Annotated in this window: 119 protein-coding genes and 1 tRNA gene (2 of these 120 cut by a window edge); 57 read left to right on the plus strand and 63 right to left on the minus strand. The window is 35.5% G+C overall.

Annotation, left to right across the window (positions count from 1 at the left end; translation table 11 throughout):
* On the minus strand, positions 1 to 513 hold the 5' portion of the coding sequence (locus MR054_RS02570) for an outer membrane beta-barrel protein (protein ID WP_242155887.1). The gene continues 123 nt to the left of window position 1, outside the view; only the first 513 of its 636 coding nucleotides appear in the window; its start codon is at positions 511 to 513; its stop codon lies off the left edge, out of view.
* A 132-nt stretch (positions 514 to 645) separates the two neighbouring features.
* Between MR054_RS02570 and MR054_RS02575 the strand changes: the two genes are divergently transcribed.
* Together MR054_RS02575 and MR054_RS02580 are read left to right on the plus strand one after the other, a co-directional pair.
* Positions 646 to 1782: a glycosyltransferase family 2 protein gene (locus MR054_RS02575; RefSeq protein WP_242155889.1), complete on the plus strand. Its 1137-nt coding sequence runs from the start codon at positions 646 to 648 to the stop codon at positions 1780 to 1782.
* A 51-nt stretch (positions 1783 to 1833) separates the two neighbouring features.
* Positions 1834 to 2703, plus strand: a complete 870-nt coding sequence (locus MR054_RS02580; RefSeq protein ID WP_242155891.1) for a hypothetical protein — start codon at positions 1834 to 1836, stop codon at positions 2701 to 2703.
* A gap of 2 nt (positions 2704 to 2705) precedes the next feature.
* Here MR054_RS02580 and MR054_RS02585 read toward each other — a convergent pair whose 3' ends face one another.
* A complete protein-coding gene (locus MR054_RS02585) occupies positions 2706 to 3182 on the minus strand; it encodes a hypothetical protein (RefSeq protein ID WP_242084296.1) in 477 nt (158 codons plus the stop codon).
* A 116-nt stretch (positions 3183 to 3298) separates the two neighbouring features.
* Between MR054_RS02585 and MR054_RS02590 the strand changes: the two genes are divergently transcribed.
* Positions 3299 to 3775 (plus strand): DUF456 domain-containing protein, encoded by a 477-nt coding sequence (locus tag MR054_RS02590; RefSeq protein WP_242155893.1) that lies wholly within the window; start codon positions 3299 to 3301, stop codon positions 3773 to 3775.
* Positions 3776 to 4007: 232 nt separating this feature from the next.
* On the opposite strand, the gene MR054_RS02595 is transcribed toward MR054_RS02590, so the two are convergent.
* From MR054_RS02595 to MR054_RS02610, 4 genes are all read right to left on the minus strand, one after another.
* Positions 4008 to 4682 carry a response regulator gene (locus MR054_RS02595; RefSeq protein WP_242084292.1) on the minus strand — a complete coding sequence of 225 codons (675 nt, stop codon included), beginning with the start codon at positions 4680 to 4682 and terminating at the stop codon, positions 4008 to 4010.
* Positions 4683 to 4690: 8 nt separating this feature from the next.
* Positions 4691 to 6523, minus strand: a complete 1833-nt coding sequence (locus MR054_RS02600) for a tetratricopeptide repeat-containing sensor histidine kinase (protein ID WP_242155895.1) — start codon at positions 6521 to 6523, stop codon at positions 4691 to 4693.
* Between the two features lie 124 nt (positions 6524 to 6647).
* Positions 6648 to 6794: a hypothetical protein gene (locus MR054_RS02605; RefSeq protein ID WP_242155897.1), complete on the minus strand. Its 147-nt coding sequence runs from the start codon at positions 6792 to 6794 to the stop codon at positions 6648 to 6650.
* Between the two features lie 352 nt (positions 6795 to 7146).
* Positions 7147 to 8166: a LacI family DNA-binding transcriptional regulator gene (locus tag MR054_RS02610; protein ID WP_242084289.1), complete on the minus strand. Its 1020-nt coding sequence runs from the start codon at positions 8164 to 8166 to the stop codon at positions 7147 to 7149.
* A 281-nt stretch (positions 8167 to 8447) separates the two neighbouring features.
* Here MR054_RS02610 and MR054_RS02615 point away from each other — a divergent pair, with 281 nt between their 5' ends.
* The 3 genes from MR054_RS02615 to MR054_RS02625 all read left to right on the plus strand — a co-directional run bounded on the left by MR054_RS02615 (position 8448) and on the right by MR054_RS02625 (position 9639).
* Positions 8448 to 8816 (plus strand): DsrE family protein, encoded by a 369-nt coding sequence (locus MR054_RS02615; protein WP_242155899.1) that lies wholly within the window; start codon positions 8448 to 8450, stop codon positions 8814 to 8816.
* 34 nt (positions 8817 to 8850) lie between these two features.
* Entirely contained in the window at positions 8851 to 9204 is a 354-nt protein-coding gene (locus tag MR054_RS02620) for a rhodanese-like domain-containing protein (RefSeq protein ID WP_242155901.1), read from the plus strand.
* A gap of 114 nt (positions 9205 to 9318) precedes the next feature.
* The gene (locus tag MR054_RS02625; protein ID WP_242155903.1) at positions 9319 to 9639 is read left to right on the plus strand and encodes a hypothetical protein; all 321 of its coding nucleotides are present in this window, start codon (positions 9319 to 9321) and stop codon (positions 9637 to 9639) included.
* 54 nt (positions 9640 to 9693) lie between these two features.
* Here the strand turns inward: MR054_RS02625 and MR054_RS02630 are convergent, their stop codons facing one another.
* Positions 9694 to 10575, minus strand: a complete 882-nt coding sequence (locus MR054_RS02630) for a helix-turn-helix domain-containing protein (protein ID WP_242155905.1) — start codon at positions 10573 to 10575, stop codon at positions 9694 to 9696.
* 359 nt (positions 10576 to 10934) lie between these two features.
* Here MR054_RS02630 and MR054_RS02635 point away from each other — a divergent pair, with 359 nt between their 5' ends.
* From MR054_RS02635 to MR054_RS02645, 3 genes are all read left to right on the plus strand, one after another.
* Complete coding sequence (locus MR054_RS02635; RefSeq protein WP_242155907.1) at positions 10935 to 11669, plus strand: Type 1 glutamine amidotransferase-like domain-containing protein; 735 nt, start codon at positions 10935 to 10937, stop codon at positions 11667 to 11669.
* A 768-nt stretch (positions 11670 to 12437) separates the two neighbouring features.
* Positions 12438 to 13598, plus strand: coding sequence for a DUF2652 domain-containing protein (locus tag MR054_RS02640; protein ID WP_242155908.1), 1161 nt, complete (start codon positions 12438 to 12440; stop codon positions 13596 to 13598).
* Between the two features lie 508 nt (positions 13599 to 14106).
* Positions 14107 to 14577 carry a cupin domain-containing protein gene (locus MR054_RS02645; protein WP_242155910.1) on the plus strand — a complete coding sequence of 157 codons (471 nt, stop codon included), beginning with the start codon at positions 14107 to 14109 and terminating at the stop codon, positions 14575 to 14577.
* Between the two features lie 220 nt (positions 14578 to 14797).
* On the opposite strand, the gene MR054_RS02650 is transcribed toward MR054_RS02645, so the two are convergent.
* The gene (locus MR054_RS02650) at positions 14798 to 15619 is read right to left on the minus strand and encodes a hypothetical protein (RefSeq protein WP_242155912.1); all 822 of its coding nucleotides are present in this window, start codon (positions 15617 to 15619) and stop codon (positions 14798 to 14800) included.
* Positions 15620 to 16063: 444 nt separating this feature from the next.
* Between MR054_RS02650 and MR054_RS02655 the strand changes: the two genes are divergently transcribed.
* The 3 genes from MR054_RS02655 to MR054_RS02665 all read left to right on the plus strand — a co-directional run bounded on the left by MR054_RS02655 (position 16064) and on the right by MR054_RS02665 (position 18453).
* On the plus strand, positions 16064 to 16417 hold the full coding sequence (locus tag MR054_RS02655) for a DoxX family membrane protein (RefSeq protein WP_242155914.1): 354 nt from the start codon (positions 16064 to 16066) through the stop codon (positions 16415 to 16417).
* Between the two features lie 232 nt (positions 16418 to 16649).
* Positions 16650 to 16994 carry a hypothetical protein gene (locus tag MR054_RS02660; protein ID WP_242155923.1) on the plus strand — a complete coding sequence of 115 codons (345 nt, stop codon included), beginning with the start codon at positions 16650 to 16652 and terminating at the stop codon, positions 16992 to 16994.
* Positions 16995 to 17199: 205 nt separating this feature from the next.
* Positions 17200 to 18453 (plus strand): DUF418 domain-containing protein, encoded by a 1254-nt coding sequence (locus tag MR054_RS02665; RefSeq protein WP_242155925.1) that lies wholly within the window; start codon positions 17200 to 17202, stop codon positions 18451 to 18453.
* Positions 18454 to 18601: 148 nt separating this feature from the next.
* Here the strand turns inward: MR054_RS02665 and MR054_RS02670 are convergent, their stop codons facing one another.
* Positions 18602 to 19042 carry a hypothetical protein gene (locus MR054_RS02670; protein WP_242155927.1) on the minus strand — a complete coding sequence of 147 codons (441 nt, stop codon included), beginning with the start codon at positions 19040 to 19042 and terminating at the stop codon, positions 18602 to 18604.
* 249 nt (positions 19043 to 19291) lie between these two features.
* The gene (locus tag MR054_RS02675) at positions 19292 to 20143 is read right to left on the minus strand and encodes a choice-of-anchor V domain-containing protein (protein ID WP_242155936.1); all 852 of its coding nucleotides are present in this window, start codon (positions 20141 to 20143) and stop codon (positions 19292 to 19294) included.
* Positions 20144 to 20441: 298 nt separating this feature from the next.
* On the opposite strand from MR054_RS02675, the gene MR054_RS02680 reads away from it, so the two are divergent.
* From MR054_RS02680 to MR054_RS02705, 6 genes are all read left to right on the plus strand, one after another.
* Positions 20442 to 21056, plus strand: a complete 615-nt coding sequence (locus tag MR054_RS02680) for a class I SAM-dependent methyltransferase (RefSeq protein WP_242155938.1) — start codon at positions 20442 to 20444, stop codon at positions 21054 to 21056.
* Between the two features lie 372 nt (positions 21057 to 21428).
* Entirely contained in the window at positions 21429 to 22463 is a 1035-nt protein-coding gene (gene arsB, locus MR054_RS02685; protein ID WP_242155940.1) for an ACR3 family arsenite efflux transporter, read from the plus strand.
* A gap of 502 nt (positions 22464 to 22965) precedes the next feature.
* Positions 22966 to 23403 (plus strand): VOC family protein, encoded by a 438-nt coding sequence (locus MR054_RS02690; RefSeq protein WP_242155942.1) that lies wholly within the window; start codon positions 22966 to 22968, stop codon positions 23401 to 23403.
* Positions 23404 to 23625: 222 nt separating this feature from the next.
* Positions 23626 to 23970: a putative quinol monooxygenase gene (locus MR054_RS02695; protein ID WP_242155943.1), complete on the plus strand. Its 345-nt coding sequence runs from the start codon at positions 23626 to 23628 to the stop codon at positions 23968 to 23970.
* Positions 23971 to 24352: 382 nt separating this feature from the next.
* Positions 24353 to 24826, plus strand: a complete 474-nt coding sequence (locus MR054_RS02700; RefSeq protein ID WP_242155945.1) for a nuclear transport factor 2 family protein — start codon at positions 24353 to 24355, stop codon at positions 24824 to 24826.
* A 315-nt stretch (positions 24827 to 25141) separates the two neighbouring features.
* Entirely contained in the window at positions 25142 to 25408 is a 267-nt protein-coding gene (locus MR054_RS02705) for a hypothetical protein (RefSeq protein ID WP_242155947.1), read from the plus strand.
* A 257-nt stretch (positions 25409 to 25665) separates the two neighbouring features.
* Here MR054_RS02705 and MR054_RS02710 read toward each other — a convergent pair whose 3' ends face one another.
* Positions 25666 to 26187 (minus strand): hypothetical protein, encoded by a 522-nt coding sequence (locus MR054_RS02710; protein ID WP_338081508.1) that lies wholly within the window; start codon positions 26185 to 26187, stop codon positions 25666 to 25668.
* Between the two features lie 176 nt (positions 26188 to 26363).
* On the opposite strand from MR054_RS02710, the gene MR054_RS02715 reads away from it, so the two are divergent.
* Positions 26364 to 26744, plus strand: a complete 381-nt coding sequence (locus MR054_RS02715; RefSeq protein WP_242155950.1) for a DUF2784 family protein — start codon at positions 26364 to 26366, stop codon at positions 26742 to 26744.
* 342 nt (positions 26745 to 27086) lie between these two features.
* Here MR054_RS02715 and MR054_RS02720 read toward each other — a convergent pair whose 3' ends face one another.
* Positions 27087 to 28403, minus strand: a complete 1317-nt coding sequence (locus MR054_RS02720; protein ID WP_242155952.1) for a glycoside hydrolase family 2 TIM barrel-domain containing protein — start codon at positions 28401 to 28403, stop codon at positions 27087 to 27089.
* 293 nt (positions 28404 to 28696) lie between these two features.
* Positions 28697 to 29110, minus strand: a complete 414-nt coding sequence (locus MR054_RS02725) for a hypothetical protein (RefSeq protein WP_242155954.1) — start codon at positions 29108 to 29110, stop codon at positions 28697 to 28699.
* A 553-nt stretch (positions 29111 to 29663) separates the two neighbouring features.
* Here MR054_RS02725 and MR054_RS16685 point away from each other — a divergent pair.
* Complete coding sequence (locus tag MR054_RS16685) at positions 29664 to 32903, plus strand: T9SS type B sorting domain-containing protein (RefSeq protein WP_276520136.1); 3240 nt, start codon at positions 29664 to 29666, stop codon at positions 32901 to 32903.
* 117 nt (positions 32904 to 33020) lie between these two features.
* A complete protein-coding gene (locus tag MR054_RS02740; protein WP_242155956.1) occupies positions 33021 to 33443 on the plus strand; it encodes a hypothetical protein in 423 nt (140 codons plus the stop codon).
* Between the two features lie 191 nt (positions 33444 to 33634).
* Here the strand turns inward: MR054_RS02740 and MR054_RS02745 are convergent, their stop codons facing one another.
* From MR054_RS02745 to MR054_RS02785, 9 genes are all read right to left on the minus strand, one after another.
* Positions 33635 to 33994, minus strand: coding sequence for an S-adenosylmethionine decarboxylase (locus tag MR054_RS02745; RefSeq protein ID WP_242155957.1), 360 nt, complete (start codon positions 33992 to 33994; stop codon positions 33635 to 33637).
* 31 nt (positions 33995 to 34025) lie between these two features.
* Entirely contained in the window at positions 34026 to 34589 is a 564-nt protein-coding gene (locus MR054_RS02750; protein ID WP_242155959.1) for a GNAT family N-acetyltransferase, read from the minus strand.
* Positions 34590 to 34608: 19 nt separating this feature from the next.
* Positions 34609 to 35181, minus strand: a complete 573-nt coding sequence (locus MR054_RS02755; protein WP_242155961.1) for a pyridoxine/pyridoxamine 5'-phosphate oxidase — start codon at positions 35179 to 35181, stop codon at positions 34609 to 34611.
* A gap of 91 nt (positions 35182 to 35272) precedes the next feature.
* Positions 35273 to 35710 (minus strand): GNAT family N-acetyltransferase, encoded by a 438-nt coding sequence (locus MR054_RS02760; protein WP_242155963.1) that lies wholly within the window; start codon positions 35708 to 35710, stop codon positions 35273 to 35275.
* Between the two features lie 89 nt (positions 35711 to 35799).
* A complete protein-coding gene (locus MR054_RS02765) occupies positions 35800 to 36324 on the minus strand; it encodes a DUF4442 domain-containing protein (protein ID WP_242155965.1) in 525 nt (174 codons plus the stop codon).
* Positions 36321 to 37199: a PhzF family phenazine biosynthesis protein gene (locus tag MR054_RS02770; RefSeq protein WP_242155967.1), complete on the minus strand. Its 879-nt coding sequence runs from the start codon at positions 37197 to 37199 to the stop codon at positions 36321 to 36323. Before MR054_RS02770 ends, MR054_RS02765 begins: the two co-directional genes overlap by 4 nt.
* A gap of 180 nt (positions 37200 to 37379) precedes the next feature.
* Positions 37380 to 38306 (minus strand): M43 family zinc metalloprotease, encoded by a 927-nt coding sequence (locus MR054_RS02775; RefSeq protein ID WP_242155977.1) that lies wholly within the window; start codon positions 38304 to 38306, stop codon positions 37380 to 37382.
* A 13-nt stretch (positions 38307 to 38319) separates the two neighbouring features.
* A complete protein-coding gene (locus MR054_RS02780; RefSeq protein WP_242155979.1) occupies positions 38320 to 38787 on the minus strand; it encodes a BP74-related protein in 468 nt (155 codons plus the stop codon).
* 7 nt (positions 38788 to 38794) lie between these two features.
* Positions 38795 to 39571, minus strand: coding sequence for a sterol desaturase family protein (locus tag MR054_RS02785; protein WP_242155998.1), 777 nt, complete (start codon positions 39569 to 39571; stop codon positions 38795 to 38797).
* A 101-nt stretch (positions 39572 to 39672) separates the two neighbouring features.
* Between MR054_RS02785 and MR054_RS02790 the strand changes: the two genes are divergently transcribed.
* Positions 39673 to 40287 carry a TetR/AcrR family transcriptional regulator gene (locus MR054_RS02790; protein WP_242156004.1) on the plus strand — a complete coding sequence of 205 codons (615 nt, stop codon included), beginning with the start codon at positions 39673 to 39675 and terminating at the stop codon, positions 40285 to 40287.
* Between the two features lie 113 nt (positions 40288 to 40400).
* Here MR054_RS02790 and MR054_RS02795 read toward each other — a convergent pair whose 3' ends face one another.
* The 6 genes from MR054_RS02795 to dnaE all read right to left on the minus strand — a co-directional run bounded on the left by MR054_RS02795 (position 40401) and on the right by dnaE (position 48048).
* Positions 40401 to 40718, minus strand: coding sequence for a hypothetical protein (locus MR054_RS02795; RefSeq protein ID WP_242156006.1), 318 nt, complete (start codon positions 40716 to 40718; stop codon positions 40401 to 40403).
* A 391-nt stretch (positions 40719 to 41109) separates the two neighbouring features.
* A tRNA-Asp gene (locus MR054_RS02800) sits at positions 41110 to 41183 on the minus strand.
* A gap of 120 nt (positions 41184 to 41303) precedes the next feature.
* A complete protein-coding gene (locus MR054_RS02805) occupies positions 41304 to 42233 on the minus strand; it encodes a DUF58 domain-containing protein (protein WP_242156008.1) in 930 nt (309 codons plus the stop codon).
* Between the two features lie 66 nt (positions 42234 to 42299).
* Complete coding sequence (locus tag MR054_RS02810; protein ID WP_242156011.1) at positions 42300 to 42842, minus strand: ClpP family protease; 543 nt, start codon at positions 42840 to 42842, stop codon at positions 42300 to 42302.
* 155 nt (positions 42843 to 42997) lie between these two features.
* On the minus strand, positions 42998 to 43315 hold the full coding sequence (gene trxA / locus MR054_RS02815; protein ID WP_242084192.1) for a thioredoxin: 318 nt from the start codon (positions 43313 to 43315) through the stop codon (positions 42998 to 43000).
* 344 nt (positions 43316 to 43659) lie between these two features.
* Complete coding sequence (gene dnaE / locus MR054_RS02820) at positions 43660 to 48048, minus strand: DNA polymerase III subunit alpha (RefSeq protein ID WP_242156013.1); 4389 nt, start codon at positions 48046 to 48048, stop codon at positions 43660 to 43662.
* Between the two features lie 410 nt (positions 48049 to 48458).
* On the opposite strand from dnaE, the gene MR054_RS02825 reads away from it, so the two are divergent.
* The 12 genes from MR054_RS02825 to MR054_RS02880 all read left to right on the plus strand — a co-directional run bounded on the left by MR054_RS02825 (position 48459) and on the right by MR054_RS02880 (position 58947).
* Entirely contained in the window at positions 48459 to 49640 is a 1182-nt protein-coding gene (locus MR054_RS02825; RefSeq protein ID WP_242156015.1) for a hypothetical protein, read from the plus strand.
* 117 nt (positions 49641 to 49757) lie between these two features.
* Complete coding sequence (locus MR054_RS02830; protein ID WP_242156017.1) at positions 49758 to 50135, plus strand: hypothetical protein; 378 nt, start codon at positions 49758 to 49760, stop codon at positions 50133 to 50135.
* Positions 50136 to 50151: 16 nt separating this feature from the next.
* The gene (locus tag MR054_RS02835) at positions 50152 to 51051 is read left to right on the plus strand and encodes a DUF5777 family beta-barrel protein (RefSeq protein ID WP_242084187.1); all 900 of its coding nucleotides are present in this window, start codon (positions 50152 to 50154) and stop codon (positions 51049 to 51051) included.
* Positions 51052 to 51057: 6 nt separating this feature from the next.
* Entirely contained in the window at positions 51058 to 51324 is a 267-nt protein-coding gene (locus MR054_RS02840; RefSeq protein WP_242084185.1) for a hypothetical protein, read from the plus strand.
* Between the two features lie 20 nt (positions 51325 to 51344).
* Positions 51345 to 52346: a 4Fe-4S dicluster domain-containing protein gene (locus tag MR054_RS02845; protein ID WP_242084183.1), complete on the plus strand. Its 1002-nt coding sequence runs from the start codon at positions 51345 to 51347 to the stop codon at positions 52344 to 52346.
* A 2-nt stretch (positions 52347 to 52348) separates the two neighbouring features.
* A complete protein-coding gene (nrfD, locus tag MR054_RS02850; protein ID WP_242156019.1) occupies positions 52349 to 53665 on the plus strand; it encodes an NrfD/PsrC family molybdoenzyme membrane anchor subunit in 1317 nt (438 codons plus the stop codon).
* Complete coding sequence (locus tag MR054_RS02855; protein WP_242156021.1) at positions 53662 to 54534, plus strand: hypothetical protein; 873 nt, start codon at positions 53662 to 53664, stop codon at positions 54532 to 54534. Before nrfD (MR054_RS02850) ends, MR054_RS02855 begins: the two co-directional genes overlap by 4 nt.
* A 10-nt stretch (positions 54535 to 54544) precedes the next feature.
* Positions 54545 to 54943 (plus strand): c-type cytochrome, encoded by a 399-nt coding sequence (locus MR054_RS02860; protein WP_242156027.1) that lies wholly within the window; start codon positions 54545 to 54547, stop codon positions 54941 to 54943.
* Between the two features lie 188 nt (positions 54944 to 55131).
* Positions 55132 to 56046 carry a 4Fe-4S dicluster domain-containing protein gene (locus MR054_RS02865; protein ID WP_242084179.1) on the plus strand — a complete coding sequence of 305 codons (915 nt, stop codon included), beginning with the start codon at positions 55132 to 55134 and terminating at the stop codon, positions 56044 to 56046.
* A complete protein-coding gene (gene nrfD / locus MR054_RS02870; RefSeq protein WP_242156037.1) occupies positions 56043 to 57380 on the plus strand; it encodes an NrfD/PsrC family molybdoenzyme membrane anchor subunit in 1338 nt (445 codons plus the stop codon). The genes MR054_RS02865 and nrfD (MR054_RS02870) overlap by 4 nt, the downstream gene beginning before the upstream one ends.
* Positions 57381 to 57383: 3 nt before the next feature.
* The gene (locus tag MR054_RS02875) at positions 57384 to 57971 is read left to right on the plus strand and encodes a hypothetical protein (RefSeq protein WP_242156043.1); all 588 of its coding nucleotides are present in this window, start codon (positions 57384 to 57386) and stop codon (positions 57969 to 57971) included.
* Between the two features lie 190 nt (positions 57972 to 58161).
* Entirely contained in the window at positions 58162 to 58947 is a 786-nt protein-coding gene (locus MR054_RS02880) for a cytochrome c biogenesis protein (RefSeq protein ID WP_242156059.1), read from the plus strand.
* Between the two features lie 70 nt (positions 58948 to 59017).
* Here MR054_RS02880 and MR054_RS02885 read toward each other — a convergent pair whose 3' ends face one another.
* Positions 59018 to 59467, minus strand: coding sequence for a ferritin-like domain-containing protein (locus MR054_RS02885; RefSeq protein ID WP_242156060.1), 450 nt, complete (start codon positions 59465 to 59467; stop codon positions 59018 to 59020).
* Between the two features lie 411 nt (positions 59468 to 59878).
* On the opposite strand from MR054_RS02885, the gene MR054_RS02890 reads away from it, so the two are divergent.
* The 3 genes from MR054_RS02890 to rimM all read left to right on the plus strand — a co-directional run bounded on the left by MR054_RS02890 (position 59879) and on the right by rimM (position 62278).
* Positions 59879 to 60943, plus strand: coding sequence for a lactonase family protein (locus MR054_RS02890; protein WP_242156062.1), 1065 nt, complete (start codon positions 59879 to 59881; stop codon positions 60941 to 60943).
* 107 nt (positions 60944 to 61050) lie between these two features.
* On the plus strand, positions 61051 to 61569 hold the full coding sequence (locus MR054_RS02895; RefSeq protein ID WP_242156064.1) for a 30S ribosomal protein S16: 519 nt from the start codon (positions 61051 to 61053) through the stop codon (positions 61567 to 61569).
* 184 nt (positions 61570 to 61753) lie between these two features.
* Complete coding sequence (gene rimM / locus MR054_RS02900; protein ID WP_242156066.1) at positions 61754 to 62278, plus strand: ribosome maturation factor RimM; 525 nt, start codon at positions 61754 to 61756, stop codon at positions 62276 to 62278.
* Position 62279: 1 nt separating this feature from the next.
* Here the strand turns inward: rimM and MR054_RS02905 are convergent, their stop codons facing one another.
* Positions 62280 to 62738 carry a DUF2383 domain-containing protein gene (locus tag MR054_RS02905; RefSeq protein ID WP_242156068.1) on the minus strand — a complete coding sequence of 153 codons (459 nt, stop codon included), beginning with the start codon at positions 62736 to 62738 and terminating at the stop codon, positions 62280 to 62282.
* A 222-nt stretch (positions 62739 to 62960) separates the two neighbouring features.
* Between MR054_RS02905 and MR054_RS02910 the strand changes: the two genes are divergently transcribed.
* The 6 genes from MR054_RS02910 (at position 62961) to MR054_RS02935 (ending at position 68335) form a co-directional block, all read left to right on the plus strand.
* On the plus strand, positions 62961 to 63620 hold the full coding sequence (locus tag MR054_RS02910) for a tRNA1(Val) (adenine(37)-N6)-methyltransferase (protein ID WP_242156070.1): 660 nt from the start codon (positions 62961 to 62963) through the stop codon (positions 63618 to 63620).
* Positions 63621 to 63709: 89 nt separating this feature from the next.
* Complete coding sequence (locus MR054_RS02915) at positions 63710 to 64888, plus strand: acyl-CoA dehydrogenase family protein (protein WP_242084157.1); 1179 nt, start codon at positions 63710 to 63712, stop codon at positions 64886 to 64888.
* An 89-nt stretch (positions 64889 to 64977) separates the two neighbouring features.
* Positions 64978 to 65703, plus strand: a complete 726-nt coding sequence (locus tag MR054_RS02920) for an SGNH/GDSL hydrolase family protein (protein ID WP_242156072.1) — start codon at positions 64978 to 64980, stop codon at positions 65701 to 65703.
* A 111-nt stretch (positions 65704 to 65814) separates the two neighbouring features.
* Positions 65815 to 66186, plus strand: a complete 372-nt coding sequence (locus MR054_RS02925; protein WP_242156074.1) for a hypothetical protein — start codon at positions 65815 to 65817, stop codon at positions 66184 to 66186.
* Between the two features lie 75 nt (positions 66187 to 66261).
* Positions 66262 to 67302 carry a transporter gene (locus MR054_RS02930; protein ID WP_242084151.1) on the plus strand — a complete coding sequence of 347 codons (1041 nt, stop codon included), beginning with the start codon at positions 66262 to 66264 and terminating at the stop codon, positions 67300 to 67302.
* Between the two features lie 133 nt (positions 67303 to 67435).
* Positions 67436 to 68335, plus strand: coding sequence for a metallophosphoesterase family protein (locus MR054_RS02935; RefSeq protein WP_242156076.1), 900 nt, complete (start codon positions 67436 to 67438; stop codon positions 68333 to 68335).
* On the opposite strand, the gene MR054_RS02940 is transcribed toward MR054_RS02935, so the two are convergent.
* The 14 genes from MR054_RS02940 to MR054_RS03005 are packed head-to-tail and all read right to left on the minus strand — an operon-like array spanning position 68332 to position 81418.
* Entirely contained in the window at positions 68332 to 68673 is a 342-nt protein-coding gene (locus MR054_RS02940; protein ID WP_242156078.1) for a hypothetical protein, read from the minus strand. The genes MR054_RS02935 and MR054_RS02940 overlap by 4 nt on opposite strands.
* A gap of 7 nt (positions 68674 to 68680) precedes the next feature.
* Positions 68681 to 70108, minus strand: a complete 1428-nt coding sequence (locus MR054_RS02945; protein ID WP_242084145.1) for an NADH-quinone oxidoreductase subunit N — start codon at positions 70106 to 70108, stop codon at positions 68681 to 68683.
* A gap of 20 nt (positions 70109 to 70128) precedes the next feature.
* Complete coding sequence (locus MR054_RS02950) at positions 70129 to 71616, minus strand: complex I subunit 4 family protein (protein WP_242156084.1); 1488 nt, start codon at positions 71614 to 71616, stop codon at positions 70129 to 70131.
* A gap of 12 nt (positions 71617 to 71628) precedes the next feature.
* Entirely contained in the window at positions 71629 to 73545 is a 1917-nt protein-coding gene (gene nuoL / locus MR054_RS02955) for an NADH-quinone oxidoreductase subunit L (protein WP_242084142.1), read from the minus strand.
* Positions 73546 to 73557: 12 nt separating this feature from the next.
* On the minus strand, positions 73558 to 73875 hold the full coding sequence (nuoK, locus tag MR054_RS02960) for an NADH-quinone oxidoreductase subunit NuoK (RefSeq protein WP_242084141.1): 318 nt from the start codon (positions 73873 to 73875) through the stop codon (positions 73558 to 73560).
* Positions 73876 to 73877: 2 nt separating this feature from the next.
* Complete coding sequence (locus MR054_RS02965) at positions 73878 to 74396, minus strand: NADH-quinone oxidoreductase subunit J family protein (protein WP_242084140.1); 519 nt, start codon at positions 74394 to 74396, stop codon at positions 73878 to 73880.
* A gap of 6 nt (positions 74397 to 74402) precedes the next feature.
* Positions 74403 to 74879, minus strand: coding sequence for a 4Fe-4S binding protein (locus tag MR054_RS02970; protein ID WP_242084139.1), 477 nt, complete (start codon positions 74877 to 74879; stop codon positions 74403 to 74405).
* Between the two features lie 2 nt (positions 74880 to 74881).
* Positions 74882 to 75922, minus strand: a complete 1041-nt coding sequence (nuoH, locus tag MR054_RS02975; RefSeq protein ID WP_242156086.1) for an NADH-quinone oxidoreductase subunit NuoH — start codon at positions 75920 to 75922, stop codon at positions 74882 to 74884.
* A gap of 33 nt (positions 75923 to 75955) precedes the next feature.
* Positions 75956 to 77077, minus strand: coding sequence for an NADH-quinone oxidoreductase subunit D (locus MR054_RS02980; protein ID WP_242156089.1), 1122 nt, complete (start codon positions 77075 to 77077; stop codon positions 75956 to 75958).
* Positions 77078 to 77082: 5 nt separating this feature from the next.
* Positions 77083 to 77625: an NADH-quinone oxidoreductase subunit C gene (locus MR054_RS02985; protein ID WP_242156090.1), complete on the minus strand. Its 543-nt coding sequence runs from the start codon at positions 77623 to 77625 to the stop codon at positions 77083 to 77085.
* A 2-nt stretch (positions 77626 to 77627) separates the two neighbouring features.
* Positions 77628 to 78218, minus strand: coding sequence for an NADH-quinone oxidoreductase subunit B (locus MR054_RS02990; RefSeq protein WP_242084134.1), 591 nt, complete (start codon positions 78216 to 78218; stop codon positions 77628 to 77630).
* Positions 78188 to 78538, minus strand: a complete 351-nt coding sequence (locus MR054_RS02995; RefSeq protein ID WP_242084133.1) for an NADH-quinone oxidoreductase subunit A — start codon at positions 78536 to 78538, stop codon at positions 78188 to 78190. The genes MR054_RS02990 and MR054_RS02995 overlap by 31 nt, the downstream gene beginning before the upstream one ends.
* A gap of 11 nt (positions 78539 to 78549) precedes the next feature.
* On the minus strand, positions 78550 to 79560 hold the full coding sequence (locus tag MR054_RS03000) for a 2-oxoacid:ferredoxin oxidoreductase subunit beta (RefSeq protein WP_242084132.1): 1011 nt from the start codon (positions 79558 to 79560) through the stop codon (positions 78550 to 78552).
* A gap of 1 nt (position 79561) precedes the next feature.
* Complete coding sequence (locus MR054_RS03005; RefSeq protein ID WP_242084131.1) at positions 79562 to 81418, minus strand: 2-oxoacid:acceptor oxidoreductase subunit alpha; 1857 nt, start codon at positions 81416 to 81418, stop codon at positions 79562 to 79564.
* A 169-nt stretch (positions 81419 to 81587) separates the two neighbouring features.
* Between MR054_RS03005 and MR054_RS03010 the strand changes: the two genes are divergently transcribed.
* The 3 genes from MR054_RS03010 to MR054_RS03020 all read left to right on the plus strand — a co-directional run bounded on the left by MR054_RS03010 (position 81588) and on the right by MR054_RS03020 (position 86318).
* On the plus strand, positions 81588 to 81938 hold the full coding sequence (locus MR054_RS03010) for a 4Fe-4S binding protein (RefSeq protein WP_242084130.1): 351 nt from the start codon (positions 81588 to 81590) through the stop codon (positions 81936 to 81938).
* Between the two features lie 365 nt (positions 81939 to 82303).
* Complete coding sequence (gene nifJ / locus MR054_RS03015; protein ID WP_242156092.1) at positions 82304 to 85834, plus strand: pyruvate:ferredoxin (flavodoxin) oxidoreductase; 3531 nt, start codon at positions 82304 to 82306, stop codon at positions 85832 to 85834.
* A gap of 103 nt (positions 85835 to 85937) precedes the next feature.
* Entirely contained in the window at positions 85938 to 86318 is a 381-nt protein-coding gene (locus MR054_RS03020) for a HEPN domain-containing protein (RefSeq protein ID WP_242156094.1), read from the plus strand.
* Here the strand turns inward: MR054_RS03020 and MR054_RS03025 are convergent.
* The 5 genes from MR054_RS03025 to trmB all read right to left on the minus strand — a co-directional run bounded on the left by MR054_RS03025 (position 86315) and on the right by trmB (position 89456).
* A complete protein-coding gene (locus MR054_RS03025) occupies positions 86315 to 86557 on the minus strand; it encodes a NifU family protein (protein ID WP_242084126.1) in 243 nt (80 codons plus the stop codon). The genes MR054_RS03020 and MR054_RS03025 overlap by 4 nt on opposite strands.
* A gap of 3 nt (positions 86558 to 86560) precedes the next feature.
* Complete coding sequence (locus MR054_RS03030; RefSeq protein ID WP_242084125.1) at positions 86561 to 87697, minus strand: Mrp/NBP35 family ATP-binding protein; 1137 nt, start codon at positions 87695 to 87697, stop codon at positions 86561 to 86563.
* Positions 87698 to 87818: 121 nt separating this feature from the next.
* Positions 87819 to 88148: an MGMT family protein gene (locus MR054_RS03035; protein WP_242084124.1), complete on the minus strand. Its 330-nt coding sequence runs from the start codon at positions 88146 to 88148 to the stop codon at positions 87819 to 87821.
* Positions 88145 to 88780 carry a LysE family transporter gene (locus tag MR054_RS03040; protein WP_242156096.1) on the minus strand — a complete coding sequence of 212 codons (636 nt, stop codon included), beginning with the start codon at positions 88778 to 88780 and terminating at the stop codon, positions 88145 to 88147. The genes MR054_RS03035 and MR054_RS03040 overlap by 4 nt, the downstream gene beginning before the upstream one ends.
* Position 88781: 1 nt before the next feature.
* Positions 88782 to 89456, minus strand: coding sequence for a tRNA (guanosine(46)-N7)-methyltransferase TrmB (gene trmB / locus MR054_RS03045; RefSeq protein WP_242156098.1), 675 nt, complete (start codon positions 89454 to 89456; stop codon positions 88782 to 88784).
* A gap of 189 nt (positions 89457 to 89645) precedes the next feature.
* Here trmB and MR054_RS03050 point away from each other — a divergent pair, with 189 nt between their 5' ends.
* Positions 89646 to 90704, plus strand: coding sequence for a glycosyltransferase (locus tag MR054_RS03050; RefSeq protein ID WP_242156100.1), 1059 nt, complete (start codon positions 89646 to 89648; stop codon positions 90702 to 90704).
* On the opposite strand, the gene MR054_RS03055 is transcribed toward MR054_RS03050, so the two are convergent.
* Together MR054_RS03055 and MR054_RS03060 are read right to left on the minus strand one after the other, a co-directional pair.
* Positions 90675 to 91721 (minus strand): sensor histidine kinase, encoded by a 1047-nt coding sequence (locus MR054_RS03055; protein ID WP_242156101.1) that lies wholly within the window; start codon positions 91719 to 91721, stop codon positions 90675 to 90677. The two genes, MR054_RS03050 and MR054_RS03055, sit on opposite strands and share 30 nt — an antisense overlap.
* Positions 91721 to 92401, minus strand: coding sequence for a response regulator transcription factor (locus tag MR054_RS03060; RefSeq protein WP_242084116.1), 681 nt, complete (start codon positions 92399 to 92401; stop codon positions 91721 to 91723). The genes MR054_RS03055 and MR054_RS03060 overlap by 1 nt, the downstream gene beginning before the upstream one ends.
* A 205-nt stretch (positions 92402 to 92606) precedes the next feature.
* Between MR054_RS03060 and MR054_RS03065 the strand changes: the two genes are divergently transcribed.
* The 3 genes from MR054_RS03065 (at position 92607) to MR054_RS03075 (ending at position 94545) form a co-directional block, all read left to right on the plus strand.
* The gene (locus tag MR054_RS03065) at positions 92607 to 92933 is read left to right on the plus strand and encodes a T9SS type A sorting domain-containing protein (protein WP_242084114.1); all 327 of its coding nucleotides are present in this window, start codon (positions 92607 to 92609) and stop codon (positions 92931 to 92933) included.
* 97 nt (positions 92934 to 93030) lie between these two features.
* Positions 93031 to 94011, plus strand: coding sequence for a LuxE/PaaK family acyltransferase (locus tag MR054_RS03070; protein ID WP_242156107.1), 981 nt, complete (start codon positions 93031 to 93033; stop codon positions 94009 to 94011).
* 87 nt (positions 94012 to 94098) lie between these two features.
* Complete coding sequence (locus MR054_RS03075; protein WP_242156109.1) at positions 94099 to 94545, plus strand: YHS domain-containing (seleno)protein; 447 nt, start codon at positions 94099 to 94101, stop codon at positions 94543 to 94545.
* Between the two features lie 125 nt (positions 94546 to 94670).
* Here the strand turns inward: MR054_RS03075 and tyrS are convergent, their stop codons facing one another.
* On the minus strand, positions 94671 to 95969 hold the full coding sequence (gene tyrS / locus MR054_RS03080; RefSeq protein ID WP_242156357.1) for a tyrosine--tRNA ligase: 1299 nt from the start codon (positions 95967 to 95969) through the stop codon (positions 94671 to 94673).
* 87 nt (positions 95970 to 96056) lie between these two features.
* Here tyrS and MR054_RS03085 point away from each other — a divergent pair, with 87 nt between their 5' ends.
* Positions 96057 to 97067, plus strand: coding sequence for an NAD-dependent epimerase/dehydratase family protein (locus tag MR054_RS03085; RefSeq protein WP_242156111.1), 1011 nt, complete (start codon positions 96057 to 96059; stop codon positions 97065 to 97067).
* Here MR054_RS03085 and MR054_RS03090 read toward each other — a convergent pair.
* The 3 genes from MR054_RS03090 to MR054_RS03100 are packed head-to-tail and all read right to left on the minus strand — an operon-like array spanning position 97033 to position 99645.
* The gene (locus MR054_RS03090; protein WP_242156114.1) at positions 97033 to 97572 is read right to left on the minus strand and encodes a DUF4296 domain-containing protein; all 540 of its coding nucleotides are present in this window, start codon (positions 97570 to 97572) and stop codon (positions 97033 to 97035) included. The genes MR054_RS03085 and MR054_RS03090 overlap by 35 nt on opposite strands.
* Positions 97569 to 98909: a dihydroorotase gene (locus MR054_RS03095; RefSeq protein WP_242156118.1), complete on the minus strand. Its 1341-nt coding sequence runs from the start codon at positions 98907 to 98909 to the stop codon at positions 97569 to 97571. The genes MR054_RS03090 and MR054_RS03095 overlap by 4 nt, the downstream gene beginning before the upstream one ends.
* A 13-nt stretch (positions 98910 to 98922) precedes the next feature.
* Positions 98923 to 99645: a polyprenol monophosphomannose synthase gene (locus MR054_RS03100; protein ID WP_242156358.1), complete on the minus strand. Its 723-nt coding sequence runs from the start codon at positions 99643 to 99645 to the stop codon at positions 98923 to 98925.
* Between the two features lie 108 nt (positions 99646 to 99753).
* Here MR054_RS03100 and MR054_RS03105 point away from each other — a divergent pair, with 108 nt between their 5' ends.
* Both MR054_RS03105 and MR054_RS03110 read left to right on the plus strand, forming a co-directional pair.
* Positions 99754 to 100401, plus strand: coding sequence for a DUF4271 domain-containing protein (locus MR054_RS03105; RefSeq protein WP_242156120.1), 648 nt, complete (start codon positions 99754 to 99756; stop codon positions 100399 to 100401).
* A 24-nt stretch (positions 100402 to 100425) separates the two neighbouring features.
* Positions 100426 to 101175, plus strand: a complete 750-nt coding sequence (locus MR054_RS03110; RefSeq protein WP_242084104.1) for a uroporphyrinogen-III synthase — start codon at positions 100426 to 100428, stop codon at positions 101173 to 101175.
* A gap of 53 nt (positions 101176 to 101228) precedes the next feature.
* Here MR054_RS03110 and pckA read toward each other — a convergent pair whose 3' ends face one another.
* On the minus strand, positions 101229 to 102845 hold the full coding sequence (gene pckA, locus MR054_RS03115; protein WP_242156122.1) for a phosphoenolpyruvate carboxykinase (ATP): 1617 nt from the start codon (positions 102843 to 102845) through the stop codon (positions 101229 to 101231).
* Between the two features lie 78 nt (positions 102846 to 102923).
* On the minus strand, positions 102924 to 103304 hold the full coding sequence (locus MR054_RS03120) for a DUF423 domain-containing protein (protein ID WP_242084102.1): 381 nt from the start codon (positions 103302 to 103304) through the stop codon (positions 102924 to 102926).
* Between the two features lie 112 nt (positions 103305 to 103416).
* On the opposite strand from MR054_RS03120, the gene MR054_RS03125 reads away from it, so the two are divergent.
* Together MR054_RS03125 and MR054_RS03130 are read left to right on the plus strand one after the other, a co-directional pair.
* The gene (locus MR054_RS03125; RefSeq protein ID WP_242156124.1) at positions 103417 to 104781 is read left to right on the plus strand and encodes a saccharopine dehydrogenase family protein; all 1365 of its coding nucleotides are present in this window, start codon (positions 103417 to 103419) and stop codon (positions 104779 to 104781) included.
* Positions 104782 to 104869: 88 nt separating this feature from the next.
* Positions 104870 to 105337, plus strand: coding sequence for an Lrp/AsnC ligand binding domain-containing protein (locus tag MR054_RS03130; protein ID WP_242156127.1), 468 nt, complete (start codon positions 104870 to 104872; stop codon positions 105335 to 105337).
* Positions 105338 to 105477: 140 nt separating this feature from the next.
* On the opposite strand, the gene MR054_RS03135 is transcribed toward MR054_RS03130, so the two are convergent.
* A complete protein-coding gene (locus MR054_RS03135) occupies positions 105478 to 107022 on the minus strand; it encodes a glycine--tRNA ligase (protein ID WP_242156129.1) in 1545 nt (514 codons plus the stop codon).
* Between the two features lie 130 nt (positions 107023 to 107152).
* On the opposite strand from MR054_RS03135, the gene MR054_RS03140 reads away from it, so the two are divergent.
* Positions 107153 to 107830, plus strand: coding sequence for a ComF family protein (locus tag MR054_RS03140; RefSeq protein WP_242084097.1), 678 nt, complete (start codon positions 107153 to 107155; stop codon positions 107828 to 107830).
* A gap of 59 nt (positions 107831 to 107889) precedes the next feature.
* Entirely contained in the window at positions 107890 to 109500 is a 1611-nt protein-coding gene (locus MR054_RS03145; protein ID WP_242156131.1) for an Ig-like domain-containing domain, read from the plus strand.
* On the opposite strand, the gene MR054_RS03150 is transcribed toward MR054_RS03145, so the two are convergent.
* From MR054_RS03150 to MR054_RS03170, 5 genes are all read right to left on the minus strand, one after another.
* A complete protein-coding gene (locus MR054_RS03150; protein WP_242156132.1) occupies positions 109487 to 110266 on the minus strand; it encodes an amidohydrolase in 780 nt (259 codons plus the stop codon). The two genes, MR054_RS03145 and MR054_RS03150, sit on opposite strands and share 14 nt — an antisense overlap.
* A gap of 2 nt (positions 110267 to 110268) precedes the next feature.
* Positions 110269 to 111411, minus strand: a complete 1143-nt coding sequence (locus tag MR054_RS03155; protein WP_242156134.1) for a methionine aminotransferase — start codon at positions 111409 to 111411, stop codon at positions 110269 to 110271.
* A 559-nt stretch (positions 111412 to 111970) separates the two neighbouring features.
* The gene (gene lhgO / locus MR054_RS03160; protein WP_242156136.1) at positions 111971 to 113194 is read right to left on the minus strand and encodes an L-2-hydroxyglutarate oxidase; all 1224 of its coding nucleotides are present in this window, start codon (positions 113192 to 113194) and stop codon (positions 111971 to 111973) included.
* A 12-nt stretch (positions 113195 to 113206) separates the two neighbouring features.
* On the minus strand, positions 113207 to 114973 hold the full coding sequence (locus MR054_RS03165; RefSeq protein WP_242156138.1) for a MutS-related protein: 1767 nt from the start codon (positions 114971 to 114973) through the stop codon (positions 113207 to 113209).
* Positions 114974 to 115058: 85 nt separating this feature from the next.
* A protein-coding gene (locus MR054_RS03170; RefSeq protein ID WP_242156140.1) for a zinc metallopeptidase crosses the window boundary here: on the minus strand, positions 115059 to 115343 show its 3' portion. 411 nt of this gene lie beyond the right edge of the window; only the last 285 of its 696 coding nucleotides appear in the window; its start codon lies beyond the right edge, outside the window; its stop codon occupies positions 115059 to 115061.

Below are 115343 nucleotides of genomic sequence, written 5' to 3' on the forward strand. Positions count from 1 at the left end.
ATAAGACACATCTACAAACATGGATAATTTATCTGACACGCCATAATGAACCTCCAAACCGGCCATAGCATTAAAGTAAGAAGTGTTATTTTGGGTATAATTCCCTAACGGCTTTACTATAGAAATCCCAGGGCCAATATGAAAAAACGCACCCATCCTGGATGGTAAAAAGCCTAAATTTCCGGAAGCATCATAAACTAACTGAATGTTGATTCGGGAATAATTCAGCTTAAATTCCTGTGCATCATCTTGATTGGACATTCTACTGAATCCATAATCTGCCTTAGCCCCTAAACGCGGTTTAAACATATATTGCAAGCCCAAATTCACGGTTGGAAAGTTATAGCGCTGTCCTTCGTAACCCATAACAAAGCCATCTCTTGAAGGGTTATTAAGCCCTAAAGCCACCTGTGCTTTAAAGGTACTCGTATCTTGTGTAAACCCTGTATTTACAAAAAGTATGCAATGCAATACAAAAAAATTAAACTTATACCATTTAAAATTTGAGGTCATACTGTTTTATTCGCTTATTTTGCATTCAATTACGGATATGCAACCCTACAAAACTAAACAATTCTTTTTTGTGTACGGGACATTAAGTCACGTAATGCTTGTATCCTATTTTTTAACAGGACCTTTTTGGCCATGATCAATATTGCATTAACCATAACCCTTATTTACTTCGTTTTAATTGGTTTATTTATTTGGGGGTTCAAAAGCGTTAAAGTCCATAACCTGAAGAACAGTACTCCTGTAACACCATTTTCTGTAATTATCCCTTTTAGATGTGAAGCCGAAAATTTACCCGCATTATTGACATCCATTAGCGCTTTAGACTATCCAAAACACCTGTTTGAAATAATTTTTGTTGATGATGATTCAACTGATAAATCTGTTGAAATCATAACGGACTTTATCAACAATCATTCAAATTTACCAAACGACCACATCAGGGTCATTAAAAATATTCGACATACTCATGCTCCAAAAAAGGACGCCATAACCTCTGCCATTAAGGTTTCGGAAAAAGAATGGATAATTACTACGGATGCCGATTGTATATTGCCAAAGTATTGGTTGAACAGTTTTGATGATTATATACAGGTTACCAATAGCAAATGTGTGGTTGGGCCTGTAGCATACGTTGTAAATAATAGCTTTCTAAGTAAATATCAATCTTTGGACATACTCAGCTTACAAGGCGCAACTATTGGTGGTTTTGGCTTAAATCTTCCATTTTTATCCAATGGGGCCAATTTGGCGTATGAACGTGCCTTATTTTTGAAACTTCAGGGTTTTAAAGGGAATGACCATATTGCCAGTGGTGATGATATTTTCCTTTTGGAAAAAGCGTTTAAAACCTATCCCCAAAACGTAAATTATTTAAAATGTGAAAAAGCTATTGTAAAAACCTATCCGGAAAGTTGCTGGAAAAACTACATTGCACAACGTGTTCGTTGGGCTTCAAAAACAACGGCATATAACCATATTTTCGGAAAATTTACCGGGTTTGTTGTCCTTATCATGAACGCATTAATTATGGCTCTATTATTTCTTACCTGTATCGGGGCTGTCAATTTTAAACAACTGTTATACGTATGGATAATCAAATTCATTGTAGACTTTTACTTAATTTATAGAACGACATTATTTTTCAACCAAAAAGAACTGCTTAATAGTTATTGGCTCAGTTTTATTATCTATTCATTTTTTAGTGTTTATATAGCTTTCCTTGCTTCATTTTCTTCTTATTCATGGAAAGGCAGAACCTTTAAATCCTGAGATGATATCATTATTTTTAGTACATTTACTTAAGCGCAACAGCCCTGAAAAATGAAAAAGCTTTCCTTTTTACTTGCTTCTTTTTTTATGTATTCCTTAAACATGTTAGCCCAACAAACGTATACGGTTAACGGTGAATCTTTGGAATTGAGCCTGGAAGTAGAAGGCGATTTGGATCTATTACTGTTAAAACAGAATGACAGATTCCGTTTTTTTGTTAAAGATGCCCATGAACACATTCAGGAGCTTATTAACTCAAAGGACATTGATGGTACTTATTTTAATGAATATAGGCATACTTTAGAGAAATTAACCGAAGGGTCCAACATGTCTACCGAGTTGGTTGCGTTTAGCAAATACGGTCTTAAACAATTTATTAAAGCCTATAATGGTAAAGGAACCAAACGTTTTGCTTATACCAATGACAAAGTAAAAACCCAAACCAGAATAGGTGTTTTTACCGGAATGACAAACCATCCTTTGGTGGACCATCCAGGTAATGTCAAAACCGCACTTTTTGGCGTGGAGTTAGAGCTCTTTGAAAAAAAGGAGCTCCCCAGACAATCCGGTTTCATAAGTGTTGAAAGGACATTAAAACACGATGACTTTGACTATGTTTCTACCATCATTGCTTTGGGGTATAGATTTCGGTTTATCAACCCATCCAAATTTAATATTTATGCGAATCTACAAATGGCGACCTATACCTTTTCAAAACAAACGGCCGTGTTTAATGAAGAAGACATGACCGTTAAAAACAATGCCTTTAGAGCGCCCTTTATTTTTGGCTTAGGCAGTGACATCAAAGTTTCAAGCAGCGGCTATATGACGTTTATATACAACGAGTTATTTTCTGTTTTTGTGAAAAACAACGGGCATTTTCCAGTAAATTTTTCGATAGGATACAAGATGAATTTATAGGGTTAATTAACCTGAATAATAATGGGTAGTTTAAATTCTGATTTCACCTTTTGCCTACGTTTTACAGCTGGAAAAATTTCTGGTAACGAATCCAAACTCCTAAAAAGTAAGTCTTTGATATTAGGAATTTCTCTGCTTGTAATGGAATCCATTTGTACGCCTTGAAGTGATAAATTTCCTGTCTCCGACACCTGAAACTGGAGAATCATAGTGTCATTGATATCCTGGGTAACCACTATCAATTCCTGTTGTAAATTAGTCATAATATGCTTCGTCAAAATCCGTTCGAAGCACTGTTTTTGGTCCTGTTTGGAAGAAAAAGAATCGCAGGCAGTAAAACTGGGATAGGCATCCACTTCATCCCAGTTGAAGGTCCGCAATTCTTCATTTAATATAGCCTCCGGTGATATTTTCTTTACATTAAAATACTCGCAGGAATACAGTGCAAGGCCTATTAAAAAAATACAGAATCTGATCATGGATTAATCTATACCCGAAAAATACGATTTTTTTAGTTTTTAACCCGTTTTAAGAAAAAAAAGGAAGGTAGTAACTTTTAATGTTCCTTCGCGTCATATAAACGATTAGATTTTTCATGGACATCGCTTTAATTTTAATTGCTTTATTATTTATGTTTCTGGGACTGGCAGGAAGTGTGTTACCTGTATTACCAGGCCCTTTAACCAGCTGGATAGGTTTATTAATGGTTCACCTAACGGACGTTATTCCAATGAATATACCATTTTTGACGGTTACTTTAGTTATAGCCATACTCATTTGGTTCTTAGATTATTTCATTCCCGCCATAGGCACTAAATATTTTGGAGGGAGTAGATCCGGAATAATCGGCACGACTCTCGGCCTGATCATTGGATTAATCGCACCCATTCCAGGTGGTATTATAATCGGTCCTTTTATGGGAGCATTATTAGGAGAGTTATACCATAAAACAAATACTAAAATCGCCTTCAAAGCAGCCCTCGGTTCATTTATTGGCTTTTTAACCTCCACCTTTATCAAATTTTTTGTGGCGCTTATTTATTTAGGACTTTTTGTAAGACTATTGATATAACATCAGATCGATCCTTTTAGAATCTATGGAAGAAGCCCCGTGGGTCTCTCACCTCCACGGGGCTTATGTAAATTGCTATTATCAACAAAAAATTTGAGGGATTAATTAAATTGTAGTGTTGATACATCAAAGTTAATCAATAGTTTTAACTTTCTACTGCGGAAAAACCGTAACTATATTACGGTTAATATGTAAAACATAGTAATAGCCTTACTTTCGAAAGACCATTTTTTTAAACAAATCCTTGTTTTCTGGCTTCCGTTAAAAGGGTCTCATCTTCACCATCTTCAATACTAAATAAATCTTTAAGTTGTTTCTTTCTTTTTTCTACAGCACTAAGGGACATATCTAAATGTGATGCCAGATTTTTAGTTTTAACACCTTGAGATAACAAGTGAAGAATTTTTCTGTTTTTTTCGTCAATAACTATATCACTGGTTAATGTTTTCCTGATATGACTGTTTACGGTACCACTATAAAATGGCGGATTGAAAAGTACGGCTTGAAAAGCACTGGCCAATTCGCTTGACGTTAAATCACTTTTAATAAGAAACCCTTCAGGATCGATGGTTTTTATTATGTTGTGAATTCTAAAGGATTCATTAAACATCGTTAATATAACGATTTTCGCTTTTGGTAATACCTTACGGGCGTATTCTGCAAGATCTTCTCCCGAATTCATACTCCCATCTTTTGATGGTGGAAGACTTATATCCACAAACAGTACATCATAGGGTCTATTTTTCAAAACCGACTCATCCATAAACCTGATGGCCTCATCGCAATTATTGGCAATATCGATATATAATTCCTGGTTTTCAGCTTTTGTGAATTGTAAAGTATTTTGATACCCCTCGATAATCATGGGATGGTCATCAATCATCAATATTTTAATTTTTTCAGTCATGGTTGCTGCTAAGATATGGGAACTTTAATGGAGACCGTAGTCCCTTTGTTTATTTCCGAAGTTATGCTTATTTCGCCACTTATTTCATCTATTCGTGAATTCATATTCTTTAATCCGATACCCGATTTCGCCTTGTTCAAATCAAATCCGGAACCATCATCTTTAATAACCAGGCAAATTACATTATTTTTTAATTTAAAGCTAATTTTTATATGTTCGGCATTCGCGTGTTTATAGATATTATGCAGGGCCTCCTGGACCAATCTGTAGATATGGATCTTCTTTTTGTTCGATATCGCATCCCAGTTGATCACCTCATCATAATCTAAAGAATAGTTTAACCCATAGGCAATGCACTGGGTGTCCACTAAAGTTTTTAATAAATCAATAAAACCTGCTCCCGAGACAAAATCGGTGTTTAATTCATGGGACACCTTTCTGATGTCCTCCTCGATGGTCTTGAGTTCCTGAATGTACTGACTTCTGGTTTTAACCGCGTCTGGATTGGGGTTCATGTTCAAACTATCCAAACTCAACCGTGTCCCAAACAGGCGTCCCAGAACACCATCGTGCAGTTCTTTGGAAATGCGCTGTTTTTCGAGTGTTCTGGCCTCCTCAATACTTTCATTCTGTGAGAGCATCAGATTGTAAATTTCCTCATTGGCCTGTTGCTGCTCCTGTATAAACTGCAGTTCCTTATTCTTGTTGCGCTGCCGAATCACCAGGTAAAGCAACAGGGAGGCAATGATGACAATAATGGAAATGATCATCAACCACATGCGTTCCTTGGCAATCTGCCGGTTTTCCTGCTCCACGCGCTGGGTATCGAATCGAATCCTGGCAAATTTATCACGGATGGCGCGCTCTGCCTTTTGCAGGCTGTCATTTAATTTGATATAGGATTTTAAATAGGCAGCTGCCTTATCGCTGTCTTCAATCTCAGAGAGGATCAACAAAGACTTTAATAAGTCGTCATTATTGTATTTTTCGGAGATCTCCTTGGCTTTATACGCATAGTAAAGCGCAGAATCCTTTTGCTTTTTAAAGTGATAATATTCCGCTAAATGTTGGTGGATGACAATGGAGTGGTAATCCTGATTGGTACTATCGCAAATCTTTAACGCTTTTAGATAGAGTCCCGGTAATTGGTTAAACTCTTTATTGAGATACAGTGTATTGGCATAATTCCCTAATGCCGAAACGTATATATCCGGGTTATTTCGAATTAAATTTGAATTTGATAAAATTTTATCGAATTGTTCCTTAGCTAAATCGTATTTCCCAGCTTCAATATATACACCTCCCAAGTTATTTTCTGTATTACCAATACTTCTTTCATAATCACCTTCCAAATCTCGCTTTATTTCAAGAGATCTGTTATAATACTTCTCAGATTCCTCAAAATTACCGAGCTGATCAAAATTAATCCCTAAAGTATTATAAATATAGGCCTTATATCGATTGATCTCATTACTTTCATTGAATTCATTTAATAAGGTCAGAGACTCAATTGCTGTCACCTCACTACCCGTATAATCCTTATTATTTGATTGACATACGGCAATTCCATAAAGCGTCAGGGCCAATTCATACTTGAGATTATTTTTTCTGAATACCTTTTCTGCTGTTTGATAATAATAATAGGCGGTGTCACTCAGCAATGATTTACGATAGATTTCCCCAATTTTATAATACTCTTTGGCAATAAAAATGGAATCCGAAGATTTGCTTTTTGAAACACGGCCAAGGATGGAATCAATCTTACTGATATTTTGTTCCAATTGCGCATGCAAATTAACAACACTAAAAAAAAGTATGATATAGAGTGATTTAACCTTCAATTAAAGTGATTTACCTTCTTCACTTCCAAATGTATTTATAATTTTTGTAAAAACATTTTAAAACAAAAAAAACCCATACAATTAGTATGGGTGATAATTCTTATTATTAATATTAAACTATAAACTAGTCATGAATACGTCCGCCTGTATCCAATATTTCGATGGCGTCAGGAGAAATTAATACATCATCTTCATTTAAATCCTGTTTGGTACATGATGTCAGGGCTGCAGATAACACTGCGATAAGTAACGTTAGTTTTAAGGCTTTCATATTGATTCGATTTTAAGGTTATACAATTTTTCTCTATTTGTTTTAAAAAAATTTAAATACATGTCGTGATAAAGTGTCCGGATGTACCGGAAGCTTTAACGAGGGAAAAAATGGATCATTAACTTTAAAATCGAAGGCATAACAAGGCCCAGATTTCATTTTAAACTTGTGTTGAGGGAATTCGACCTTGCGGTCTAAAAAATGGATTAATACTTTTTACGGACTTGAGGGGAACATTGATTTATCCGTTAAGTGCTACTAAATTAGGTTAAAGTGCTTTCTGTATAACAAAAATTAGATGAAATGCACATTATATCGATGAAATGCAAATAATCGACGAACGTAGGGGTATTTAACTTACAGTTTTAAGGGTTGACTGGTTGTTTACCAAGGTGGTTTTTACAATTGTTGTTTTAAAATCCAATAACGCATCATGCTTTTTCTCCAATCGCTTGATCAGCAAATCTGCTGCACTGGCCCCAATTTGTTTAGCGTGCTGTCTGATGGTCGTGAGCTTTGGTATGGAAAGCTCCGATACCGATTGACTTGTAAATCCGATAACCGATATATCTTCAGGCACCTTTAACCCCAAATGCAAGGCCGTATTTATAGCGATGACCCCTGAGGAACTATCGGCAGACAATATGCCATCCACATCTCGATGTTCTTCAAAAAATGCCCTGATCTTCTGTTGGTAATCGTCGTCCTTTTTCATTTTCAATTCCAAAACATCTTGTTGACCATGTTCCAGAATGGCTTTTTTGTAGCCGTGACTCCTTAACTTCCCAACACTCAAATCGTCAACACTACTAAAAAAGGCGATTTTCTTTCGGTTTTCAGATAACAAACTTTTCACGGCCCTGTAGGTTACATCAAAATCATCAACAATAACTTTGTCACAAAACACATCATGCGCTACCCTGTCGAACATGACAATGGGTAAGCCTTGATTTATGGTCTTCTTAAAATGCTCGATTTCGTTTTTAATTTGTGTTTCCTCAGCAACACATAAAATAAAACCATCCACACTGCCATTGGCTAGAAGTTTTAAAGCTTCCTTTTCCTTTTCCAGAGACTCATTAGAAATGCAGGTCATGATATGATATCCTCTTTGGGTGGCCTCGCGCTCTATTCCAAATAATACTTTGGCCAAAAAGTGATTTAGAATATCCGGAATAATCACGCCTATGGTTTTGGTTTTATTTTGCTTGAGGCTAAGGGCTACCTTATTGGGTGAATAATTGTAGCGCTCGGCCAATTCCTTAACCCGTCGTACGGTTTCCTCTCCTATTTCTTCACTATTATTTAAAGCTTTCGAAACAGTAGAAATCGATACATTTAACTCTTGAGCCAGTTGTTTTAACGTAATCATATAATGACGCACTATTTTAACCGACGCAATTTACAAAATACATTTCTAATAATTCATTCTAAATATCTCCAACACTTTAATATACCATCCTCTGGCCCTGACGCTAAAAAATACTCATGCATCTTACTGTAATATTATTCCAGAACCGCATTAAAATGCCTAGAAATAACGTCGCATTTTCATTTGAACCAACAAGTCAATTTGTTGACCCTTTCAGGACATCCATTCCTCTTGGAGTGCTTTTAATTTGTACCATCATAAACCAATAACATATTTTAATCATGAGTACAAAAAAGAAAGTAGTCGTATTAATTAGTAAAGGCATGGATGACGAGAGAGCATCTGTAGCCTGGAGTATTGCCAATGGTGGTATTAAATCCGGATTAGAAGTCAGTATCTTTTTAGTGAGTTCCGGTGTGGACTGGGTAAGGAAAGGCGCCTATAATCATGCGCATCTCAACCCAAAAGACCCAAGCATGAAGGATATGATTGAAACCGTACTGCACAACCAGTGCAGAATTATGGTCTGTCCCCCCTGTTCGGCAGTAAGGGGTTACACTCCGGACGACCTTATAGATAACATTGAATTGGTGGGATCTACGGCATTACACCAACTCATTCTAGACGGTGCAGAGACCATTTCCATTTAATTTAATCATTGTACCATCTTAAAAAATTAAAATCATGGATGTTAAATATTCAAAAGAACGTATCGAACAAATCCCGGTCAAGCAGTTAAACACCATCATTGCTTCGGAAATCTACACCATTGTTGATGTAAGATCTCCACAGGGCATTGAAAGTCAAGGTGCCATACCTACGGCGATTAATAAACCCCTGGACGCCTTAAAACAGGAGATTGAAACGCGACATGGCCATCCGGATTCGGTATTTAATACTGAAGGACCTTTTTTGTTCTGCTGTACGGGTGGTGTGATGTCTTATATGGCGGCCATACATGCTCAAGAAAACGGCATTAAAGGGGTGTATAATTTAGAAGGTGGCCATTCCGCCTGGCTCAAATTACAAGAGGATTAAAATCAATTTGATAGCAATTCATTATGTTTTCTAAAAGACCAATGCTAGTTCCTGAAATACCTCACGACATCAGGAACTTGCATGATCGTTTTGTTTAACATCAATCCTTTAATTATGGAATTCATTATATCGATATTAACCGTTTATGGCATGTCTGCCATTGTAACCCAAGGTAAAATATTTGAGCCTTTAAGAGATTTTACCGAGAAACACAGTCCCAATTTCTGGAAATACCTAACCAGTTGTATGCAGTGCCTCCCGTTTTGGGTCGGTATTTTAGTGTCCTTGCTTACGCAAGAACCCATTATGGTAAACCAAGAGTATCTACCAAACTTCCTAAATATCCTTTTTACTTACTTGTTTTCAGGAGCACTGTATAGTGGTACGACCATGTTTATCCATACAGTGTTTGTCCATTTAAAAGGGGACAAATAGGAGTCTGACCAGAATAGGAAAGTAAAAAGATGGAATCGTATTTTAAAAATTACTTTAATTAACCTTTATGGATTGGGTTTTACGTTGTCTCCAACTATTTGGAGTTAGTCCATATTCCTGTTTAAAACTTCTATTAAAATGGGAATCGCTCTCAAAACCGCAATCGTAACATATTTGCTGTATGGTAAAATCGGTGGTTACCATAAGTTCACGAGCCAGTTCAAGTCTTTTCGCCAATAGCCATTTAGCCGGTGTTGTATGGTAAGCCTTTTTAAAATAACGCTTAAAGGAGGACAGGCTTTTTCCACAAAGCCTGGCAAATTCTTCTACCTTCAGGTTATAGAAATATTGTTCTTCCATAATCTTTTCGATCGTGTATCCTGAGTGGAGCGATAAGGTGTAGAGCACATTTTTTATTTCCGTGTTTTGGTTATCCAAACAAATATTTAAGAGCATTTCCCTAAATTTCAGCTCAATGATTTTCTGAGGTATCTTACTGGGCAGCTTTAAATATGAAAAAAACGAATGGTACAGTGCCTGTAAACTTTCATTAACGTTTATTCGATATACAACATCGGGATGCTCTACCTTTTTAAATGTAGCGATTTCGTTGCCAATATCATTTTCCATACAACGCTTAATGAAATCATCCTTCATAAAAAACATGAGGACACAAAAGCTGTCTTCAAAGTATTGCTGGTTTTTAAACGCCCCTTTCCTCACAAATATCGACTGGTTTTCTTTCACTAAAAAATCTGCAGAAGGTGTAATCCACTTCTTCTGTCCATTAAGTACATATACGATACTATGGCATTCCGACCAAGCGTCGAAAAGCTCTTCTTTAATTGGACATTTAAACTCGACAATTAAATAATCTTCCCCTATTATTTTATGATAGCCAGGAGTCTCAAGAAAATGTTTATAGGAATCGAACATAATAGTACTGGTGTTCGTTAGTAACTTACAAGATACAAAATTCTGGATTTTATATATATTGGTAAGGTTACAAAACAAAAAAATGACTCGATATAGGCCGGTATCTCAATACTAACAAATCTGTACGTACCGTCACACATTAAACGCTCTATTTATACAGAATATTCGCTTCAACATAATCCAATATTTGAATAGATCCATTTAATAGAACTGTTACTCATCATGGTTCAATGGTGAACGAGAAGGGACTTAAAAGGCTTATATTACATACTGATATGTTAAGATCAACCGATATTAATCCATTTATTCGTAGATTTATATTGACCGTTCCATACTATTCTAAACAATAAAAAACTTAAATGAAATCTTACCTCAGTTTATTCAGTCTTTTTTTTCTACTCGTTGCTTGCATACACAACAATAAGGACGGTAAAACACCTGAAATGGTTGTAAAAACCACTGGCAGGTCTACCCCTATCAAACTTTATCTCACATCCAATGCAATTGTCGTTTTAGATGAGCTCATCCCCTTGCTTCCATTTGCACCAAGCGGTCGGTCCATAGGGTACATTACCACTGCCGGATATAATGCTCCTTGGGTATTTGAAAATATTAAAAAAATAGAAGAATCAGGTTTTGCCGTTAAACCCATAGACTTGTCCATATTATCAGAAAATGACCTTGACGAGGCCTTTAAGGATTGTGATATTATTTGGGTAGGTGGCGGCAATACCTTCTATCTGTTACAAGAAGTCAGACGATCTGGATTTGACAAGTTTTTAATTGAAAAAATACATCAAGGGGTTCCTTATGTAGGAACAAGTGCCGGTTCCATACTCATGGGTCCAAACATTGAACTTGTTAAATTTGCTGATAACCCTTTGGAAGCACCAAATTTAAAATCTTATCGGGGTTTACATGTTTTCCCCTTGGTCCCGTTAGCCCATTACGACCATCCGGATTATAAGGCAGTGTATAAAGACATCCTGAATTTTGCCCTTGAACAAAATATACCCGTGGTTTCCTTAAAAGAAAACCAGTTCATTATGGTTGAAGGCGCACAATGGGAAATCATAAATTCAGATTTGCCTTAAAATCAGAACAAAACGCCTTACTCATTCTTAATTTTGTAACGATTACGAATAAAGTCTCTTTTACCTAAAGACTTGAAGAAAAAGGACTTGATTGCGGTAGATTCATGATTGCTATGAGCTTTCTAAACCGAATGTCATCATGGAGAAACTGAAACGGATAAAGAAAAGTTATTTCCGGAGAAATCTTTTTTGTTTCCATTTGACGTTCTATCAATCCTAAAACTTTTTCTTTATCTTTTAATATAGCTGAAACTAAAAGTTTACTAAAATCCTTCCTTGGAATAAGATTAAAGCTTAGATTTTATGGGCTTAAACCAGGGGATTCTAATTAAAAAAATGCTTTATAGAAAAAAAGGGGAAACCAGTCCATTTAAAATGTTATGTCGCAATAATGGGCATCGCAACCTGGATTATGAGGTTCCATCAGGAGGAAAAAATATAAAAATCAAACGCTATAACCCCAACTCTAATTTAATTTGATTAATCAATAATACCGGTATACCATCACTTTATGGCTTGGATTACATTTATATTTTTCCGAATAAATTCGCTATATTTGAGTATCTTTTTAAAAATAGGCCCCTGACTATTCATGTGTCGAACTAAGTATGGGGGTAAGCTCTATTTCAGTTGACTGTCTTCATATTTAAAATTAGGTCTTACACTTAGTTAAGCGTTATTGTGTTTAATCATTAAAGACCTGAGTATCTGTTTTTTAAGATTACATAACATTATTTACAAGCTAACGTATCTAAAGTATTGAGTACAATGAATTCCATAAATGACTCTTCCGCCGAACCAACGCTCCTTTTCATTCCTGATATAAGTGGGTTTACCAAATTTGTACATAGTACCGAAATATCCCATAGTGAACACATTATTAAAGAACTTCTAGAAACCCTTATCGATGCCAACGAAATGAATCTTCAAATTTCGGAAGTTGAGGGAGATGCTATCCTTTTTTACAGAAAGGGTAAAAAGCCTACGGCCGCTGAAACTTTGGCACAAGTGCAAAGAATGTACATTAAATTTCACGCGTGTTTGAGAAAATATGAATCCCAAAGAATTTGCCAATGTGGCGCTTGTGCGGAATCTAAAGGCCTGAATTTAAAATTCATTATCCATTATGGTGATATATCCATTAATCAAGTAAAGAATAGATCTAAGCTCTTTGGCAAGGATGTGATAGTAGCCCACCGTTTAATGAAAAATGATATCCCCTTAAAAGAATATGTTTTAATCACCAATCAACTTATTAATTCATGTTCCTCTTGGGTAGAAATTGAACAAGTTGGCTGGGAAAAACCAAGTCACGGGAAGGGAAGTTACGACTTTGGTCAAATTAAATTTTGTTATTTACCGTTAGCTCCCCTGGAATCACATATCCCACAACCAACTATAGAAGATTATGCTCCTGAACCCCATATGAGTAAAATTCTTTCGGCTGAGGCCGTAATAAATGCGCCCCTTGAATTGGTATTTGATGTGGTTTCAGATGTTAATGCGAAGCACCTATGGGTACATAATGTGAAAGGAAGTGATCAAACAAACGGTGATATCGTTAAAAATGGAAGCACCCACAGATGTATTATGAATGATGACGAAAGTGATCCTTTTTTTACGTCACACAGTTTTAATATAACTAAAGACTTTATTACCTGGATAGACACTAACCATACCGACAACGCCAATATGGTAGTAACCTTAAGGCGAATTGGAAATCGTTTAACAAGAACCAATTTAACCATCTTAAAAAAATTAAATCCAATTAAAAAATTACTTTTTAATGTATTTATGAAAAAAGGTTTTGTTCAATTCTATAATACGTCGTTGGTGAAACTTGATAATTACTGCCAGGACTTGCAAAAAAAAGGACAGCAACATTCTTCAGGTATTTTACTGGAACCTGATAAAAAAGCTGTGGCTTAAATAGGATTTTGACACCACTTTGCCCTTATGTCAAGTTATGTACTTTTACCTCTCATTTTTATGATTCTTATGTTGGTCACCTGAGCTTACGACACTTTGTTCTTATGGTTTAGCCCAACAATGACCCTAATTCCAAAAATCATGCGTAGGAAATTGCTAATACATAGACCTTAAATAAAAACGGAGCATTCCTGTTTTTTAACTCCATTTTACTTAAATATCGCCAAAAGGGTAATACCATAAATCCGCTTAAGTCATCTTTTAAAGGTTGAACCATGACGTGTTAAAGACAGGACAAAAAGGGCTTTTATAGGTTAAGAAACTAATAATCCTTTGTTTGGATAGGGAAACAATCTTATGTTACCATTAAGGGAGTAGGGGAAAGTTATGATACTTTTAAAAAAATGAGGTGTCTATTGATCTAAAAACAAACAACTGGCACTTCTTCATTGATTATCAAACAAATTAAAATTTTGTATATTGAAGGATAATCAACCAACACTCCATTATGAGAACTATAAAAATTAAGACTGCCCTTAAATCGGTATTATTCATTTCATTATTTCAACTAAACTTTGTTCTTGCACAAGACAATACCCACGAAATGGCAGAATTATCCATCTCTAAAACCCATCAAGACGAAAGTCTTATGTGGCATGCTGCCCCGGATTTTTTTCCTGATTGTTCTTTTACAATTCTCCACGGAGAAATGACCCAACCTAACCTGGATTTATATTTTAAAATTGAATCGAATACCGAGGTGGTTAATCATACGCATAAATCCCCGGAACGGATGATATTAATGAGCGGTGATCTTGAGGTACAATATGAAGGAGAAGATCCCGTGGTCGTCAAGGCCGGGTCTTATTTATACGGCCCCGCGGGAAAACCACATCGTGCAAAGTGTCTTGATAATGGACCTTGCGTTCTATTTATAGCCTTGGTTGACACCTTTGATGCCGTAGTCGTAAAGGAATAAATTCATAAGGGTAAACCAGAACATAGGTATTTCTTATTCGTTTAAATAGCCTTATCTAGTCCTTATTCATGTTCTTTTGATGAGCCATACGACGTTTTATTTCGTTAATGGGTTGTCATCCTTATCTAAAGTTGTATGGAGTACGATCTGGTGTAATTCTGGTGGGTTTAAACACCAGAATTACAATTAATCAAAGGCTTATGTGGAACCTGCAGAAAAGTTAAAAAAATATGCCAGTCCCCAAAGTGATCATGGAAAAGCGCTGTGAGCCAATTTTAAGACCTTGATACCCCCCAATAACTTTAAATTGACGAATATGGTAGTTTAACATCAAGTTGAGTGTATTCACGGTTTCCGAATTTATAAACGTTTGTTTAAAAATAACTATAAGACTCAACGGTTTGGCAAAAAACAGTTCTGCGCCCAAACCATACATAAATCCAAATTGATCCACCATACCATCAACATAGGTGGTCCCAATACCCCACCAGGCATCCAGTTTCTCGGTACGAACGCGATAATATTTTACAAGCATGTTGTAAAAGGCCAAATTATCATTGCCGAAATTGAAATTTCTTTCCCATAACTGGTGGTAGTCCAATTCAACACCCAATCGTTTAATAAATCGCATTTCCAAAGCTAAATTCATGCCTTTCAAAGCGTTGTTTTCGGAAATATATCGGCTGGAAAGTTCTGTCCTAAAGGTGCTATAATTTTCATCCAGGTTATAACTGTAACTCCCCTTGTTAGATTTATTATAAGGATGCCTGGTTAAAGAGGCACGACTGCCACGATGTTCACCTTCAAATGGCGATTCAATTAGGGTATAATAACTCACATATAACAAGGCTTCTGCAATTACTTCAGCAAAGGTCCCTACAAAAAAGTCATTGCCTTCACCATCCCAGTCCTCCTGGTCATTTGAAGTCGCCTGTTCATCCTTATTTTCAAGGCTGTTTTCTGCTTTCCCAATTTTGGTTTGTGCATAACTTGCATTAGTTATAAGGCATATAAACGAAAAGCAAATTATAAAATGTTTCATGTTCTATTCCTTTAAAGGCGTTTGCAGCCCAAATAGTATTCTGATATTTTTTTACGGCATATGTTAAAGGTATTTATATTATATCATTTTCATGTCCTAAAATTTCTTTTATGTAAAAATTTGGACACTTAATCCATAACACCTGGGAATGAGTCATTGCCTTTTCATGAATTTAAATCATGTAATATCTTTTAACGGCAAGAAATGCACCCCTTATAGGAATAGCCAATTAGGACTCCAAATAAGGACTAATTTTCTACTTGTATAGAAACCTATTGCAGACATTACATCACTTGAGGTAAACCCTCAATACCAAAGAAGATAGAAGAAAGAGATTTAAAAATTACAAGTTGAATTCCATTTTGAGTATCTTATTTATGGAGCTGTTTTGAAATTAATTTGTAGATTTATAATCATCCTATAAAGCTGTATTTTAATTATTCCATGATTAAAATCATTCTTTTAATTTTATTAGGCGTTTTTTTTATTCTTAATGGCATAAGTCATTTAATCAACGCCGAAATTTATGAGGCGTATTCTGCAAGACGCGCCTTAATTGCTCCAAAATTCATGGTTAAAGTTAGTGGTATTCTACTCATCTTCGGTGGTTTGTCGCTAGCTTCCGGATATTTCATGATAATAGGAATTATTGGCCTATCCCTATTTTTAATTGTTGCCTCCCTTACCATACACCAGTTTTGGAAGGAGAAAGGGAAAGAAAAAAAATTATTGGAAGGCATGCACTTTGCAAAGAATATGGCCATTTTAACTGAATTAATCTATATTGCTTATACCTAAAATGGTTGGAGCATAACATGTTGTAGAACGCGTTCAGTATTCCTAATTCCCTCATCAGGATCTCTTTTACAAGATAAAGTTTCATCGGAGCTATCCCAGGACCACCTTTGAACTGGCTTATTTTCCATATCAATATGTCCGGGATTATCAAGTATCTTAAAAAAGGAAAACTCAATTTATTTGTATTTAAATAACTTACCTTTAAGCTGAATAATATTCTAAATTTATTACTATGAAAGCTTTTAGAAACATATTACGCATTGTTACCTCAGTGGCAGCACTTTTTTACTTTTTGATTTTTGTTGATGAAGCCTTTCCTCCATACGATTCTGATATGAGAGAATCTAATTTTGGGATTGTCATGGTATTTGTTCTTTTTCTTTGGTTTTCCATTGGATATTACTACTTATGGAAAAATGAAAAATTGGCAGGGCTTATTTTAGCCTCATGGTGGATTGGTCTTTTTCTTACCGCTTGGTTAGTTTGGGAATATGGTAATGTGACTGTAATTCTCGGATTTCCAATATTTATATTAGGCCTTCTCTTGTTACTATATTCTAAAATGAAAAATGATTGATGTGAACCTTGCTAGGGTTGCAATCATCAAAATGTACAGGGAGCCTCAAAATGATCTATTGACATAACAGACTGCAAAAGCTTTTTGTTGGTTATTACAATACCGGATTATCCTATCAATGCCATTTAATCTGTTATTTTGACTCTAAATTAACCACTATTTTTGTTATATTTAATGCAGCCCCTATATATCCCTTATATAGGAAATGAAATATAATAAGGCCAACAATCTTACCCCGGTTAAAGTAAAGGACAGAATATTAGCCCTAGACGTCATACGCGGGTTTGCCTTACTGGGTATACTCTTTGTCAATATATTAGACTTTAGCGGCATACAATTTCTAAAACAAAGGGATCCTTCAATTGATCAATCCGCTTTATATGAGGTAGTGGAAATCTTTTTTAGGGGGAAATTTATTTGCTTATTTTCAATTTTATTCGGTATTGGTTTTGCCATGCAAATATCTAAATTTATAAAATTCGGTGGCTTTAAAAGGTTTTATATAAGACGTATGGTTGTTTTATTTCTGTTTGGCCTACTACATTTAATTCTTGATCCTTTGGAAGTTTTGAATATTTATGCCGTTTGCGGCGTATTGCTGTTATTCATTAGGAAGATCCCACATAACATCATATTGGTTATTGCTTTGGTTATCATGGCTTTACCATATTTGCAATTGACCATGTCCAGTTTACGGGATTCCACATTAAGTCTTGAACAAAATGATAGTTTTATATCTGAACAATTAAAGAACTCAGCGCCTTTTGATTATGAGGTCTCTGAAATAGGCTGGAATTTATATACCAGCGATATCGCTGCTGCGATGTATTCGAAAAAGAACTTTTTAGAGATTATGACATTTAATATGGATTATGCTTTGATGAGACGTACGTCCTCATGGATCAATTGGTTGTGGTTTATGGCTGTTCTTCCCTATATGCTGATTGGCTTTATCTTGGCAAAGCTAAAACTATTCGAAAACCAAGAGACATATAGGTCTGTTTTTAAAACAGTCGTTTTAATTGGGCTTGGTTTTGGCATTTTGTGCCCCTGGATTAATGACTTTTTAATAACAAAGGTTTACACAAATGGATGGAGTCCTTGGTTTAGTTTTATCGGCGCTTTAATTTCAACCGTTTCTATTGTGATGACAGCCTTGGCATATGGCTCTGGCATAATGCTTTTATTACAAATATCATTTTGGAGGAATGTACTTTCGCCGTTAAAATATTATAGCCGAATGGCACTTACAAATTACATATTGCAGACTATAATATGCATTGGCCTGTTTTACCATTTTGGATTTGATCTTTTTGGAAAGCTTAAGCTTGGATCTGTGATTTTCATGGCCGTTGGCATTCATCTGGTACTTGGTGCAATAAGTTCCATTTGGCTTAAAAAAAACAGATATGGTCCATTAGAAGGGTTATGGAGATATTTAACCTATTGGAACATATAATGGCTATGATTGATTACCTAAAAGCCTCTGCTAACAGGGAAGGCTTTGGTTTAGATGAAAATTCATGAACTCTCGAGGCCAACACCTTTAAAAGGAGCATAGCCTAAACCCCAAATAATAAAACAGCCTAATGACATTAATCGATGTTCTAACCTTTCCCTTTATTCTTGTGTTTATTCCCTTTGGGCCTACCTGATTTTGAACTTGCAATATTTTTTAATTGGTGAAATTCTTGAGAACCGGGTCTTATGCCAAACTGTTTGGCGATTACTCCCCAGCCCTTAGATTTTTTTGTTCGATAAATCGATAATACCTCATCTAAAGATACTTTTACGATACGAGAAATTTCCAGAGATAAAAATATTTCTCCTGGGGCCATATGTAAATCCAAGCTCATATAATTAAGTTGTCTATCTGAAATATCATAAGATAATTTGATATCTGTCTCAAAAGCATGACTATTTTTACGAGCCTGGGTATTTATACTATTTAAATCGGAATCCAGCTGGACACTTCCTGTATTAAAGGCCATCTGGCCTGAAACTAGATAAAAATTAAAGATAAAGACGAAAAAAAGTAAAGGTTTCATGGTTTCGATTTGGGTTAACACCTAATAATGTACGATTATATTGGGATTTTAGTTCATAGGCCAAATATATTTTTTTCATAATTTGGACTCGGCTTTTGGAAACTGTTACCCTTTTGAGATGGTAGTTGATCCAATAAAAAGACCACTAAAACAGGTGAAACCCCATCGAACTAAAAAGCATCTCCATATGATGTGAGGGAAAAAAGGATTTTCTTTTGGCATTCCTGTATCGTATTAAAGTATGTAGTACTATTCTTTGATGATTTTTTTAAAACCTGATTTTCCGTTAGACGTCAATCTAAGCACATACATTCCTGATGAAAGATCTTTAAGATTCAATTCATTAACAATGCTACTAATTTCAGCTGTTTTAACTAATTTCCCGGAAAAATCAAATATTTCAGCAAATCCACCAAATATATCATTTGGTAAATTTATAGTTAGATTATCTCTTGTGGGATTTGGAAAGACTTTAAATGCCAAGCTATTATGTTCATCAAGACCTAAAGTCGATGGAACTACAACTTCAGAGGTTGTAACGACCTGATCACCGCCTGTTCCGCTTCCATTTGCGGCCACTACTGCAGCATAAAAAGTGATATCTCCTTCATCAACTGTAGGAGCGGTCCAGTTAAAACTCCACTCATTAGAATTTTCATTGCTATGCGTAACAGAACCTCCGGAAGTAATTATTTTGGGAGAACCCATTGCCCCTGTTATGTTGTAGGTGCCTACTTTAATTCCACCGGCTTTTTCTGCAGTTAATTCGAAGCCCCAACCACTTGCACCTGAACTGCTTGTTAAAACGTTTATAATATACGTTTCTCCTAAAACATAACCAGTAATAGGTATGTTAGTGGTTATTGAAGCATTTAAACCAAAATTTCCGGGGTTACTGCTATGGCAATCTGTGCAATCAAAAAATCCATCACCAGGTGATCCTGTATAATTGCCCGGAGAACCGGATGATCTCAAAAAACTTGAACTTTCTATGGAAGCTATGGGTTCATAGATTGATTTACTAATTTCAATATAACTCATTAAAGCCAAGGAGCTCATAATAGTTAAAGTAAAATAAAATAGTGAGGTAATTTTTTTCATGACGGATACTTTTTGGTATTGGAAAATTATACCTCTTAAGGTATTGAATACCAGTAACAGCTAAAATGATATCCATCAGTCAAAACACCACAAATAATGGTTTCTTAAGAAGAATAGCCCTTAATCTGGTTTTAAATTAAAATATCTCTGCCTAAAACAAAAAAGCCTGTCTCCCAACGGGCAGGGCATCCCAATCTTCTTGATAAGGAAAAAGAAAGGCTTCTCATTGGATTATTTTCTAAAAAATCCTTTTTTCCCACGACTTGTCCATGAAACAATATTTTTGTAAATTAAGGTTATGGGATTGTACAATAAATACATACTTCCCAAAGCAATAGATTGGGCGTGCAGACAAAAGCCTATAAGAAAGCAAAGGGAAAAAATTATCCCTCTAGCCAATGGGAATGTTCTGGAAATTGGTATAGGTTCTGGCTTAAATCTACCGTTTTATGATAAAGTACATGTAAAACATCTTACTGCAATTGACCCCTACATAGAAATCTGGAATGAAAACAAATTTGATGTTAAAGGTTTACCATTTGACTTTAAATTTATTAAAACTTCAGCTGAAGATATTCCAATGGACAATAATAGTTTTGATTATGTTGTTATCACCTATACTTTGTGTTCAATTCCTGATACCACCAAAACATTTGAAGAAATTAAAAGGGTTCTTAAAGTTAATGGACAACTTCTTTTTTGTGAACATGGAAAAGCTCCTGATAAATCCGTCCAAAAATGGCAGAATTTCATCAATCCTATGTGGAAAAAGTTAGGAGGAGGATGTACTCTTAATAAAGACATCCCTAACATTATTGAGAATAATGGACTAAAAATCAATAAAATGGAAACCATGTATATTCCTGGATGGAAACCCGCAAGTTTCAATTATTGGGGTAGTGCTAAATTTTGAATAAAAACTTATACAAGTTATATAAAAACAAAAAAGCCTGTCTGCCGATGGGCAGGCCTCCCAATCTTCTTGATAAGGAAAAATAAAAGTTAACCGCTCCCCATTACTCTATTTATCTCAAGACTAATCTTCTTCTACACCACTTTACCAAAACTCTCCTGAGTTATTTTTAGCACTTAATTATAATTTACAGACATTTTCAGTATCTTTCTTCAATCAATAATATTGCTGCTCAATGATAAAATTCTTTAGAAAAATTAACCAAAATTTGCGTTCTCAAAATAGTTTCAGCAAATTTCCTCTTTATGCCATTGGGGAAATCTTACTGGTAGTCATTGGAGTTTTTATTCTGTTCAAACCAATTCAAGATAAATGGAGGCAATAAAAAAATTAAGCTTCCTGGACAAGAACCTTACAATTTGGATATTCTTGGCAATGGTTTTTGGTGTAGGTTTAGGGTATTTATTCCCATCCATTCCAAATGTTATAAATTCATTCAGTAAAGGTTCAACAAACATTCCTATAGCCATTGGTTTAATAATAATGATGTACCCACCTCTGGCAAAAGTCAATTATTCCTTACTGCCCAAAGTATTCAAAAACGTCAAGATTCTATCTATTTCTTTATTTCTAAACTGGGTAGTTGGTCCCATACTTATGTTTGTATTGGCGATTATATTTTTACGAGACTACCCTGAATATATGGTCGGTTTAATCTTGATTGGATTGGCACGATGTATTGCAATGGTATTGGTTTGGAACGATTTGGCTGAAGGAAGTGCAGAGTACGGTGCAGGATTGGTAGCTTTAAACAGTATCTTTCAGGTTTTTGCTTACAGCTTTTATGCGTGGCTGTTTATTACCAAATTACCCCCTTTGTTTGGCTTTGAAGGGGCTATAGTAGATATTTCAATTGCCACTATTGCTGAAAGTGTTGCTATTTACTTGGGGGTTCCTTTTTTGATGGGTATTTTGAGCAGGTTGATATTGGTAAAATTAAAAGATGAAGAATGGTATGCCAAAACGTTCATTCCTGCCATTTCACCTCTAACACTTATTGCATTATTGTTTACCATTGTGGTGATGTTCTCTTTAAAAGGTGAACTGATTGTTGAAATCCCAATGGATGTTTTGATTATTGCCATTCCTTTATTGGTTTACTTCACGATAATGTTCATAACAGGTTTCTTTTTTACGAAGGCTATGGGAAGTGAATATGATAAAACAGCATCCGTAGCTTTTACTGCAGCTGGAAATAATTTTGAACTGGCAATAGCTGTAGCCATTGCAGTATTTGGTCTCAATTCTGGACAAGCTTTTGCAGGGGTTATCGGACCTTTGGTTGAAGTACCAGCTTTGATATTATTGGTACGTGTAGCATTCTTTTTTAAAAAGAAGTACTATTAGTATTTATTACCGTTGGATTTTTTCATTCCTTAATCTGATTAAAATCAAATTTCATTGATGTGTTTCATTGTAATTTTACCATTATAAATATAACCTTCAATGAAAGCATTTGTTAGTTATGTTTTAAAAGACAGTAAGAGGCACAAACATTTGTCCGAGATTTTGAATATTGAGCAACTGCCATATTCTTTCTCTAATGCTCCGCCAGTTTCAGAGGTATCGGAATGTGCTGAGATTAAAAGCATAGCGCTCGCAAAAGGTCAACAATTAACTCTAGCACCTATTTTTAATGTTTGATGAATCCTTGGTTCAAAATATTAAAAAGGAGCTATTCAATCCCCTTCAAGCTCTCTTTCTCCAGCCTAATTCTATTCTGTACAAAATATGTATCTTTAAGAATCATTGCCAAACCATTATTCTCCATTCAACTATGAAAACTATAATTTTTTTATACTGCTTTCTCGTTTTTAACCTCGCATCCTTTTCCCAATCAAATACAGACTTGGGAGTAGCTGCAATTGGATTAGTAGTAAGCGACATTGAAATTTCAGAACACTTTTATAAAAATATTCTTGGCATGAAAGAAGCCGGAGAATTTAGTTTGGATGAGCAATGGAGCAATGATGCTGGTGCAGCAAATGGTAAACCTTTCTCCGTTAGGCAGTTCAAAATGAAAGATCTCTCATGTGCTACCGTATTGAAACTTGCGTATTTTGACAAGACAGAAAAACAAGCGGATGATAACGGTATTGATATCCATTCAGGTGTAAATTATATTACCCTTTTTTATAATGCTCAAGATTTTAAAGAAGTCATGGAGAGGATTAGTGAATCTGGTATTGAAAAAGTAGGTTGGGTTAAAAGAGAATCTTATCAACTTGTCTTTATTAAAGATCCTGATGGCATTTTCGTGGAAATAGTAGGACCCCCTGACAAATGACTCTTTATAGTGCTAAAAACCTGTATTGTTCATTTCTTAAAACCAAAGAGGAGCTAACCACTCCCCTTTTAACTTCTGCATTTCAAAGTTATCCCATTGAAGACAAAAAATGTTATCTTTAGGCTGTAATGGAATCATATCCCAAACGTTAGGTACTGGCCCAATATGGAAATTTATAATTGTTTCATTAATACGCTTTAAACTAATTCTAAATTTAAAATCATGAATGATATTCAGGTAAGTGCAAGACTAAAAATTAAACCAGGTAAAATGGAAGACTTTAAAAAACTAGCTAACTCCTGTGTGGAGTTGGTTAAACAAAAAGATAAAGGAACAATTCAATATGACTGGTTTTACAATTACCAAAAGTCCGAATGCATAGTTAAAGAACGATATGTAGATTCAGAAGCGGGTTTGGATCATATAGCTAATGTTGGTGAACTGTTGGGAGGATTGGTTGAGCTATCAACGATTTCTTTGGAAATCTATGGAAGTCCTTCTGATGATTTAAAAAATGCACTTGATGGATGGGATGTATCGTATTTTGATTTTGGGGTTGGGTTATAGAAAGAAAAATAAACCAGAGCCTAACAAGGTATATGAAGGTCAGCCCAGTAAAACCTGGTCACGCCGCATATATGGCCCGTCGTGCTTCATTATACCTTTGAAATGACTCTGGCTATTTTGGGAGTGTAGGGAATTGACTAATCAATTTTAGGTGCATACTTATCAAGACAATGCCCAGATTTAAAACTTCTTACCTCTATAATGGTGTTATGTTATGAATCATAAAAACAAGCAAAGAAATGATTTAAAAAAAGGAAGCTAACCACTCCCCTTTAACCTATTTATCCCCAAAAAGCTCCTTTCCACAAAATCTGTATCTTTAGGGGTAGGTCATAGCCAAACCGTTGTGCAGAACTAGGCAAAACTTTAACAAAAAATGAAAATGCAAAATAAATTAAATGCAGTTATTCTTAGTTTATTTTTTGTCCTGAACTGTAATAATGAAGTCACTCAAAAATTCAATTCCCAAGAGGAAAAAGAAACCCTAATAAAAAGAATAGAAGAATTTAATGCCGCTTTTATAGATGGCAATGTTGATAAATTAGAATCAATGATTACCGACAATTATTTACACACAAATAGCAGTTCAAAAGTAATTAGAAAAGATGATTGGTTGGCCTATTTAGTAAAAAGGAAGAATGAAATAGAAAGCGGTAAATTGATTGTTAAGAATTATAAAATGGATGAAACTGAGATAGAAATTTATGATGACATGGCAATTGTAACAGGTAAAATTTCATTTTCAACATCTAAATTAGATGAGCAAAAAGAACACGAAATAAGAATAACAAATATATGGATCAAAGATGAAGGTATTTGGAAAAGGGCTGGCTTCCATGATACCAGAATAAAATAAAAACCAAACATAACATTGTGTTTGATATCATAGTAGTTAAATGCCACTACATTTCATTAACTCACTGATAGAAGCAATGGATTCAATAATTACTAAAATCTAAATAACATGGGAAAATATTTATTGGGTGTACTGACAGTATTCACAATTATGTTCATCTTTGGATTCATTGATGAAAAAAATGATGTGTCGGATAAAGAATGGATTATTGCACCTAGATTTTTAAAGCTTCAAGATGGAATCACGAAGTAGGAAGCCAGGGAATGGGTGGAAAAAGAGTACCTTCCCCTATATAGAAAATACCCAGGATGGAATGTGACGTTTGGAGAACCATTAAGATCAGGTGGATGGGGCACAACCAATAATAATCTAAAAGAAAAAGCGGATTTTGTTCTAATATATTCCTTTGACAATAGGAATACAGCATCTCTTTATTTTCCAAATGACGGTCGGGCAAGTAAGCTTTTTGCCGATGACTTAACGAAACATATGTCTGTTGTTAACAATACATTTTTTGGAAAATATTTCGTCAGGGATGAATATCAAATTGAAGAATATTTAATGTTTGCCTCTTCAAAATAGTACAGCTTCTATCAAAAGATAACATGAATTAAAACGCATTTTATCCAAACCGTTGTAAAGAACTAGGCTACTTTAACAAAAAATATTAAATAATAATTTGCTAAAACTTATTCATTAGAAAGGGAAGCTAACCACTCCCCTTTAATCTATTTATCTCTTGACTAATCCTCCTCTCTACAACCTTCCCATAACTATCCTGAGTAGTCTGCAATTTACTATGACCTAAAAGCCTACTAACAACTTCCATTGGCACATTATTAAAAAGCAATACAGTGCTTGCAAAGGTCTTTCTGGCTATATGATGGGTCAAGAAACCCTAGACCGGTTACATCTGCAATCTCCTTTAAATACCCATTAAAATGAGCATTAGAGATACTTGGAAATACATATTCATTGGTATCATCCTCATACTTGTCCTTGACCTCCTTAGCTTTTGGTAATAGTGGAACTTTATGAATTCTTTTGGTTTTATTTCTATGCATATTAATCCATAGTTCACCGTCAAACTCCTTCTTAGGGGTTTCACCTTTGAATTGTTTATAGATGTCGTCAACTGTAAAATCACTACCCTTAACCTGTAAAAACAAAAAAGCCTGACTCAATTTTGTTTTAATCAGGCTCAATTGTGTGTTTATTAGTTCAGCATCAGGTTCCGGTGGTTCTACTAGTTGTTTCTTAGAATTCCAATTTTTAGGGTTTATGAAAATTCCAGTTGCAAAATGTTTCTTACGCTTACTTAATGTAAGCCTACAATTTATAGGGCATAAACCCTTTTTTATTCATTTTATGCCTGTTAAAAATATATAATGTGTTCAATTTCATGGTTTTAAGTTTTAATTAATGGGATACTTTTATATATGATGGGATACCTCGTGGGATACTTTTATTAAAGAAAACCCCCTATTCAAGCAATATTTAAATTATTTTTAATGGAAGTGATAAAACCTTTAATAACGTGCCAGAACCTATTCTTAAAATACTTGATATATTCTTTTTTGTATTTCACACCTTTATTATACTATTTAATGTACTTGGGTGGATTATACCAAGATGGCATTTGGCGAATCTTATTGTATTGTCACTCACTGCATTTTCATGGTTTATCCTTGGTATATGGTATGGCTGGGGGTATTGTATTTTTACGGACTGGCACTGGCAAGTACGTGAGATGCTTGGTTATGATGATATAAGCTCATCATATATACACTTTCTTATTTTAAAAATAATTCACGTGGATATATCTGTTTCAGTTGTTGATACTGGAACTGTCTTAATTTTTATATCCGCTTTTGTTATCAGCACCTATTTAAATATCAAAAAATGGAGGCAGAAATGAACATCCCCTTTAAAACAAAAAAGCCTGTCTGCCAGCGGGCAGGCATCCCAATCTTCTTAATAAGAATAAAGGAAAGCTTCTCATTGGTTTCGAACTAACTTGGGAAACAACATCTCACTTGTGGCGTGAACAGCACAACATCTTTGTGTTAAAAAAGCTTTAATTACTCAGAGCTTTCTTTTGCAATTTTTTCCGTCATACTGTAACTCAAACAATCAGTATATTATATACCATTTAAGAAATCAAAATCCACAATCTGTATTATCCCTCCAATACCTTAAATCGAATTAGGCCACATTTTATTTAATAAATAGAAAAGAATTATTACAAAAGTATAAAAGCCTAATCCTCTACCCAGAATGGAATGTTGGCATGTGCTGTATGATTATTACCATCTTCCACATAAACAAATAATCGATAAGCTCCTGATTTTGGCGGGGCTAAAAAGTTAACCGTATTATGCGTATTTACAGGAAATAATCCAGTGATAACATCTGGAATATACTCCGCATCTCCACCTGATTTATTTGATTCACTTTCTCTCATAATTTCCCAACTAAAAATTAATGTATCATTATCAGGGTCAGTAACTTCTACCTCAGCAGAGTACGTTGTTCCTGCTTTCAACCTAATGTTGTTTATCGCTCTTTGCCCTTCCAATGTAAAATCTACTAACCTTGGTGTGCGGTTTTCTGGCCATTCCCCTTTCCATGAATAATGCATAACATCAATCGATTCTGTCTCATTGCCATTAGGCATAAACATCCCAAACCAGGTAGGCGTTCTTTCTTGCTTTTGACCCCAGAGGAATACGAAAGAACCCATAACTTGTTGTGTTAAGGATAATATAGACTTTTGGTATCGCGAGCCGTAAAAATCGGCTTTAATCGAGCTATTATTCTCCAGAGGGGCTCCCCACTCCGTTTTACTCACTTCCCAGTAGCCTGTTGCTCCCCATTCTGTAACCAATAAAGGACCTTTATAATTTGACTTTGCAATTAGCTCTGGAAGTACCTCAATTCCTGCGTATAACTGAACACTCAAAAAATCTAAATCCGGGGCTCTTTTAATTATCAAATCAACATCCTTCTTATCCATTCCTGCCAAAGGTGTAGTAGTTATATGATATGGATCTACTTCATGAATCATTTCAGATATCTCATTCACTGCATCCCAAACCTTAGGATTTTGTGAATGGTGATTCATTTCATTTCCAACTCCCCATACTATCAAGGCAGGATGATCTTTCAACTCTATAACACGTTTGCGAATTCTTTCCAATTGTTCCTGTACTGCCTTTTCGTCGTTATAATCAAATCCATGTCGTTCTAAGCCAACCCAAATTCCCATCATCACCTTCAAGCCAAGTTCATGAGCCTTGTCTAATACGTCTTTCCCATTATTAGTACTCCATGTTCTAACTGCATTGGCGCCATGTTCTTTTAAGGATTCAAGACTGCCATTATCTCCGAGACCCGCGCCCTTAATATAAAAAGGAATTCCATTTAAAAAAATATGAAATCCCCTATCTGTAAGACGAACTTCAGATTTAGTTATGTTAATGCCAGATTTCTTTATATTCTGAGAATTGCACCTACATAAAAAGCAAAAAAGAACAAAAATGATGAAATAACGACATTTATAAACTAAATACCTCATTATTAGAGTTTTAATTGATTATAACAATAGAGCAATTATATTTAATATAAGAATTCCAATACTTTTTGAAATTCTAATTATGAGTTTTAATAATTTCAATAAATATAGTCTTAAAAAATCAAAATAGAATTTTGTGTTATTTAGTGCCGATCTTGGTAAAGAAATAAACTTTGATAATTCATTTTGAAAAATCCTCGATAAACAAAAAAGCCTGTCTGCCAGCGGGCAGGCATCCCAATATTCTTAATAAGAAAAAAGGAAAGCCTCTCATTGGAATTAAAATTTGTTAAATCTCAAAAATTAACTGAAAATGAAATTCCTGAATATTTTATTTTTTTTATTAGTCCTACAGCTCCATTTTTCAACTGGATTTCAGCCTTTTTCTTATGCTTTCCAGCTGCAATGAATAAAGGAATACTAGCTAAGGCGGTAGCCCCACCTAAATAGGACAACCATAGACCATCGGTAACATCCTCACTATCTGGTCCAATAGTAAATGCAGAAGAATTCCATACAATCCCTCCTACAACCATGGCCACACCACCTCCTAAAGTTATCCAAGCAGCGGTTTTATTTGATCTCATTTTACTAAAATGATAATCATAAACCTCCTGGGGAGACTGCTTGGTTTTATCTTCTAAAACTTGAGATTGGACTGTCAAAGCAAAACTGAAAAATACCACAAATGATAGGATTACATGTTTCATAACTAGAATTTAAAAATAGGACTAAACAAATAAAAAAGAACTTACGTTTTTAGAAAAACATAAACCCTGATATATTTTAAAAATACACAAAAATTATCAATTACGATAGTCAAACCATTTTTCTATAAATTTTAAATCCTATATCTGGTTAGTATTTTTTAGAAAGAAAATGCTCACCATGTATAAAAACAAAAAAGCATCCCAATCTTCTTAATAAGAAAAAAGAAAAGCTTCTCATTGGATTACCAAATTACTCTGGTATAACTACTTCCTAGATTGCTCTTGAACAACACAACTTTTCTAAGTGCCAAATAATGCCCTAATCTCTTAAGGTGTTTTTACGTTTGGTCTAAATTAATATCAAATTGCGTATCAACATAATTTATAAATTAAGCAAAAATACCCGTTAACCACTATAAACCAAATATTTATAGAAATTATTTATATTCGATTCTGTATTTTTCTTACATTTATAGGCGTCCTTTACTACTTTACTTAAAACCTTATTGTAAGAATAAAATATTGGGATTGTTCAAGATAATTGCATTCTCTTATGAAGCATTACTTCTATATAAGTGTTTTGTGTATACAGTTATGCTTTTCTCAAAAAGAAGCCAACATCTGGTATTTTGGGTCTCAAGCGGGCTTGGATTTTAATAGTGGCAACCCTGTCGTTTTAACAGATGGTCAAAATAATCCAAATAATTTTTTTGGCACTGCTTCAATAGCAGATTCAAATGGAAATTTATTGTTTTATTGCGATGGCCCAACAGTGTGGAATAAGAACCATCAAGTAATGCAAAACGGAACTAATCTTGATGACATTGCTGATTATTTAAGTTTAGTGAACCCTTTAATTGTACCAAAACCTGGTAATTCTAACATTTATTATTTATTTACATCTGGAGACGATGATGGATTAAGATATTCTGAAATTGATATGTCTCTTGATGGTGGTTTGGGTGCTGTTACATCTTCAAAGCGAATTAGTGTTTTGCCTTTTACTGGCGGATCTATAAGTGCAACCTTTCATAGTAATGGCAAAGATATTTGGGTAGTTACGCATGGTGGCCCATATTTTTATTCTGTTTTGGTCACAGATAATGGTGTTAATATGGTTCCAACTATTAGTCAACCTATAACCAATTTATCATCTTTAGGTAGGGGTAGTATAAAATTAGCTCCCAACGGGAAAAAATTAATTGCCAATGTGGTGGATTTTAATGAAGCGACCTTATTGGAGTTTAACAATACTAATGGTACTTTAAACAATCCTATCAATTTAATATCAAACCAATTTATATATAGTGGAGAATTTTCTTCGTCTTCAAATTTTATTTACATAGCAACAGAAGAAACAATTTTTCAATTTAATCTTAATACTGCTGATATTATAGGTTCAAAACATCAATTAACGAATACTCAAAAAACACACTTTTTACAGTTAGGACCTGATAATAAGATTTACTGTTCAGCTGTTGATTATTGGGATAGTTTAGATATAGATTTATATTTAAGTGTAATAAATGATCCCAATAAATCTGGATTGGCGTCTAATTACATTGGTAATTCAATTTATCTAAATGGTAAAAAAGCTGGTCACTTCCCTCAATTTATCCAATCGTATTTTAATATAGGCATTCAAACAGAAAATGTGTGTTTGGGTGAACCTACCCAATTTCTTTTCAATAGTTCACATACTTATGATAGTTTTTTTTGGGACTTTGGTGATGGAACCACCTCTAGTGAAGATACTCCCCAACATACCTATATAAGCCCTGGTGATTATACAGTAACGTTAACTGTAACATCAGGTTTACAGACAGCTAGTGATTCAAAGACCATTACCATTTTTGAAACTCCTGTTACATACCGACCACAAGATTTGGTTGGTTGTGATGATGATAACGATGGGATATCCGTTTTTGATTTAACTTCCCAAAGCTCTACTATTTTGAATGGTCAAGACACCACATTGTTTGAGGTTTCCTATTATGCCACCATAGAGGATTATAATGCCAATATTACCATAGCTAATCCTGTAAATTATTCCAATACAACCTCTTTTGGTGTTGAAACTATTATTGCAAGTGTTAAAAACCGAAATAATTATCAATGCGAAAATAGCACAAGTTTTACTATTCAAGTATTTGAATTACCAAATCCCAGCCAAAACATTTCTACATATTCTTTATGCGACAATACCAGTTTTGGTAGTGATACAGATGGCCTGATTATGATGGATCTAACCCAAAAAGAGACAGAGATCTTAAACGGGGTAACAGCATTGAATTTTGAGTTCTCCTATTTTACAGATGCTGCCATGAAAAACCAGATTGTCGATCCAACCAATTATCAAAACACCAACTCTTCAGAAACCATCCATATTATGGTTTCAAATAAAAATAATGCAGTTTGCTCGGGAACCACTTCTTTTAAATTGGTAGTCCACAACCTACCAACGGTAACTCACTCTGTGGAACTTAAACAATGTGATGATGACCTAGATGGGTTTAGTGCCTTTAACCTGAGTGAAGCTAATGCTGAAATCAGTGCTAACTATATGAATGAGTTTATTACCTTTTATGAAGATCAGGCTGACACTGACTCAGGCATCAATGCCATTAACAATATCAGCATGTATATCAATCAAGTAGTAAGCATAGATGTTGTTTATGCCCGTGTGGAAAACAGTAATGGCTGCTTTAGAACCGCCAAAGTCATTTTGATTGTGTCCACCACTCAGATCCCCATTGATTTTGTTAGAAAATTTTATGCCTGTGACCATGCCGAGGATGGTGTATCTTCTTTTGATTTTAGCTCTGTGAACTCGGACATTGAATCCTTGTTCCCATCGGGGCAAGATTTGGCGATCAATTATTATCAAAACCTGTCAAATGCTTTGGCAGAGACAGATCCAATTGCTGATATTTCTGATTACAGAAACATTGACTATCCATATATGCAACAAATCTATGTGAGGGTGGACAGCAAAGTTGATAATGACTGTATCGGTCTAGGGGCCCATATTAATTTATATGTGGAGCCTCTGCCTGAATTCACCATAGAATCACCACAAATAGTTTGTTCCTCAGACCCAACATTTACTTTAGTCCTTGATCCTATTGAAAGTAATTTCCTAGAATTTTTTAACTATGAATGGGTTTATGAAGATGGCACTATTCTATCCAACGCCCCTACATTAACCGTATCTACCCCTGGAACATATTCTGTTAATTTAACAAGAACAGTAGGCACCAATTGTTCTAGGACAAAAGAAGTTGTTGTGAACGCTTCAGAATTGGCCAAAATTACATCAGACAATGTTACTATTGTTGATGTTTCTAACAACAATACCGTTACCATTAATACATCCAATCTGGGACTGGGTAATTATGAGTTTACTTTGGACAATGAGTTTTCATCTTATCAGGACGAACCTGTATTTGAAAATGTAAGCTCTGGAATACATACTTTGTTTGTAAGAGATAAAAAAGGTTGCGGCACCAGTTCTATTGATATTTCAATTATAGGATTTCCCAAGTTTTTTACCCCTAATGGAGATGGGAATAATGATACATGGCAAATTAAAGGTGTCAATGGTCAGTTTCAAACTGGGAGTGATATCTTTATTTATGATCGCTATGGCAAACTTTTAAAACAACTGACAACAACTTCAAATGGGTGGGATGGAACTTTTAAAGGCACTTTGCTCTCCTCAGATGATTATTGGTTTAGTGTGTATTTACAAGATGGAAGAGAATTTAAAGGCCATTTCACTTTAAAGCGATGATTTTTATACATCTCAAAACAAAAAAGCCTGTCTGCCAGCGGGCAGGCATCCCAATCTTCTTAATAAGAAAAAAGGAAAGCCTCTACTAGTAGTTAAGTAATTTAATTTACATGATAAATGTCATTCTTAAAGACTATGTTATATAATACTTTAGCCTTTAAAAGACATACTATGCAATCAAAGTTATTATTATTCCTGGGGATTATTTTATTAGTAGTTGGTATTCTTCTTAAAAAAATGACACAGCTGGAAGTCATTGGATTAGCTTTCATTATTACTGGTGTTACATGTAAGTTAATTTACATCATTTTAAAAGCGAGAAATGGGGAATATAAACCAGGAACAGAGCTTTTTATTTTAGTTGTTGGACTATTATTGTTTTTTATTGGCCTGTACCTGAAGGGGGTAGAACAAAACCTGATTAAACCAATCTATTTAATTGTTTTGGGAATAACTCTAAAAATAATTTTTATCATCAAATTTATTCAGATTATCCGATCAAATAAGAATAGGGTATTGTCATCAAACAAAACGCCCTAAAACAAAAAAGCCTGTCTGCCAGCGGGCAGGCATCCCGATTTTCTTAGTAAGAAAAAAGGAAAGCTTCTCATTGGATTGCCTAAGTTTATTAGGCTTTCACTACGTTATCCCTATTTGGGATAAACAACACAACATCTTAGTTGCGGTCTGGACGGGACTTTATTAAGAATAATAATAGCCCTAGAATAAAGCTAAAAAGACATCATCTCAACTTCGTTAATCTTCCAAAATTTATTAGTGAATTCTATAGCTTCTTTTTCGTCAAAATTCTTACATGTATATATTATGAGTGATAAAAATTTTGAAGGTGACCAGACGTAGAGAGAAATTCCTGAATCAATTAATGGCACAAATGCATCATACCCTTGATTCCCTTTTTTCCCATCAAAACTTGAGGGAGAAAAAATAATAGGATCTCCATAGATTCTTAAATAAAGATGATGGGTTATTTCATTAAAATATCTTTTAATAACTGACTCATTTACTTCAATAGAATAGAATCCTTCTATCAGCAATCTTTGTCTTTTTATATCTGGTGCTAAATTTTTCATTTTTTTAAAGTTTCAATACAGGCGTCTATAATTAATGTTGTACTGCATTATTCAAGGTTTTTAAATCTGTCTTTAATAACCCATAGTACAGCAGATCTACCACCTTTCCAGTAGTAGTCTTATATTCAGCCCTTAAATATCCTTCTTTTTTAAATCCACATTTTTCAGCTACAGCAATGGCACCCATATTTGAAGGATGGGTCCTTAAAAACAGTTTATGAAATTTATAATAATCAAAACAAAATGCGACAATGAGTTGAAATGCCTTAGTTGCGATGCCCTTTCCTACATAATCATAATCCATAAATAATCCTAGTTCTGCTTTTGAGATATTCCAATCAATATTTTTCACATCTATAAACCCAGCTATATTATTAGAATTTATATCTATAACCACAAAGGGGAAATACTCATCGTTCTTAATTTTTTGTTCTATGTCTTTTACAAATTTTTTAGTAGCATCCAATGTTTTTGTTTTAGCTACTGTACCTGCAAAAAAGTTTTCTAACCTACTTCTGTTTTTTTCCATTACAGTGTAAAAGTTGTCAACGTCGGAATTCTCTAATGGCTTAATTTTATAATCGCTAAATTTCATATTGTTCATTTTTAACCTTCTAAGGTTGTATTTGTTTTATAATCCAACTACCATTTTCCAGCTCAAACAAGCTTCTAATATGAAATCTGTTTTTTTTGAATTCCATAAACTCAATACGTAAAGGCTTAATGGAGTATCCACCCCATTCTTTTGGTCTTGAAACACATGTTTTTTTTGAAATTCTTTTTAATATTTTAGCTTCAAGATTTTGTAATTCATCTATTTCTGTTCCTTGTTTACATATTGAGGATACAATTTGTGAATTTAAATCTCTACTTCTAAATATTTTATCTGCTAATTCTTCAGACAACTTAGAAGCTAACCCTTGAATTCTAACTTGTCTTTCAGTCTCTGCCCACCAAAATGTAAGTGCAACTTTATTACTCCTCTCTATCTCCATGCCTTTTCTGGAATTTAATGGACCCGTAATTATAAAATTATTTTCACTAATTTCTTTATATGATACGACTCTTGCATTTGGAAATCCATCTAATCCATTTGTTGAAAGGCAGACAGCTGTTGGAATTGTTACACTTGTTAGTTTTTCTTCCTCAAAAAACCATTTATTGAATATATCAATGGGATTTTTCATTCTTACCTTTCTTTAATTTGTATGGTATTAATTTTTAAGCTATTTGGATAAGCGCTTTCAAATTCAAAAAATTGAATCCTAGATGATGCAACTATATCTTTAAAGTCATATTAATATGGAAGACTCCACCGTCATTAAAAACTTCTGAAGATTTTATAAATCCAAAAGATTCATAAAAAGACTTTAAATAATCTTGAGCAGCAATTACAATATATTGAGCTTTCCATCTGGATTTAACCATTTCAATGCATTTTTCAATAATTTTCCTACCGAGCTTTTTTCCTCTATGGTCTGGATGAACAGCAACTCTTCCAAAACAAACTTCATGAATAGTTCTTCTATAAACTCGTAAATAAGCTATTATTTCTTTTTGTTCTTCAATAAATATGTGAGTAGCTCTATAATCTAATTGATCATACTCGTTGTAAATACTATTTTGATCAAGAATAAAAACATTAAATCTTAATCTTAAAATTTCGTATAGTTCTCTTAAAGTTAGACCATCAAATTCTTTTATTTTCAATCTCATAAATATTATTTAAATATGCCATATAATTGTGTTCCATAGCTCAATACATATCATAACAAATTTAGAATATGCACCTAAAGGTCTTAGATCTAATTGGTTTGTTTTATTATTCTTTTAATTTTATTTTGGTGATATTTCTTGCTGGCTACATAAATATTTCTTTCTATTTCTGCATAAACTATTCCTGTTTTGTCTTTTAAATTGACACTTAATTTGTACATTTTTTCTTTATAAACTTTCATGTCGGTTTTTACGCTTTCAATAAATTCATCAGATAAGTTGAATTCTGCATACAATGTCTGATTACCTGGACACTTAAATTTTATTGAGGCAGCTTTATCCCAAACAACATATTCATCACCTAAAATTGTAATAAGCTGAATCATGTAAATTGGGTCTGTTGCGCCAAACATTGAACCGCCAAACATTGTACCTCTATAGTTTTTGTTTCTAGAGCTTAAAGGAACCTTAATCTTAACCATTTGCAAGTTCTTTGAAACATATGTAACTCTACCTGCAGTTCTCCTATAGGTTGGATTAAAATTAAAACCAAATTTAAAAATGGCACTTTTATTAAAAAAAATCTCTAATATTTTAATGGTACATGTGTTCATTTAAGATGCTTATATTTTATCTTTCCTGACGCTACATGAACTACATCCCCTTCAACTAAAATATCACCAAATGTTCCGTTGTTTTCCTTTACATATAGTCGGATTTCACTTTCTCTATTAAGAAATTCTCCCTGCTTAATTTTTATTATAGAATTAAATTTTTCAAAACCATTTTTTATTAAATAAGCACCAACTGGTCCAGCCGCACTTCCAGTGGCAATATCCTCCACCTTTCCTTTATTGTCAAAAGTCCTTCCTCTATTATTTTCTATATCAAGTACATATAGGAATTTTGCCCCAACTTTAGATAGTTTGTTCTCTAAATCTGAAATGGAAATCTTTATTTTGGTAAAAGATGATGCTTTAACAGGAACTATTAAATAGGGTAAACCGTTAGAAACAACTTCAAGAGTGGTTTCTTGATATTTATCGTTAGCCTCTAAACTTAAAAAAGATAAAAAAGCCATTTCCTCGCTTTCATTCAATGAATATATAAATTCAGGAGAACCCTGGTTCATTATTGCCGTATAGTACCCATTATTTTTACTCGTTATTAAATCAACTGTTTTATTATTCAGCTCAACATTAATTTCACTTTTTTTACAATTCTTATAATTCATTTCATGAACCAATGCTGCTAGACCAAGTAAAGGGTGGCCTGCAAAATCAAGTTCTTCCTCAATAGTGAAAATAAATGCTTGAAAATTGCATTTGCTTTTTTGATAGTAAAAAATACTTTCAAACTGTCTCATCTCTTGAGTAAGAAGTAGCATTGCCTTTTTATCAAGGTTAACTGCATTTGGAAAAATAGCTAATCCATTTCCTGAAAATGGATTTTTAGTAAATACATCTACTAGATAATAATCAATGTCCATAGCTTCTAAAAAATAATTATTCCGCTTTCATCTTGTTCAAATGAAAATTAACTTTTAAAGTATTGGAGAATATCTGGTGTAAATAACATAGCCAATCTTATCATAAAACCATAAATCTAAAACTGTTCTCCAGAAATAATAGATAACTATACGACGGTTAAAATCTTATTCATTTTTCTATTACTTAAGGGCAGGACTGGATAATAGATCATGTCGCCCTTCATGATATTGTAAAACGTAATGCATTCTGTTTATTTGGTCATTTGTAAATATATTCATCAGGTCATCATCAGACCAATTCATGTAATTGTTTACCATTACATGTTCTCCATTGCATCCCATAAAAGCAGAATTATATACAGGTTTATCAACTGAAGGGGTATCATCACAATAATCATTTTTCAAGCAATCACCTCCACCCCAAGTATGTAGCAGACCAAAATAGTGACCCATTTCGTGCGTCAACGTTCTGCCTAATCGTGCTTTACAATCTATATTAGATTCTCCAAAATGCATCCAGTTGATTAAAATCCCCTCTGAATCTCCTTCTTGTGGAATTAGCAATAATTCGGTTCCTGGTAAATCTGTTTCTGGTCCAGTTGCAGCACCCAAAACAAGACACTCTGAAGATTCAGGTAAAGGTGTTGTCCAAATATTGATGTAATTATTAGGATTCCAATAAATATATTGGGCATAATTATTTTGATTATAGCCTAAATCAGGAACAACTATAGCATTTACATTTATCCTGTTAATTCCATTTATATTGTTTCCATCGGGGTCTTTTTTAGCTAGAATAAATTCAATTTTAGCATCTGCACTTTCTGGGTGTTCATTGTAACCTCTTGTACCCGCTTTTCTTCTAAAATCTTCATTGAGGATTTCAATTTGTCTCTTAACCCGTTCAAAAGAAAGATTGGAACCTTCACCAATAATTTCACCATTGTGAAGAACATGAACCACAATAGGAACACGAAAAACTTGATCTACAGGTGCAGAAATTATCTCGTTTTCATCTTTAGAACAGGAACAAATTAGGAGGTAAATCAAAAGCATTATTCCAATGTGTTTTTGTTGTTTAAATATTTGGCTATTGATAATGTGCATTACAATTTAATTTTTAAAGCATCGTTATTTCTTCCAATATCCTATTGCTCCAACCTCCATAACTGCCAAGATTATTTACATAGTCGGTTAATTCAACATCAGAATAAGGGCAACCATCGTAAATCTCAATACCTAGTTCAACTAACTCCCATGAATCCTCTACAAAGTGCCAATTAAACTCATGGGTACTATTTGTGTTATAACCTCCACTTCCGTTTTCAATTTTACCTAAGGGAAAAAGCATTCTGGATTCAATAGGTTGCCCTAATTGTTCCAGACATTGTTGGATTACAACAGGGTTAGAGGTTGCAGCAACAAAAGATGAATCCTGCCAATTACCATGATTACTTTCCGGACAGCTTTGAAACCTAAAATAACGTATTTTTGAATCGTTGAAGTCCTCTTTATCATTATGACATGCTGTTATAGAAAAAAGACTTGCGATAATTAGTACTGATTTTAATATTATTTTTTGAAACATTTATATTCTATTTTTTTTGTCTGGTTACGTCCTTAAACATCAACATCTCCATTATTCTACCTGAGGCTCCATGATAAAAACCACTTTCACGCTCATAATTCATTGGATTTTTAAAGGTGCCAAAAATCATATCTATAATTGGTAAATCGGCATAATTATATTTATGCAACCCTTTGCCATGATGTAAAGAGTGGCTCTCAGGTCTTTGAATTAAATATCCAAGCCAATGTGGGGTATTAATATTAGCATGTTGGAAAAATGCTATGAAATTTATTACCAATAAAACTATTGTAATAGACTGAGGAGGTATACCAACTAATAAAGCCAAACTTATGCTTCCCATTAATGTAAAACCAATCGCATCAAGTGGGCTATGAAATAGAGCTCCATAAGTATCTAAACGTTCCGCACTATGATGCATTTGATGGAATACTTTCCACAGAAAATCAAATTTATGCATAGAAACATGATATAAGTATATTGCAAGTTCATAAGTAATAAGCCCTATTAATGCACCGGGAATTATTTCTAAATTACTCAAATTGAAAACTTGATATTGAGATAAATACGGATCTATAATCAATGGCAAATAAGAAGCAACAAAAAAGAAAATAGTAAAAAATGTTAGTCCCTTCAATATCCAAAATCTAACTTCAGGCTGTTTTCTTGCTGGGAAAATAGCCTCCCAAAGAATAAGCAAAATGTACAATCCTAAAATAGCCAATGATAGTGGATCAAGTATGATCTCTAACGGTGATGGTAATTCTAAAAGTAATTTTTTCATAATAATTTTATTTTAACAGACTAGACGGTACAAATATATTAATATTTATTTATATACCAACTAGTTTGTTTAATTTTAAGAAAATTTTATATATTTGGGATATGGGAAGAGACGGAACACCTACTAGAAAAAAAATTCTTGAAGAATCAAAAAAATTAGTATTGAATTATGGTTTTTCAGGAACAAGCATTGACCAAATACTGGATAAAACAGGTATTACCAAGGGAGCATTTTTTTATCATTTTAGAACTAAAAACGCATTGGCAAAAGCGTTAATTGAAAATTATGCCAAAGAGGATATGAACCATTTAGAATGGGCGTTGCAAGAAACAGAATATCTTGAAGAAATACCACTTAATAGGCTTTTACAATTTTTACAGCATTTTATTGATATGATGACAGGTATAAAGGAACCTCCAAGTTGTTTATATGCATCATATACTTATGAATCAAATCAGTTTGATGAAGAAACTTTGAATATAATTTCAGGGTCTATCCTGAAATGGAGAAATACTTTTATTGAGCTTATTGAGGATATAATGGTGGATAATAAATCAAAAAAAGATGTGGACATGCAATCTTTAGCGGATCAGTTCACAGTGATATTTGAAGGTGCATTTGTGCTTTCTAAAGCATTAAATGATCCTGAAATTGTACCCAAACAATTACAACATTTTAAAAATTATTTGGAATTGCTTTTTGAACCAAAAGGATAGCCCTTATTTTATCAAACCTATTGTAGGCACTAAATAAACAAAAACGCTTCCAAAAGGGCCCAAGGTTTTAGTTTGGACGGGACTTTACACATAGGCTAGAGGTGCATTAGTATTTACATCACATCAATATGAGTTTCAGTAATATTGAAATTCTTATCACCTCTAAATCTATCATTTTCTTTTTCAGAATATAAATCACAAATACTTGAAAAATTATCTAATAAAGTAGAATAATCTTCAGGAGCATTGTCTTCAATAAATTCCTTTATTCCATTCACATAGTTAGTAGAATAAATTTTATATCCTAATTCATGTAAATCTTCAACTACCTTTAATTTTGGCAAGTTTTGACCTGTCCCTACACTAAATACTGCTGGACAGTCATCTGATTTGAGTCTTGATTTCCAAAAACGTAAATTATGATTATTCAAAGAACCGTGATGTGGACCTGCATTAGTAAAAGTTTATCTTGGGTTATTTTTTTATCCTTCTTGCAATATTATCAAGAGAATCAATACTGCAATCAGATGTTAGACACAAGTAAAACTTATCAAAATAAATTTTAAAAATCGTTGAAATTTTATTAAAATCGGGGTTACTTTTATTTTTAGAACCACTTTGTCAAACCTTTTTTCTATAAATTATAAATCCCATATCTGGTAAGTATTTTTTAGAAAGAAAATGCACACCATGTATAAAAACAAAAAAGCATCCCGTTTTTTACTATGTAAAAAAAGGAAAGCTTCTCATTGGATTGCCTAAGTTTATTAGGCTTTCACTACGTTATCCCTATTCGGGATAAACAACACAACGTCTTAGTTGCGGTCTGGACGGGACTCGAACCCGCGACCCCCTGCGTGACAGGCAGATATTCTAACCAACTGAACTACCAGACCGTTGCTTTATTGCGGACCTGCCCGACTCATGTCACTGACATTAATCATTCAGGCGGGTGCAAATATACACGCCTTTTTTTATAAGTCAAACCTTTTTTTAATTTTTTTAATGTATTCGAATTAGGCAAATTTCTGACGCTCTATGAGGTAGGTGGTAAGAATATTATTGAAATTATTATTTATATCGGCTTCAACGTATTTTATTTTATACTGTGCACATTTTAATCGTAATGCCTCAAAATATTTAGCTACCGATTGGTGATAACTGTCTTTAATGGTATCCGCATATAAATTAATATGCTCACCTGTTTCAACATCTATAAAACGCTTGGGGGTATTGTCGAAATTAAATTGTAATTCCTTTTCTTTATCAATAACATGAAATAAAATGACTTCGTGCTTATTATATTTTAAATGTCTTAAGGCTTCAAACAATTTAGTATCATCTTCAATGGTTTGGAACATATCAGTAAACAAAAAAATCATGGAACGTCTATGAATTTTTTCGGCTATTTCATGCAAATATTTATAAGTTTCCGTTTGTTTATTGAGCGGTTTAGAGATTACCGCCTCCACTAAATGGTTCAGTAACATTTGATGGTGACGCTCACTGCCTTTTTCCGGTGCGTAATACTGGTAGCGATCACTATAAATACTCAATCCAACAGCATCACGTTGTTTCTTTAAAATCTGCATCAATGCTGCGGCAGCCAACACGGAGAATCCTATTTTGTTCAAACGGTCCAGAGAAAAGACATCCGCTTCAGGATAATGCATTGAACTGCTGTTGTCTAAGATAATATGACAGCGCAAATTTGTCTCATCATCATATCGCTTGGTATACAATTTATCCGTTTTGGCATACAATTTCCAATCGATATGACGGGTACTCTCCCCACGATTGTATATTTTATGTTCAGCAAACTCAGCAGAAAACCCATGGAACGGGCTTTTGTGCATTCCCGCAATAAATCCCTCCACTACTTGCTTGGCAAGTAATTCCAAATTCTTAAAACCTTCCGCTTTATTTAACTCTACTTGTAAGTTCATTACGTAACATAAATGGGCATAGCATGTTTAACCTATAATTTTCTCCTTAAGATCTCAACACCTTAATTATATGATTCGGTCAACAATACCATAAGCCACTGATTCTTTGGCATCCATCCAATGGTCTCGATTAAAATCTTTCATCACTTTATCGACTTCCTGACCACAATTGTCTGCTAAAATTTTAGCACTCAATTCTTTTGTTTTTAAAATTTCCTGGGCCGTAATTTCAATATCACTGGCCTGTCCTCGTGCACCGCCACTTGGTTGATGAATCATAACACGAGCATGAGGTTGAATATAACGTTTACCTTTGGTCCCTGCCGACAATAATATAGATCCCATTGATGCTGCCAGACCGGAACATACGGTTGAAACATTACTTTTTAAGGAGGTTATACAATCGTAAATTGCAAATCCGGAGGTTACATACCCTCCCGGACTATTAATAACTAATTCTATATCTTTAGTCTCGATAGCATCAAGGTATAATAACCTGTCTATCACGTGTTTTGCTGAATCATCATCTACCTGACCCCATAAAAACACTTTGCGTTCCTCCAAGAACTTTTTATCAATAGCATCCTGTACTTTCGATCTTTTACTCATCTTTTTTAAATTTACATATGTAGACTTCGATGATAAATAAAATCATGCTTTTTAATTTTTAGCGATTATTTCTATCATGTTAGTTTATCTGCGTCTAAAATAAAAAAAGGTTTGCCATATTGGCAAACCTTTTTTTATTTCTTTTTTGAAGTCAACTATAATAATGAATCTATGGCATCTGTATAGGCGTTTTTGGGCGCTACGCCTACCTGTCTTCCTACTACTTCTCCATTCTGGAACACTAATACTGTTGGTATATTCCGTACACCATATTTGGCTGCAAATTCTTGATTAGCATCAACATCTACTTTACCAACAACAGCTTTTCCTTCATATTCATCGCTAATTTGTTCAATAATTGGCCCAACCATTCTACAAGGTCCACACCAGGCCGCCCAAAAATCCACCAGAACAGGTTTATCACTATTTAAAACGGTTTCTTCAAACGTTGCATCTGTTATTTCTAATGCCATAATACTATATTTTATGCTTAATTATTTGATTGCACAAACTTAGTCAAAAAAAAAACTAAAACTTACATTGCATCAATTTGTTTTACTTATAGCTAAATTACATTATTTTATTTCCTTTTAATGACATTTAATTGCACCCATATTTCATTATTGTCGTCATTAAAAAAAGCTATTTCAAGCAGACGGTATAAATTTAACAAGGTCAATAAATTATCGGCTTATCTAAAAACCTCGGTCCGCACAGGATTAAATCACAAAACTATTTAAAGTTCTTTCTAGCCCTGTCAGAGGTGATATTTTCACGCCTGGTTTATAACCTCTATGGGGCCCACATTCAATAAAAATTAATTCAACTTAAAATGTACATGCTGTTCCTCTAACTCATTTATTAATTCCTGACAAACTTTTACTTTTTGCTTTCTGCTGCTCATAGTAAGTTTTATCTTTTCTTGATTATCATATACCATAAAATGAAGAACCTGGTTCCCAGGATGCATTTTAATCAACTCTTTTAAGGCCATAATTTTTTCCTTTTTTAAATCGTCTATATCCACTTGAATGGAAATCTTTTTGGCATAGGTTTCCATGACATCATGTAATAATTGAAAATTATTAAATTGCAATCTTGGTTCACTTCGTTTTCCGGTGTCTTTATTTATCCAGCCCTCACGCACAAAGGTTTTGACAAACACAAAATTATTCTTCATTAAAAAATGTCTAAACTTTAAATACTCTTCTCCAAAAATCCTAAACTCAAAACTATCGTTATAATCTTCAACCGTAAATAAGGCCCATCCTTTACCTTGCTTGCTTACACGATGCTGGACATCGGTAACCACGCCACCAAACACGAGTTCACGATTAATATAAGGTTCTAAATTATTAAAGAGAGCTACCGTTGCATTACAAAAGGCATTCATTTCGGTTTTAAAATCATCCAATGGATGACCGGAAATATAGATCCCCACCACTTCTCTCTCTTTTCCCAATTTTTCCATGGTTCCCCATTCTTCACATGGCGGAACTTGAGGTTCCGCTATTTGTACTTCGCTCGCATCACCAAACAAACTGACTTGCGCAGAATTTTCATTTTCCTGATGCTTTGCGCCATACTTGATGGCCTTTTCCAAAAAAGTAATCCCATCACCATCATCATGAAAGTATTGGGCGCGATGGGTGCTTTTAAAACAATCAAATCCTCCTGCCAAAGCTAAATTTTCAAAAGCCTTTTTGTTCGCTGCCCGCAAATCTATTCGTTTGGCCAAATCGAAAATGGATTTATAATGTCCGTCTTTTTTTCTATTCTCAACAATGGTTCTTACGGCACCCTGTCCAACACCCTTAATAGCACCCATACCAAAACGCACGGCATTATCTTGGTTTACGGAAAACTTGTAATAGGACTCATTAACATCAGGTCCCAATACATTTAATTTCATGCGTTTACATTCTTCCATAAAAAAGGTCACCTGCTTAATGTCGTTCATATTATTGGACAGTACAGCTGCCATATATTCTGCAGGATAATGAGCCTTCAAATAAGCCGTTTGATAGGCTATCCACGCATAACAAGTGGAATGCGATTTGTTGAAGGCGTAACTTGCAAAAGCCTCCCAATCCTTCCATACCTTCTCCAGAATGGTTGCGTCATGGCCATTTGCACTTGCCTGCTCAATAAATTTAGGCTTCATTTTATCCAGCACGGCGATTTGCTTTTTACCCATAGCTTTTCGTAAAACATCAGCCTCACCTTTAGTAAAATTGGCTAATTTTTGCGACAGTAACATGACCTGCTCCTGATACACCGTAATACCATAAGTCTCCTTAAGATATTCTTCCATGGCGGGTAAATCGTAATCTATTTCTTCATCGCCATGCTTTCTGCGTACAAAGCTGGGAATGTATTCCATAGGCCCGGGCCGATACAAAGCGTTCATAGCAATGAGGTCCTCAAAAACGGTAGGCTTTAAATCACGAAGGTGCTTTTGCATACCCGGAGATTCGTATTGGAACACCCCAACCGTTTCTCCGCGTTGGAACAAGGCATACGTCTTCTCATCATCTAGTGGAAACTGTTCCGGATCCAGATCAATATCATGTTTGGCCTTAACAATTTTTACAGTATCCTTAATCAGTGTCAAGGTTTTTAATCCTAAAAAATCCATTTTCAATAACCCAGCCGATTCGACCACCGAGTTATCAAATTGGGTGACATATAAATCCGAATCCTTAGCCGTAGCCACAGGAACAAACTTGGTAATATCGTCCGGAGTAATAATAACACCACAGGCATGAATACCTGTATTTCTAACAGAGCCTTCGAGGGTTCTTGCCGTATTCACCGTTTCTGCCTCCAGATCATCACCCTCTGAAATATTTAAAAGCTGATGGACCTTTTCCAGATCTTCAGCACGAAATTTATGACTTAATTCCTTATCATCTAAATCAAATATTTTATTGAGTTTAGACATATTAGGGATGAGTTTCGCGATTCTGTCGGCATCAAATAAGGGTAAATCCAATACACGGGCCGTATCCCTAATGGAAGATTTCGCCGCCATGGTCCCATAGGTGATAATTTGAGCCACCTGATTGCTACCGTACTTTTTAATAACGTAGTCCATAACACGGCTTCGCCCTTCATCATCAAAATCGATATCGATATCGGGCATACTAATACGATCCGGATTTAAGAAACGCTCAAAAAGCAAATCATACTTGAGTGGATCAATATTGGTAATCCATAAACAATACGCCACAACCGAGCCTGCTGCCGAACCTCTTCCGGGACCAACCGATACATTCATGTTTCTGGCCTCACGGATAAAATCTTCTACAATTAGGAAATATCCGGGATACCCTGTGTTTTCTATAACGCTTAGTTCAAAATCAATGCGTTCTTTGAGGTCTTCTGAGAGTTCATCACCATATCGCTTTTTGGCGCCTTCGTAAGTCAAATGTCTCAAATAAGCATTTTCACCACGTTTGCCCCCATCAATTTTATCCTCTTCATGTTTAAATTGATCAGGAATATCAAAAGCCGGTAACAAGACTTCCCGAGCCAATTGATAAACTTCAATCTTGTCCACGATCTCTTGAATATTGAAAATGGCTTCAGGAAGATCATGAAACAGATGTTTCATCTCCTCGGAAGACTTAAAATAATATTCCTGGTTGGGAAGTCCATATCTATATCCTCTTCCCCTACCTATGGGTGTAGCCTGCTTTTCACCATCTTTAACACACAACAAGATATCATGTGCATTGGCATCTTCCTTATTTTGATAATAGGTATTATTAGTCGCAACCAATTTGACATTATGCTTTTTTGCCAATTTAATCAAGGTAGGATTAACCCGATTTTCGTCTTCCTGGTTATGACGCATCACCTCCATATACAAGTCATCACCAAATTCATTCTTCCACCATAACAAGGCTTCTTCTGCCTGGTTTTCACCAACATTCAACACTTTACTGGGGACCTCACCATATAAGTTTCCGGTAAGGGCAATCAAATCTTCTTTGTATTTTTTAATGAGTTTTTTATCAATCCTGGGGACATAATAAAATCCGTCAATAAATGCATGGGAGGACAGTTTGGCCAAATTATGATAGCCTTTTTTATTTTTTGCCAGGAGCACAATTTGATAGCCATTGTCCTTTCTGGTTCGTTCCAGGTGATCTTCGCAAACAAAAAACTCACATCCCACAATAGGCTTAATTAATGGCATCTCTAATAATTCCCCTTTGCTTTCGGCGTTCTTGATATTGGCCTTTATAAGGTTATTCTGTCTGTTGACTGCATTCACAAAATGAAAGGCCCCCATCATATTGGCATGATCGGTCAAAGCGACGGCAGGCATATGGTGACTGGCAGCTGCTTCAACCAAATCGGATACACTCATGGTGGATTGCAGAATTGAAAACTGGGAATGATTGTGAAGATGTACAAAATCGACATCGGCTAAATTGGAGACGTTCTGCTTAATTTTAGCCGATGATACATCCCCAAACTGGTTTGCCTTTAAACGTTCCCGTATTTTTGAACTTTCCTTTTTAAGATTGATGTGTTTTAAACCCATTAACTGAATCTGCCCCGGGTTTTCTTTGGCAAATTTTTCAAAATAACCGCGGGTAACATCCAGCTCTTCAGGAGTATATTCTCTTAAACGAACCAACTCCAGGAAACAACGCGTGGTCGCTTCAACATCAGCTGTGGCGTTATGGGCTTCAGCAAACGATTCGTTAAACAGGTACTCGTGCAATTCGGCCAGGGTGGGCAGTTTAAATTTACCACCACGACCCCCGGGAATACGGCATAATTCGGCCGTATGCTCTGTACACGTGTCTAATACCGGCAATTTCTGCAATGGGCTGGCCACATCTGCTCTCACAAATTCCGCACCCATAATGTTGAGATCGAACGTCACATTCTGACCAACAACAAATTTGGTTTGACTCAGAGCCTCATTGAATTTCTTCAAAACGTCCGCTATGGGCCTGCCCTGTTCCTGTGCCAATTCTGATGAAATCCCATGGACCTTTTCGGCATCATAGGGGATATTGAATCCCTCAGGTTGGATTAAATAATCTTGATGATCGAGACAATTACCCATGGCATCGTGCAATTGCCAGGCTATTTGCACACACCTTGGCCAATTCTCTACATCTGTAATCGGGGCATCCCAACGTTTCGGTAATCCGGTAGTTTCCGTATCGAAAATTAAATACATGAAATGGTTTTAACGGTTGATTTGATCGTTTACTAAGAGTTCAATTGAAAAGCATAAAAATACATAGAATTTCAGCTTAATTAAAGTGAAGTTATGAACAGTTGTAAACAGAATAAAATGCCATAATTTTCTCCAAATTTTTACAAAACAAACTCAGCACCAACCCTCCAATTAGAAGACCGAACATGCAATTACCTGGCCTGTCTGCACAATTAACCGGGAAAATTCAATGTGTAAGGGAGTTGATAATCCCCCAATACCAGTACTCACTGAATTCGTTTAAGATAAAATAAAAAATTACTGCTCCTGGCCACAATTTTTTTTAAAGACACCAAAACCTAACATTTGTCATAGTTTTGGGGACCATTAATTTATATTTTTCGTGCATCTTTTAATAAACAAATATCATCATGAAAAATTTAAAGCTCATTATTAACTTGATTGTTATCACATCGAGTTTAATGTTATTCCAATGTACAAGTGATTATACCGCGATTCCAGGTCAAGATGGCATTGACGGGGTTGATGGGGTTGATGGCCTCGATGGCCTCGATGGACTTGACGGAGTTGGTGTTCAGGAATGTATCGACTGCCACAGCACATCGCATAGAGAAGGAATTTTTGATGCATACTTAACTTCAGGTCACGGTGGCCAGCCAGGGTATTCTTATGAAGCATGGACTAGAGGCACCAGAGAAAGTTGTGCTCCATGCCATAATAATGAAGGTTTCATTGATTATATAGAGACAGGAGCAGTAGCCGTTGGTGGTTATGGAATATCAAATCCATTAAACTGTAACGGCTGCCATGATGACCACCGTTCATTCGACTTTGAAAAAGACGGTAACGATTATGCCGTTAGAACACTCGATGCAGTGGAATTTCGAGTATTTGCTGAAAATGACGCTCTGCCAGATTATGTTCTAGATTACGGCAATGCCAGTAATTTATGTGCCAACTGTCACCAACCTAGAAGGGGTACACCTATAGCAGATGACTATCCCGGTAAATATTTGCAAACCAGTGGCCATTGGGGACCACACCACGGTCCACAAACCGCTCTATTAGAAGGACTGTTAGGAGCCTACACTACGTTCACTTTAGTTGAAGATATCCCCGCAGTCAAGCAAGCTGCGCACAGGACCGATACAGCTGCGTGTATCGATTGCCATATGCGCCATACCACAGATGGCTCCTTTGGTCACAGTTGGAATCCTACAAGAAACAATTGTACAGATTGCCATAGCGGCAATGCACAAGACCTGGAAGTTGCCGGTTTAGAAGAAGATATGGCAACATTAGGGGCACTACTAGAGCAAGTAGTAGGTCAGGCTATTGACGACAACGACGAACCCATTTTTGAAGCTGACGGTGTCACTCCTGTTCCGGTTGTAGGTATTGTTCATTTAGATGAAGGAGATCCAAATGATCCAGATGATGATGAATGGCATCCGCAAACCGGTCTGTTTGACTTAAAAGATGCAGAAGCTGCCTGGAACTTCTTGTTTATCTTAGAAGATAGAAGTCATGGTATCCACAACCCTAATTATGCAAAATCATTAATTAAAAATTCCATAGCTAACTTACAATAATTGGATGATTGCAATAGTTTAGCCTGATAACTAAGCTATTGCATGTCTCCTAATTAAGTCGGTTAATCAATTTTAAATAAAATTGAAGTTGATGAATTAAAGATAAAATTAATTACAATGAAAAAACTATTTAAAATAGTTCTCGTTAGCATTATCCCACTGGTCTTATTTTCATGTTACTATGACGAATTCCCGGAAGAAATAGAGCAAGATGATGTGGTTATTGATCCCGGCACTGTAGTCTCTTTTGTAGATGATATTGCGCCCATATTTGTAACCTATAATTGTACACAATGTCATGATACTTCCGGGCAAGCTCCAGACTTAACGGCCGGAAACGCATATACATCGTTACTTGCAGGATATGTTAACCCCGGGAACAGCAGCACGAGTAGACTTTACATTCAACTGGCGGATAATGGTCATAGAAATGTGGATGCGAATTCGTTAGCTTTAATTAAAAAGTGGATTGATGATGGCGCCGAGAATAACTAACACTAAAGATGTTACAATGAAAAATTATAAAATATTACTGTTCGTCTTCCTAATAATTCCGGTTTTGTGCTTTTCCCAAAAAAAGGCTAAAGACTCTATTGTGGAAAAACCCGCCCGTCCTGCTTTTGAAAGCGCTACTTTAATTGATAATGCCTCGAATGTCCTGTTTAATAAAAACACCTTGGAAGTGATGATGCAGCACCGATTTGGCCTTATAGAAGAAAAGAACTCTCTGGCAGGAATTTATGGCGCAAATTCCAATATAAGAATCGCTCTATCCTATGCGGTTTTAGATTGGGTAACGGTAGGATACGGTATCACCAAAAAGAATCGAATGAGTGACTTCAATTTAAAGGTGGGGTTACTACAACAAACCCGATCCGGAAGTATACCTGTTAATATCAGCTATTTTGGAAATATTGCCATAGATGGTCGGTCTTTTGATACCAAATATCCTAATGGGGACTTTATTCCTCCGGATGCCAACAACGGGCCGTTCTTGAAAAAACAAGACCGCTATTCTTACTTCCATCAGCTCATTATTGCTAAACGGTTTAATTCGAAGGTGTCATTGCAAATCGCACCAAGTTTATCTCACTTTAACGCGGTTAATTATGGTTATGATGGTGAACATGATCGTTTTTCCATAGCATTTGGTGGGCGCTATAAAGTGAGCCCTCAAACCGCACTCATATGGGATATTAGTACCCCTGTAACACAGTTTAATGATGATAAGTACAATATTACAGGATTTAGTTTTGGTGCAGAATTTTCTACTTCAGCCCATACCTTCCAAATATTTATGACCAACTTTAATAGCATATTACCTCAATTTAATTACATGAAAAACACCAATGATTTTCTTAATGGTGGCACCTTATTTGGGTTTAACATAACCCGTAATTATAATTTTTAAGGCTTTATGAATAAAAATTCTGTAAAAGAACATCAACTGTCTCGAAGAGGTTTTTTACCCATATTGGGGGGTAGTTTATTGTTGCCTTTTTTCGGAATGGGTAGTCCAAATGACAGGACCATTCTTTCCCCGGATGAAGAAGACTATCAAACCTTATTAAAACCGGATGGCACAACCGTTAAGGTTAAGGTAAGTACACTAAAAAAATCAAAAATCATAAAGAAAGATGTTTCCAATACATCTCTTCTTAAATGGCTGGGAAAAAAGCAGTAATGCAAGTTGAAAATTAATTCATGATGGAAGATAACAAAAACTCCAGACGTAAATTTCTTGATAAAGGCCTTAAGATAGGGTTCGCATCTGCTATTGGTGGACTTGGTTTGTCACAGCTATCTGAAAAATTAGGTGCTTCAAATAAAACAGATAGCAAGGACAAAGTTGAATTAATGACTACCGACGGCTCCATAATTAAAGTGGATGCTTCGGAGGTTATAGAAATAGAACACTCAGAAGACCATGACACCAAATACAATGTTCGAGAAGGCTTTCCGAATCGGAAATTTGTAATGGTTATTGATCTGGCTAAATGTAAAAATGCCTTAAAATGTGTTGTTGCCTGCAATAAACATCACTATGTCACCGGCGAAAATGCCTGGCTTAAAGTCCATAAAATGCAAGAATCTAAAGATACGGCACCGTATTGGATGCCGAGAACTTGCATGCACTGTGACCAACCGGCATGCGTTACCGTTTGCCCTGTTGATGCCACTTTTAAAAGACGAGATGGATTGGTTTTAATTGACAATGAACGCTGTATTGGCTGTCGTTTCTGTATGGCGGCTTGCCCCTACTCCATTCGTGTTTTTAATTGGAGTGAACCTGAACAAGGTGAAATGAGCGAGATTACCCTGAACATGGTAGATGGATGTCATGACAATCCATCTATAGAATATGCCGGTGTTCCAAGTAGAAAAGGGACTCCTGATAAATGTGATTTTTGCCCTCATCAAATACATGAAAATGAATTGCCGCACTGTGTAACGGCCTGCCCGAATGGTGTATTCTATTTTGGAGATAAATATGAAGATACCGTAACCAATGGCGAGGAAACATTGCGTCTGAGCAAATTACTCAAAGATAAAGCCGGTTACCGATTGTTAGAAGAATTGGGTACTGCTCCAAGCGTTTACTATTTACCCCCTGTAAATCGTTTAGTCGAATTTGACAAAGGTCTGGAAAATTACAAGGAATTTGAATCGGTTGAAAAACCCACTATTTCTGAAAAACCTGAATGACCATGAAAAATTATGATACTCTTGTAGAAAATTTAGCTCCTAGAAAATTTGGGAAACGGGGCAGAATTTGGGTTATTTTTTTGGCTATTGTTATTGTTCTGGGACTCATTGCATACATTGACCAAATTAGAAGTGGTCAGATAGTCACTAACATGAGAGATTATGCACTTTGGGGCATATATATCTCAAATTTTGTCTTTTTTGTTGCAACCAGTTTCGTAGGATCTGTTACCGTGGCTATTTTAAGATTAACGAATAATTCCTGGAGAACCCCTTTAGTTCGAATTGCTGAAATCATTACGTTCGCGTCTATTGTGATGGCTGGTTTAACCATTATGATTGATATGGGACGCCCGGACAGATTGTTAAACCTGTTTATTCATGCAAGATTACAATCCCCAATTACCTGGGATGTCATTATTATTCCAACCACCATTGCCTTGAGTTTCCTGTTATTGTATTTTCCACTTTTACCCGATTTGGGTATTCTTAAAAAATATTACGAGAAGACGAAACCCAAATTCAGCAAATGGTATGGTAAATTGTCACTAAACTGGACGGGCAGTGAACGTCAGAAGTCAATACAAGAAAAATCCATTAAAATCATAGCTATTTTAATTATCCCTGTTAGTATTATTCTACAAACTATAGATGCATGGTTGTTTTCGACTACCTATAGAATTGGATGGGATAGCACCAATATGGGAGCCTATTTTATCTCAGGCGCTTTTGTTGCGGGATTAGGCGCATTAGTTACCATGGTTTACATTATTCGGAAGGTTAGAGGTTTAGACCATTATATCACGGATTATCATTTTGATAAGCTGGGAAAATTTTTGGGTTTGGCCTGTCTAACTTACCTCTATTTCAACATTAATGAGTATCTAATCCCAATTTTTACAGCGCCTGTTGAAGAAGACATCCATTTAAATTCCTTGGTTTTTGGTGAATGGGCTCCCTTATTTTGGTTCTCACAGATCGTTGGTCTGCTTTTACCTCTGGTTATTTTATTATTTAAAAAAGGCAGAAGGCCCGGACTGATGTTCATCGTTGGCTTAATGGTAGTTCTTGGTTCTTGGTGGAAACGATACATTATCGTTATCCCAACTCTTTTGCATCCCTTTTTACCTATTGAAGGTGTCCCTGAATCCTGGCACCATTATTTCCCAAGTGCCCATGAATGGATTATCACTTTTGCAACTTTAGCGATGGCTTTATTAATTATTACGCTATGTGTTCGTTATTTGCCAGTTATCCCCATACAACGAACAGCATTTGAAAAGAATATGACCACAAATAAGAAAACTACGGAATCATGAAAAAGATGCCAAAATTTCCTGTTGTTTTTCTCGTAATCATCGGAATGTTTTTATCCTCTTCCGGTCTCTCCTCAGTTTATGCCCAAAAAGCTAAAAAAAATACGGTACGGTTAAAAGTAGACTATATTAAAATTATAGACAGTCTGTCTTATTTTAATATAAAAGCTTTTTCGAGGGTGAATCGAGAAAATATTGACGTCTCCGACATCGATTTAACCGTTTACAACGAAATTGACGATGAGAATGTCGAATTAGGTTCGACTACAACTGACAGGAATGGTGAATGTAAATTTGTTTTGAATGATTTTAATACCATTGCATCAGACTCGACCAATACCTATAATTTCGTTGTGAAGTTTAAAGGAAATGACGCCTATAAAAAGGTTTCTAAAAGCATTAGCTTTAAAGATGCCTCCATCCAAACAAATTTAATAACCAAAGATAGCATTAATTACATTAGTGCCATGCTTAAAGAAACAAAAACAGACAGTGTATTAAGTGACCAATTACTCAATGTTCAGGTTCAACGATTGTTTAGACCTTTAAGAATTGGAAAAGAATTTAACATGACCGATGAAAATGGATCGATTATTGTAGCTATTGATAAAAACATTCCAGGAATTAATGGAAATTTAATGATTGAGGTGATATTAAATGATAGTGAATTATATGGCACCCTAAAGGCAGTTGTTAAGGCGCCTTTTGGTTCTCCCATAATAGAGGAATCGACCTTCGATGACAGAACCATGTGGTCGCCACGAAATAAAACACCGTTGTTTTTGCTAATATTCCCGAATTTAATAATTTTTGGAATATGGGGGTTTATTATATATCTATTTTTTAACTTATTGAAAATATCTAAATCTTAATTATAATATCATGAAAGTATTGAAAACATTAACATTTATAGGAATTTTAATATTGAGTTTATATTCCTTTACAGCAGTATTTCAGGATGGCTGGAATATACCCGAAAAGTATGTAAATATGGAGAATCCGACGAATCCTGATGAAGATCTGGCTATAGGAAAGGCCTTATACAGTAAGCATTGTAAATCATGTCATGGAAAGGAAGGTTATGGCGATGGCCCTAAAGCTGCAGAAATGAATGGAGACTTAGGAGATTTTTCCAGTGAAGAATTCCAGGAGCAAACGGATGGCGTACTTTTCTACAAAACATCGTTTGGAAAAGATGATATGCCAGAATACACGAAAAAAATTCCAGAGGACGAGGACAGATGGCTAATAGTAAATTATATGCGAACATTAGCCGAATAATTTTTTTGCTTCCATTTGAAAAAAAACCGAACGACATGTTCGGTTTTTTTTTCGAATTAAACGCCGTTAATATCAGTTTTTTATCAAAAATCAAAAATGCCAAACATGACATAAGTCATCAAATTTCAAGGTTTTACGCATTATATTTAGTCTTCTAATAGATTGTTGGTTTTATTCAAACAGTAATTATGGAAGACGATAAAATACACCCTGATTCTAGAAGAAGGTTTCTAAAAAAACTGTCCACTGGAAGTATTCTTGCAGCAACCGGGCTAGCATTTAATTCACTTTCCTCCTGTAAGGATAAATCATCGGAAAAATCAACCTTATTAACTCCAGATGGCAAACTAGTCCAAGTGCCCAATTCAGAAATTGAAGCCATGGAACACTTGTACCATGGCGCACCACCAGACGAAGCACGTGAAGGTATTCCCGGAAAAAAATTTGTCATGGTTGTAGACTTAAGTAAATGCAAGAATGCCAGAAAATGTATTCAGGCCTGCGATAAACATCATAATCTAACTCCGGAAAGACCCTATATAAAGGTTCTTGAAATGAAAGACAATGAAAAATCTTCTCCTTATTGGATGCCAAAAAAATGCTTTCAGTGTGACAACCCCCCCTGTGTAAAAGTTTGTCCCGTTGGCGCCACCTTTAAACGTACGGACGGTATTGTATTGATTGATAATGAACGTTGTATTGGTTGTCGTTTTTGTATGGCTGCCTGTCCCTATTCGGCAAGGGTATTCAATTGGGGTAACCCTCCTGAAGGCAAATTAGACATACCCTATTCTCCAGAAACCAGTCTTCCGAGCAAACAAGGTACCGTGGCAAAATGTGATTTTTGTCCTGAAATGCTCCGACAAGATAAACTTCCACACTGTGTTACAGCGTGTCCTAACGGGGTCATTTATTTTGGAAACGAACTTGAAGACTCTGTAACCAACGGAGAGGAGACTGTTAGATTAAGTACACTTCTAAAAGACAAGGCTGGGTACCGATACATGGAAGAATTAGGAACAAAGCCCCGTGTTTATTATTTACCGCCCGTTGATCGACTCTTCCCATTTGAAAAAGAAAACTCAGAAAACAGCACATCATGAGCAAGCAAAGTGAACATCAACAAGAGTTTCGTGAGAGAAGAGAAAAAGATCTTTTAAGACATATCATAAAAACCTCATTGAATTATAAACTATGGATTGCCTTTTTAATTCTTATTATTTTAATAGGAATGTATGGGTATTATCGCCAGCTAAAATATGGGTTGATTGTTACCGCCATGAGAGATTATACCTCATGGGGTATCTACATTTCTAACTTTGTGTTCTTCGTTGCCATTAGTCTTGTAGGATCCCTCTTCAGTTCTATTTTAAAACTAAATAAAAATGAATGGTCAAAGCCCCTTACAAGAATTTCTGAAATTATTGCTGTATCTGCTATCATATGTGCCATTGTCATTATAATTGTGGATATGGGAAGACCGGATAGATTCTTTTATGTCATTAGATATTTAAGAATTCAGTCGCCAATTATATGGGATGTGATCATTATTTCTACCTATCTGGTGATTAGTTTAATATTACTTTATTCGTCTTTACTCCCGGATCTTGCCCTTTGTCGTGATCGATTAACGGCAATCCCCCAATGGAAAAAAAAGTTATACCGCATGTTGGCTATTAATTGGCGAAACCACCCCAATCAACTTGACATGCTTCAAAAGGTGACTAAAATTTTAGCGATTTCGGTACTCCCTGTTGCTTTCGCCATACATACGGTTACATCTTGGCTGTTTGCAACCACATGGCGCCCTGGATGGGATAGTACTAACCTTGGGCCATACTTTGTTTCAGGGGCTTTTATGGCTGGTGCAGCAGCAATAATTATTGCTATGTATTTTATAAGAAAGTCTCTTCATCTAAAGGCTTATATTACAGAAGCTCATTTTGATAAAATGGGTAAGCTATTGGTTTTATTATCATTGGTATACCTATACTTTAACATTAACGAATACTTAGGACCTGCATTTAAAATGGTTGGGGTTGAAGGAGAACATATTATAGAGTTATTTGTTGGTAAATATGCACCAATGTATTGGTTTGTTCAATTAGGCGGCCTGGTTTTACCTATAGTTTTCTTGCTTTTTAAAGGCATGCGGCGATCCTTACCCATATTTATAATTTCAACATTTATAATATTGGGAGCATGGTTTAAACGGTTTTTAATTGTCATTCCATCTCTTCAGCATCCATATTTACCTATTCAAGGAGTGGATGAATCCTATTTGCATTACAATCCGACTTGGGAAGAATGGGCTATAACCCTTGCTTCATTTGCCTGGTTTTTATTAATTATTACCATTCTTATTAAACTATTTCCCATTATACCGATTCAAAAGCATGAACATGTTTCAAAACGCCATCCAATACTAAATTTTTAAAAAATGAAAGCAACGTTGTTTAATATTATTTGGGTTTTAAAAATATCATGGTCAGTGCTAATAATATTTTTCAGCTTTAATACAGTTTTAGCGCAAGAGGACGACATGATGGAAGACGCAAAAATAGAGTTATCCTTTATTGAAGATGCCGATTCTAAAATCATTGTTGCGACGGCAACAAATAAAAACGATGAGCCCATAGAAGACCTTGAGCTTTATTTTTATGTGAAGAGATCCTTTAGTAATTTACCCATTGGCGATTTTTTTAATGCCACGGATGAAACCGGCACGATTAAAGTTGAATTCCCAAATGATCTTCCGGGTGATCCCGAAGGGAATGTTGCCATTTTGGTTAAATTAATGGATTCAGATCTTTACAACGATATGACTCTTGAAACCATAAAAAAATGGGGAGTACCATCGCCCTCACCAAGCCAATTTCACGAAAAAAGATCACTTTGGGCGGCGGCGGCAAATGCGCCAATCCCACTCATTCTTATTATTAGTGCGTTGATTTTTTCTATTTGGTTTATTATATGCTATATCATATACATTTTATTTAAAATACGCAAAATAGGAATGGTAACATGAAATTAGTTATAATAACGCCAACATTTTTATAAGGCTAGGGAACCTATATTCAATATTAAGTGTGATTTTATTGTTCCTGGCTTTCATTGACAATTTATGCTCGAATCGTATTAAAATCCTATCCATTACCTTAAATATATTTATAGCATTCCTATTCGCAGGATCCATGTAACACACCTATGGTTTGGTCATGAAATGGTACCTATCCGGACATGCGCCATGGAGTAATGGGTACGAAGCATTACTTTTAGTTTCCTGGGCAAGTTTATTGGCGGGATTTAGTTTTAGCAAATATTCCAGGATTACTTTAGCAGCCACTACCCTTTTGGCATTTTTGACCTTAATGACCGCCAGTCATAGCAGTTACGATCCACAATTAACAAACTTGCAACCTGTTCTCAAATCGTATTGGTTAATAATTCATGTCGCAACATTAACCATTAGTTATGGTTTTTTAGGACTAGGATTGGTATTAGGGCTGTTTAACATGGTTATTTATATTCTGAAAACGAATCATAATTATAAGAGATTATCTTTAATAACCAAGGAATTACCCTATATAAATGAAATGACTATAACTATAGGTTTATTATTAGCTACGGTAGGAACCTTTTTAGGTGGGGTATGGGCCAATGAGTCCTGGGGGCGCTATTGGGGATGGGATGCTAAAGAAACCTGGGCCTTGGTTATCACAGTGGTCTATACCATAATCATTCACTTACGGTTAGCCCCAAAAATTAAGGGTGAATTTATCTTTAATGTGGCATCTATTATTGGTTTTGGATCGGTGCTAATGACTTTTATCGGTGTCAATTACTATTTCACCAAAGGATTGCATAGCTACGGCAGTGGCGATACACCGGTATTCCCAATTTATCTTTGGTTTGTATTAAGTTTTATAATAGCTCTTATAATCATTGCAGGTATAAACAAGCGTAGAATCGATAAATTCCAATATCAGGTGGAAGAATCATAAGTATTACATTATCATCAATAAAAAAAGCGCAACATGCTTTGTTGCGCTTTATCTATCTAGGATTAATTATTTATGATACCAATTCTTCATGCACTCTTTCGGTATTGATGGCCTCTTTAAGTGCGTTTTTTTGCTTAATTAATAATGATTCCGTACTAGAAGGTAAGGTTTCATCTTTAAGAATTTCATTATATTCTTCTAAACTTGCTTTTTCGCCTTTTATGGCCTCTTCCAGAATAACTTCCTCATCATTTGATGAAAACAACGATTTTAAGGTCATCCAATTTCTATGGACTATTCCTTTGAAACTACCTGAAGCCTGAGGTTCTTCACCAAATCGCAAAATTTCAGTCCTTAATTCCTTGGCAAATTCACTGCGTTCAGTGGCACATTTCTCAAAGAATAATTTCAATCTTGGACTGTATATGCTATTTGCGGCATTAAGATATCCTTTTTCCGCATCATAATTCTTAATTAATAATTCATTTAATTTTTTTGAAATTTTTTCAGTGTACTTCATTATCATTTGCATTTTTAAATTTCAATAAATTCTTTAGAGATGCGTATTGTTTCACATCTGCAACTATAGTATACAGGAATATGTGCCTCATGTCAAATAAATTAACATAAATTAGTATTTATAACGTGACTTTAACACTATTGGACACCATTTTAACAAAACTCAATAAACACTTACATACGTATTGAAAAATATGAATAAATCAAAAATACCGCAGCATAAAATGAAAATTACAAAAAGAATGCTATAGAGAAATGGTTCTGACTAAAGAAATAATCATAATTTTTAAGTGCACTCAAAATAGTTTAGCCTATTTTACCTTATCTTTTCTTAAAAAAAGTATTCCGTTTATAATACGTTGAGTCCCTATGGAAATTATTTATACTTTTATACCCTTTCAATTAGAAAACCATGAAGCATAAGATATTTCTTTTAGCCCTTTCAGGCTTATCCTTTGTCTGTTGCTCAAACCCGACAATCCCTTTATACGTTGGCACTTATACGTCCGGCGACAGCGAAGGCATTTACCAATTCCAGTTTAATACGGAAACCGGTGCGCTTGGCGCTTTGCAATTAGCTGCAAAAACAACAGATCCTTCGTATTTATGCTACTCACCAGACCGCCACTATTTATATGCCGTTAACGAGACCAAAAAAGGTTCGGTATCCGCTTTCAAGGTGGATTCCAATGGTTTGCTGTCCCATCTCAATACGGTAGAAAGCCATGGTGCCCACCCCTGCCATATTGCCATCAATGATGCTGGCAATAAAACCGCTGTTTCCAATTATTCCGGAGGTAATGTTTCCTTATTTACAATTAATGACAATGGCACACTAAACCCTGCTTTTCAAGTCATAAACCACAATACCGATTCCATTGTTTCCCATGCTCATTCCGCGGCCTTTTTAAGATCGTATTTATATGTAGCTGATTTAGGAAAAAATGCCGTGTACGAATACACTTTAGAAAACCATAACTTTAAGCTGCTAGATTCCAATATTGTGCCATTACCATCCAAATCCGGACCCAGGCATTTCACATTTACAGCGGATGGGAAATTTATATATATTATAAACGAACTTTCGAGTACCATTACTTCGGCTCAAAAAACAAATGATGGATTCGAGTGGATTGAGACCATTTCAACTTTAGCAGACGATTATAATATTGAAAGTTATTGTGCCGATATTCACCTGTCTGAGGATGAACGTTTTTTATACGGTTCCAATCGTGGCGAAAATTCCATAGTTGTATTCAAAAGAAATATTGAAAAAGGAACCCTTGAAAAAATTCAAAACATTGGCGTTAGAGGAGATTGGCCTCGAAACTTTACTTTGGATCCAACAGGTAAATTCTTATTGGTTGCCAATCAAAGAAGTGAAAATATTTCTGTTTTTAAAATAGATAACAACACCGGAACACTGTCTTTTATGCATGAGATAAAAATAGCATCACCCGTATGTTTGTTATTCTAAAACAGTGTGGTATTTTCAAAATAAAAACATGAAATAATTAAAAAAATATAGTATCTTTGCGCCCTTATTAATAACCCGAGGTCGTGAACCTCAACTAATTAATTATTATGCCAGTAAAGATTAGATTACAAAGACACGGTAAAAAAGGGAAACCTTATTACTGGATTGTTGCAGCAGATGCACGATCAAAGAGAGATGGTAAATACCTAGAAAAATTAGGTTATTACAATCCTAATACCAATCCAGCAACAATTGATTTAAGCGTTGATGGTGCCGTAAAATGGTTACAAAACGGGGCTCAACCAACTGATACGGCCAGAGCCATTTTGTCCTACAAAGGTGTTTTATTAAAGAAACATTTAGCCGGCGGTGTTAAAAAGGGAGCTTTAACAGAAGAACAGGCTGAAGAAAAATTCAATGCCTGGTTAGAGGAAAAAGCTGCAAAAGTACAAGCTAAAGCAGATGGCTTATCTAAAGCTGAGGCAAAAGCGAAGGCAGAGGCCTTGGCTGCTGAAAAAGCTGTTAATGAAGCTAGGATAGCTGCAGCAGCACCTGTTGTTGAAGAAGAAGTTGAGGAAGAAGAATCTCCTGCTGCTGAAGTTGAAGCAACAAACGAAGAAGAATAAAACGTTATTTTTCATACTTTTAAACTCCGATATTCATATCGGAGTTTTTTTATTAAAATACGTTATGACCTTTTCCAGTAATGCTAACGATTTTTAAGGTTCATTAAACGTATCATAAGATTCGGAAAAGTCATTTTGAGTATCTGGTAATGTCAGTTCAGGTCAACATTTTAAACGATTTATCATGAACAAAGAGGATTGTTTTTATTTAGGTAAAATTGTAAAAAAATACAGTTTTAAAGGGGAAGTTTTGGCGAAGCTTGATACAGATCAACCAGAGGTTTATGAGCATTTAGAGACCATTTTTTTGGAATTGAGAAACAATTTAGTCCCTTTTTTCGTCGAATATGCCCAGTTACACAAATCGGAGCTACTTCGCATAAAATTTGAAGATGTTGACACGGAAGCAGATGCTGACACTATTATGAAAAGTAATCTTTTTTTACCTCTAGATCTCCTTCCAAAACTAGAAGGAAATACGTTCTACTTTCATGAAGTTATTGGATTTGCCGTAAAGGATAAAAATTACGGTGATGTGGGAACCATTAAATCTATAAACGACAGCTCTGCTCAAGCACTTTTTGAAATTGAAAGCAATGGAAAGGAAATTTTAATTCCCATGAACGATGAATTTATTCTTAAAGTTGATCGGAATACTAAAACCATTTTGGTTGAAACACCCGAAGGCCTAATTGACTTAAATTTTTAGGCTATACCGCAAGAGTTCTATTTGCTCTAATGGCATTCATTGTGACATGGAGTATATCACGCTGTCCCACTAACAATTTACACAAAGACAAACTCAAGTTAATTTCCTGTAGTAAGCTATTATAATTATCAATACTCCATTGTATAACACTGCAAACCTGATCCAGCAATTCTCGCTCATTACCCTTCTTCAGTAAGGGTCTCATATTTTTCCAAATAATATGATACCTGCTACTTAGCCTGTTTAATCTATCGAAGCTTTGTGGTTCAGCGCCAAGTTTAGTAATTTCTTTCTGTAATGCTCTGGAAAATTCATTTCTTTCAAAGCCACGTTCACTAAAAAAAGCCTTAAACTCATTATCATCGACTAATTCAGAAGCATCTAAATAAATCTTTTCTGCTTCATAGTTCATCATCAATACATTATTGATTTTAGTAATAACTTTCTCTGAAATATTCATGTTAACAATTCAACTTTTTTAAACTAACTACGTAAATATAACTAAAAACAGATGCGATAAGTATAAATTTTAACATAGTTTATCTACATCTTTTTAACATTTAAAAATACTCTTGTAATTTTCTAAACCCTTTACTTATTCATAATTTAGTATCCAAAAATCAAGATGTCGAACAAGCCATTTGTTTTTAAGGCGTTTAGGGTTAAACAAGATCAATGTGCCATGAAAATTGGGACAGATGGGGTATTACTTGGCGCATGGGCCTCTATTGACCACAATCCCGCTTCCATATTAGATATTGGAACTGGAACTGGAATTATTAGTTTGATGCTGGCACAACGCAGTTCAGCCAAACTTATCGACGCTATAGAAATTGATGGTGATGCCTATGAACAGTGTGTTGATAATTTTGAACATTCGCCATGGAGTGATCGGCTGTTTTGTTACCATACTTCACTCAACAAATTTGTTGATGAAATCGAAGTCAAGTATGATCTTATAGTTTGTAACCCCCCTTTCTATTCGGAGGACTATCGAACAAAAAACAATCCTCGCAATTTGGCCAGATTTCAAGACGCCTTACCTTTCGACCATTTAATAGCCTGTGTCTCCAAATTACTGCTTGATAATGGTAATTTTTCTGTTATCATCCCTTTTAAAGAAGAAGATCAATTCATTGCAACTGCATTTAAATACGGACTATATCCCATTACCATTATGCATGTTAAGGGGACACCAAGTTCACAAATTAAACGCAGTTTATTAAGGTTTTCGTTCCGCAAAGGTAATGCTAGAAGGACCCAATTAATTATTGAAGCTAAAAGACACCAATACACCCAGAAATATAAAGATCTCACTCAAGATTTTTATTTAAACATGTAACCATTTAAATTATTTTATTCTTAGTAAAATCCGTGTTTTATTCTTAATTTTAAATAATTTTGCCTAAATACTGAATAAAATTTAATTTCATGAAACCAGATTTATTTGAAGCCCCTGATTATTATAATCTAGACGAACTTTTAACAGAAGAACATAAATTGGTTCGTGATGCTGCTCGGGAATGGGTGAAACGCGAAGTGTCTCCAATTATTGAAGATTATGCCCAAAAAGCAGAATTTCCAACACAAATAATAAATGGCTTGGCCGAAATAGGTGCCTTTGGACCGTATATTCCCATGGAATATGGTGGTGCCGGATTAGATCAAATTTCTTATGGATTAATCATGCAGGAAATCGAGCGAGGCGACTCCGGTATACGCAGTACCGCCTCTGTACAATCCTCTTTAGTCATGTATCCCATTTGGAAATACGGTAATGAAGAACAACGTCAAAAATATCTGCCAAAATTATCCAGTGGGGAATGGATAGGTTGTTTTGGATTAACAGAACCCGACCACGGAAGTAATCCTGGCGGGATGACCACTAATTTTAAAGATAAGGGAGACCACTATTTATTAAATGGTGCAAAGATGTGGATCAGTAATGCCCCTTTTGCCCAAATTGCAATTGTATGGGCTAAAAATGAAGAAGGCCGTATTCATGGACTAATTGTTGAACGTGGTATGGAGGGATTTTCAACACCTGAGACTCATAATAAATGGTCCTTACGCGCGTCTTCTACAGGTGAACTTATTTTCGACAACGTTAAAGTCCCTAAGGAAAACTTACTACCCAATAAATCAGGTTTGGGTGCGCCTTTAGGTTGTTTGGATTCAGCTCGTTATGGTATTGCTTGGGGAGCCATTGGTGCAGCCATGGATTGTTATGATACTGCTTTGCGCTATAGCAAGGAGCGCACTCAATTTGGAAAACCGATTGGACAGTTTCAATTACAACAAAAAAAGCTTGCTGAAATGATTACTGAAATTACGAAAGCGCAACTGCTCACCTGGCGATTAGGGGTATTACGGAATGAGGGTCGTGCCACCTCAGCACAAATTTCCATGGCCAAACGTAATAATGTTGATATGGCTATTCATATTGCGAGAGAGGCTCGTCAAATTCTAGGTGGTATGGGTATTACAGGTGAATACAGTATTATGCGCCATTCCATGAACCTTGAAAGCGTCATTACTTATGAAGGCACCCACGATATCCATTTATTAATAACCGGATTGGACATCACCGGACTTAATGCATTTAAATAATTCATAAAACAAGAAATCCATACATAATTAATCTTTTTTTATAGAATTGCAAGATTTCATTAATTTATATCTTTGCAAAAAATTCAAAAATGAAAAAGATTAATTATGTATTGGCATGTTATTCTATTATTATAGGCCTGGGTTGTTCTACACAACATTTACAGGATAATAATATTAATGAAGATTTCAATGAATCGGAAAGCCTTCAAACCACTTTCAGAATCTTAGCTTTAGGTGACAGTTATACTATCGGGCAAAGCGTATGTGAAAGTTGTAAATTTCCTGAACAATTAAAGGACAGTCTTGTCCGTAAATTTGAAGCCAATTATCAATTTGAACTAAAAATTATTGCTACCACTGGATGGACTACGACCAATTTAATTCGTGCCATTGAAACGGAAAACATCACTAATGAATATGATTTAGTTACACTCTTAATAGGTGTTAATAATCAGTATCAAAACAAATCCTTTTCCATATACGAATCAGAATTTCCGGAACTTGTAAATACAGCCATTGCTAAGGGGAAAAGTGACAAAAATAACTGCATAGTTATTTCTATACCAGACTATGCCTATACCCCTTTTGGGAATGGAAATGAGTCCATTTCATCCGACATTGATTCTTATAATAATTTTGCTGAAAATTATTGTGAAACAAATGGTATTACTTATATAAATATCACACCCATTACAAGATTAGGATTAGAACAACCTGAATTAGTGGCTTCAGATGGGTTACATCCCTCAAAATTAGCTTACAGCAAATTTGTAGAACTCATGTTGCCTTATGCCATAAATAAGCTAAAAGATTAATCTTTTTTATCTCAACCTTACCACATATAAATTCAATTAAAGAATTAAAGTTTTACTGATTATCTCCTCATAAATGTACTTACAAAACTTATATTTGTAAAAAGTTTTGCCTTGCATAAAACAGTTGCTGTAAGTTTGGTTTTCTTGTATGTCATAGCCATGTTAAGGCCTATACAACCTTATTTGGAATATGCTCTTAACCATGAGTATATTGCCAATTTTTTGTGTATGAATAAGGAAAAACCTGAACTGCAGTGTAATGGGAAATGTCATTTAACCAAAGAACTAAAAAAACAGCAGGAACAAGAACCATTTTCGGCATTGTCTGTTTCTATGGAGCATTACCCCATAGGATTTGTTACCATTTTTCAAATCAATGGATTATCAATTTGCTCTTTGAACGTTAATCGCATATATTCTTATAATCGTCTATATCAATTTAACTATTGTCAGGATAAGTCACAGCCTCCAGAGCTTGTCTAATCCGTTTTCTTCTTCTCTTTAGAAGATTTTATCAAAGACTTCATTATACATAGTAAATATTTTAAACATAATACAATGAAACATTTTTTCATTGCAATGCTATGCGTTGCAACAACTTATATACATGCTCAGCATGAGCATCATAATCATGAAGCACACATGCAACCGAATTTATGGACCAATAACAGAGCAGACGGTCATGCGCCTATTTCTGTAATGGGAGATCACATACATCACAAAGGAGGGGTTATGATTTCTTATCGCTATATGACTATGGACATGAGAGAATTAAGAGAAGGCACCAACGATAAAACAAATGCTGACGCACATGCCAAATACATGGTAGCACCTCAAGATATGGTTATGAACATGCATATGCTGGGGGCCATGTATGCCCCATCGAATACCTTAACCTTTATGGTTATGGCTAATTACTTAGAACAGAGCATGAATTTACAAATGCGTGACGGTAATCAATTTTCAACCCGAACCGATGGATTTGGTGACCTTTCTATAAATACCCTTTATAGGATATTTAATAAAAATCAAAAAGCCATGCATGGACAATTAGGCCTATCTTTACCCACCGGAAGCATAGAAGAAAAAGCCGTTTTACCCATGTCTATGGGTAATGCTTTGCAGTTACCCTACCCCATGCAAACGGGCACAGGGTCCTTTGGCGTAAATTTGGGGTTAACTTATTTGGGACAGAACAATAAATTATCCTGGGGGCACCAACTTATGGCAGCCTTAAGTTTAAATGAAAATGACCAAGATTACAGATTTGGAAACCGTTATAGTCTAAACCATTGGCTGTCTGCTAGAGCGGGAAATAATTTAAGTGTTTCCATAAGAATAGAAGGTCTGTTTATTGATGAAATTCATGGCTCAAGCCCACTGCTAAATCCCATGATGGTAAGCACAGCGGATAGTTCTAACTCGGGAGCAACAATCGTTAATTCTGGTTTTGGTTTAAACTATATGATTACCAATGGTCACTTAAGAGATTTTAGGGTTTCTGCCGAAATTTCAACACCACTTTACCAAGATTTAAATGGGATTCAGTTAAAGCAAAACTACAATATCACATTTGGAGTACAGCAGGCTTTTCATTGAGCAATTCAGAATTTTAACAAAAATTTTTGATGGGATAAAAGGCAGCCTGTTATGTATACCTAATTAATTATTAAGGTTTTATGGTTAAACGAACCTTCAAAATGATTAAAGATTATTGTTTACATTTACCTCTATGTTTTCAACTAACAAAAGACTGAACAATGCTTACCAAAATGCTAAGGTAATCTATTTTGATGATGATGATAAATTCATCTTGTTTAGTGATTGTCATCGGGGGGATAATAGTTTTGCCGATGATTTTGCCAACAACAGAAACATCTATTACCATGCCCTAAAGCATTACTTCAATGAGGGATTTCATTATCTCGAAATCGGTGATGGTGATGAACTATGGGAAAACCTGTCATTTGAGGCCATTTTTAATGCTCATAAAAATGTTTATCTCTTGTTAAAACGGTTTTATCTAGCGGGTAGATTACATATGATATGGGGCAACCATGATATGGTATACAAAAATCCCGAGTATGTTGAAAAGCATTTGTCCACCTATTTTGAACCTAAATCTGGTGAAACAACAGATTTACTTAAGGGAATAACCTATCATGAAGGCCTTGTATTAAAACATCGCAAATCCGATCAGCTACTATTTTTAACTCATGGACATCAAGCCGACTGGTGGAATTTTGTTTTCTGGAAATTGAGCAGGTTTATGGTACGCATACTTTGGAAACCTTTAAACGTGATGGGCATTGCAGATCCGACAAGTCCTGCTAAAAATTACAGAGAACTTATAAAGGTTGAACGAAGAACTAAAAGATGGATTAGAGACAACAACAACCTTCTTACTATAGTTGGGCATACCCACAGGCCACGTTTTCCAGAACCAGGAGATGTCGCTTATTTTAACGACGGGAGTTGCGTGCATCCCAGAAGTATTACAGGTATTGAAATTGAAAATGGGATGATTTCACTCATCAAATGGCATATAGAAACCACAGATGATGGTGTCCTCAAAATTGTTAGAGTACTACTTGAAGGACCACAAAAATTAACATCGTATATAACCAGTTAAATATCTTGTTTGGATGATCCATTATTCCAATATTGTGGTTTGGCATCTTTAGTTTCTTGATTCCAATACCCTCTGGTTACTTTTCGTCCATCGAAGGTTTCCAGCTTTCGCTGAAACACCCATATGGTTGGGTTAAAAACCATATCAGTAACAGCAACGGTATACAATTGAGGGTCTTCTTCCGATTTTCTCTTATCTTCTTCAGTAATGACCTCGAATCCGTTATACTCTAATAAATCCTTCAAGAATTCCTTTCTGTTTTCAGTGACCCCTTTTTCAACAAAAGTAACTCTTGTATCCCCAATATTACCAAACATATGCTTTCCAGATAATGACATCGTATTTTTATTGAAGGTTAATACTCAATTCATAAATATATTCATATAGCGGGCTGTAAATACCAAGAATTAAAATACCTATAACGGTTATTAATAACCCCAATCTCATATATATTTTATTCTTAAAATATGGTATCGCATTATTACTCTTTCGTAAAAACATGGCCCTAACTACTAATAAATAGTAGTACAGGGAGATGGTTACGTTAACAACCGCTAAAAAGACCAAAAAATAGTACCCCTCGCTGGCGGCTGCTGTAAACAAAAAGAATTTACCAAAAAATCCGGCAACTGGAGGTATTCCAGCCAAAGAGAACAATGCAAGCATCATAATTAAGCTTAGGTTAGGGTTGGTCCTATACAGCCCCTCATAATCACTCATAAGTTCCTTACCTGTTTGAAGAGATATGGCTTGAACAACACCAAAGGCGGCCAAATTTGAAAATATATAAATTAAAACAAAATATATTACGGTTGCTGCTCCCAGTTGATTGCCTATAATCAATCCTAAAAGGATAAAACCGGCTTGAGCAATTGAAGAATACGCTAAAAAGCGTTTCATATTTTGCTGTCTAAGTGCAAACAAATTCCCTATAAACATGGTAGCAATTGCAATAATATAAAGCAGTTTTTCCCAAATTCCGATTAAAGGTTTTAATACTGTGAACAATAAAATCATTAAGATAAAAACTGCTGCACCCTTTGAAATAACGGATAAATAGGAGGCTATTGCTATGGGAGATCCTTCATATACATCTGCCGTCCAAAAATGAAATGGTACTAATGAAATTTTGAATGCAAGACCTGAAAAGAATAAAACAAAACCTAAGATGGTTAAACTATCAGGGCTTATAGCTGTAATAACATCACTAAAGTAAATCGATCCGCTTGTGGCATACAATAATGATATCCCCATAAGTGCTGTTCCCGAAGCCATAGCTGCCGATAGTATTAATTTTATACCGGCTTCACTGGATATACGCTTTGTGGTTTCATAAGCGGCCAAACCGGCTACAGGAAGTGTTGATAACTCCAGTCCTAAATAAAACATAAGGAAATCTCCAGAGGAGATCATAAAGTACATTCCAAAAAGAGAAGAGAACAGAAGGACAAAGAACTCAGTACCTCTTCCGTGTTTCATTATTTTTTCCTGTATCCAATCACCAGATTGTAACAATAAAATTAAAACTCCAACATTTAGAATACTTTTAAAACACTGAATTAAGGTGTTGGTTCGATACATCCCTCCGAACAAACTACCATCATCTAAATTAAAGAAACCAACAGCAGTATGTATTCCAAATAAAAAGATCGCCAGATGTATAACGGCATCTTTCTTGGCCTGAGTTATAAAAATCTCTCCTATTATCAGTAATAAAATAACTGCCAATAGTATGACCTCAAACCGCATTAACAAAAAGTTACTGAAATCCATTTTAGTTGTGTTCTTTAATTTTATAATAAGCCCTGTATAAAGGGTTGTAAACTTTCTAAAATCATATTACTAATCCAAAGTGGTGCCACACCAATACCTACTATAGGGACTAACAAAAGTAATATTCCCAATTTTTCAAACCATGTAACTCTTTCTAACTTTAGATAAGCTACATTTTTAACAGGTCCCATAAGCATTATACCAACGACTCTAAGAATATAAACTGCCGTTATCACTATAACCGTAACAGAAAGAATCGTGGCTATTCTAACAAATAAACTGTCGTTTTGAAAAGCTCCTACAAAAATGTTCATTTCGGCTACAAAACCACTAAATCCCGGAAGCCCCAGCGACGCCAATCCAGCTATCACATATATAGTGGAAATAAAAGGTATTACCTTAAGTAAGCCACCAAGTTCAGCAATATTTCTCGTATGCGTCCTTTCATAAATCATTCCGATTAATGCAAAAAACAAAGCGGTCATAAAACCATGTGAAAGCGATTGTATTATGGCCCCATTCCATGCCGTTTTATTTAACATTAAAAGTGCAAACAAGACCAATCCCAAATGACTTACGGAAGAATAGGCATTAATATACTTAAGATCGGTTTGTTTGATAGCACTAAATGCGCCATAAACTACCCCTATTACAGAAAGGATGATAAATATCCACGACCACTCTTTTGCGCCCTCCGGTAACAAATACATGGCCACTCTAAAAACGCCATACCCACCCAATTTCATTAGCACTCCCGCATGTAACATTGAAACTGCCGTAGGAGCTGATGCATGACCATCGGGAGACCAAGTATGAAATGGAAATAAGGCTCCTATAACTGCAAAACCAACAAAAGTCAACGGAAAAAATAACTTCTGTGCCTCGATTGGAATGTTAACTTTTGCGATTTCCAATATATTAAATGTTAAGGCTCCACCATCCGCATCCGAATTAAAATAGATCCCCAAAATTCCAATCAATAAAATAGCAGATGCACCCATAAGCATCAATGTTAATTTCATGGCAGAAAATTCCCTTGGTCCTGACCCCCAGATACCTATGAGTAAATACATTGGAATAACAGCAATCTCGAAAAAGACAAACATGGTGAAAAGATCCATTGAAATAAAGAATCCATAAACACCAATTGACAGTACAATAAGAGAAATAAAAAATTCTTTTGGCAAATCAAACATTTTCCATGAAATGAATACCCCGGCTAAAACCACAATAGAGGTTAACAGTAACAAAGCCACTGAAATGCCATCAACACCAACACTGTAATGTATATTAAAAGGTGCAAACCAAACTATATCTTTAGTAAACACCATGAGACTATCATTTACAGCCCGTTCCTTAAAATAACTAAACACCAAATTAATGGCCATACTTAGTTGAATTATACTTCCGATCATGGCTGTAATTCTGGCCTGTCTCAAGTTTTTAGTAAACAATAATACCGTAATGCTAATTATAGGTACAAGAATAAAAAGTGATAAAATATCCATATTAATTTGTTATCATGTCCAGAAATAAATAAACACCAATCCTATAACAACCGCTCCCGCAATAAATGCAAAGGCATAATCCTGTACTCTACCGGACTGCAATCCTTTAATTTTTTTTGATGTTCCCACCGTCGTATTTCCAATACCAACCATGGTCCCATCAACATACTTTCTGTCAAATTTTGCAATGGGCTCTGAAACTCTTTTAAAAAATATCTTCTTAGCCACAAACATATAAATCTCATCAAAGTAAAATTTATTACTCGTCCACTTATAAAACATTCCAAATCCAATCGCCCATTTATCAGCTAATGAGTTCTCTTTTTTATAAAATACCCAAGCCAAGGCAATCCCAATTAATCCTACTACAGTGGCAACAGCTGCCAAAGGATAATTTAAATGGGCTTCGAAACCTACCTTATTAGGCGATATAAATTCACTAAATGGTATAAATCCTACTGTCATACTTAGAAAAGCTAAAACCAAAAGTGGAAAGGTCATAGATAAAGGTGATTCTTTGGGGGTATGTTCATAGGTGTTATCCTTTCCCCAAAAAATTCCAAAGTAAATTCTAAACATATAAAAAGCTGTAAGCCCGGCAACGAATACCCCAACAAAATAAATCAGTTTATCCTGTTCAAAAGCTGCAACCAGTATCTCATCCTTACTCCAAAAGCCCGCAAAAGGTGGCACTCCCGAAATGGCCAAAGCTGCAATTAAAAAGGTGGTGTTCGTAATGGGCATATATTTTCGTAATCCCCCCATATCTTTTAAATAATTGCTGTGAACCGCATGGATTACCGAACCAGCTCCCAAAAACAATAAGGCTTTAAACATAGCATGGGTAAACAAATGGAACATTGAAGCCATAAAGCCCACACCCTCATGACCGTCATAACCCGAAACACCTAAGGCCAACATCATATAGCCCAATTGTGACATGGTAGAAAAGGCCAGAACGCGTTTAATATCGGTTTGAGTAATTGCAATAATGGCAGCAAATAATGCCGAAAAGGCACCAACATATGTCACTATATTGAGCACAAAGCCATTATCGACAAAGTAGTACATAGGGAATAACCGTGCTACTAAAAATATCCCTGCAACCACCATTGTTGCCGCATGTATCAATGCCGATACGGGCGTTGGACCCTCCATGGCATCGGGCAACCATATGTGCAATGGAAACATAGCAGACTTACCTGCACCTCCCATAAAAATCAATATTAAAGCCCAGGTTAAAGCAGACAACCCCATAAAAGAAGATGAAGCCCAATTTAATATGGCACTACCTTCAGGATTATTTAATGTTTCGAAATCAAATGTTCCGGTATAATATCCTACAATTAAGATTCCGATTAAAAATCCAAAATCGGCAAAACGGGTAACAACAAAAGCTTTTTTTGCGGCTGCAATAGCGGAGGTCTTGGTATAATAATACCCTATTAACAAATAAGAAGACACCCCTACCAATTCCCAGAAAATATAAATTTGGAACAGGTTGGTAGCCAAAACCAAACCAAACATGGAAAAGGTAAATAATGAAAGGAAGGCAAAGAATTTGGTATAGCCGTCATCACCTTTCATATAACCCCTACTATAAATATGTACCATAAGGGAAACAACTGATACAACAATGAGCATCATAACCGATATGGGGTCAATTAAAATACCCATGTCGATGTGAAGGCTATCGGTAAAATTCATCCAAACAGTCTTTTGAGAAAAAGTTTGAAAAACACCATCGACATTACCACTTACAAAAAAATATTGGTAGGCTGCATAAATTGACATCAATGCTGAGGCCAATAATCCAAATACGCCAACATAACCAGAAACTGAGGGTTTAATCCTTTGATTAAAGATTCCAAGTAGTAAAAAAACCACCAATGGAATGGCCGGAATTAATATTATGTAACTAATGTTCATATACTAAATCAATTAATACTTCATCACTTCAGTATCTTTAACTTCAACAGAACTTATCTGCCTGTAAAGATTTATAATTATGGCTACAGCCAGTGCCGTTTCTGCAGCGGCAACCGCAATAATAAATATTGAAAAAATAACACCCTGTAATATATCGGGATATAAATATTTGTTTATAATTACAAAATTTACAACTGATGCGTTCAAAATCATTTCTACCGATATTAAAATCGATATCAGATTCTTTCTTGTAAGAAATCCATAAACACCAATAAAAAATAAAATAGTAGTTAAGGTTAAGACATCGTAAATGGAAATACCTTCAATCATAATTACGTATGGGTTTTTGGGTTTAACTTCTTTCCTTTAGCAATTATAATAGCTCCGATCATGGCAGCCAATAACAGTACACTAATAACTTCAAACGGCAAGATGAATCCGCCTTCACCATAACTTAGTAGTTTTGAACCAATGTCTGAAGTAGTCGTAGTAAGGTTATTTTCTACTACATTGAAATGATACGAATAGATGGTTGTTAAAAACAAGCCTATGCCCAGTAAACAAGCAATCACTGTTGCAATCTGCCTTTTGGGTTTTGCCATTTCCAATTTCAGCTCTATATGATGAACCAATAATACGGAGAATATGATGAGAACAATTATTCCTCCGGCATATACCGTTAGTTGTATGGCCGCAAGAAAGTTATAATCAATCAGGAAAAAGATTCCTGCTACACCCACCAATACGAAAAGTAAATAAATAACCGAACGTAACATCTTTCTAGTACTAACGGCTGCTATGGCAAAACTTATCATGTTTAAAGCCAAAAGATAAAATAGTATTCTTTCCATAAGATATTAATCTTCTATGCCTGCCCTTAATTTGGAGTCAGGTTTATTTAAAACTCTTGTGAGCTTAGTTCTATCGTAAACTGAATTTTCAAAATTTTGTCCCCATTTAATAGCATCGGTAGGGCACACATCAATACATAGGCCGCACATTGTGCATAAGCTAAGGTGGTAGACGAACTTATCGATCTTCTTTCTCTTTTTTCCTGAGTATTCATCAATACCTCTGTCCCAGATAATCTCAATAGACCCATTTGGGCAGGCTATTTCACATTTCTGGCAGCCTGTACAGGCATGTTCATTGTTCTCGTCATGAGGCATAATAACCTCACCTCGAAACCTTTCGAACATCTTTAGCGTATCCCTGTTATCCGGATATTGTTGGGTAATGGCCCCTTTTCTGGAATTCAAGAAATACTTTCCCGTTACACTCATTCCTGTAAGCAAAGTTCTAATACCATGATATATGTTTGAAAAATAGCTCATAATTAAAATTGAATCGTTAATTTTTGCCAGACAATCAATGCCATAACCACTATGTTCACTAAATTAATTGGCAATAAATATTTCCATTCCAGAGTCAATAATTGATCAACCCTTAACCTCGGAAAGGTCCACCTAAACCACATCATTAAAAATACCAACGCAAAAGTTTTTATTAAGAACCAAATTATTCCCAACCACGGCAAGGACTCTGTAATTCCAAAAGGTGATAGCCAAGCTCCAAAAAAGACCGTTGTTGCAATTGCCGCTATAATGAACATATTTATGAATTCTGCTAAGAAGAAATAGGCGAATTTCATTCCAGAGTATTCCGTATGAAACCCAGCTCCCAATTCCGATTCAGCTTCAACCATATCGAAAGGTGCCCGATTGGTTTCGGCTGTCCCGGCTATCATAAATACCATAAATGCTATTACGGCTGGTATGTGCCCCTGAAGAATGAGCCATCCGTGTTTTTGAACTTCAACCATTTCAGAAAGCTGTAATGATCCTGTTAGTAAAACCATAGTCAACAGGGACAGCCCGACGGAGAGTTCATAACTTATGGTCTGTACACCGCTTCGCATTGCACCAATAAGGGAATATTTATTATTACTGGCCCAACCACCCAGTAGGATCCCAATGACACCAATGGAAGACACCGCAATTAAAAAGAAAATACCAATATTGATATCGAATGCTTGAAAACTCTTTGAAAATGGAATAAGACCGAGGGCCATTAACGACGAAATAATAACAAAATAGGGCGCCAGGTTATAGAGAAATTTATCTGCCTTCACCGTTCCTGTCAATTCCTTCGAAACCAATTTTAAAGCGTCAGCCATAGTTTGTAACAATCCTTGATAACCAACTCGGTTAGGCCCAATACGCAATTGGAACCATGCTGCCACACGTCGCTCCATGAACACCAAGAATAAACCGGCAACGGAAAAAATACCCAAATAAATTATAGCAATTATTATCATTTCCGTAATCTGAGCCGCGGTCTCAGGCATTATGCTGTTTAGCCAATTATGCAAATTCATTGTTAAGATGAAATCTATTTTCATTGTCTTTAATTATCTGTCAATATCAGGTATTACCAAATCTAAAGTTGCCATTGTCGCGACAAGGTCTCCTATTTTCCCTCCAACTGCAATATGATTTAACAAGGATAAATTTGAAAACCCGGGAGATCTAAATTTCAAACGGTAAGGATTTTTTGTACCAGTGCTTACAACATAAACGCCTAATTCGCCTCTTGCCGTTTCAACTTTTTGGTAATACTCTCCTTTTGGCAATTTAATTACTGCATTTGTGGCCACGCGATGTTCTCCCTCCGGAATATTATCGATTAATTGCTCTACTATGGACAGGGATTCCCACAACTCCTGGATACGCACAACATATCGTGCGAAGGTATCTCCTTGTGTTTGCAGAGCTTCAGTAAAAGTTACTTTATCCAAAGCACTGTAAGGATGGTACTTTCGAACATCACAAGAATACCCAGATGCTCTTGCTACAGGCCCTGAAGCTCCAAACGAAATAGCATCTTCTTTGGAAAGTACACCAACACCTTTTGTCCGTTTCTGAAAAATAATATTCTCAGTTAAAAGCCTGTCAAATTCAGGGATTTTAGTTTTAAAATGGACAATAAACTTCTTTACCCTGTTTACAAAGTTGGGATGAATATCCCACATCAATCCCCCCGGTACATTGTAATTCATGGTCAATCGTGCTCCACAAGTCTCCTCAAAAATATCATTGATCATCTCACGATCTCTAAATCCGTAGAAGTACGTCGTTAATGCTCCAACATCCATGCCCATAACACCCCACCATAAGCAATGAGATGCTATTCTAGTAAGTTCTCCTATAATCGTTCTTATTACTTTTACGCGATCTGGAACCTCTAGTTCAAGAGCTTTTTCTACTGTTAGACATACAGCTTCATTATTAATATGTGAGGACAAGTAGTCCATTCTATCCGTTAAATGCACAATTTGCTGGTAACTATCCCGTTCACACATTTTTTCTATGGAACGATGTATATAACCCAGATCCGGCTCAACCTTCTTAATAATTTCCCCATCGATAGTCAATAAAAGTCTTAGTACTCCATGGGTGGCGGGATGTTGAGGACCCATATTAATGAAGTATTCTTCTGATTTGAAATTATTTATGGTTGTGGTTTCTTGCATAGCTGTTACTTTATAACCATGTTTATGTCGTCTACATAATCTTTTCTAAGAGGAAAGCCATCCCATTCGTCTGTAAGGAAAAGCCGTTTTAAATTAGGATGGTTATTGAATTTTATTCCAAAAAAGTCATAGACTTCCCTTTCGTGGAACTCAGCGGTCCTCCATATATCGGAAACCGAATCGAAATTCGGGTTGTCTCGATCTTCAGTTTTAACTTTTACAACAACCATATGTCTGTGTTCGGTAGACTCCAGGTGGTAAACCACTCCTAGAGCAGGTTCCCAGTCCATTCCAGTCAGACAAAACAAGTAATTAAAATGGGTATCGGGATGTGTTTTTAATTTCAACATAAGCGCATGCAAATGCGTGGCAGGAACAATGATATTTAAGAATTCAGAGCCTTCTTCGGTAAATTCCAATAGGCTAGAAGGTTGCGGTTCTTGGGGTTCTTGAACTTCAGAAATTCCCTTTTCAGGTTTGTCATCTACAGGGACTTCCGGATTTGGAAACCAGCTTCCAATTAATTCTTTTAAGGCTGCATTAGTCATAATTACTTATTATAGATTCCTTCATCAAAACCATCAATCGGATCTTTCTTGGTTTTCATACTTTCTGTCCTAATTTTATCCTGAAGCATCAACATGCCCTCCAATAAGGCTTCCGGTCTTGGTGGGCAACCTGGAACATAAACATCCACGGGAATAACATGATCTGCCCCTTTCACTACCGAATAGGTATTATAAAAAAATGGCCCTCCGGAAATTGCACATGCACCCATGGCTATTACATATCTGGGCTCCGCCATTTGCTCATAAAGTCGTCTCAGAACCGGCGCCATTTTATTTACAATGGTACCTGCAATTATGATAAGATCGGCCTGTCTGGGAGAAGGTCGTGCTACTTCAAAACCAAATCTTGAATAGTCGTGCCTTGCTGCTCCGGTTTGCATCATTTCAATCGCGCAGCAACTTGTGCCGAAGTAGAGTGACCAAAGCGAATTCGATCGGCCCCAGTTAATAATTTTATCCAGTGAAGTTACTACAATGTTGGCACCATTACCAGCCGGAATCACTTTACCCGGAAAATCATCTGGAATTTTATATGTATTGTCTACTCCCATTTTAGCGCTCCTTTCTTCCATGCATAAAGCAGTCCTAAACCTAATATAAATAAGAAAATAAAAATTTCAATAAAAGCAATGCCTCCAAAATCACCAAAAACCACAGCCCATGGTACTAAAAAAGCAACTTCCACATCGAAAATCAAAAACAATATTGCAAATAAGTAATATCCAACCTTAAACTGAACCCAAGTTGGACCAATGGTTTTCATACCACTTTCGTAAGGATCTCTTTTTTGAGGACTATCTGATTTTGGTGAAATTAAATTAGACAGGAAATTTGCTCCTGCTACCAAAACAACGCCAGCTAAAAAAAATACAATAATCGCTTCTGAACCCATTTTCAAATGTTTTAAAATACCTGGTATATGTCTCCTGAGAAGAACAAATCGTCTGCCTTGACAAATTTAGAATCCTCCTTCACTTGTTTGGTCACTTCGTTTTCCCTCACTTCAAAGGTCTTGTCCTCAAAACTTCTTATGATTCCAGTCACTAATGGATATCTTAATCTTACCAACATTTGGTGTAATGTTGGATCTTCAGTTTTGGCGTCATGTATGAGTATATCTTCTTCCGTCACCCCATTTTCACCAATATTGACAACTTCCAATTTTATACCATTTAATACAAGTCCCTTATTCCTGTCTTTGCCAAAAATCATTGGTTTCCCATGCTCTACAAATAATTGCTTATCTTCCCTTACCGCGCGATTAGTAAATTCTTCATAAGCACCATCATTAAATATGGGACAATTTTGCAAGACTTCAATCAATGATGTTCCTTTAAAACGTTCTGCCTCAATAAAAATCTCCGACATATCCTTTGGGACATTGCCTCCAATGCGTGCAAAAAAACGTGCATTGGCACCCAAGGCTAATTCACCTGCCGAAAAAGGTGGTTGAGTATTACCATAAGGCGATGATTTTGTTCTTTGTCCAACTAATGATGTAGGTGAAAATTGCCCTTTAGTAAGTCCATAAATTTCATTGTTAAAAAGAATCACATTTAAATTCACATTTCTTCTCAAAACATGAATAAAATGATTTCCTCCAATCGCCATAGAATCGCCATCTCCAGTGATTACCCAAACACTTAAATCCGGATTAGCCAGTTTCACTCCAGTGGCTATTGCCGGAGCCCGACCATGAATACCATGCATGCCATAAGTATTCATATAATATGGAAATCGAGAAGAACAGCCAATTCCAGAGATAAAAACCACATTCTCCCTTCTTACTCCAATTTCAGGCAATGCTTTTTGTACAGCCCTTAAAATAACATAATCGTCACAACCTGGACACCATCTAACTTCCTGATCACTTTCAAAATCCTTATACGTATATTTTTCTACTGTCGTTTCCATATTATTTTAATACTTGTTTAAATTTTTCAACCAACTCACCATTACTAAATGGAAGCCCTTGAATTTTATTGAACTGCACAATATCCAAACCATTAAAATTAGATTTGAGTACTTTAGCCAACTGTCCGCTATTTAATTCACAAACCAAAATCTTTTTAAACTGCTTCAATACTTTCTCGGTATTTTTTGGAAGCGGATTAATATAATTAAAATGTACATACCCTATATTTCTGACACCTTCTCCATGGATGTGTTTTACCGCTGAATGCAAGGACCCATAGGTACCCCCCCATCCTACTACCAACACATCACCTTTAGCGGCAAACTCTGTTGTTAACTCCGGTATACAATTTTGAACTCGCTTAATTTTTTCGGCCCTTATCTTCGTCATATATTCATGATTCTCCGGGACATAGGATACATTACCACTAACGCGGTCTTTTTCCAATCCTCCTACTCTATGCTCTAATCCTGGTGTACCTGGAATGGCCCAATTACGAGCTAATGATTCATCATTTCTATCATAAGGATGCCAATTATCGGTAACTTCTTCAACAATATTATTTTTAATTTCAGGCATGTCCTTCACGGATTTAATCTTCCACGGAGCAGAGCCATTCGCTATATAGCCATCGGTCAATAGGATAACCGGAGTCATATACTCTACTGTAAGCTTTGCCGCCTGATAGGCATAATCGAAGCAATTGGCCGGCGTGCTTGCCGCTAAAACAATAACTGGACTTTCACCATTTCTTCCATACAGGACTTGAAGTAAATCTGATTGTTCTGTTTTAGTTGGTAACCCTGTCGATGGACCTCCCCGCTGTACATTTACCACTACCAAAGGTAGTTCCAGCATCATTGCCAATCCAATGGCTTCACCTTTTAAGGCTAAACCAGGCCCTGAGGTCGTAGTAATGGCCAAATTACCTGCAAAGGAAGCTCCTATGGCCGAACTAATTCCAGCAATTTCATCTTCGGCTTGAAGCGACTTTACACCAAAATGCCTATGTTTCACCAATTCATGTAAAATATCTGATGCCGGTGTAATTGGATAGGACCCTAAAAACAATTCTAAATTTGCTTTTTCAGCCGCTGCTAGAAAACCCCAGGCAGTGGCTGTATTTCCCATAATAATTCTATAGGTTCCGGATTCCATTTTAGCCGGAGATATAGTATATGCATTTGGAATGAGTTCCAAGGTTTCAGCAAAATAAAATCCTGTATTTAACACTTTAGTATTTGCCTCAATAATTTCAGGTTTGGATTTAAATTTTTTGTTGAAAAACTTAATCGTATGATCCAACGAACGATCATACATCCAATAGACCATGCCCAAGGCAAACATATTTTTAGTACGCGTAATACTTTTATTATCCAAGCCACTAATATCCTTAACGGCTTCCTTAGTTAAGGATGTCATGGCCACCTCAATAACTCTATAATTTGCTAAACTGCCATCCTCTAAAGGATTCGTCTCATATTGCGCTTTTTCAAGATTCTTTTTAGTAAATGCATCTGTATCCACGATAATAGTATGTCCAGGCTTAACGGCATGCAAATTCGTCTTAAGACCAGCGGGATTCATGGCTACCAATAAATCTACTTCATCTCCAGGAGTACTAATCTCAACACTTCCTATATGTACCTGAAATCCGGAAACCCCATACAAACTACCTTGGGGTGCTCTAATCTCTGCCGGGTAGTTTGGAAAGGTAGCTATATCATTTCCGAACATGGCCGACGTATCAGAAAATTGGGTCCCCGTTAATTGCATACCATCACCGGAATCTCCAACAAATCTAATGATAACTGCCTCTAAAGTTTCTGGTCGGGGTTTTATATTTGGTGTCATCATACCACAATAAAGTTAAAATTAACTAAATTTACCACATCTTAGTAAACTTAAAATGATGGCGTCCCAAAAATAATTTCACTTTTTAACAATAAATATGATATTTGTCACATGAAAGTATTAAATGAAATTTTAATTTTACAACGAATCATTTTTCAAAAATAAAGATATTATGGCGATTATTATAACAGACGAATGCATTAATTGTGATGCCTGCATATCAGAATGTCCAAACAATGCAATTTATGAACCTGATCAAGAATGGTCCTATTCTGACGAAACAGCCTTAACTGGCATGGTATCATTACCAAGTGGGGAAGAAGTGGATGCCGATGCTGAAAACGAACCAATATCGGATGAGTTCTATTTTATTGTACCTGGAAAGTGTACCGAGTGTAAAGGATTCCACGAAGAACCGCAATGCGCTTCAGTTTGTCCCGTAGATTGTTGTGTCCCAGATGAAGATCACGTAGAATCTGAAGAAGAACTATTAGCAAAAAAGGCTTGGTTACACGCTGAATAAATATGTTCTCTTACCCCTTGAACTGTAATTTGTTCAATTAATTTAGAATGAGCACACCCTTCTAGTGAGTTGGGTGTGTTTTTGTATACATCCACTGTTCAGGACTTTCCCTATGTTTCATATTTTTAATTCTGATCTTATTTAAACCCCAAATTGATTAACCCCTACTACATGATCAACCCATCCATATTCCTATGGATGCATTTTTTCAAAAGATATTTCCACTTTTAACAGGAGTTCCTATTTCTAAAATAGATGCGCACCACCCGTTTAAAACAGCTATCCTAAAAGATACCTGACATATGTCATAGTATTTAAATGCTATAATAGTTACTTTTCGACACAATTTATTAAAGTGTAATATCATGGAAGCAAAAACCAAAAAGTTAATATGCGATGCCAACGAAGCGGTAGCGAGAATAGCCCACAAAACAAATGAAGTTTGTGCCATTTACCCCATAACACCGGCCTCTCCAATGGGAGAACATGTCGATGTTTTTAGCGCAAACGGCAAAACAAATATATGGGGAAACATTCCAAGAATTGTTGAAATGCAAAGTGAAGGTGGTGCCTCAGGCGCCGTTCATGGATCATTGCAAGGGGGTGCATTAACGACCACATTTACCGCCTCTCAAGGGCTTTTATTAATGATTCCCAATATGTATAAAATTGCAGGTGAATTATTGCCAACGGTTATTCATGTAGCCGCAAGGACTATAGCCACCCATGCTCTTTCCATTTTTGGAGATCATTCGGATGTTATGGCTACACGACAAACCGGGTTTTCCATGCTTTTTGGGGGGTCGGTACAAGAGGCCCAAGATTTGGCTTTAATTGCCCAAGTAGCTACCCTAAAAACCAGAGTCCCATTCTTAAACATATTTGATGGTTTTAGAACGTCTCATGAAATATCAAAAATTGATGCCATTTCAGATGATACAATTACTTCCATGATGCCTGAAGAAGATATTCTAAAACATAAAAAACGATCTTTAGACCCTGATAATCCTGTAATACGTGGCACATCACAAAATCCAGATGTTTTCTTCCAAGCTCGGGAAGCAGCGAATGGTCATTACAATAAAGTACCCGGCATTGTAGAGGATACTATGGATGAGTTTTACAAACAAACGGGAAGACGTTATAGTCTATTTTACTATTTGGGTCATCCAGAAGCAGAAAAAATTATTATTATCATGGGCTCCGGCCAAGGTCCGGTTATTGAGACCATAGATGCCCTGGTTAAAAAGGGCGAAAAAGTTGGAGCCATTATCGTACGCTTATTTAGGCCATTTTCCATAAGCCACTTTATTGAGGCGTTGCCAAAAACCGTTAAAAAAGTGGCCGTAATGGACAGAACTAAAGAGCCGGGCAGCATAGGAGAACCCCTTTACCAGGATGTTATTACGGCCTTTAATGAAAGTGATCGTGCAATGCCAACCATAGTTGGCGGCCGCTATGGGTTGTCTTCTAAAGAGTTTGATCCGGCAATGGTTAAAGCTATATTGGATAACTTAGACCTCGATCAACCTAAAAATCACTTCACCGTTGGGATTAATGATGATGTTTCCCATACCAGTTTAGAGATTGGTGAGCGGTTTAAAACCTCTAAAAACACCTTTAACTGTATGTTCTTTGGATTGGGATCTGATGGTACTGTGGGAGCCAATAAAAATTCGATTAAAATCATTGGTGAAACTACAGATAATTATGTTCAGGGCTACTTTGTTTATGACTCTAAAAAAGCAGGTGCACAGACGGTTTCTCATTTACGTTTTGGCCCAGATCCAATTTATTCAACTTACCTTATCCATAAGGCCAATTTTGTAGCATGTCATCAGTTTAATTTTATTGAAAAGTATGACATTCTTAACCATGTTAAAAAAGGCGGGACCTTTTTGTTAAATTCACCATATGATAAGGATACCATTTGGGATAAACTTCCAAAATTAATGCAGGAAGAGATCATAAAAAATAACTTAGAGTTTTATGTGATAGACGCCTCAAAAGTAGCCCAAGACGCTAAATTAGGGAAACGGACCAATACGGTTTTACAAACCTGTTTCTTTGCAATTTCAGGGGTTTTACCTAAAGATGAGGCAATCCAGAAAATTAAAGATGCTATTGTAAAATCTTATTCAAAAAAAGGAGAAAAAGTCGTTCAAATGAATTTTAACGCAGTTGATAAATCTTTAGAAAATCTCCAAAAAGTAGACTATCCAAAACAAATTACCAGCAATGACGAATTAAAACCAATAATGACCGGTTCGGACGATCCTTTTGTTAAAGAGGTATTAGGTAAGATTTTAGCAGGTAAAGGTGACGAATTACCCGTTAGCGCATTCAGCATTGACGGCACGTTCCCAACAGGGACCACCCAATTTGAAAAACGTGGTATCGCAGATTTCGTTCCAGTTTGGGACGATGAAACCCTGTGTACCCAATGTAACAAATGTGTAGTTATTTGTCCGCATGCAGCTATCAGGGCGAAGGTAGTTTCCAATGATGAACTAATAAGCATGCCATCTACTTTAAAAGCTGTTCCCGCGAAAGGCAGACCTTTTAACAGTGAAACTGAATCTTATATTCTACAAGTCTCTCCACAGGATTGCACCGGTTGTGATCTTTGCGTAGCGGTTTGTCCGGCAGTAAGCAAGGAGAACCCAGACCTTAAATCCATTAATATGCATAAGAAATTGGAGGTAGAATTAAATGAAAATGTCAATTGGGACTTTTTTATCAACCTTCCGGATTATAATAGGTCTGAATTGCAGATTACTAACATTAAAGGATCGCAGTTTCTTGAACCCTTATTTGAGTTTTCAGGAGCCTGTTCAGGTTGTGGTGAAACACCTTATATTAAAATGTTAACTCAATTATATGGTGATAGTATATTAATTGCAAACGCCACAGGATGCTCGTCAATTTATGGAGGCAATTTGCCAACCACACCTTACAAAAAGAATGCTTTTGGTAGAGGTCCTGCTTGGGCCAATTCACTTTTTGAAGACAACGCTGAATTTGGTTTGGGTATGAAACTGGCCTTATCAAAAAAACAGGAAGTCGCCATAAAACTGTTAAAAGGACTCGAAAGTGAAATTGGTGTTGAAATGGTTGATTCCATTTTAAACAATCCTGAACAAACCGAGGCTGAAAAGGCAGAAAACTTTGAAAATTTAAACCAGCTCAAAGCCAAGTTGGCTACTATTAACAGTCCAGATGCGAAAAAACTATCACAATTGGCAGATCATTTACGCAAGAAATCCGTTTGGATTCTTGGTGGTGACGGCTGGGCCTATGATATTGGCTACGGTGGCGTTGACCATGTATTAGCCTCAGGTGAAAATATCAATATTATGGTATTGGATACCGAAATTTACTCCAATACAGGTGGACAAACTTCTAAAGCAACACCGCTTGGTGCAAGTGCCAAATTTTCAGTGTCCGGCAAACGTACAGGCAAGAAAAATTTAGCCTTACAAGCAATTTCGTATGGAAATGTGTATGTCGCACAGGTTGCTATAGGGGCAAAGGATCTGCAAACTTTAAAAGCAATTGAGGAAGCAGAAGCATATGATGGTCCATCACTTATTATTGCTTACTCGCATTGTGGAGATCATGGATATAATCTTAGAGATGCAGCAGATCATCAGGATATGGCAGTAAAAACAGGATATTGGCCCTTGTTTAGATTTGACCCTTCAAAACCCAAAGGCAAGAAGTTTAAACTGGATTCAAAGGCCCCTGAAGCTCCTTTAGAAGAGTTTATGTATACTGAAACGCGCTTTTCCAGAGTTGTCAAGGATAATGCGGAATTAGGAGCTGATCTTCTTAAGCAAGCACAGGAAGAAGTAGACACCAAATGGGAGCGATTAGAACTTTACAGAAACCTTTAATGATTAACTGAAGGTCTTATCTATTGGATATCATATGGATTAACTAATCCAGTACCCTTAGTAACCGGGTTCTGGATTAGTTCAATTCTTAAATTTAAATATTATGAAAAATCAATCTACCCAATTATTTGAAAAAGCGTTTAAGAACCTTACCGAGGCCAATAAGGAGCTATACAGACCAGAAGAAGATATTATTGCATATTCCATTTGTAAAAACTCACAAATGGCAATTATGAATTTTTTAAAAGGTTATTTATCTAAGAGGGGGGTTAACCCAGACGCTTACAAAACCATTGATCAACTGTTTGATAAATGTAAAACTTTAAATAAAAATTTCGAAAAGATAGACTTGTCTAATTTGAATTGCACGAATCATGAAATTGATTCCAGATATTGTCATGAAGTGTCTAAAATTAATACCTGCTTTGCAACTGCAAATAACTTATATGCCTTTTTAAAGGACGAAAAAGAGTTAACGTCCTAAACCCCAATATTAATCACCTGCTCAATTTGCGGTGCATATTTTTTAATAGTCATTTCTACACCGGACTTTAATGTCATTTGATTGACACTACAGCCAACACAGGCTCCGGTGAGTTGGACCTTAACCAACTTATCATCTTCGATGGATAATAAAGAAATATCCCCACCATCGCTTTGCAGAAAAGGACGGATTTCGTCAAGGGCCTTTTCTATATTTACTCTAAGTTCTTCTGTAGTCATGACCTATTTTTTAACCGCCGAGCAACCAGCCATTGTTGTTATTTTTATCGCTTCAGTAGGTGGTAGATTATCGTTTCTCCTAACCACTTCCTGTACTACATTTTTAGTTAAACTTTCAAAGGCATTTTCCGTTGACGTAGCTGTTTGTAGCGCCGCAGGCCGACCAATATCTCCGGCCTCCCTGATGCTCTGAACTAAAGGAATTTCACCTAGAAAAGGGACGTCCAAATCTTCCGATAGATTTTTAGCTCCTTCTTTTCCAAAAATATAATATTTATTGTCCGGCAATTCTTCAGGAGTAAAATAGGCCATATTTTCAATTAACCCCAATACGGGTACATTTATACTATCTTGCTGAAACATAGCGACTCCTTTTTTGGCATCTGCCAATGCCACATTCTGAGGGGTACTTACCACTACAGCCCCCGTAATGGGAAGAGCCTGCATAATACTTAAATGAATATCTCCTGTACCTGGAGGTAAATCTATAAGTAAGAAATCCAACTCGCCCCAATGTGCATCAAAAATCATTTGATTCAATGCTTTAGCAGCCATAGGACCACGCCAAACTACTGCTTGGTTGGGTTGGGTAAAAAATCCGATAGATAACATTTTTACGCCATAATTTTCAATGGGTTTCATTTTAGATTTACCATCAATATTTACCGCTAAAGGCCTTTCTGCTTCAACATCAAACATGATTGGCATTGAAGGCCCATAAATATCGGCATCTAAAACACCTACTTTGAAGCCCATTTTAGATAATGTAACGGCTAAATTAGCGGTTATTGTAGACTTCCCTACGCCTCCCTTTCCCGATGCGACAGCTATTATATTCTGAATACCGGCAATTGGTTTCCCTTTAATGACATTAGCTTTAGGTTGACTAGGAGCGTCAACTTTAACATTAACAGTTATTTTAGCTTTCTCGTATACCAGCTCATGAATAGTCTTTAAAATATCAACCTCAGTACGTTTTTTGGCCTGCAAACTAGGGTTCTTTATAGTAATGTCTACCACTACCTCATCACCAAAAACAATCACGTTTTTTACTGCGCCACTTTCTACCATGTTCTGTCCTTCTCCAGGTACTGTAATAGTTTCTAATGCCTTTAATATGTCTTGTTTGTTAAGTTTCATGTGTTTTATTAAGAATCATTCTAAAATGCAAAGATATGTAATAAAGCTGTAAGACAGAAGGTTAAAGTTAGAAGTTTTATTTATGCTGATATTTGAGAATTTTATAAAAATTTGAACCTCATTACAATTCCTTAGAAGGATCCCAAAAAACTTTATCGAAATTTTGAATCTGGTTATCAGAAACATGAAGGCCCTCACTTTCTAAAAGCTGCTGCATCAAATGGGTTCCACTAAAGTGGTGTTTACCTGTAAGTATCCCTTTTCTATTCACTACACGATGGGCTGGAACATCTTTTTCTGAAGAATCATTCATTGCATACCCTACCATACGTGCACTTCTAGCGGCTCCGAGATATTTTGCTATGGCACCGTAACTTGTCACCCTGCCATAAGGTATCTGTTGGGCCACTTCATATACTTTTTCGAAGAAATTTAAAGTCTCCTCCTTCATGAACTCAAATCCTTTATGATATTAATTAGGGTAACAAGGGATATGATACCAGTAATAGATCCAATAATATAATTCATGCTTTTCTGTGATGTGAAAGATTTGCTCTTTATTTTATCAAAGAAAAAAATGTACATATATAACATAACAAAGGTTCCCGTTGCGGCACCCGAAACGTAAGACACGATACTTATTTTATCGAATTCAAGCCATCCAACGGATGCTAAGGTAATGGTCATGTAAGCTTGGAAAGGAATGGGAAATACGTTAAGGGCGGACAAAAATATTCCATGAAAAAGCCTACTATGCTTACTTCTTATTTTTGGCTTTAAACTATGTTGAGGTTTCGATTTTGAAATGAATAAAAAGTAAACGGTAATCAATACAAAAACAACAAATGCCACTCGCTGCAAAATTTCAATAACTTCGACATGATTACTTAAATAGCGTGCAAAAATGGCAGCAATATAAGTCTGAGCAAAAACAGTGATACAAGCGCCAATGGAAAACATAATACCACTAATATGTCCATCTTTCAAACTAATCTTAGCAGCGGTCATATTTAAAAGGCCAGGGGGAATAACCCCAATAAGTGCAATAACGAGTCCTAAAAAGAATGTAATAGTAATATCCAACTTAGTTGAGTTTAAATCTAATATAGGTAATTGGTTTTTGTTGTTCCAAATACTGCAATTCATAAAAGGTTTTAATACCCGTCACTTCGGGAGGGCTGCCTTCTAATTTATAAATATCGTGATTCGCATAAAGAACTTCATGTCCCATTCCATGCAAAAGGCCAAGTGTATAACCGTGCATATATTCACTATCGGTTTTTAAATGAACGATGCCCTCGGGTTTAAGTATGGTTTTATATCGACTTAAGAATTGAATATTTGTTAATCGATGTTTGGTACGCTTGTATTTTATTTGAGGATCCGGAAAGGTAATCCAAATTTCATCAACTTCATTTTTAGCAAAGGCATGTTCTATGAGCTCTATTTGTGAACGCAAAAATGCAACGTTCGGTATGCGTTCTTCTATCGCTGTTTTGGCTCCTCTCCAAAAACGAGCTCCCTTTATATCAATGCCTATAAAATTTCTATTGGGGTATTGCCTTGCTAAAGCAACCGCATATTCCCCTTTACCACAGCCAAGTTCCAAAACCAACGGATTATCATTTTCAAAAACCTCGTTCCGCCATTGTCCTTTTAAAGGATATTTTTTTTTAACCAATTCATCTCGAGTTGGTTGAAACACATTGGAGAATGAATCGTTTTCTATAAATCGTTTTAACTTATTTTTACTACCCACTAATGATTTTGTAATTTAATTATTTGGTAAAATTAAGGAAATATGTGAGAGTGTTAATATATCTATATTTGAATTTAATTGTAATTTTTACATGAGGGATTGAGCGAAACGCGTTTTGCTTTTTTGGGCGATTGGTGAAAGCCCAAACTTGATGCCATTTTACCGGGAGAGACAAGCGAAACCAGAACTATGAAAAAACGAATTTTAGTAGCGCCTTTAAATTGGGGACTGGGACATGCCACTCGAACCATCCCTATTGTTCATGCCTTAATTGAAGAGGGCTTTGAACCTATTATTGCCAGCGATGGTGACGCTTTATTACTTTTAAAAAAGGAATTCCCAAACCTAACTTCTCTTGAGTTACCCTCCTATCATGTGAGTTATCCTAAAAATGGGAGGTATTTTAAGATTAAGGTTTTAATGGATTCACCTAAATTATTGAGCGCCATTAAAGCCGAAAAAAAAATTACTCAAACAATAATAAGAAAACATAATATTTGGGGAATTATTTCGGATAATAGGCTAGGCGTATACCATGAAAAACTACCATCTGTAATCATAACACATCAAGTTAATGTATTAAGTGGCTGTACCACTTGGCTAACTTCAAAATTACATCAAAGTTTTATTAAAAAATTCAATGAATGTTGGATTCCCGATATGAAAGGAGCCTTAAATTTAAGCGGCGAACTTGGTCATATAACATCTTTTAAAATTCCCATAAAATATATTGGCCCGTTAAGTAGATTTGCGAAAATTCAGACGCCCATTAAAAATGATTTATTAGTTTTAATTTCCGGACCTGAACCACAACGCACCCTTCTTGAAAAGAAATTGTTAACTGAACTAAAAACGCATTCGGGTAAAATAGTTTTTGTTAGAGGGATCGTTGAAGCTGAGCAATCCATACAAACTATAAACCAAATGACGATTTATAATTTTATGACCGCCCGTCTACTGGAAAAGACGATTAATGAGAGTGCTTTAATACTTTCTAGGTCTGGATATACTACGATTATGGATTTATCTAAGTTGAATAAAAAAGCGTTTTTCATCCCAACGCCTGGTCAATTTGAACAAGAATATTTAGCCAAAAGACTGGCAGAACAAGGGTTAGCGCCCTATTGTTTACAATCGGAATTCACATCACACAAACTAAGAGAAGTCCACCAATACAAGGGACTTCAGTTTGAATTTCCAAAAACCAATTATGGAGAATTATTTAATAGCCTTTTCCAAGGTAAATGAAAATTCACTTCCCACACCGATTTCGCTTTCAACGTAAATCTTTTCGTTATGGGCTTCAATAATATGTTTTACAATTGACAGCCCTAAACCAGATCCTCCTTCATTGCGGGAGCCACTTTTATCTACCCGATAAAACCTTTCAAACAATCGTGGTAAATGGCTTTTGGCAATCCCTTCACCATTATCGGTTACACGCACAATGACCTTGTTCTTTATTAGATTTTCAATACTAACTTCAGTAGTACCCTTCTCTTGACCATATTTTATTGAATTCACTATAAGGTTTGTTAACACTTGTTGGATTCGTTCCTTATCTGCATTAACAAGAATTGGTTTTTTATAATCAATATCAAATGTCAATGTTATTTTTTTCTTAGCGGCACGCATTTCGAACATGTCGAAGACATTTTTAACCAATTCAACAATATCAAAAACATCCATATTTAGACTAAGGTCACCTATTTCCAATTTGGTAATCATATCTAAATCCTTCACAATGTACACCAGTCGTTCTACCCCTTTACTGGCTCGCTTTAAATATTTCTGGTTTACTTTTTTATCGTTAATTGCACCATCTAATAGTGTCAGAATATAGCCTTGTACAGTAAACAATGGCGTTTTTAGTTCGTGGGACACATTCCCGAAAAATTCTTTCCTATATTGCTCCCTGACCTTAAGGGTTTCAATTTCTAACTTTTTATCTCTGGCAAATTTATCTATTTCTTTGGTTAAGGTGCCCATATCGGTAGTAATGGCCTCTCGATGGATACTTGCGGATTCTAATAATGTAAGGTCGTCGTAAATTTGTTTGACACGCCTGTAAATTAACCGTTCAATTCGAAATTGAATTAAAACAAAAGATAAGGTATAACTTACTACTAAAATAAAACCCAACAAAACCCAATTCAATTCAAAAAAATAATATAAAAAAACACTCGTTATGAGTGTTAATAACAGTGCAATATAAAGCGATGTTTTTGCCGAAAACCTGTACGGTTTTTTTAATTTAACTTGCATTAATCTACAAACTTATAACCAACTCCTTTTACTGTTTTAAAACTATCATCACCGATTTTTTCTCTTAGTTTCCTTATGTGTACGTCAATAGTTCTTCCTCCCACAACAACTTCATTACCCCAAACTTTGTCCAAAATTTCATCTCGCTTAAATACTTTTCCGGGTTTTGAAGTCAACAAAGATAACAATTCAAATTCTTTTCTTGGTAAAATTATTTCTTCTCCTTTCAAGCTTATTTTATATTCATCTCTATCTATTACTAAATTTCCAATTTTAAGTTTATTGTCCTTTTCTTCTTGCTTAAATCGTCTTAATAATGCCTTTACTTTACTCACCAAAACCTTAGGTTTTATAGGCTTTGTAATATAATCATCAGCTCCAGCATCAAAACCGGCTACCTGAGAATAATCTTCTCCTCGAGCAGTTAAAAAAGTAATGATTGTATCTTTTAAATTGGGGATTTTCCTTATTTGTTCGCAAGCTTCAATACCATCCATCTCCGGCATCATTACGTCCAAAATAATTAAATGGGGCTGATCTTTTTTGGCTTTCTTCACAGCTTCTATACCATTTTCGGCAGTCAAAATTTGATACCCTTCATTGGATAAATTATAACTCACGATTTCGAGAATATCCGGTTCATCATCGACCAATAGAATTTTAATGTCTTTTTTATCCATCCCAATAGAATAAAATTTCTTTACAATATTATGAGTAAAGATAAGACTAATCTATAAACTTATAAAAAATTAAAAACATATAACATTATAGTAACATCCTAGTTACGCAGGGTTAACCTTTAGCTAATTTTATGAAATCTTTTTTTTAATAATTGGTATAACTTTTGATTATTATTTACTAAATTTAACATACTAAAATCCTACTATGGCAAAAAACTACGCATTAACCCTTTCCCTTTTTTTAATTATTGCCTTTGCTCCCAGAGTTTATGCACAGGATATTGCACAGCAAAAAATAGAACATTTGTCTATATATCCCAATCCTGTGAACAGTAACAGACAAGTTATTTATGTTACCTCAAAACTAAATATGATCAAACATATAGAATTCTTTAATGCTATTGGCAAAAAAATATATGCCACTACCATAACAGGTAAAGAGTTAAACATTTCCCCCCTAACAACAGGCGTTTATTTTTTAAAAATTACCGAAAACAACATTACTGAAACTCGAAAATTAGTGATTAAATAAATTTGGGATTTTATTCATCACAGCCATTAAAGTGTTTCCAATGGTAACGCCTTTTTTATTTTATATACTTTTGTTCTCTGAATTCATGTAATTTTTAATGCTAGATTCCAAAGCCATTTTTAACATAAAAACCCATGAAGAGTTTAAAAGCTTTGCACTTAAAGTTTTTGAATTTCAATTCGAAAATAATCGTGTTTATCGCTCATTTTGTGATTTATTAAACATTCATCCCAGCGAAGTGACATGTATTAAGGACATTCCTTTTTTGCCCATTCAGTTCTTTAAATCGCACGTCGTTATAAGTTCAAAACATCATGTTGAAAAAACGTTTATTAGCTCCGGAACTACACATACTAAAACAAGTAAGCATTATGTAACCGACTTAGAGCTATACCGACAAAGTTTTGAGAGAACCTTTGAAAGGTTTTATGGTAACATTAAGGATTATGTAATTTTAGCTCTTTTACCATCTTATCTTGAACGCGAAGGGTCTTCTTTGATTTATATGGTCGACCATTTGATTAAACAATCCAATCAGCCTGAGAGTGGATTTTATTTAAATAATCTACCAGAACTAAAGGATACTTTACTTGCCTTAGACGCTCGGAATACTAGAGTATTGCTAATTGGAGTTTCTTTTGCTTTGTTGGATTTGGCAGAACACTATCCATTATCTTTAAAACATGTGATAATCATGGAAACCGGAGGTATGAAAGGAAGACGAAAGGAGTTGATTAGAAATGACCTTCACAAGATATTAAAAAATGGATTTGGAGTTAACACCATACATAGTGAATATGGTATGACTGAACTTTTAAGCCAGGCCTATTCTCATGGGGACGGTATATTTACGTGTCCCCCCTGGATGCAGGTTCTCGCGCGAGATCCGGAGGATGCCTTAACCATCCAAAAAAACGGTGTCGTGGGTGGTATTAATGTAATTGATTTGGCAAACATAAATTCCTGTGCTTTCATTGCCACTCAGGATTTAGGTCGCGTATTTTCCAATGGCACATTTGAAATTATCGGCCGATTTGACCATGCAGACATAAGAGGTTGTAATCTTATGGTTCTTTAATTGTGCATGTTACCTAAATTTAGTTTAAAATAAATCCCCTCTGTAATCTTTAAAACCTTCGAACGACTTAGATATGAGTTCATTATCATGAAACTTGTGAATTTTTTATTTGTACTGCTTAGTATACCTGCTCTATGTCAGACCTTAGATTACAATTCCAAAAAGGGACTTGCCGTAGAGGGGTACGATGTAGTGTCTTATTTTAACAATGAACCTAAAAAAGGCTTAAAAAAATTGGCCATTCATGTTGATAACATAACCTATTTATTTTCTTCAAAGGAAAACCTTATAACTTTTAGGGACAATCCCGAAAAATATATGCCACAATACGGAGGTTATTGTGCCTATGCAGTAGCTTTGAAAGGGAAAAAAGTTTCCATTGACCCAAAAACTTATAAAATTATCCATGACAAACTTTATTTATTTTACAAGGCATGGGGGGCAAATACACTTGACTTATGGAATGAAGAAAATGAGGAGATCGTGCTTAATAAAGGTGACAAAAACTGGCGTATAATACAATTTAAAAAATAAGATTATGGGGCTAAGTAAGTTTTATATGAACTCTACGTCCAAAGAAATAAGCTAAGAAAAAGAAAAGTTTTTTAGTTAATTGGTTGGTTAACAAAAGACCCAATGTTATTATATTGGGTCTTTTATCATTTAACTGCTAAAACGAAATAATTCTTCTTACCACGTTGTAATAATACAAACTTATTATTTATTAAATCAGCAGTAGAAATGGTAAAGCCCTCGCCTACTTTTTTCTTATTTACAGCAATAGAATTTTCCTTTAATGCCCGACGGGCTTCTCCATTGGATTTTAAAAACCCCCCTTTTTCAGCCAAGGCGGCAATAATATCCAATCCATTTTCAATTTCGGATGCGGGAATTTCAGTTTGTGGAACACCATCAAAAACATCTAAAAAAGTTTGAATATTTAATTGTCTTAAATCATCACTTGTAGATTTTCCAAACAAAATATTGCTTGCCTTAATAGCATTATTTAAATCATCTTTAGAATGCACTAAGGTTGTTATTTCTTCTGCCAAACACCTTTGGAGTACCCTTAAATGAGGGGCTTCCTTATGTTGTTTAATTACATCCTTTATCTCTTCCTCATTTAAAAACGTAAAAATCTTAATATATTTTTCGGCATCTTCATCACTCGAGTTTAACCAATATTGATAGAATTTATATGGTGACGTTCTATTAGCGTCCAACCATACGTTTCCTCCTTCGGATTTTCCAAACTTTGAACCATCGGATTTAGTTATTAGAGGGCAGGTAATCGCAAAGCCTTTACCATTACCTATACGCCTAATCAATTCGGTACCGGTAGTGATGTTACCCCATTGGTCACTACCTCCCATTTGCAGCGTGCAATTCTTGGTTCTGTACAGGTGAAGAAAATCATACCCTTGTACCAATTGATATGTAAATTCTGTAAAACTCATGCCTTCTGAAGCATCAATAGATGAAATTCTGTTTTTCACGGAATCTTTGGCCATCATATAGTTTACGGTAATATGTTTACCAACATCGCGAATAAAATCTAAAAAGGAAAAGTCCTTCATCCAGTCGTAATTGTTTACTAAAACAGCTGCATTTTTTGCTTCACTTTCAAAATCCAAAAAATGGGCCAACTGTATTTTTATAGATTCCTGATTATGGCGTAATGTTTTTTCATCTAATAAATTACGTTCATTCGATTTACCTGAAGGGTCACCTATCATTCCTGTCGCACCACCAATTAAAGCAATAGGTTGATGTCCACAACGCTGGTAGTGTGCCAGTAACATAATAGGAACCAAATTACCGATATGTAAAGAATCTGCCGTTGGATCAAATCCTACGTAAGCAGAGCGCATGCTTTCCATTAAGTGCTCTTCCGCCCCTGGCATAACGGTATGTATCATACCTCGCCATGTTAATTCTTCCACAAAATTCTTCATGATAAACCTTAATTTTTGCTAAACTAGGGCAAATATAAAAATACGCTAATAATTACTATTGTATTCTTAATATTTCTTTACTTTAGTTGCATGATTTTAGTAACTGGGGGTACTGGATTAGTTGGGGCACATCTCCTTTACAGGCTGGTTGAAGACAACAAGCAAGTAAAGGCTATTTATCGTAGTGAAAGTTCACTTAAAAATGTTAGACAGGTCTTTTCTACTTATACTGATGATAGCGATTTGCTATTGAATAAAATTATTTGGATTGAGGCAGATTTACTTGATATTCCATCGTTAACCACAGCGTTTAGCGGTGTAACAATGGTTTATCATTGCGCTGCTTTTGTGTCTTTTGATCCCAGAAAGTATTACCAATTACGTCGGATAAATATTGAGGGTACGGCCAATGTTGTAAACATTTGTTTGGAGCAGCAAATCAACAAACTGTGCTATGTAAGTTCTATCTCGACATTAGGAATTACTACGAACGGTGAGCCTATAACTGAAAATTCATTTTGGAATCCCGAAGAAGACAATAGCTTTTATGGTATTACCAAATATGGTGCTGAAATGGAGGTTTGGAGGGGATCACAAGAAGGCTTAAGTGTTGTCATAGTAAATCCAGGGGTTATCTTAGGTCCTGGCATTTGGGATAATGGAACCGGAAGTTTGTTTAAAAAAGCACGTAAAGGAATTCCGTTTTATTCTAAGGGTACTATTGCCCTAATAAATGTAAAAGACGTAGTAACTATTATGATACGCCTCATGCAAAGTAGCATCCAAAACGATCGCTTTATTTTGGTGGCTGAAAATTGGTCATACAAACGTTTTTTGAAGAGTTTGTCGGTATCGGTTAACCAAAAACCCCCTGAAAGAACTGCATCGGCATTGCTTTTAAACTTAGCCTGGAAATTGGATTGGCTAATCCATATATTAACCAAAAAACCAAGAACCCTAACCAAGCAAATCGTTAAAGCACTTCAAAAAGAAAAGCTTTACAGCAGTGCAAAAATTGAAAGGGCCCTAGATTATTCCTTTGAACCTATTGACCAAACAATTTCCACTATTGGCCATCATTATCTGAGACAGGATCAATAAGTCCTTCTTTTTTAATTTTTTCCGACAGGTATATTTCTGTCAGAGAATCATTTTTACGAATTGCACCAATAGAGTCCAAGCTTTTCTTTAAATTCAAGGAGTCCCTCTTTACTAAAGCCTTTAAGGAGTCTTGCTCTTGTTTTATTTTTAATTCCTTTTCTTCTAAATCTTTGTATAGGTTTTTTAGTGCATCCAAACTATCCTTAACCTTTGCGTAAATGTCATCATAAATTTCGATATGGTAAACATAATATTCATTACTAAGAGCAAACTGCAAACTATCTATATTGTATTTGTTATAAATGTATTCTTCTTTGTGCGCTATATTGTTATCCAGTGTTCTTTTATTTACCCCGGTTGCAGACGCCATGAGCCTAATATCAATTAAAATATTGATCATCTTTTCCTTAGGAATTAAATTCTTAGGCTTTGGTGGATTTTTAAGTTTATAGCAACCCACTAAAAAAAAGGTGAACATCAATACTAAAATGCCTCTTACTATCATCTATTAAAAGTTAATCGCTTTGCAGCACTTGTATTAAAAAACTTAAAGTTATTGTAGACCAAGGTACCATTTAAAAAGGTATGGGTTATTCTGGACTTAAACGTGGTCCCTTCAAAAGGGGACCACCCGCATTTATATAAAATATTGTCTTTCTTAACCGTCCATGGATTATTCAAATCTATTAATACCAAATCTGCAAAATAACCTTCTTTTATAAATCCACGCTTTTCGATTTGAAACAAAATGGCGGGGTTATGACACATTTTTTCAACAATTTTTTCAATTGAGATTTTGTCTTGATGGTACATTTCCAGAATTGCGGGTAAGGCATGCTGCACTAACGGACCCCCAGAAGGCGCTTTGGTATAATTATTTTGTTTTTCCTTTAAAGTATGAGGCGCATGATCAGTGGCGATGACATCAATTCGATCGTTTAATAACGCTTCTAAAAGTTTTTTTCTGTCGGTTTTAGTTTTTATAGCTGGATTCCATTTGATCAAAGTCCCCTTTTTTTCGTAATCTTCATCCGAAAACCACAAATGGTGAACGCAAACTTCAGACGTAATTTTTTTATCTTTTAAAGGAATTTTATTCGTGAATAATTGGGTCTCCTTGCCTGTTGATAAATGAAAAACGTGTAATCTGGCCCCTGTTTTTTTAGCCAGTTCTATTGCCTTTGAAGACGATATATAACAGGCCTCTTCACTTCTTATGATAGGATGCCTACCAATTGGGATATCGTCTCCATATTTTTCTATATCCTTTTTAAGGTTTTGTTTTATGGTTGTTTCATCTTCGCAATGTACCGATATGATCATATTGGTGCTTTTAAAAATCTTTTCCAATACCTCAGGATCGTCTACCAACATGTTCCCTGTTGAAGACCCTAAAAATAACTTTAATCCAGCAACTGTTTTGGTATCAACCTTTAGGATTTCATCTAAGTTATTATTGGTCCCGCCAAACATAAAAGAATAATTTGCAAATGAGGTTTTAGAAGCAATTTCAAATTTTTCCTCTAACTTTTCAACAGTTGTGGTTTGTGGTTTAGTATTAGGCATTTCAATAAATGAGGTGATACCTCCGGCAATAGCAGCCTTGGACTCAGATGCGATATCCGCCTTGTGTGTAAGACCCGGTTGCCTAAAATGCACCTGATCGTCTATTACACCCGGCATCAATAATTTACCCTCTGCGTCAATTACAACGACATCCGAAGATTTCGCACTAATAGATTCGTCAATTTGTTCTATGTATTCCCCTTTTATTAATAGGTCTCCTTTAAAAATAGTTCCTTCATTCGCAATTCTTGCATTTTTTATCAATGTTGTCTTCATAGCCGTAACTTGTTTACTTTTTAAATAAACTTTTAATCTTCATTGAAATGACACCAAAAATAGCTTCAGATATAATCCCAGAGCTCAATTTGGATTCACCCTTTGTCCTGTCTGTAAAAATTACCGGGACCTCAATAATTTTAAATCCTTTTAAGTAGGCCTTAAATTTCATCTCAATTTGAAACGCATAGCCAATAAATTTAATGGTATCTAAATTTAAAGCCTCCAATACCCTTCTTTTATAACACACAAATCCAGCAGTGGTGTCGTGTATTTTCATTCCCGTAATAATCCGCACATAAATAGAAGCCAAATAAGACATAAGCACCCTGCTTAAAGGCCAGTTAACTACATTTACACCCCTTATATAACGGGATCCAATGGACAAATCAGCCCCCTCAACATGACAAGCATTATAAAGCTTAATTAAATCGTCTGGATTATGGGAAAAATCGGCATCCATTTCAAATATATAGTCATAATGCTTATTCAAACACCAGTGAAATCCATGAATATATGCGGTTCCTAAACCTGACTTTTCCATACGGGATTCCAAAAACAAGCGATCCGGGAATTCTAATTGTAATTCCTTGACCTTCAAGCCTGTTAAATCAGGTGAGTTATCATCAACGATTAAAATGTGTATGTCCTCCGACTGTGACAATACGGCCTTAACGATAGACTCAATATTCTCTATTTCATTATATGTTGGAATAATGACAATAGCATTATGCATCATTAATAGCTTATAGTTTTTAGCAAATGTACGGTATTAGCCTTTTATTTATTTTAAATATTCCTTAATAATTAGGCAGGTATTGAATAATTATAATAATTTTATTCCATGATTCGTGAAGTGTCTTCAAATGAGCTATTTACTCTATTATTGGTTTGCTGCTTACTCATAGTTGCACTTGCCAAACTTGTTTCTGTTAAGCGCTTCAATGACTTCATTTATATGTTCACCAACTCAAAATACCTTAAAATTTATGCCCGTGATCAGAAATTTTTAGATAAGTTTGATGCTCTTTTGTTTGTTAACTTAATTATATCCGCAGGTGTTTTTATAATTCTTGTCTTTCAACTTTACAATCAAACTAATGGCCTTTATATCAATCTTTTGTTTAAAATAACCGTTGGCATCGGTTCATTTTTCTTGATAAAGGTTTTAATTGAGCGCCTGGTGGGTAGTCTTTTTGAAATCGATACTTTAATAGACACCTATCTCTTTCAAAAAATATCCTATAAAAATTATTTGGGCCTAATATTGCTCCCCATAAATGCCATTTTAATTTATAGTTTTGAACCTTCTGCGGTTCATTTTTACATAGCATTTGGCATTTTGTTTACTGTGAATATTGCAGGGTTAATTACTTCATTTAAACGACATCAAAGTTTAATAAAAAACAATTTTTTCTATTTTATTTTGTATCTTTGCGCTCTTGAAATAGCACCCTATGTTATTTTATATAAGGTTTTTATTTTAGATTAAAGAAAGAACAAACTACTTGTGCATATGAAAGTGAAAACGATTTTGGTTTCACAACCAGAACCTAAAATAGAGAATTCTCCATACTTCGATTTAATAGAAAAGCAAAAGGTAAAAATAGATTTTAGACCCTTTATTCATGTTGAAGGAGTTTCGGCAAAAGAAGTTAGACATCAAAAAGTAGACTTAAACCATTATTCGGCAATAATTTTAACTAGTAGAAATGCCGTAGATCATTTTTTTAGAGTTGCAGAAGAAATGCGTTTTAAGGTTCCAGATACCATGAAATATTTCTGTCAGTCTGAAGCAGTAGCCTATTATCTTCAAAAATATGTGGTATATAGAAAACGTAAAATATATGTTGGGAAACGTACCTTTGCTGAGCTTTCTCCCTTAATAAAGAAGTATAAGGACGAGAAATTCTTATTACCTAATACGGATAAAATTAAACCGGAAGTTCCTGAAACCATGGATGCCTTAGGAGTGAACTGGAAACAAGCCACCTTTTACAAAACAGTAGTTAGTGATCTTTCGGATTTAGCGGATGTATATTATGATGTTTTGGTTTTCTTTAGTCCATCTGGTATCGAATCGTTATTTCAAAATTTTCCGGATTTCAAACAAAATGATACACGAATTGCTGTATTTGGAAACACCACGATAAAGGCTGTTAAAGAAAAGGGGTTGCGCGTTGATATTGAAGCACCAACACCCGAAACACCATCTATGACTATGGCTTTGGAAAAATACATTGAAAAAGTAAACAAGGGGAGATAAAGTTCAATTGCAACCAATTAAAAGGGGTGAGTTAAATAGCATCCCTTTCTTTTTTAAAATGCATACCGTTGTGGTCCCCCTCGTCGAATTTCTTCACTGCAATGGGCTTCAAACTTTTTAAAGTTTTCACGGAAGGCATTGGTTAATTTAAATGCTGTTTTATAATAGGCATCATCGTCATTCCATGTTGCTCGAGGACTGAGTACGCTTGTTGGCACTCCAGGACAACTTCTAGGCTGTGCTACCCCAAATACAGAATGAATGTGGTAATCGTCATAATTGTATAAGCCCAGGTCTCCGTTTAAAACCGCATTAATCATGGCGCGTGTATATTTTAATTCCATACGCTTTCCAATACCATAAGGTCCTCCTGTCCATCCTGTATTTACCAACCACACGTTTACTCCCGCTTCTATCATTTTATTACTCAACATTTCGGCATATTTTGCAGGGTGTAATGGCATAAAAGGAGCTCCAAAACAAGCCGAAAACGAGGGCTGTGGCACTACCACACCTGCTTCAGTTCCCGCTACTTTTGCCGTATAACCAGATATAAAGTGGTAGGCAGCCTGACTAGGTGTCAATTTAGATATTGGTGGAATTACTCCAAAAGCATCGGCCGTTAAAAAGAAAATATTCTTAGGATTTTTGCCTATTGAAGGCATTTGAATATTTTCAATATGATATATGGGGTAACTCACCCTAGTATTTTGCGTTATTGAAGTATTGCCAAAATCCACATGACCCTCCTTATCTAAGACGACATTTTCTAAAATCGCTCCCTTTTTTATCGCATCATATATTTCAGGTTCATTCGCTCTGGATAGGTTAATTACTTTCGCATAACATCCCCCCTCAAAATTAAAAATGGTATTCTCTTTGGTCCAACCATGTTCATCATCGCCAATTAGGCTTCGGTTAGCATCTGTGGACAATGTGGTTTTACCTGTACCGGATAAACCAAAAAAAATAGCGGTATCCCCTTCTTTCCCAACATTTGCGCTACAGTGCATTGGTAAAGTTTCCTTAAAGACCGGAAGTATAAAATTCAAAGCAGAAAATATACCTTTTTTAATTTCACCGGTGTATCCCGTACCTCCTATTAGAGCTAATTTTCTAGAGAAATTTAAAATCGCAAAATTATGCTGACGTGTACCATCTTCTTGCGCATCTGCCATAAACCCCGGGGCATTAATCACAGTCCATTCAGGAGAAAAATGGTCTAACTCCTCTTCCTTTGGACGTAAAAACATGTTATATACAAACTGATTACTCCAAGGATATTCATTTATTACACGAATATTTAAACGATAATGGTCATCCGCACAAGCATAACAATCCCTCACAAAAAGGGACTTACCGCCAAGATAGTCTGTAACCTTATTATAAAGCTTATCGAATTTTTTAGAATCAAAAGGAATGTTCACATCACCCCACCATATCTTGTCTTCAGTAATATCATCTTTTACAATAAATCGATCTTTTGGGGAGCGTCCTGTAAATTCACCTGTATTAACCGACAATGCCCCAGAAGAAGCTTCTACACCTTGTCCAGTTTCTATCGCAATATCATGAAGACGTTCTGGTGATAACTGATAATTAACATTTGCATGTTTTATACCATAGTGTTCCAACGAAATTGATTTTGTTGGTGAGCCGGAGTTTTCCATATTCTGCTCTAAAATTATTTATATCGCAAAAATAAGACAATTATTTTAAATTTTTTAACGTTTTTGTGTGTTTTTGACTTAACTTTTTGATAAATTAATAATTAATACAAGCCACCCTAAAATTAATAAGAGGCCTCCTAGAGGTGTAATAAAGGCTATGGATTTAAAATTAAATAAAGTTAATGTATTTGTTGCCAATGCATAAATAGATCCAGAAAATAGCAACACGCCAGAAAGTACAAGATATAATATGCTCTTCTTCGATTTAAAAGAAATGGCTTCAGAGTGCCCTACAAATAGTAAAAATAAGGCATGATACATTTGATAGCGAACTCCTGTTTCGAATGACTGTTGCGCTTCAACAGAAATCAACTCCTTAAGGGCATGGGCGCCTAATGCTCCAATAATAACACCGGTTAGTCCCATAATACCGGCAACAATTAATATTTTTCTATTCATATTTAATTATTCACAATAAATACTTCTTTTTTTTGTTAATTTCGTAAAACAAAATGGTTAAAACTTCGGTTAGGTCGGTTTGTAAAAGCAAAATTAATCAACCTCAGTTAATATGCGCAAAATTTTAGTTATTGGTTCCGGTAAATCTACGTCTTTCCTTCTAAAATATTTAATGGATAAATCGATTGAGGAAAATTTATTTATTACCGTTGGTGACCTTAATATTGAAAATGCACAAAAGGTCATCAATAACCATCCCAATACCAAAGCCATAGCATTGGATATCTTGGATGGCTTATCACGATCCAAGGCTATAAAAAATGCGGATATCGTAGTATCCATGTTGCCCGCACGGCTTCATATAAACGTGGCCAGAGATTGTATTCAGTACAAAAAGCATATGGTTACAGCCTCTTATGTTAGCCCTGAAATGCAAGCTTTGGACGACAGCGCCAAAGCCAACAGCATTATACTTATGAATGAAATTGGCGTTGACCCCGGTATAGATCATATGAGTGCCATGCAAGCTCTGGATCGTATCCGCTCACAGGGAGGGAAAATTATCCTATTTGAATCCTTTACTGGTGGTTTGATTGCACCGGAAAGCGACACTAATTTATGGAACTATAAATTCACTTGGAATCCAAGAAATGTGGTGCTTGCGGGTCAAGGGGGTGCTGCAAAATTTTTACAAGAAGGGACTTTCAAATATATCCCGTACCACAGATTATTCAGGCGCACTGAATTTTTGGAAGTTGATGGCTTTGGGAGATTTGAAGCCTATGCTAATCGCGACTCCCTAAAATACCAAAGTGCTTATGGATTGGATAATATAAGAACCTTGTACCGAGGTACAATGAGACGAGTAGGCTTCAGCAGGGCATGGAATATTTTTGTTGTTTTGGGCATGACGGACGACAGCTATACTATTGAAGATAGTGAAAATATGAGCTATCGTGATTTTATTAACGCCTTCCTACCCTACCACCACAACGATTCTGTAGAGTTGAAACTACGACATGCCTTAAAAATAGATCAGGATGATATTGTCTGGGACAAGCTTCAGGAACTCGATATTTTCAATGCCCTTAAAAAAGTAGAATTAAAAAATGCCACACCGGCCAAAATCTTAGAAAAAATCCTCACCGAAAAATGGACGCTTGATGAAAAGGATAAGGATATGATTGTGATGTATCATAAATTTGGTTATGAGTTAAATGGATTAAAAAAACAAATCGATTCCAATATGGTGGTTTTAGGTGAAAATCAAACCTATACAGCGATGGCTAAAACCGTAGGGTTACCTGTTGCCATGGCCACTTTAGCCATTTTAAATGGACACATTAAAACACCAGGTGTTCATATTCCAATTACCAAAGAAGTGTATCAACCCATTTTAAAAGAACTCAAAAATTTTGGTATTGTATTTAAAGAGAAAGAAGTGCCTTATTTGGGCTATAATCCATTAAATAATTAATGATCCCTGTCTTCTAGGGATAGCATAGTCATTATAATTACAAATTAAAAGTAAATTCCTAATTTTATCTTTCAAATCAATAACATCCATGAGACAAAAGACTAAATCCATTACCATTGATGGCATCGACAAAAAAATACTCCGTATGCTAATGAAAGAGGCGCGCACCCCTATTTTGGAGGTAGCCCGAAATGTTGGAATTTCAGGTGCTGCCATTCATCAAAGGTTACGGAAACTGGAAAAGGCAAAACTTATTTCTGGATCACAACTCATTGTTAATCCTGAAGTCCTAGGGTATACAACTTGTGCTTTTGTAGGGGTTTACTTGGACAAGGAAGGAGATACTCACACCATAATTAAGTTGCTCCATCGTATTCCTGAAGTATTGGAATGTCACTACACTTCAGGCCATTGGAACCTGTTTTTAAAGGTGCTTTGCATAAATAATGACCATCTCATTCAGCTTCTGAATAGTTTACAGGAAATTGGCGGTGTTTTTAGAACAGAATCCTTAATATCACTTAATCAAGAGATTGATCGACAGGTAAAGGTTTAAAGGGTTACATAATTCTTTAAGAGAAAATCTTTTACTTATGCCCAAGTTTATGGTTTGTGATAAAAATTCTATCACCATCAATAAGGATAAACGACAACGCGTCAACACCCTTTTAGGTTTATTCGTTTTGAAAAATAACTTTATATCATTTTCATTAACCAGGTACGTACATCAACTTCCTGTTTAATAATATGACGCAAATCTTCAATTTTAACACGCTCTTGTTCCATGGAATCTCTATGGCGGATGGTCACCTTATTATCCGTCAAAGAGTCATGATCTACGGTAATACAAAACGGAGTTCCAACGGCATCCTGCCTTCTGTAACGACGTCCTACAGCATCCTTTTCATCATAATCCACACTAAAATCCCACTTTAAATCTTCTACAATTTGTCGTGCAATTTCTGGAAGCCCATCTTTTTTTACCAATGGTAACACTGCAGCCTTTACAGGGGCTAACACGCTGGGCAATCTCAGAACAATGCGGCTTGTTCCATTCTCTAATTCCTCTTCCTGTAAGGCATTTGAAAACACGGCCAAAAACATACGGTCCAATCCTATTGAAGTTTCCAACACATATGGAACATAGCTTTTATTTTCTTCGGGATCAAAATATTGTAGTTTTTTACCGGAGTATTTTTCATGTTGACTCAAATCGAAATCAGTACGTGAGTGAATGCCTTCCAATTCCTTAAACCCAAACGGGAATTTAAACTCAATATCAGCAGCAGCATCAGCATAATGTGCTAATTTTTCATGATCATGAAAACGATAGTTTTCCGCTCCCATACCCAAACTTAAATGCCACTTCAGTCTGGTTTCCTTCCAGTGTTCATACCATTTCTGTTGTGTCCCGGGTTTGATAAAAAACTGCATTTCCATTTGTTCAAACTCACGCATTCTAAAAATAAACTGCCTGGCGACAATTTCATTTCTAAACGCTTTTCCAGTTTGCGCTATACCAAACGGAATCTTCAAACGACCTGTTTTCTGAACATTTAAAAAGTTAACAAAAATACCTTGTGCTGTTTCAGGACGCAAGTATAAATCCATAGCATTATCCGCTGAAGCCCCTAATTTAGTAGCAAACATGAGGTTAAATTGCTTAACATCGGTCCAGTTTTTACTTCCTGTTAAAGGGTCTGCAATTTCCAACTCTTCAATAAGTGCTTTAACGTCTGCCAAATCTTCAATCTCCAGAGACTTAGCCATACGAGACAAGGTCCTGGAAATTTTCTCTTGATACCCTAAAACCCTTGGGTTGGTAGACAGAAACTCATCTTTATTGAACGCATCACCAAATCGTTTTGCCGCTTTCGATACTTCTTTCTCGATTTTTGATTCAATTTTTGCGCAATAGTCTTCAATTAAAACATCTGCACGATAGCGTTTTTTGGAATCCTTATTATCTATTAAAGGATCATTAAACGCATCAACATGTCCGGAAGCTTTCCAAGTGGTTGGGTGCATAAAAATAGCAGCATCGATACCCACAATATTCTCATTCATTTGTACCATGGCCTTCCACCAGTAGTCACGAATGTTCTTCTTTAACTCAGCTCCATTTTGCGCATAATCGTATACTGCGCTTAAACCATCATATATTTCACTACTCTGGAACACATACCCATATTCCTTCGCATGAGAGATTACTCTCTTAAATGTATCATCTTGATTTGCCATAAGTGCAAAAATATAAAACAGCCACAAACTTAATGCGTTCTGTATTGAAATTTGCAACAAATTCACTAATAAATATCTATATTCGTGTTACTGTGTTTAATTTTTGATTTTTATCTTTCAATTTTAAAGCATGTTTAAGTCCTTAATTAACTTATTTTTCCCTAACATTTGCCATGCTTGCCTAAATGCCCTTGAAGATAATCAAGATACTATTTGCACCTCTTGCAGACACCGATTACCGGTTACTAATTTTCATTTTAACAACGACAATACCATTGGGAAAGTTCTTTATGGAAGAGCTAAAATTGAACAGGGCACAGCACTCTTTAGATTTGAAAAACAAGGCCCTGTTCAACAACTTATTCATGGGCTAAAATACAGGGGCTACGAAAAGATTGGTTTTGTTTTGGGCAACTGGCTTGGTGGAGAACTTAAAGGTATAGACTCCTATAAAACCATTGATGTTGTTATCCCGGTACCGATTCATAAAAAAAAATTAAGAAGTCGAGGGTACAATCAGGTGTCAAAATTTGGACAACAAATTGCCAAACACCTCAATGCCATTTATAAAGAAGATGTTTTATTAAAGATCACAAATTCCAAATCGCAAGTCACGAAAAAGCGATGGGCGCGTTGGCAAGATAGCGCTTCATTATTTACCGTAACAAACTTGAAATCCGTTGCAGATAAGCACATTTTACTTGTCGATGACATCATAACCACAGGAGCAACCATGGAAGCATGTATTAAACTATTGACACAAAACAATAATGTTAAAATCAGTATCGCATGTATGGCAATAGCCTAAAGTTATTGTGCTTTATATTTGTAAAATTATGTAGGTTTGTTTAAAATTTAAAATACCCCATGCAGAAATCGCTCCCTAATATAATTTTATTAGTTTTAATAAGCCTATTCTTTATTAATTGTGCCAATAAAGGTACTCCTGGAGGCGGTCCTAAAGATGAAACTCCTCCCGAAATTATAAAATCAGATCCGGATAATTATTCGATACATTTTAATTCTAATGAAATAAGAATCTATTTTGATGAATATGTGAAGTTAAAGGATTTACAAAAGCAGCTCATTATTTCTCCTCCTATGAAAACTCAGCCCTTAATTAAGCCCTTGGGTGGAGCCAGTAAATACATTTCAATTACCATTTTCGATACCCTTCAACCCAATACGACCTATGCATTTAACTTTGGAAACAGCATTCAAGATAATAATGAAGGGAATCCCTATTCCTATTATCGCTATGTGTTCTCAACAGGCGACTACATCGACTCTTTAACGGTAAATGGTGCTATTAAAGATGCATTTGATAAAGAGCCGGAATCCTTTGTAAATGTGGCGCTTTATGAGATCGATTCCACATTTAATGATTCCATTATTTATAAAGAAGTTCCTAAATATATTACCAATACTCTGGATAGTCTAACTTCGTTTACTATAGAAAATATTAAGGAGGGTAAGTACTTACTTATTGCCCTTAAAGATAATAATGGGGACAACAAATTTCAACAGAAAACCGATAAAATAGCGTTTCACCGGGAGTTTATAAGTGTCCCAACAGATACGACTTATACCTTGAGATTATTTAAGGAAGCGCTTGATTTTAAATCCATAAGACCAAAGTTAATCTCTGGAGAAAAAATCGCATTTGGATTTGAAGGAGATTACAAAGACATGGATATTACCTTAATTTCAAAAGTGCCTGATAGTTTCGAACATAGAATAACCAAAGATCAAAAAACCGATTCACTATACTATTGGTACAAGCCCCGAATGGAAGTTGATTCCTTAATCTTTAGGGTCTCGCATTTAAATTTTGAAACAGACTATACGGTTAGGATTAGTGAACAAAAGCGTGATAGTTTAACGATTTCTGTTGCCCCTTCTGGTAATATTGCATTCGAAGAACCATTTAAAATTAGTGGATCAACGCCCTTCATCAAGTTTGATGAAACTAAAATAAATATCCTAGATAAGGATTCAACAAATGTAGCCTTTACCGGCAACTATGACACTATTCAAAATACTTACATTTTAAATTTTCTGAAAACCGAAGACAATAAATATCGTATCCAAATTTTACCCAATGCCTTAACCGGATTTTTCGATAATACCAATGACACGTTAAACTATTCTGTCAATACTAAAAAAGTCTCAGATTATGGTTATGTTAGAATTAATCTTATCAACGCAAAATATCCGGCTATTGTACAGCTAACCGACAGCAAGGGCGATGTAAAAGTCGAACAATATACCACAGAGGCAAAGTCCTTGGATTTTTTAAATTTAAGCCCTGGGAAATATTTTATAAGGGTTATACATGATGCTAACGGCAATAAAAAATATGACACGGGAAACTATCTTAATAAGATACAGCCCGAGCACGTGAGTCATTTCGAAATGTCTGATGAGGTACGCTCCGATTGGGGCCTGATAGAAACTCTTCAGTTCACTCCAAATTAAAGTGGTCCCTGTCACTTAGAAACTTTAATTTATTTCTGTAGAAACCGATGTGCTTTTTATCTAAGATGGCAATTTCTATTTGTTCTCTATTCGGTTTTAAGGATGTTATTGGATTTCCCAATATGTCATAAACTGCAGAATTACCAGAATATTCATTTTGTGCTTCATCCATTCCAATTCGGTTAACCCCAATACAATAACACATGTTTTCTATAGCTCGAGCCTTGAGTAAGATATCCCATGCCTGAATTCTTGGTTTGGGCCAATTGGCCACATACAGTAAGACATCATACTCCTCAACATTCCTAGACCAGACAGGAAAACGTAAATCATAACATATTAATGGGCATAGTTTCCAGCCCCTATATTCAACTATTAGTTTTTTATGTCCGGCCTTATATACCCGATCCTCATCAGCTAAAGTAAAAGTATGTCTTTTATCGTAGTAATGCAGATCTCCCGATGGCTCGGCGAATATCAACCTGTTATAGAATTTGTCATTTTCCAAAACAATAAGACTTCCAACAATGGCAGATCCTGTTTTATCCGCTTTTTTTTGCATCCAGGCCACCGTCTCGCCCTCCATGGTTTCGGCAACTTTTGAGGCATTCATAGTAAATCCGGTTGAGAACATTTCTGGAAGTACGATAACATCAACTTCTTCCGTAATGGTTTTAATTTTTTCTGAAAAAAGTTTTCTGTTTTTTTTTGGATTCTCCCAAATCAAATCAGATTGAATACAAGCTATTTTTAATTGTTCTTGCATGATTAAATGGTGTTTAAAATTTCTGCTGCCCGCTTTAAGGTATCATCCTTCTTTGCAAAACAAAACCGAAGTATTTTTTTATCCATGTGGTTAGTATTAAAAACCGATAATGGAATTGATGCTATACCAGACCTAATGGTTAAACGCCTGGCATAATCCACATCGTACTCCTCTGTAATTTGAGAATAATCCAATACCTGAAAATACGTGCCTTTTGACGGCTTAAACCTAAACCTTGAGTCCTGAATTAAACTTAGGAATAAATCGCGCTTCTTTTGATAAAACAATGCTAATTCCAAATAGTGTTTAGGCTCTTGCATATAATCCGCTATTCCCTTTTGGGTTGGATGGTGGACACAAAACACATTAAATTGGTGTACCTGCATGAACAAATCCATTAGTTCCTTTGGGGCGCAACAATAGCCTATACGCCACCCTGTATTATGAAATGTTTTACAAAAAGAGGACACCACAAAACTTCTTGACTTTAAATCTGCAAAAAGACATGCACTTTGATGCTTTTCACCGTCATAAATCATATGTTCGTAAACCTCATCACTTAACACAATAATGTTGGTGTTTTTAGTGAGTTTTTGTAAATTCAGCATATCGTCTTTCGAAAATACGGTTCCTGATGGATTGTGCGGCGTGTTAATAATAATCATTTTGGTCCGTGAACTCAATTTTTCCCTTACTGCATTCCAATTGACTTCAAAATCCGGAGCTTCCAACTGCACTGTAATTGGTTTACCACCATTTAATTTAACTGCAGGTTCATAACTGTCGTAAGCTGGTTCAAAAATAATCACTTCATCATCTAATCTTACAAACGTATTGATGATGGTGAAAATGGCTTGGGTTGCCCCAGCGGTAACGGTTATTTCGTTCTCTGGGTGATATTCAGTTTGATATAATAACTCCATTTTTTTAGCAATAGCTATTCGAAGCTCAAGATTTCCATACATGGGTGCATATTGGTTATACCCTGAATTCATGGCCTTACAGACCAAATCGCTCAGCTTCGGATCACCTCCAAAATCCGGAAAGCCTTGTGATAAATTTATGGCATTATGCGCCTTGGCCAATGCACTCATAATCGTGAAAATTGTAGTTCCTACATGGGGAAGTTTAGAGGCATGTTGCATAAAAAAACATTAATAATCTATACCCCCTAATTTAGTAAGTAAATCTTGTTTGTAGGTTCTTACTATCGAAATTTTATTGGATTTTATAAACAGTGCATTACCGGAAAAGTTAGAGCAATAAATATGAAAACATAGAATCCATGCTATTTCCTTAAGACAAAATATGTGAGCAACATCAAATGATTTAAATAAACGATAGCCAAAAGTATGGGGACGGACTAAGGAAAAGATTGTCTTTACCGTGGTATTCAGGAAACAAGTAAAGTGATACGAATACGAATAACACCTAAAACAAGATTTGCACCTATACTTGTGAGATAGGTTTTCTACTCAAATTAGACATAATTTGAACATGCCCAAAAAAACTAAAATACTTAAAAGACGATGAACCAAATGGCTTATAAAGATTCCAAACAGTACGTTTACCATTCTATAAACATGAATTAAAAAAGGCATTGGTATGTTCTACCTAGCACCCGGATATATTTTCAAACCAAATATCCTCAACTTAAAAATGAATGATGGAGTAAAGGCTTCTAACCTTAACACAATGGTTACCTTATCCCAAATTAAAATATCCTGTTGCCATATCTCGAATGGTATCTGCAATGGCTAAACATGCTGTTGCTGCTGGTGAAGGTGCATTGATTACATGAATACTTTTTTGGTGGTATATAATTTTGAAATCCTCTTCCATGGTCCCGTCTTCCTTTAACAACATGGCCCTTACTCCAGATCTACCGGGTTCAATATCCTTAAGACTTAATGAAGGTATTAAACGTTGAAGCGTAGATAAGAAGCGCTTCTTAGAAAATGCTCTTTGATATTCGTTAATTGCAAATCTACCATGGTTAAACAATAAATTCCATGTTCCTGAATACGTTAACGCATCATAGGTATCCTTAAAATTAAAATCTTTTTTTCCATAACCCTCCCGTTTAAAAGTCAAAACTGCGTTGGGCCCACACTCAACATCACCATGAATCATTCTGGTAAAGTGCACCCCTAAAAAAGGAAAGGCCGGGTTAGGCAAAGGATAAATTAAATGTTTAACTTTGGTTTTGGCTGACTCCGATAATTTATAATAATCCCCCCTAAATCCGACAATCCGTTCTTTAAGGTAAACATGATCTTTTTTTGCTAATCGGTCCGACTCAAGGCCTCCAGAAAATATAATATGATTAACCTGATATTTGTTTTTTGTTGTCACGACTATTGAAGTATTGGAACCATGGTTAACAGCCTTCACTTCTTCTCCAAACACCAACTTACTCTTAGGTTGCCTGCCTAGTACTAATTTGGCCAACATATTTGTAACATCAGAAAAATCAATAACTCCGGTACAGGGGACCCAAATGCCTCCTATGCTTTTTACAAAAGGTTCAATATCGGCTAATTGGTTAGCCGATATTTTTTCAATACCTTCTGTGTTATTGGCCATACCGTTTTTAAAAATCCGCTCCAAACGGGGCAATTCTTCTGTATCAACTGCGGCTACAACTTTTCCACAGATGTCGTGCTTTATATTATACTTTTTTGCGAAATCTACTAACTGTCTTCTACCGTTAACACAGTTTTTAGCTTTGGATGAACCCGGTTTGTAGTACAAACCTGAATGAATAACACCTGAATTGTTACCCGTTTGATGCGCTGCTAATTGATCTTCCTTTTCAATAAGAATAATTCTGAAGTGTGGATATTTTAATTGAAGTTTATAAGCTGTTGCAACACCTATTATCCCTCCACCTACAATCCCGATATCATATCTTTTTTTTAAACTCAAAATGCACGTTATTTAAACAATATTCATCTTTTTAAGTAAAAAGGATGCATTCATATTTTGGCAAATTCCTGGTTTTAATTTATAATCAAAATACAGTTCCCCATCAATAATCTCGGCATCAAAAAAGTGATTTTTCACGTCATCCATGTTTTGTGCTGTATCACATAAACTTAAATCATGGGTCGCTATAATTCCCGTTGCATTAGTCGCTACCAATTTTTCCACAAATTTTCTTGAACCAATAGCCTTATCAGTACTGTTGGTGCCTTTTAAAATTTCATCCAACACAATGAAATAAGGTTCTTTTTCTATGGCATCTACTATGCACTTTAAACGCGCTAACTCCGAAAAAAAATACGAACTGTCATCGGTCAATGAATCTGAAGTCCTCATACTGGTGATGAGCTTTATGGGGCAATAGGAGCTTTTTTTTGCACATACCGGTAATCCCATATTAGCCATAACTATATGTAAAGATACTGTTCTTAAAAACGTACTTTTTCCAGCCATGTTGGCCCCGGTAACAATAAAAAATTGTTCTTCATGGATGGTTAAATTACTATCCACCCGCTTGGCCTTATCCAATAATGGATGTCCTAAATCTTCAGCGCTAAGAATTGGTCCATCGGTTCTAATATCAGGAAAAACATACTCAGAATGATTAAACGTATAATTCCCAAGCGTGTTGTAGGTATCAAAAAATGACACCACTTCGAACCAGTCCTGTAATTTATGGGCATATTGATATATCCAATGATCAATTTTATAACTATTCCTGATATCATTGAGAAAATAGCCATTACCAAAAATAGCACCAATTAAATTATTTCTATTATCTAAAGCATCCAAATATTTTGATAACTTATTAAATATAGCGGATGCCCTTTCATTCTGCGACTGGATTTTTTTCTGCTTTTGCCTTAATAAAGCGGAAGAAAAGGATTCATTTTCGATAAATTCCAAAAGCAGGGCGTATTGTTTAAAGGTTTCCCTCGTCTTATCTGAATTTAAGGCCAATACATTAATTTTCTTTACATACCACCCCGTGATTACCAAACCTATAAGAAGCCAATTGGCCAATAGAAGAGGACTTCCAATAATTTGCAATGCTGTTAATACTATTATTATTACGGAAAATATACTGAATACAGCAGGCAACCAATGCATAGCTTTGGGCAGAAATGGTCTATGGTTTTTCAACCAAGTAATAATGTCATGCGCTGGGGTTTGAATCTCTACTAAACTTGAAGTCGCCTGATAGAATTGACGCCATTTCGGTTTATTACTCAGCTCCTTAATAGCCTCCTGCCTTAAAACAATTTCTTCAATATGGTTAGCCTTTAAAGCACTAGCCAATTGATCTGTCCCCTCTTTAATTGAGGTTCGGTTTACAAATTGAAAAAAGGAACCGCGTCCAAAAAGATCAATATCTGAACTATAAAAATGATCGGTGTTTTCATAGTCCAGGCCTGTATCACGATGATGGAAATTCCCTGAAGCAATGTTAAGTTCCTCCTCATTAATAGCTACCAAAACCTCATTTAACCTATGCAAACGTTTTAAATCAGTATATTTTGAGAGCAAGACCAGAAAGACACTAGTGCCTGCCAAACCTATAAAAAGGGAAACATGCCATTGCTGGAAGGTCAAGTAAACACCTATAACCGAGATTAAAAATACAATCACTCGATACATACTGAACAAGGTCATTTTTTTATATATCCGTTTTGATTCTATTTGATATTTTGAAACCTGCTCGTGATAATATGATAAAGACATACACTGCCAAAATTTTAATAAATGGTAAAGAAACAAAAAAGCCCTGAAACAATTTCAGGGCTTATGTATCTTTTTTAATGCATCATTAATCTCGTCCTCCGAACACTTGGAATGCCCAATACAATAAATTGGCCAAGGCTCCAATTGCTGCAACCAAATAAGTCCTGGCTGCCCATTTTAAGGCGTCCTCAGAACCTTCATATTCTTGTTGAGATACCATATTCTTATTTTTTAACCAAGCTAAGGCTCGGTTACTGGCATCATATTCTACGGGTAAGGTAATGAAGCTAAATAGGGTCGCAAAGCCCATAAGCACTACGCCTGCAGCAGCTACCCACCAGCCTAAACCCATTCCAGCAGCTCCCCCCAG

Origin of the sequence: Aestuariivivens sediminis, from assembly GCF_022662105.1 — a bacterium.
Classification (GTDB): Bacteria; Bacteroidota; Bacteroidia; order Flavobacteriales; family Flavobacteriaceae; genus Aestuariivivens; species Aestuariivivens sediminis.

What these genes read in the sequence shown, in the direction of transcription:
- MR054_RS02985 (WP_242156090.1), bottom strand. Translation starts at nt 77,625, where the DNA reads ATGACTAATGCAGCCTTAAAAGAATTAATTGGAAGCTGGTTTCCAAAT.
- MR054_RS03165 (WP_242156138.1), bottom strand. Translation starts at nt 114,973, where the DNA reads ATGTCTTTATCATATTATCACGAGCAGGTTTCAAAATATCAAATAGAA.
- MR054_RS02660 (WP_242155923.1), top strand. Translation starts at nt 16,650, where the DNA reads ATGAAAGCTTTTAGAAACATATTACGCATTGTTACCTCAGTGGCAGCA.
- MR054_RS03100 (WP_242156358.1), bottom strand. Translation starts at nt 99,645, where the DNA reads ATGCATAATGCTATTGTCATTATTCCAACATATAATGAAATAGAGAAT.
- MR054_RS02965 (WP_242084140.1), bottom strand. Translation starts at nt 74,396, where the DNA reads ATGGAAAGAATACTATTTTATCTTTTGGCTTTAAACATGATAAGTTTT.
- MR054_RS02725 (WP_242155954.1), bottom strand. Translation starts at nt 29,110, where the DNA reads ATGAAACATGTAATCCTATCATTTGTGGTATTTTTCAGTTTTGCTTTG.
- MR054_RS02575 (WP_242155889.1), top strand. Translation starts at nt 646, where the DNA reads ATGATCAATATTGCATTAACCATAACCCTTATTTACTTCGTTTTAATT.
- MR054_RS02905 (WP_242156068.1), bottom strand. Translation starts at nt 62,738, where the DNA reads ATGAATATTTCAGAGAAAGTTATTACTAAAATCAATAATGTATTGATG.
- MR054_RS02890 (WP_242156062.1), top strand. Translation starts at nt 59,879, where the DNA reads ATGAAGCATAAGATATTTCTTTTAGCCCTTTCAGGCTTATCCTTTGTC.
- MR054_RS03130 (WP_242156127.1), top strand. Translation starts at nt 104,870, where the DNA reads ATGAGACAAAAGACTAAATCCATTACCATTGATGGCATCGACAAAAAA.
- MR054_RS02665 (WP_242155925.1), top strand. Translation starts at nt 17,200, where the DNA reads ATGAAATATAATAAGGCCAACAATCTTACCCCGGTTAAAGTAAAGGAC.
- trxA (WP_242084192.1), bottom strand. Translation starts at nt 43,315, where the DNA reads ATGGCATTAGAAATAACAGATGCAACGTTTGAAGAAACCGTTTTAAAT.
- MR054_RS02620 (WP_242155901.1), top strand. Translation starts at nt 8,851, where the DNA reads ATGGATGTTAAATATTCAAAAGAACGTATCGAACAAATCCCGGTCAAG.
- MR054_RS02810 (WP_242156011.1), bottom strand. Translation starts at nt 42,842, where the DNA reads ATGAGTAAAAGATCGAAAGTACAGGATGCTATTGATAAAAAGTTCTTG.
- MR054_RS03065 (WP_242084114.1), top strand. Translation starts at nt 92,607, where the DNA reads ATGGCAAAAAACTACGCATTAACCCTTTCCCTTTTTTTAATTATTGCC.
- MR054_RS02935 (WP_242156076.1), top strand. Translation starts at nt 67,436, where the DNA reads ATGTTTTCAACTAACAAAAGACTGAACAATGCTTACCAAAATGCTAAG.
- MR054_RS02840 (WP_242084185.1), top strand. Translation starts at nt 51,058, where the DNA reads ATGAATAAAAATTCTGTAAAAGAACATCAACTGTCTCGAAGAGGTTTT.
- MR054_RS02695 (WP_242155943.1), top strand. Translation starts at nt 23,626, where the DNA reads ATGAATGATATTCAGGTAAGTGCAAGACTAAAAATTAAACCAGGTAAA.
- MR054_RS02825 (WP_242156015.1), top strand. Translation starts at nt 48,459, where the DNA reads ATGAAAAATTTAAAGCTCATTATTAACTTGATTGTTATCACATCGAGT.
- nuoK (WP_242084141.1), bottom strand. Translation starts at nt 73,875, where the DNA reads ATGATTGAAGGTATTTCCATTTACGATGTCTTAACCTTAACTACTATT.
- MR054_RS02610 (WP_242084289.1), bottom strand. Translation starts at nt 8,166, where the DNA reads ATGATTACGTTAAAACAACTGGCTCAAGAGTTAAATGTATCGATTTCT.
- MR054_RS02640 (WP_242155908.1), top strand. Translation starts at nt 12,438, where the DNA reads ATGAATTCCATAAATGACTCTTCCGCCGAACCAACGCTCCTTTTCATT.
- MR054_RS02830 (WP_242156017.1), top strand. Translation starts at nt 49,758, where the DNA reads ATGAAAAAACTATTTAAAATAGTTCTCGTTAGCATTATCCCACTGGTC.
- dnaE (WP_242156013.1), bottom strand. Translation starts at nt 48,048, where the DNA reads ATGTATTTAATTTTCGATACGGAAACTACCGGATTACCGAAACGTTGG.
- MR054_RS03085 (WP_242156111.1), top strand. Translation starts at nt 96,057, where the DNA reads ATGATTTTAGTAACTGGGGGTACTGGATTAGTTGGGGCACATCTCCTT.
- MR054_RS02650 (WP_242155912.1), bottom strand. Translation starts at nt 15,619, where the DNA reads ATGAAACATTTTATAATTTGCTTTTCGTTTATATGCCTTATAACTAAT.
- MR054_RS02915 (WP_242084157.1), top strand. Translation starts at nt 63,710, where the DNA reads ATGAAACCAGATTTATTTGAAGCCCCTGATTATTATAATCTAGACGAA.
- MR054_RS02950 (WP_242156084.1), bottom strand. Translation starts at nt 71,616, where the DNA reads ATGGATATTTTATCACTTTTTATTCTTGTACCTATAATTAGCATTACG.
- MR054_RS02595 (WP_242084292.1), bottom strand. Translation starts at nt 4,682, where the DNA reads ATGACTGAAAAAATTAAAATATTGATGATTGATGACCATCCCATGATT.
- MR054_RS03050 (WP_242156100.1), top strand. Translation starts at nt 89,646, where the DNA reads ATGAAAAAACGAATTTTAGTAGCGCCTTTAAATTGGGGACTGGGACAT.
- MR054_RS02765 (WP_242155965.1), bottom strand. Translation starts at nt 36,324, where the DNA reads ATGAACACATGTACCATTAAAATATTAGAGATTTTTTTTAATAAAAGT.
- MR054_RS02590 (WP_242155893.1), top strand. Translation starts at nt 3,299, where the DNA reads ATGGACATCGCTTTAATTTTAATTGCTTTATTATTTATGTTTCTGGGA.
- MR054_RS02790 (WP_242156004.1), top strand. Translation starts at nt 39,673, where the DNA reads ATGGGAAGAGACGGAACACCTACTAGAAAAAAAATTCTTGAAGAATCA.
- MR054_RS02750 (WP_242155959.1), bottom strand. Translation starts at nt 34,589, where the DNA reads ATGAAATTTAGCGATTATAAAATTAAGCCATTAGAGAATTCCGACGTT.
- MR054_RS02760 (WP_242155963.1), bottom strand. Translation starts at nt 35,710, where the DNA reads ATGAGATTGAAAATAAAAGAATTTGATGGTCTAACTTTAAGAGAACTA.
- MR054_RS02995 (WP_242084133.1), bottom strand. Translation starts at nt 78,538, where the DNA reads ATGGGTTCAGAAGCGATTATTGTATTTTTTTTAGCTGGCGTTGTTTTG.
- MR054_RS02980 (WP_242156089.1), bottom strand. Translation starts at nt 77,077, where the DNA reads ATGCAAGAAACCACAACCATAAATAATTTCAAATCAGAAGAATACTTC.
- MR054_RS02775 (WP_242155977.1), bottom strand. Translation starts at nt 38,306, where the DNA reads ATGCACATTATCAATAGCCAAATATTTAAACAACAAAAACACATTGGA.
- MR054_RS02860 (WP_242156027.1), top strand. Translation starts at nt 54,545, where the DNA reads ATGAAAGTATTGAAAACATTAACATTTATAGGAATTTTAATATTGAGT.
- MR054_RS02770 (WP_242155967.1), bottom strand. Translation starts at nt 37,199, where the DNA reads ATGGACATTGATTATTATCTAGTAGATGTATTTACTAAAAATCCATTT.
- MR054_RS02635 (WP_242155907.1), top strand. Translation starts at nt 10,935, where the DNA reads ATGAAATCTTACCTCAGTTTATTCAGTCTTTTTTTTCTACTCGTTGCT.
- MR054_RS02630 (WP_242155905.1), bottom strand. Translation starts at nt 10,575, where the DNA reads ATGTTCGATTCCTATAAACATTTTCTTGAGACTCCTGGCTATCATAAA.
- MR054_RS02895 (WP_242156064.1), top strand. Translation starts at nt 61,051, where the DNA reads ATGCCAGTAAAGATTAGATTACAAAGACACGGTAAAAAAGGGAAACCT.
- MR054_RS03090 (WP_242156114.1), bottom strand. Translation starts at nt 97,572, where the DNA reads ATGATAGTAAGAGGCATTTTAGTATTGATGTTCACCTTTTTTTTAGTG.
- MR054_RS03025 (WP_242084126.1), bottom strand. Translation starts at nt 86,557, where the DNA reads ATGACTACAGAAGAACTTAGAGTAAATATAGAAAAGGCCCTTGACGAA.
- nifJ (WP_242156092.1), top strand. Translation starts at nt 82,304, where the DNA reads ATGGAAGCAAAAACCAAAAAGTTAATATGCGATGCCAACGAAGCGGTA.
- MR054_RS03140 (WP_242084097.1), top strand. Translation starts at nt 107,153, where the DNA reads ATGTTTAAGTCCTTAATTAACTTATTTTTCCCTAACATTTGCCATGCT.
- MR054_RS02835 (WP_242084187.1), top strand. Translation starts at nt 50,152, where the DNA reads ATGAAAAATTATAAAATATTACTGTTCGTCTTCCTAATAATTCCGGTT.
- MR054_RS03135 (WP_242156129.1), bottom strand. Translation starts at nt 107,022, where the DNA reads ATGGCAAATCAAGATGATACATTTAAGAGAGTAATCTCTCATGCGAAG.
- MR054_RS02865 (WP_242084179.1), top strand. Translation starts at nt 55,132, where the DNA reads ATGGAAGACGATAAAATACACCCTGATTCTAGAAGAAGGTTTCTAAAA.
- MR054_RS02875 (WP_242156043.1), top strand. Translation starts at nt 57,384, where the DNA reads ATGAAAGCAACGTTGTTTAATATTATTTGGGTTTTAAAAATATCATGG.
- nrfD (WP_242156037.1), top strand. Translation starts at nt 56,043, where the DNA reads ATGAGCAAGCAAAGTGAACATCAACAAGAGTTTCGTGAGAGAAGAGAA.
- MR054_RS03005 (WP_242084131.1), bottom strand. Translation starts at nt 81,418, where the DNA reads ATGATGACACCAAATATAAAACCCCGACCAGAAACTTTAGAGGCAGTT.
- MR054_RS03055 (WP_242156101.1), bottom strand. Translation starts at nt 91,721, where the DNA reads ATGCAAGTTAAATTAAAAAAACCGTACAGGTTTTCGGCAAAAACATCG.
- MR054_RS02645 (WP_242155910.1), top strand. Translation starts at nt 14,107, where the DNA reads ATGAGAACTATAAAAATTAAGACTGCCCTTAAATCGGTATTATTCATT.
- MR054_RS02920 (WP_242156072.1), top strand. Translation starts at nt 64,978, where the DNA reads ATGAAAAAGATTAATTATGTATTGGCATGTTATTCTATTATTATAGGC.
- MR054_RS02855 (WP_242156021.1), top strand. Translation starts at nt 53,662, where the DNA reads ATGAAAAAGATGCCAAAATTTCCTGTTGTTTTTCTCGTAATCATCGGA.
- MR054_RS02700 (WP_242155945.1), top strand. Translation starts at nt 24,353, where the DNA reads ATGCAAAATAAATTAAATGCAGTTATTCTTAGTTTATTTTTTGTCCTG.
- MR054_RS02675 (WP_242155936.1), bottom strand. Translation starts at nt 20,143, where the DNA reads ATGAAAAAAATTACCTCACTATTTTATTTTACTTTAACTATTATGAGC.
- MR054_RS02910 (WP_242156070.1), top strand. Translation starts at nt 62,961, where the DNA reads ATGAAAATTGGGACAGATGGGGTATTACTTGGCGCATGGGCCTCTATT.
- MR054_RS02845 (WP_242084183.1), top strand. Translation starts at nt 51,345, where the DNA reads ATGATGGAAGATAACAAAAACTCCAGACGTAAATTTCTTGATAAAGGC.
- MR054_RS03095 (WP_242156118.1), bottom strand. Translation starts at nt 98,909, where the DNA reads ATGAAGACAACATTGATAAAAAATGCAAGAATTGCGAATGAAGGAACT.
- MR054_RS03075 (WP_242156109.1), top strand. Translation starts at nt 94,099, where the DNA reads ATGAAACTTGTGAATTTTTTATTTGTACTGCTTAGTATACCTGCTCTA.
- MR054_RS02740 (WP_242155956.1), top strand. Translation starts at nt 33,021, where the DNA reads ATGTCATTCTTAAAGACTATGTTATATAATACTTTAGCCTTTAAAAGA.
- MR054_RS03070 (WP_242156107.1), top strand. Translation starts at nt 93,031, where the DNA reads ATGCTAGATTCCAAAGCCATTTTTAACATAAAAACCCATGAAGAGTTT.
- MR054_RS02605 (WP_242155897.1), bottom strand. Translation starts at nt 6,794, where the DNA reads ATGAAAGCCTTAAAACTAACGTTACTTATCGCAGTGTTATCTGCAGCC.
- MR054_RS03120 (WP_242084102.1), bottom strand. Translation starts at nt 103,304, where the DNA reads ATGAATAGAAAAATATTAATTGTTGCCGGTATTATGGGACTAACCGGT.
- MR054_RS03150 (WP_242156132.1), bottom strand. Translation starts at nt 110,266, where the DNA reads ATGCAAGAACAATTAAAAATAGCTTGTATTCAATCTGATTTGATTTGG.
- MR054_RS02945 (WP_242084145.1), bottom strand. Translation starts at nt 70,108, where the DNA reads ATGGATTTCAGTAACTTTTTGTTAATGCGGTTTGAGGTCATACTATTG.
- MR054_RS02780 (WP_242155979.1), bottom strand. Translation starts at nt 38,787, where the DNA reads ATGTTTCAAAAAATAATATTAAAATCAGTACTAATTATCGCAAGTCTT.
- MR054_RS02655 (WP_242155914.1), top strand. Translation starts at nt 16,064, where the DNA reads ATGATTAAAATCATTCTTTTAATTTTATTAGGCGTTTTTTTTATTCTT.
- MR054_RS02940 (WP_242156078.1), bottom strand. Translation starts at nt 68,673, where the DNA reads ATGTCATTATCTGGAAAGCATATGTTTGGTAATATTGGGGATACAAGA.
- nuoL (WP_242084142.1), bottom strand. Translation starts at nt 73,545, where the DNA reads ATGAACATTAGTTACATAATATTAATTCCGGCCATTCCATTGGTGGTT.
- MR054_RS03125 (WP_242156124.1), top strand. Translation starts at nt 103,417, where the DNA reads ATGCGCAAAATTTTAGTTATTGGTTCCGGTAAATCTACGTCTTTCCTT.
- MR054_RS02785 (WP_242155998.1), bottom strand. Translation starts at nt 39,571, where the DNA reads ATGAAAAAATTACTTTTAGAATTACCATCACCGTTAGAGATCATACTT.
- nuoH (WP_242156086.1), bottom strand. Translation starts at nt 75,922, where the DNA reads ATGAATTTGCATAATTGGCTAAACAGCATAATGCCTGAGACCGCGGCT.
- MR054_RS02615 (WP_242155899.1), top strand. Translation starts at nt 8,448, where the DNA reads ATGAGTACAAAAAAGAAAGTAGTCGTATTAATTAGTAAAGGCATGGAT.
- MR054_RS02805 (WP_242156008.1), bottom strand. Translation starts at nt 42,233, where the DNA reads ATGAACTTACAAGTAGAGTTAAATAAAGCGGAAGGTTTTAAGAATTTG.
- nrfD (WP_242156019.1), top strand. Translation starts at nt 52,349, where the DNA reads ATGAAAAATTATGATACTCTTGTAGAAAATTTAGCTCCTAGAAAATTT.
- MR054_RS03000 (WP_242084132.1), bottom strand. Translation starts at nt 79,560, where the DNA reads ATGGAAACGACAGTAGAAAAATATACGTATAAGGATTTTGAAAGTGAT.
- MR054_RS02625 (WP_242155903.1), top strand. Translation starts at nt 9,319, where the DNA reads ATGGAATTCATTATATCGATATTAACCGTTTATGGCATGTCTGCCATT.
- MR054_RS02745 (WP_242155957.1), bottom strand. Translation starts at nt 33,994, where the DNA reads ATGAAAAATTTAGCACCAGATATAAAAAGACAAAGATTGCTGATAGAA.
- MR054_RS02880 (WP_242156059.1), top strand. Translation starts at nt 58,162, where the DNA reads ATGAAATGGTACCTATCCGGACATGCGCCATGGAGTAATGGGTACGAA.
- MR054_RS02970 (WP_242084139.1), bottom strand. Translation starts at nt 74,879, where the DNA reads ATGAGCTATTTTTCAAACATATATCATGGTATTAGAACTTTGCTTACA.
- MR054_RS03035 (WP_242084124.1), bottom strand. Translation starts at nt 88,148, where the DNA reads ATGAAGGAGGAGACTTTAAATTTCTTCGAAAAAGTATATGAAGTGGCC.
- MR054_RS03105 (WP_242156120.1), top strand. Translation starts at nt 99,754, where the DNA reads ATGATTCGTGAAGTGTCTTCAAATGAGCTATTTACTCTATTATTGGTT.
- MR054_RS03060 (WP_242084116.1), bottom strand. Translation starts at nt 92,401, where the DNA reads ATGGATAAAAAAGACATTAAAATTCTATTGGTCGATGATGAACCGGAT.
- MR054_RS02580 (WP_242155891.1), top strand. Translation starts at nt 1,834, where the DNA reads ATGAAAAAGCTTTCCTTTTTACTTGCTTCTTTTTTTATGTATTCCTTA.
- rimM (WP_242156066.1), top strand. Translation starts at nt 61,754, where the DNA reads ATGAACAAAGAGGATTGTTTTTATTTAGGTAAAATTGTAAAAAAATAC.
- MR054_RS02930 (WP_242084151.1), top strand. Translation starts at nt 66,262, where the DNA reads ATGAAACATTTTTTCATTGCAATGCTATGCGTTGCAACAACTTATATA.
- MR054_RS02885 (WP_242156060.1), bottom strand. Translation starts at nt 59,467, where the DNA reads ATGAAGTACACTGAAAAAATTTCAAAAAAATTAAATGAATTATTAATT.
- MR054_RS16685 (WP_276520136.1), top strand. Translation starts at nt 29,664, where the DNA reads ATGAAGCATTACTTCTATATAAGTGTTTTGTGTATACAGTTATGCTTT.
- MR054_RS02720 (WP_242155952.1), bottom strand. Translation starts at nt 28,403, where the DNA reads ATGAGGTATTTAGTTTATAAATGTCGTTATTTCATCATTTTTGTTCTT.
- arsB (WP_242155940.1), top strand. Translation starts at nt 21,429, where the DNA reads ATGGAGGCAATAAAAAAATTAAGCTTCCTGGACAAGAACCTTACAATT.
- MR054_RS02680 (WP_242155938.1), top strand. Translation starts at nt 20,442, where the DNA reads ATGGGATTGTACAATAAATACATACTTCCCAAAGCAATAGATTGGGCG.
- MR054_RS02990 (WP_242084134.1), bottom strand. Translation starts at nt 78,218, where the DNA reads ATGGAAGAAAGGAGCGCTAAAATGGGAGTAGACAATACATATAAAATT.
- MR054_RS03145 (WP_242156131.1), top strand. Translation starts at nt 107,890, where the DNA reads ATGCAGAAATCGCTCCCTAATATAATTTTATTAGTTTTAATAAGCCTA.
- MR054_RS02585 (WP_242084296.1), bottom strand. Translation starts at nt 3,182, where the DNA reads ATGATCAGATTCTGTATTTTTTTAATAGGCCTTGCACTGTATTCCTGC.
- pckA (WP_242156122.1), bottom strand. Translation starts at nt 102,845, where the DNA reads ATGGAAAACTCCGGCTCACCAACAAAATCAATTTCGTTGGAACACTAT.
- MR054_RS03155 (WP_242156134.1), bottom strand. Translation starts at nt 111,411, where the DNA reads ATGCAACATGCCTCTAAACTTCCCCATGTAGGAACTACAATTTTCACG.
- MR054_RS02755 (WP_242155961.1), bottom strand. Translation starts at nt 35,181, where the DNA reads ATGAAAAATCCCATTGATATATTCAATAAATGGTTTTTTGAGGAAGAA.
- MR054_RS02670 (WP_242155927.1), bottom strand. Translation starts at nt 19,042, where the DNA reads ATGAAACCTTTACTTTTTTTCGTCTTTATCTTTAATTTTTATCTAGTT.
- MR054_RS03110 (WP_242084104.1), top strand. Translation starts at nt 100,426, where the DNA reads ATGAAAGTGAAAACGATTTTGGTTTCACAACCAGAACCTAAAATAGAG.
- MR054_RS03020 (WP_242156094.1), top strand. Translation starts at nt 85,938, where the DNA reads ATGAAAAATCAATCTACCCAATTATTTGAAAAAGCGTTTAAGAACCTT.
- MR054_RS03030 (WP_242084125.1), bottom strand. Translation starts at nt 87,697, where the DNA reads ATGAAACTTAACAAACAAGACATATTAAAGGCATTAGAAACTATTACA.
- MR054_RS03010 (WP_242084130.1), top strand. Translation starts at nt 81,588, where the DNA reads ATGGCGATTATTATAACAGACGAATGCATTAATTGTGATGCCTGCATA.